Origin of the sequence: Tsukamurella conjunctivitidis (genome assembly GCF_007858475.1) — a bacterium.
Classification (GTDB): Bacteria; Actinomycetota; Actinomycetes; order Mycobacteriales; family Mycobacteriaceae; genus Tsukamurella; species Tsukamurella conjunctivitidis.
The window spans coordinates 1-115,343 of the sequence record NZ_VIGX01000008.1 but is presented as its reverse complement, the minus strand read 5'-3'; the positions used below and the strand labels follow the sequence as shown (position 1 = coordinate 115,343).

The window sequence follows — 115,343 nt, the reverse complement described above, 5'->3', positions numbered from 1 at the left end:
CCGATCCCGAGTGGGCGAACAAGGCCCGGAACGAGCGCGCCGACGAGATCAACACCTGCATCGGCTGCAACCAGGCCTGCCTCGACCACGCCTTCGTGCACAAGAAGGTCTCGTGCCTGGTCAACCCGCGCGCGGGCCGAGAGACGGATCTCGTGCTGGCACCGACCCGTTCGGCGAAGCGCGTCGCCGTCGTCGGCGCCGGCCCGGCGGGTCTGTCGGCCGCGGTGAGCGCTGCGGAGTGCGGTCACAAGGTCGAGCTGTTCGAGGCCTCGGAGACGATCGGCGGCCAGTTCGGCTACGCCGCGAAGATCCCCGGCAAGGAGGAGTTCAACGAGACCATCCGGTACTTCACGACGATGCTGGACCGGAACCAGGTCACCGTGCACCTCAACACGCGCGCGGATGTCGACGCGTTGGCGGGCAAGTTCGACGAGGTGATCATCGCGACCGGCGTCGTGCCGCGTGTCCCGTCCTTCCCCGGGGTCGATCACCCGAAGGTCATCACCTACGCGGAGGCGATCAGCGGCGCCAAGGAGATCGGCGACACCGTCGCGATCATGGGCGCCGGCGGCATCGGCTTCGACGTGGCCGAGTTCGTCACCACCGACAAGTCCCCCACCCTGCATCTCGACGAGTGGAACGCCGAGTGGGGCGTCACCCGGCAGGGCGATGTGCCCGGCTTCATCACCAAGCCGGCCCCGGCACCGTCGACCCGGTCCAAGGTGTACATGCTGCAGCGCAAGAGCACACCGCAGGGCATCGGCCTCGGCAAGACCACCGGCTGGGTGCACCGCGCGACGGTCAAGATGAAGGGCGTCGAGCAGCTCAAGGGCGTCAACTACGAGAAGGTCGACGACGCCGGCCTGCACATCACCTTCGGCGAGGAGCGTAAGGACGCCCGGGTCCTCGACGTCGAGACCGTGATCCTGTGCACCGGCCAGGAATCGGTGCGCGACCTCGACGAGGCGCTCGCCGAGCGCGGCGTCAAGACCCACGTCATCGGCGGCGCCGCACTCGCCGCCGAGTTGGACGCCAAGCGCGCGATCCGGCAGGGCACCGAGGTCGCGGCCGCGCTGTAGCCCTACTTCAGGGCGTTGCCGCTGAACAGGGTGGGGCGGATCGCGATCTTGATGCGATCCGCCGCATCCGGCGGTACGACCGATCCTTGGCCGTAGCGCTCGGCGAGCCGGGTGTAGAGGGAGCCCGTGGGGTCGGGCTCGACGCGATCGAGCTCGCCGCGGATCTCCAGGTAGTTGTACGGGTTCCCCTCCGGCAGCAGGGAGATCGCGACGCGCGGCTCGTGCTGGAGGTTGCGGTACTTCTGCCGGTAATCCGTGTGCGTGAACCAGATGAGCCCGTCCTCGAAGAGGAACCACATCGGGTTGACCTGCGGGCCGCCGTCGGGGCGGACGGTCGCGAGGTCGACGACGACGGCCTGGGCGAGGAGCACGCGAGCGGCTTCGGGAATGTCTGCGGTCATACCGCAGACTCTGCCGCATCCTTCTCGTCGGCGCGGTCCGATGGAGCCTTCGCCTCAGCCTGATCGCCGTCCCGGAGACGGCCGATCACGGCGTCGACGCTGATCGGTCCGGCGCCGGTGAAGGCGAACAGCAGCAGCACCCAGCAGTACAGGACCGACAGCTCACCGTCGTTCGCGAGCGGAGACAGCCCGTCGCCGGCGTGGAACGCGAAGTACGCGTACGCCATGGAGCCCGAGGCGATGATCGCGGCGGGACGGGTGAGCGCACCGACGGCGATGAGCAGGCCGCCGACGAGCTGGATCGCGGCGCCCCACCAACTGGGCCACGCGAAGACGTCCGGGCTCGACCGTCGGCCGTCGAGGAAGCCCCAGAAGGTGGCGGCGCCGTGGAGCGCGAAGAGCACGCCCGTCACGATCCGGAGTGCGGACAGGTAGTACGGGGCCCAGCGGTTCATGTCTTCCACCTTCAGCGAGGATATTGGCGAGGCTAACCTAATGGCAAGGCTCCGGGTGCGCCACTCGAAGCGCATCTCCCCAGGTCCAGCGTGCGCGGAAGTCCCCCGCGCCCTGCTCCTGCTCCGGGGCGTCACAGTGCGCAGTTCGCAATATCGGCTCGTCGACACCCTCCCGTAGCATCTCCCCCATGCCAGTACCCGCACCCCATCAGTCCGCCCGCGCCGTCGTCACCGGCGGCTCCTCCGGCATCGGTGTCGCCCTCGCGACGGAGCTCGCCCGCCGCGGTCACTCGGTGATCCTCGTCGCGCGCAGCACCGGCCCCATGGAGGAGCTGGCCGCGAAGCTGCGCGCCGAGTTCGGCGTCGAAGCCGAGGTCCGCGGCGTCGACCTGTCCGATCACGCCGCCCGGGGCGTGCTCTGCGAGGAGCTCGCGTCGCGCGAGATCTCCATCCTCTGCAACAACGCCGGCACCGCGACCTTCGGCCGCGTCATCGACCTCGACTTCGACTACGAGCGCGCTCAGCTGGAGCTCAACGCGAACGCCGTGCACGACCTGACGCTGGCCGTGCTCCCGCAGATGGTGAAGCGCGGCAGCGGCGGCATCATGATCACCGGCTCCGCGGCGGGTAACATGCCGATCCCGAACAACGCCACCTACGCGGCGTCGAAGGCCTTCGCCAACACCTTCTCCGAGTCGCTCCGCGGCGAGCTGAAGTCGACCGGCGTGCACGTCACGCTCCTCGCGCCCGGCCCCGTGCGCACCGAACTCCCCGATCCCGAGGACCGCTCCACGGTGGAGAAGGTCGTTCCCGAGTTCCTCTGGGTCAACACCGAATACACCGCGCGCGTCACCCTGGACGCGCTGGAGAAGAACAAGATGCGCGTCGTCCCCGGGCTGCTGTCCAAGGGCATGTCGATGGCGGGCCACTACACCCCGCGCGCGATCATGGCGCCCATCGTCGGACAGATGTACAAGAAGCTCGCGGGCAACTGATGCATCCGGCTGCGCCGATGCCTCCGCAGCGCCCGTTCCCACCGATCCAGCATCAGTGGGTCGCGGGACCGGGGGATGCTCCGCGCGCCGCATGGGCGTGCGCTCGGGCGATGATGTGGAACAAGCTGATGTGGGTGATCTATCTGCTCATGGCCGCCGCGGTGGCGTGGGACTTCACCCGCGCGGGATGGGGCGCCCTGTTCGGGGTCGTCGCCTTCGGCCTCTTACTGTGCCTCCTCTACCTCATGTACTTCGGCTACTACCTGTCGGCCACCAAGGAACTGGCACGGCTGGGAGCGACCTGGGCGACGGGATTCGGGCCAACCGGACTGTCCCTCATCTCCCCGATCTCCACGAGCGTGATCGACTACGCGGCGATCACCGCGGTGCGGCGCGTCGGTCCGGTCGTCGTGATCCGGTACCGCGGCGGAGTGCTCTACGACGGGATCCCGTCCCAGTTGGTCCCCGACCGCGAGTTCGAAATGCTGCGCCGAGCGGCTACGTCGAAGTAGCTGCCTCCACTACGACGAAAGCCCGGTCACTCGCGCCCACGAACGTGGGGACGGATGACCGGACTTTCGTCGCGATGAGCGCGCTAGCGGCGACGCTTGGTGCCGAAGATGCTGCGGGAGAGCTCACGACCGGCGCTGGAGGCGGCGGAGCGGAGGAAGGATTTGACCGCGGGGTTGCTCATCACGTCGGAGACCCAGCCGGACTCTTCCTCCTCCTTCTTGGGCGCGGGCGGGGGCGGCGGCGCCTGCTCGGCGGGGGCGTTCTCCTGCTGCGCCTGCTGGGCGTTCTGCGACAGCTTCTCGAAGGCGGAGAGGTTGTCGACTGTCTGCGAGTACTTGGCCCAGAGCGGCGACGCCTGCGCGGCCGAGCGGACGGCATCGTCGCCGATCGCGGACATCAGCGAGCGCGGGGCCCGCAGGCGCGTCCACGCCACCGGGGTGGGCGCTCCCTTGTCGGACAGGACGGTGACGATCGCCTCGCCGATGCCGAGGCTGGTGAGCGCCTCGTCGAGCTTGTAGGCGGGCGAGGTCGGGTAGGTCTTGACCGTCTTGGACAGCGCCGCCTGGTCCTCCGGGGTGAAGGCGCGCAGCGCGTGCTGGATGCGCGCGCCGAGCTGGCTGAGCACCGGGTTCGGGATGTCGGTGGGCAGCTGCGAGCAGAAGAAGACGCCCACGCCCTTCGAGCGGATCAGCTTGACGGTCTGCTCGACCTGATCCTTGAAGGCCTTGCTGGCGTCGGCGAAGAGCAGGTGCGCCTCGTCGAAGATGAAGACGAGCTTGGGCTTGTCCAGGTCGCCCGCCTCGGGCAGGTACTGGAAGAGGTCCGCCAGCACCCACATGAGGAAGGTCGAGAACAGGGTGGGCCGGGCGGCCTGGTCGCCGAGCTCGAAGAGCGTGACGACGCCCTGTCCGCCTGCGGTGCGCAGCAGGTCACCCATGTCGATCTCGGGCTCGCCGAAGAAGGTGTCGCCGCCCTCGGCCTCGAGGTTGACCAGGGCGCGCAGGATCACGCCGGCGGTCTGCTTGCTGACGCCGCCGATGCCCTCGAGGTCGGCCTTGCCCTCGGCGGAGGTCAGGTACTGAATGACCGAGCGGAGGTCCTTGAGGTCGAGCAGCTCGAGCTGATTCTGATCGGCCCAGTGGAAGATCAGGCCGAGCGTCGACTCCTGGGTGGCGTTGAGGCTCAGCACCTTCGAGAGCAGAATGGGGCCGAACGAGGAGATGGTGGCGCGGATCGGGACGCCGACGCCGTTGGTGCCGAGGGAGACGAACTCCGTGGGCACGTTTGCCGGCTTCCAGTCGTCGCCGGTGTCGGTGGCGCGAGCGGCGGTCTTGTCGTTCGCCTCGCCGGGCTTGGACAGGCCGGCGAGATCGCCCTTGATGTCGGCCAGGACGACGGGCACGCCGTTGGCCGACAGCTGCTCGACGATGAGCTGCAGCGTCTTCGTCTTGCCGGTGCCGGTGGCGCCTGCGACGAGGCCGTGCCGGTTCATCATGGCGAGCGGGATCCGCACCTTCGCCGACGGGTCGACGGTGCCGTCCACCAGCACGGTGCCGAGCTCCAGGGCGGGGCCCGAGAAGTCGTATCCGGCGGCGATCGTCTGCGCCGGGGAGTTCGCGTTGTCAGTCACGGTGCAAACCCTAGCGTGAGACCTGGGTCAATAGAGGTTCTGGCGGTAGTCGAGGTCGATGCCGGCGCGCATGACGCGCTCGTTCGCGACCGCACGCAGCACCCGCGCGCCGACGCCACCGGCCCTGTTCCGTTTGACATGGTCCGTCCACACCGCGGACGGCCGCGGCAGCCACGTCGGGTCGGCATGCTGCCCGACGTCCCACAGGCGAGCAGCGGCGATCCCCTCGCTCCGGCCGAGCCGTGCCCGGGAGACCTCCACCACGACGACCGCTTTGGGTGCCTTGCCGCGCTCCGCGAGCTGTTCGCGGAGCGCCGCATCGGCGCTGACGGTGGCCGTGCCGGTCAGTTCCAGTGCCCGGTCGTCGCCGGGCACGAGCACGAGAAGCGCGACCTCGGGCGTACCGACGATGTTGTGCAGCGTGTCGGTCCGACGATTCCCGGGACGGTCGGCGATGGCGACCGTGGTCGGTCCCAGCAGCCGGAGGTCGCCCGCGGGGTCGCCGCGCGGGCTGCTGTCGGCCCGGCCGTCCTCGTCCCGGGAGCTGATGACGGCGAAGGGGGCCGCGGCGAGGAACTCCGCCGCTGCGGGACCGATCGAGGCCTCGTCGGCCTCGGAGGCGCCGCTACGCGGCTCCGCCTCCTGCCACAGGCCCGAGCGGATCACCGCCTTCCCGCAGTGCAGGTAGGCCTCGTTCACGTGGAAGCCGTTGTCATCGACGGTGCCGTTGATGCGCAGCGTCTCGCGCCAGCCGGGGACGAGCATCAGGAGCGAGGCGCCACCCGCCGCGGCATCAGCGGGGACGGCCAGGTCCAGGCGGTTCGACGAGGTCGCGGCGGCGAAACCGGGGCCGCCGCCGAGCAGGCAAGTGCGTGGGACGCCGTCCCGGTCGACGTAGCCGACGACGCCCGCCGTCGAAACCGCGAGGATCGCGCGGCAGTGCTCGTCGAGGTGGTCGATGGTTTTGAGCATCATCGCCGCGACGGGCTTCCCGACCGCGTCCTCGAGTTCCGTCACCGAACCGACAGGATCCATGAGGCCAGGCTACCCTCATGCTTCACCGGGGTCCGGCCCCCGGCGGCGTTGGCTACGCTGATCCGCGTGGACGACAAACTCGTGTGGGTCGATTGTGAGATGACCGGCCTCGACCTGACCTCCGACCGACTCATCGAGATCGCCGCGCTGGTGACCGACGGGGACCTCAACATCCTGGGCGAGGGCGTGGACCTCGTGATCCATGCCGACGACGCGGCTCTCGCTGCGATGCCGCCCGTCGTGCAGGAGATGCACGCCAAGTCGGGCCTGACCGAGGAGGTCCGAGCCTCGACGGTGACCGTGCGCGAAGCCGAGGAGGCGGTGCTCGCCTACCTGCGTGAGCACATCGAGGCCGGTGCCGTTCCGCTCGCCGGCAACTCGATCGCGACGGACCGGCGGTTCATCGCCAAGGAGATGCCGGAGCTCGACGGCTTCCTGCACTACCGCATGGTGGACGTCAGTTCGATCAAGGAGCTGTGCCGCCGCTGGTACCCGCGGATCTACTTCGGCCAGCCGGACAAGGGCCTCGCGCACCGCGCGCTCGCCGACATCCGGGAATCGATCCGCGAGCTGAAGTACTACCGCAGCACCGCCTTCGTACCCGCCCCCGGCCCCTCGACCGAGCAGATCGCCGCGGCCGTCGAGGAACTCGGCCCCGCCTGAAGTCGCAGGTCGCCACACTCGGTGAGGCGGGGGCCATACCGATTGGATTCCGCTGGAACCGTCGGGTAAAGTTCTCCGAGCCTGGCGATCCCAGGCACCTGGTGGGTGTAGTTCAGTTGGTAGAGCACCAGATTGTGATTCTGGCTGTCGCGGGTTCGAGTCCCGTCATCCACCCCAAGCGGTGAAGGCCGGTCGAACAGCAGAAATGCTGATCGACCGGCCTTCGTCATTCTCTGATGAGCGCACTTCCACTACCTCGGCGGGCGAGCGGCCCAAGCCGCCACGCGCGGGCCCAGGGCGTCGACGAGTAGGAAGATTGCAACGATGCCGACCGTCAGGACTGCGACCTTGAGCGGTTCGAGGTACAGCACGTACACGGTATGGATGACGAGAACAGCCGACACCGCCGTGCACAGCAGACTCAGGACTGCGGCCACCCTGAATCCCCGACGCCGCTCGATCGCCACCATCGCTGCGAAGATGACACACAGGGCACCAGTAACCACCCATCCGTACCAGTCCCAGGTCTCGCCGAGACGGTCCCACACGCTCCCCGGATAGAGCCATCCAGGCTGGATGTCGCGCCGCGACCCGATCAGCCACGCGAGACCACGGACGACGAGTGCGACGACGGCGACCATCGCCCCCAGGCGCCACAGCCGCTCCGCGGTCACCACAGCATCACCCCTTGCGGCGGATGGCGACGGCGGCCCGCTCGAGCCCGAACGGGCCGGCTCATCACTCATGCGGAAATATTAACTGCCCACCAGCGATCATCCGACAACAAGAACCACGCGAATCTCGGGTGACGAACCCCATATGGCGGATGCATAAGGTTAGCCTTACCATTCTCACTTCAGGTACGCGTCCCGAGTGAGAGTGATCCGTTGAACGAACCACGAACCGGTCTGTACGACCCCACCCGGGAGTCGAGCGCCTGCGGCGTCGGCTTCATCACGCGCAAGGACGGCTCGCAGCACCACGACGTGATCGCTTTCGGCGAGCACGCGCTGTGCGCGATCCCCCACCGCGGCGGCATGTCCGCCGAGGGCGTCGGCGACGGGGCCGGGATCAATGTGGACCTGTCCGTGGAGTTCTTCAGCGCGATCACTGGCCGACAGCTCGAGCGCGGGCGGTTCGGCGTCGCCAACCTGTTCCTGCCGTCCGACCCGGATCAGGGCGAATCGGCCCGCGGGGTCGTGCGCGCGACACTGGCGGAGCACGGCTTCGAGGTGATCGCAGAGCGGGACGTCCCCGTCGACCCGGCCGTGATCCGCGCCGCCGCACTGCCCTATCAGCTGCCGATCACGCAGTGGGTATTCACCACGAACGATTCTCGGGAGGAGTCGGATCGCGCCGCGCATGCGGCCCTCCTGGCGATCGAGAGCATCGCCTACGGCTCCCCCGAACTCGACGGGCTGTATCCGCTCTCGGTGAGCACGCGCACGCAGACGCTCAAGGGGAGGCTCAACGCCGACGAGGTGATCCGCTACTTCTCCGACCTGACCGACCCCCGGCACTCCGTCTGCACCCTGTACTTCCACACCCGGTTCTCCACCAACACGGAACCGCACCCGTCGATGGCGCAGCCATTCCGGCTGATGGCCCACAACGGCGAGCTCAACACCGACCGGAAGAACCGCCTCGCCGACGACGCTGTCGCGCGGGCCGAAGCGCGCACGATCGTCCGCCCGCCCGGCCAGTCGGACTCGAGCCGACTCGACCAGTCCCTGCAGAGCCGCGTCTTCGACGACGGGCTGGACCTCGTGGAGGCCGTCGTCTCGCTCATGCCACCCGCATGGGAGAACGACGGCTCGGTTCCCGCGCCCGTGCGGGACATGCTCGAGTACTTCTCGCTGAGCGAGGAGAAGAACGACGGCCCCGCCGCCCTCATCTTCTCCGACGGTGACGTGGTCGGAGCCCGGCTGGACCGGCTCGGTCTCCGTCCGCTGCGCACCGTCGAGACCGAGGACTACGTGGTGGTCGCGTCGGAGGCCGGGCAGGTTCCGTTCCCCGCGGAGTCGGTGGTCCACCGCGGTCGCATCGAGGCCGGCGGCATGCTCTACGTGGACCATCGCGCCGGCGACGGCCGCGTCCGCCGCACCCGCGAGGCGCTCGACCTGCTGGCGGCGCGCCGGGACTACACTGACCTCCTCGCCGCCGCACGGGTCGACCTGTCCGACATCGATGCCCCGGAGATCCAGAGGGACACCGACACTCTCGGGTACCCGGGTGATCTCACCCTGCACGGCCGGTACGTGGCCTACTCCCTCAATCAGGAGAGCTTCCGCTTCCTCCTCGATCCCATGCTCGCCGACGGCGCGGAGCGGATCTCGGCGATGGGGTACGGCAACGCGATCAACGCCCTGTCGGACCACGAGGGCGGCATGGCGAAGTACTTCTCCCAGCGCTTCGCACAGGTGACCAACCCGCCCCTGGACTCCATCCGCGAGGCCGATGCGATGAGCATGCGCGTCGCTCTTGGCAACTCGGAGCACGGTCACGCCGATCCCCAGATCGTGGTGTCAACGCCGATCCTCGGCCACCTGGACATGGTCAAGCTGCGGGATCAACGACTGACACCCGTGCAGCACTTCGACCTGCTCTATCGGCCGGACCCCGAGGACGCCGCGGGCAACGCCGACGCGGTGCTCACGGCGATCGAGGACCTGTGCGACCGGATCGAGACCTTCGCCCGCGACGGGGGCGGCATCGCCGTGCTCTCCGATCGCGGCGTCTCGTCCGAGCAGGCGCCGCTGCCGCTGCTGCTCGCGCTCGCCGCGGCCGACGTCCGCCTGACGGAGACCGGTCTGCGCCTGCGTCTGTCCCTCATCGCCGAGAGCGGGCAGCTCCCGTCCTCGCACCACATCGCGTCGGCGCTGGGGTTCGGAGCGTCTGCGGTGTACTCGCTCTCCGCGCGGCTGCGCGCGGAGGAGAAGTTCCCCTCGGCCGCGGCACCCGCGACGGAATTGACCGAGACCGACCACGCCTTCGACCGGTTCCGCAAGGCGGCGGAGAAGTCGCTCGCGAAAACCATGGGCCGCGTGGGACTGTGCACCGCCGAGTCGTACATCGGCGGGCAGTTCTTCGAACCGAACTACCTGGACACCCGGGATCCGGTCCTGGCACGCTACTTCCCGCACCTGGACGCGCCGGTCGGCGGCGTCGGCTTCGCGCGCATCGCGCAGGCGAACAGCGACTGGCACGACCGCGCGGTCTCCGTCACGGAGGAGCGCGAGGTTCCGCTGCTCGGGCTGTTCAAGGAACGCTCGGACGGTGCCGGGCACTCCTACGGCATCAACGCCGTCCGCGGATTCACCCGCATGGCCGAGGAGCCCCTCGCGCTGACCGGACCCGACGGCATCGGATCCACGTCGCTGCGATTGCTCACGCTCTCGCGCCTCGACGACGCCTTCGGACTCGACGACGCCGCGTACCGCAACAGCGGTTTCAAGGCACTCCTCCCGCGGCAGATCGACGGGTTCGAGATCACCGACGGCTACCGCGACTTCCTCGCCGCCACCCTCGTCGAGCGGGAGCGCCGGCCGTCCGCGCTGCGCGACGTCCTCGCGCTCCCCGCCGATGTGACCATGCTGACCACGGCGCAGGAGTTCCACCGCGAACTCGCCCGGTTCTCCCTGGCCGGCAACGCGAGCCTGCCGACCCGCGGGTTGGCGGTGAGCACCCCGGCCGAGGGACGGTTCATCGTCCACCTCACCGGGACTCCCGAGAACGACGCGGAGTCCGCGTACGCGGGATTCGCGTCGTTCCTGGAATCGGCCTTCCCCGAGGAGGTCACGGTCCGTGCGACCGCGACCGAAGCCGAGATCACGGCGACGGGGCGCGCTCACACCTACCTCACGCTGCTCGGCGCGGCTCCTCCGTCGTTGGGGCTCGACGAGGTGCAGCCCGCCCACGAGATCACCCGAACGCTGGCATCGGGCGCGATGAGCCACGGCGCGCTGGTCGCGTCAGCGCACGAGGCCGTCGCCCACGGCACCAACATGGTGGGCGGCATGTCGAACTGCGGCGAGGGCGGCGAGCACCGCACCCGGTACGGCACCATCCGCGGATCGCGGATCAAGCAGTTCGCGTCGGGGCGTTTCGGCATCTGGACGGGGTATCTCGCCGACCCGATGCTGCAGGAGCTGGAGATCAAGATCGGCCAGGGCGCCAAGCCCGGCGAGGGCGGGCAGTTGCCCGGCCCGAAGGTCACCGTCGACATCGCCGCGGCCCGCGGCGGCACCCCCGGGATCGAGCTGATCTCTCCCCCACCGCATCACGACACCTACTCGATTGAGGATCTGGCGCAGCTCATCCACGACTGCAAGGCCGCTCGTGTGCGGGTGATCGTGAAGCTGGTGTCGTCCGAGGGGATCGGGACCATCGCTGTGGGTGTGGCCAAGGCGGGCGCCGACGTCATCAACGTGGCCGGCAACACCGGCGGTACCGGTGCGGCGGCCGTCACCAGCCTCAAGTACGCCGGTCGTTCCGCGGAGATCGGCGTGGCCGAGGTGCATCAGGCGCTGGTCGCGAACGGCCTGCGCGAGAAGGTGACCCTCCGCTGCTCGGGCGCGCACCAGACCGGCGGTGACGTCGTGGTCTCGGCGCTCCTCGGCGGCGACTCGTTCGAGTTCGGTACCACCGCCCTGATGATGCTCAAGTGCGTCATGGCCAAGAACTGCAACCTCAAGTGTCCGGCCGGGCTCACCACCAACCCCGAGGCCTTCGACGGTGACCCGCGCGCGCTGGCGCAGTACCTGCTGAACGTGGCGCACGACGTCCGCGCGATCCTGGCGCGCCTGGGACTGCGGTCGCTCCGCGAGGCCCGCGGCCGCACCGATCTCCTTCAGCTCCTGGAACATCCGGCAGCAGTGGGCGATCTGGACGTGCGGGCGATGCTGCACGCGCCCGCACCGCGCACCGTCGCCGAACCGGTGTACCTGGAGAAGGACTACGCGGTGGACGACCGGCTCCTGGCCGAGGTCCGGGAGCGGCTGTTCTCCGGTGACGCCGAGGCCGTCTCCGTCTCCGACGTGGCCCTGTCGAACCCGAACAAGTCGGTGGGTGGCCAGCTCGCGATCGACCTGGAACGCGCGCTCAACCACCCGGACGCCGACCCGCGGGGCGCGTTCGATCGCGAGGCGATCCCGGCGGGGCACCCCGCGGTGCTCACCGACGAGCGCGGACGTCGCTTCCTCGCCGACGGTGCCGTCCGCATCCGCACGCACGGCAGCGCCGGGCAGTCCTTCGGCGTGTTCTGCACCGACGGCATGGACCTGCAGCACACCGGCACCGCCAACGACGGAGTCGGGAAGAGCCAGTGCGGCGGCCGCATCGTGGTGCGATCGCCCGGCGGCGGCGGAGCCGAGCCCGGCGCGAACGTCCTGATCGGCAACTTCGCACTGTTCGGAGCCACCGGCGGCCGCACCTTCGTGCAAGGAGAGGCCGGCGACCGGTTCGCCGTCCGGAACTCGGGCGCGACCGCTGTGGTCGAGGGCGTCGGCGAATACTGCTGCGAGTACATGACCGGCGGCGCGGTGCTCAACCTCGGCGGATTCGGCAAGGGCCTGGGCAACGGCATGAGCGGCGGATTCGTCTACCAGTACGACCCGTCCGGCACCGTCGCGCGGGCCGCGAGCGACTCGCTGCACCTGAGCCCGGTCGTCGGCGCGGAGACTCCGCGCTTCCACGAGGCGGCCGCGCACGCCATGCTGACCTGGCACGCCGAGGCGACCGGATCGCCGCTCGCCGCCGAACTCCTCGCGGCGTGGTCGACGACCCGCGAACACCTCGTCGTGGGAACCCCGGTCGCGCTGTTGCACTACCAGGACGCCGACCGGATCTGGGCGGCGCACGGCCGCAAGGAACTCCTCGACGAGCTCGCGGGTTCGGTCGCGGCGGACCGCCTGCGTGCGTTCAAACGTTCCCTGCGCGCGGGCGCCCCCGTCGGCGGCGGAACCGCGCCGCGGTTCGGCGACACCCGCTCGGCGCACGCCTTCGACCTGCTCTCCTCGTTCACGGTGCTCTCGCTGGCGCAGGAGGTCGCCGCCGAGCGCGTCTCGGGCGCAACGGGACACGACGATCCGCGGGTCTCGGCGCGCGCCCGGAACCTGGTGCTCACCGAGGACTTCGCAGTCCGGCAGCGCCTCACCAAATACCTACGCGGTCGGCTCGAGGCCTACGACGACGCCGAACTCGCGGCGCTGATCGCCACCAAACGACTCGGCGACTACACCACGTCGCTGGAGGAACGGAACGTGCTGAGCATGGACGCACCCGCCACGTACGGCTGGATCCTGCACCACCGGGCCCGCAACGCCGCGGTGCTCGACGGCGCGACGGTCAACGCCATGCTGGTCGACGGCGCGATGCCCGACCTGGTGCGGTTCGCGAAGGAGACGCTGGCATGAGCACTCCCACCTACGCTCTGCCCGAGGCGGATACGTCCGCCCTCATCGACGTCTTCACAGGAGACCAGCGAGCGTGGCTCTCGGGCTTCCTCGCCGGCCTGGCCGCGGCGCAGGCCGATGCGGCCGAGACCGCGAACGCGGCGACCCTGCACGCCACCGTGCTCTACGGCACCCAGACCGGCAACAGCGAGGACCTCGCGGACCGACTGGTCGCGCTCCTGCGGGAGAGCGGCCTCGGCGCGGACGTCGCCGCCCTCGACGACGCCGATCCGGACCGGCTGACCGGGGCGACGCACCTCCTGGTGGTCACGTCGACGTACGGCGAGGGCGAGATGCCCGACAACGCCGAGCTCTTCTGGGAGGCACTGTCCTCCGACACCGCGCCACGACTCGAGCACCTCGAGTTCTCGGTCCTCGCGCTGGGCGACAGCGGATACGAGGACTTCTGCCGTGCCGGACAGATCCTCGACACCCGGCTCGAACAGCTCGGTGCCTCGCGGCTCGCACCGCGGGTCGACTGCGATGTGGACTTCGAGGAACCGGCAACGGCCTGGCTGACGGACGTCGTCGCGCGGCTGCGCGCGCAGTCGGCGCACCTCGATCCCGACGACGCCGCGGCGGTACCGGTTCCCAGCGCGCCCGCGGCACCGTCGAAGCCCCGATCGCGATGGAACAAGAAGAACCCCTTCCCCTCCCGGCTCGTGGAGAACCGCCTCCTCTCCGCCGCAGGGAGCGCCAAGGAGATCCGCCACTTCGAGTTCGACCTGGGCGACAGCGGTATCGAGTACGCCGCGGGCGACGCCCTGAACGTGGTCCCGCGCAACGATCCGGCCCTGGTGGACGCCGTGCTCACGGCGCTCGGCGCAGCGCCGGATGCGGACGCCGACGGCGCTCCGCTGTCCAACCGGCTCACCACGGAATGGGAGATCACGACACCGTCGAAGGACCTGCTCAAGACGCTCGCCGAGCGATCTCCCCGGTCCGACCTCGCCGCCGTGCTGGCACGCGGCGAACGGGAAACGTTGGACGCGTGGCTGTGGGGCCGGGACGTCCTCGACCTCCTGCACGAATGCGAGGGTGCACGTCTCGATCCCGCGGAACTGGCCGAGCTGTTCCGCCCGCTCCAGCCGCGGGCCTACTCCATCTCGTCGAGCCCGCTGACGAGCCCCGACCGCATCCACCTCACCGTCGCGGCGGTGCGGTACGGCCGGGGCTCCGGTCGCGAGCACCGTGGCGTGTGCTCGACCTTCCTGGCCGACCGCGCGACCGACCAGGACCCGATCGGGATCCATCTCCAACCGAACGCGGCCTTCCGCGTGCCGGCCGATCCCGACCGTCCCGTGGTCATGGTCGGCCCCGGCACCGGTATCGCCCCGTTCCGCGCCTTCCTCCACGAACGCGCGGCGTCCTCGGCGCCGGGCCGCAACTGGCTGCTCTTCGGCGACCAGCACCGCGCGACCGATTTCATCTACGCCGACGAGCTCGCCGAGTTCACCGCCTCCGGGGTGCTGCACCGCCTGGACCTGGCGTTCTCGCGCGATCAGGCCGAGAAGGTCTACGTCCAGACGCGGATGCTCGAGGCGTCCGCCGAGCTGTACGGCTGGCTCGAGGACGGCGGCTACTTCTACGTGTGCGGTGACGCCTCGCGCATGGCGAAGGACGTGGACCGAGCGCTGCGGGAGGTGATCGCCTCCCAGCGGGGCCGCGGGGCCGACGACGCCGACGAGTACGTCGCGACACTCAAACGGGAGAAGCGCTACGTGCGGGACGTCTACTGATGCGGCCGCGCTCCTGCCCCGGCTGCGGCCGCGACCGGGGGCGGTGCCCCCTGCAGCGCGCACGCGGCTGCGTCAGCGTCGACGGGGCATCGGCCACCCAGGTGGCGGGCGCCTTCCCCCTGCTCGACGTCGCGATCGGCGTGACCGAGTCCATGGTCGCGACCCTCGCCCACGAGGCAAGGTACGACCGTCCCACCCAGTGCGGCGAGCCCTTCACCGTGACTCCCGGTCGTATCGCGCTGCGCTTCTCGCCCGATCGTGTCGTCGGCGCCCTCACGGACGACGACACTCCGGGCGGACCCGCCGATGCCAGCATGGTCGGCCTCACCGACCGCCGCGGCGCGGCGCTGCACCGCGCGTTCGTGACCGGAGAGTCCGATCGGATGATCGTGCGCGCGCTCGGCCACCTGGCGCCGTCCGACCCGCATCGCGCTCTGTACTTCGGGACCGCGCCCGAACCTCCCCCGTCCGGGAGCCCCGACGGGGCGGCGGCGAGCATCGACCCGATCCTGACCGGCGGCCGCGAACGACTCCGCGGGCTCTGCGCCGAGGGGAGCGAACGCTACTGCCCGATCACGCCCGACTGGGTACCGCGCATCTTCGAGTTCCTCTGCGACAGCGGCATCCCGGTCGACTTCGCCGTGGCCTCCGAGGGAGTGGCGCAGGCCTGCCGCGGCGAGATCCACGCCGCGCTGCGGGAGGGCCCGCGCCTGCTCACGGGCTTCGCCGATGCCGCGGTCGACATCGACCTCGCCCGCGTGGAGGGCTGCGCAGTGGTGCGCTCCCCCGGCCCGGCCGGCTCGGTCTCGGCGATCGAGCTGTACGACGCAGGAGGGTCGTGTTCTGCGATGTTGACGCAGTTCGGAGCGGTGAACCCCGCGGGCCGCGGCGAGTGGGAGGCGATGGCGCAGTCCCTGTGCGAGAGCGCCGTGTGAGGCGGGCGCTTCGTGTCCGACGTCACCGCCCGAAATCTGCTCGGTGCGTGCCTTGTACGCGCGCCCGTTCATGTGTCCCACCGTCCGTCGACCATCACCCGCACCGGTCGGGGCATCGTCGCCGACGGGTCACCGAGCGCCGTGACCGGCGCATCGAGAACGACTAGGTCTGCACGCCGTCCCGGCTCCAGGGAGCCCACCTCCTGCTCCTCGTGGACCAGGAACGCGCTGTCCAGGGTCATCGCCCTGATGCCGCGCTCGGGCGAGATGCGCTGGGCCTCCCCCAGCACGTCACCTCCACTCGTCAGCCGGGTGGAAGCTGTGCGAATGGTGTGCAGCGGGTCCATCGGGGTGATCGGGCAATCCGAATGGAGACCGAACCGGATCCCTAGAGCGTCAGCACGTGCCAGCGGATCCATCTCCCGTGCGCGCTCGGCACCCAGGAATCGATCGCGGTGGCGATCACCCCAGTAGTAGACGTGATTCGCGAAGAAGCTCACCCCGAGTTCCTCCGCCACGATGGCATCGAGATCGTCGGACTCGGTGACCTGACAATGCTCGATCCGGTGGCGTGCCCGCCTTCCGTCCGTGGCCTGTGCGCGCGCCAACGCGGTGATGGTCGCCCGGACTGCGGCATCGCCGTTCGCGTGCACGGCGGCCTGACCGCCCACCCGGTGCACTCGGGCGACCATGTCGTCGAGGTCCTCCTGAGCGTGCAGGAGATCGCCGCAATGCCCCGGATCGCACATGTACGGCACCCGCAGGGCGGCGGACAGTCCCTGGATGGAACCGTCGGACCAGAACTTGGCACCCGCGAGTCGGAACCGCCCACGCGAGGAGGGGCCCGGCTCGAAGCTCAGCGAACCGTCGGCGATCGCCGGCAGTGCTTGATCGCCGCACAGGAATCCCACCACGTGGACGGGGAGTCGTCCGCCGGCGGACAGGTCTCGGTACGCGGCGAGTTCCTCACTGCCGGCCATCAACCCGATGCCCAGATCGTGCAGAGTCGTGATGCCCCGTGAGCGCGCCAGCCGCAGGCTGGACAGAAGCGCCCCACGGACGCCCGCGGACGTGAGCGGAGGAACCGCGGCGACCACCCGGGAGACCGCCTCGATCTCCCATGCCAGGCCCGTCAAGCGGCCGTTCTCGTCCCGCGGAAAGCGTGGGTCATCCTGCGCCACGGTTGTTTCTGTGATTCCCGCCGCCGCCAACGCCGCACTGTTCGCGACCAGGAAGTGTGCCGATATGTGCTGCAGGATCGTCGGGCGGTCGCGAGACACGGCATCGAGTTCGTCGCGGGTCGGGTGACGCCCCTCGGCGAGCAGGGTGTCGTCGTAGCCCCATCCCCTCACCCAGCCGGGCGTCGCGAGCCGCGCGCGAAGCGCGCCCTGAATGTCTGCGATCGATCCTCGGAGCGGCGAGCGGCAGTCCACCCAGTCCTGGGTCAGGCCGGTGTACACCGGATGCACGTGCGACTCGATGAGTCCCGGGATCACCGTCGCCCCGGGGAGGTCCACTCGACGCGCCGCCGTCCCGGCCGCGCTCCCGACTTCCCGGATCGTCCCGCTCGCGACCACCCTGTCGCCGCGGACCAGGATCGCCTCCACGACGCGCGCCTCCGGATCCATCGTGTGGACCGCGTCGGCGGTCAGCAGGGTCTCCTCCGCATAGTGCGCCGTCACAGGACGTTCCCCTCGAGCACTGCAGCACGTTCCGGCGGCCGCCGCCCAGGCATCAGCTGACGCAGTCCCGGCACCGGATCAGTCGCCGGCCACACGATCCGTGAGACCAGGACCAGGAGCGCGTTCACGAGGAGGGCCGCCGCGCCGATGTTGATGCCGTTGTTCGCCAACCACGAAGAGATCGGCCCGTGACTGTCGAGGTACAACCACAGCACCAGCAGGTCCCCGACGACGAGACCGGTAGCGAGCGCCACTGGACGCAACTTCCATCCGAAGACCATGGCTGCGAAGACGACCGCCGCCTGGGTGACGCCGTAGTACGCGGTGTTGACGAGCGTGAGCAGCAGTTGCGGCGCGGCCATGGTCAGGAGGAGGGAGATCGCGAGGTAGGCGACGATCACACCGCGCACCCACGCCCGCTGGTGCGTCTCGGGAATCCCCGGGACGATGTTGCGGGAGACGATCGAGCCGATGCCGAGCGCGGAGCCGCAGAGCACGACGATGGCGCACAGTGCCGCACCGCCGGCGACGATGCCGGTCACCCAGTCCGGCAGGACGATGCGGGACAGGAGCAGCAGGGCCTCGTTCGACTTCGCGCCCTCGAGCTTGCCAGGCACCTGCGAGATCGCGGCGAAGGCGGCCGCGACGAGGAAGACGTACATGAGCATGTACAGCGGGTTGAACCGCGCGACCCGCTTGAGCGTGGCCTCCGACTTCGAGGCGAGCACCGCCTGGACCACGAACGGGAAGATGAAGAAGCCCACGGACTGGAAGACGATGGTCGTCAGCACGAACGTCAGGGACGAGCCGGTCACCGTGAAGTGCGTGTCCTTGTCGGCTCCCGCCGCGTGAGCCGCAGCGAACAGCGTCTCGGTGCCGCCCGACTTGGCGACCGCCGCCAAGCCGATGAGGACGGCCCCGAGAAGCAGCGCCGCATCCTTGACGTAGGAGACGAAGGCGGGGGCGCGGAGGCCGGACAGCAACAGGAACACCAGCGCCAGACCGGCACCAGCGAAGACCGCGATCGTCGGATCGATGGCGATTCCCAGTCCGCTGAGCGCCACCTGAAGTCCGGCGAGCTGGAGTTGCCCCCACGGGATGAGGAAGATCACCGACGAGATCGCGACGGTGAGTTCGAGACCGCGCGAACGGAAGTGCCGCCCCGCCACGTCGGGCAGCGTCATCGCTCCGTACAGCTTCCCGGCGCGCCAGAGATACGGTGTGAAGAAGTAGCCGACGGCGTAGGCCAGCAGGATGTACGCGATGAACCAGACGCCGTAGCTCGAACCGTGGGCGTACACGCCGCCGGGGAAGCCGATCAGGGTGCCGATGCTGTACGCCTCGCCGGCCCCCAGGATGAACACCAGGATCGGTCCGAAGGATCGACCGCCGACCAGGTAGTCGTCGATGTCACTCCTGCTACCCCTGCGGGACAACAGCCCTGCGGCGAGAGCGAGGCCGATGGTCAACGCGAACGTGACGATGCTCATGCCGCCTCCGCCCCGGACTCGCGGGCGGCGCGGTCGGCGGCCAGATCGGCCCGCTCGAGCTCCTCGAAATCAGCGCGATCGAAGAGGCACCAGGCGAGGTGCATGCACAACGATGTCAGTGGCATCCACAGGAACAACCAGGCGAACAAGACTGGGAATCCGAGCACGGTGAACTCGGAATCGGACAGGTACACGATGCCGCCGAGCACTCCGGCGAACGGGACACCGACGGCGAGCAGAACGCTCTTGACCTCATTGGACACGATGAAGAAGGCTCCTCGATTGGACTGACGTGCGACCGGAGGGCTGTGATACAGCCCATATCCGTCCTCGCAGTGTGCTGCAGATCATGTTGTGAAGCCACTACGATTTCCCGAAAAGAACGCGCTGAGTTCGTGGAATTCACGAACCCCGAGAACAAGGGGGCCACATGGCTGCGGCCGGTGAATCGACACAAGTACGTGCGGTGTGCCGCGCGGTCGCCGCCGAGTTCGATTCGGTGACCCAGCACGCAGTCGACAAGATCCGAGCCGAGATCACCTCGTACCACTCGATCCCGTACCGAGAGCAGTACGACTACATCCGCACCGGACTCGAAATGATGCTGGAGGCCGTGGCCAGTCCCGACGGCATCGCTCAGTTGGACTCGGGTCGCAGCCGTGACCTCGGGCGCCGCCGAGCGATGCAGGGCATCTCGCTGTCCGACGTCATCGAGACCTATCACATCGCGCTACGGGAGCTCTGGCACGAACTCCTCGCGCGCTCTCCCGAGCCGGACGCCGAGCTGATGGTCGCTGTCGGGCGCCTGTGGGACGTGGTGCATCTCGAGACGACAGCAGTAGCCGAGGGCCACAGCGAGGCCACCCGAAGCCGGCAGGCGGAGCGGGCAGGCGTGCGGCACAGGTTCTTCGCCGCGCTGACCGCAGGCGACGAGCGCTCAATGACCGACGCACGTCAGCTCGCGCAGGCCCTCGGGTTCGATCCCGACAACGAATTCAGGGCGCTCTGTGCCGATTCCGACTGGCCGGAAGCGGCGCAGGAACGACTCCAGATTTCCCTCGACGAGCTCCGTGGCGCGGCGCACTGCAGCCGGCACGACGCCGGACTCATGATCCTATGCCAGAGGGCAGCGACGCCCACGGTCGTCGCGACGGTGCGCTCGATCCGCCCCGGCGCCACCGTCGGCGTCGGACTGGAGCGGCCGAGCCTCGAACTGGCACCGTCGACCATGGACGATGCGATGCAAGCACTCAAGGCGTCGCGCGCGGGGGCGGTCACCCGCTTCGAGGACGCCTGGCTGACCGCCTCCCTCACACCCCAGCGCGAGCGACTGGCCCCGATCCTCGAGCGGGGATGGGCCGTCGCGCGGGAGAACCCGCACCTCGTCGACGCCGTCCGGGCCTACGCAGGGGCGGGTCTGTCCATCAGCGCCGCCGCCCGGTCCGTCAACCTGCACGCGAACTCGGTGACGTACCGCCTGGACCGGTGGCACACGCTGACGGGATGGGACCCGCGAACGGCGTCCGGGCTGTTGGCTTCGATCGCGGCGCTCGACCTCGCGCCCGCCGGACCGGGCCCCGCCGGGACGCCCGGCGGGTGACCTACGTCGGCTGCTTCTCCGCGAGTCGTGCCGCCTCGTCGAACTCGGCGTCGACGGCATCGTCGGGCTTGTAGGTCGCGAGGCTGACGCCGATCGCGACCACCAGGTTCGCCGCGAAGCCGGGGACGATCTCGTAGAGCTCGAAGGGCGGCCACTGACCCCAGACGAAGGCGACGACCGCACCGACGATGAGGCCCGCCAGGGCGCCCGGGGCGGTGAGCTTGCGCCAGAACAGCGCGAGGATCACGACGGGACCGAAGGACGAGCCGAAGCCGGCCCAGGCGAAGCCGACCAGCTCGAGGATGCTGTCGGACGGGTCGATCGCGAGGAGTACCGCGATCACGGCGACGACGAGCACGCCCAGCCGCCCGAGCCGCACGTAGGTCTTGTCGCTGATCTGCGCGTCGCGGCCCGACTTCTCGGCGAAGATCTTGAACAGGTCCTCGACGAGCGCCGACGAGCAGACGACGAGCTGCGAGGACACCGTCGACATGATGGCGGCGAGCACGGCCGCGAGCACCAGGCCCGCGACGAACGGGTGGAACAGGATCTGCGCGAGCACGAGGAAGACGGTCTCGGGGTCCTTCGGCGCCTTCTCGGGATGCAACGCGAAGTAGGCGATGCCGATGAACGCGGTCGAGATGGCGCCGAGCGCGGTCGCGACCATCCAGCTGATACCGAACCGCCGGGCGGTGGTCGCTTCCTGGGGCGAGCGCAGCGCCATGAACCGCACGATGATGTGCGGCTGACCGAAGTAGCCGAGACCCCACGCGGCCGCGGAGACGATACCGAGGGCGGTGCCGCCGGCGAACAGGCTGAAGAAGGTCGGGTTCACCGAATTCACGGTGTCGACGGTGACCGCCGGGCCGCCCACCTCGATGAGGGCGACGATCGGCACCGCGACCAGGGCGGCGAGCATCAGCAGGCCCTGCGCCACATCCGTGAGGGTCGCGCCGAGGAAGCCGCCGAACAGTGTGTAGACCATCGTCACGACGGCGACGATCAGCATGCCGTGGATGTACTGCACACCGAAGGTGCTGTCGAAGAATTTGCCCGCGGCCACCATCCCGCTGGAGACGTAGAACGTGAAGAAGACCAGGATGATGAGACCGCAGACGATCCGCAGGGACCGCGATCGGTCGCGCAGTCGGTGCTCGAGGAAGCTGGGGATCGTGATCGAATTGCCCGCGACCTCGGTGTACGAGCGCAGGCGCGGCGCGACGAACTTCCAGTTCAGCCACGCTCCGATCGTGAGCCCGATCGCGATCCAGGACTCGACGAGCCCCTTGGCGTAGATCGCGCCCGGAAGGCCCATCAGCAGCCAGCCGGACATGTCCGACGCGCCCGCGCTGAGTGCGGCGACCCACGGTTTGAGCCCTCGTCCCGCCAGCATGTAGTCGTCGAGGTTGTCGCGCGTCTTCCGGTACGCACTCCAACCGATGTACAACATGGCGGCGAAATACAGGGTTACTGCAATCGTCTGATAGGTCTGGTCAGACACTCGGGGGTCTCCTCAGGTCCAGGAACCGAAACTCACTGTTCGTACATGGTCTATACAACTAGCGAAATCCCATTACGGTGAACTGATCTCACTCGAAGCCAGTCATGCGGAATGGTAGGCTCGGCCACGATTTTCTGCGGCGCTTTCTTCAGGCGCCCCTCGATCACCACGACCCATACCCTAGGAGGGTTCGACCTTGACCGACGGGACGCGCATCGGTGCGGCATTGCGACGCGGATCGATCGGGGTGGTCACCTTGCTGGTGTCGGGAGCACTCCTGACACCCGCGCTCGCGTCGGGCGCGCCGACGACCCCGTCGCCGTCGCCGAAGCCGGCCGCCCCCGGCGCGTCGAGCGCTCCGGCCACGCCGAGCGCGACCCCTAAGCCCGCACCCGGCGCACCGTCGACCCCCGCGAAGCCGAGCGCGCCCACGCAGACCCCCGCCCCGAAGTCGGTGGCGCCGGGCGATCGAATCGACATCCTGCAGCGCTCCCTGGGTGGCGGCCGGTTCGAATCCTTGCAGTGCACCATGGGCTTCGCGGTGACGGCCCCGGACGGCGAGCGCCTCGGCGTGACCGCCGGTCATTGCGGCGCCCCGCAGCAGCCGGTGGGCGTCAAGAAGTGGATCGTCGGCGAGGTCGTGCAGTCGAAGGCCCCTGCGGTCAAGGAGGACCCGAACCGTCCGGGGCACTACTCCCCCGTCGACCCGTTCGGCCCCGATTGGGCGACGTTCCGCCTGACCGATCCGCAGGTGAAGCTCCTGGCGTCGGCCCCCGGCCTGGCACCGCGGTCCGTCGGAATCGCGCGCGTCGGCGATCCGGTGTGCCAGCTGGGTTCGGTGAACGGTCGTCGCTGCGGCAAGGTGACGAAGGTCGTGAACGACTGGGTCGTCGCCGACATCGTGACCACGCAGGGCGACAGCGGCGGGCCGCTCATCCGCACGTCGGACAACGCCGCGCTCGGCATCATCACCGACGCCGTCACCCTGACCGACCGCGACTCCGGCCGCGTCACGCAGCAGCTCACGCAGTACTACTCACTGAACGCGGTGCTCCGCGCGGCGGGCGGCGCGCGACTCGCGACCAACTGATCGGAGCCCGGCGACGGGCGCGATTCACTACACTGCGGCCATGACCGTCCTGGACGACCTCAAGGCACGCTTCCTGCAGCTCGGGCGGCACCGTGCGGTTTCGCGCATGGTGCGCGCCACGGTGCCGCTGGACAAGGCCGTCACCCGCATCAGCCGCGGCTCGGTGCACCTCATCCCCGAGTCCCTCCTGCCACAGCTCACGCTGACCACGGTCGGCCGACGCAGCGGGATCGCGCGCGCCGTTCCGCTGCTGTACGTGCGCGACGGCGAGGACTTCGTGGTGATCGCGTCCAACTTCGGCCAGCAGCACCACCCCGCATGGTCGTACAACCTCGAGGCGACGCCGGAGGCCGAGGTCCTGCTGGGCACCCGGCGCATCCCGGTCCGGGCACGACGGATCTCCGAGTCGGATCGGAAACGCCTGTGGCCCAGCATCGTCGCCGTCTGGCCCGCGTACGACGACTACATCGAGTGGGCCGGCGGGCGCACGATCAAGCTGTACCGGCTCACGCCTCGCTGACGAGGAATCCCGTCACGATCGCGGGGTCGACGGTGCGCGCGACCTCGGCCGCGCGCACGGGCGTCAGGTCGACGGCGCCGAACGCCCCTGCCGCGGTGGCGATCGTGAGGGTCGCGACGCCGGCACGGCGTTGGAAGAAGGTCTCCCGCGTGACGAAGCCGGTCACCCCGTCGAACTCCAGGGCGGTGCGGGTGCGGGCGACGGTGCCCGCGCCGAGGACGACGGCGTCGCCGGTGATGACAGTGCCCAGGTTGGCGTAGCGCAGGCGGGCGAGCGGAAAGGCCAGGGCGAGGACGAGGACCGCGAGCGCCGCGGGGAGGATCCACCACCCGGTGGGCTCTCCGACGACGTCGTCGCGGCGCTCCGCGAGCACCATGACGACAGCGACCGCCGCGAACGGCAGGGCGCACAGTCCTCCGCCCAACGCCGCACGGGTGTAGCGGCGACGCAGCGCCACCGGACCGTGTGCCGTCAGGGGCGTCTCCACCACGCCGGGGCGGCCCAGGATCCGGTCGGCCACCTGGACGGCCTCGGCGCGGGGCGCCGGCGGGAGCAGGGTGGGATTGCGGTCCGTGCCCGTGGCGATCGCACGCAGCTTGGCGCCGCCGGGGATCCGCATGAGGACCGGCTCGTGCAGTTGCACGCCCCGGACGCGCTTGCGCTCGATCGTCGCCGCCACCGTGGAGATCAGCCCGCGACTGGTGTGCAGCGCACCGTCGGCCCGGCGGACCAGGCGGAAGCCCCAGAAGGCGAGGACGTAGGCGAGCACGGAGATGAGGATCGAGAAGATCACGACCAGCACGACCGCGGCCGGGATCACCACGGCGGCGCCGAGATCGAGAATCTTGACGAACCAGGACTCGGCGAGCTCGGAGCCGCGCTCGCGCAGCCCCGCCTCGTCGACGATGCGGAAGCCGATGCCCGCCCCCGCCGCGACCACGGCGAAGCCGGTGAGGGAGAACGGTGCGAACCGGATCCACTCCGGCCGGAGCCGAGCCAGTTCTTCCTCCTCCTGCGCGACGGGCGCGGGTGTCGCCTCGGCACCGGTCCCGCCCGCGCCGATCACTTCCGCGGTCGCCGGTGCGGCGGTGCGGCGCAGCAGCTCCCGCCCGAGCCGCTCGGCGACGTCGGCCGGGATCGGGTCGAGGACGAGCGCGGACTCCTTGCCGCCGACACCGGTGCCGACCACCACCTTGCGGAGCTTCAGCGCCCGCTCGATGGGCCCGGCCGTCACGTCGACGCTGCGGATCCGGTCGCGCCGAGCGGTGGCGGAGACCTTCCGCACCAGGCCGTGCCGCAGCTCCAACTGATCGTCGGTGACCCGCCATCGCGTGGTGAGCCACGGCAGCAGACCCACCAGCACGCTGATTGCGACACCGGCGATCACGAAGAACACCGGGCCGGCGGCGCGCCCCAGGAAGAAGACGCCGATGAGGGCGGGGATCAGCGACGGCACCGCCTTGATCACGCGCGTACCGATGCCCCACGGCGACAGCCGGTTCCACTCGTCGTCGCCGACGCGCGCCACGCCCTCGCCGGGCCGCGTCGCCTCCTCGTCAGGTCGCGTCATCGGAGTCCTCCGCGGCGCTGACGGTGAGACCTGCGGCGATCGCCTGCGCGGTCTCCGTGGGTAGGCCCGAGATCCGTACCGTGCCCGCCGACGAGGCCGTGGTGACGGTGACCGTCGACAGGCCGAAGGACCGTTCCAGGGGCCCCGCGACGGTGTCGATCACCTGCACGCGAGAGATCGGGATGAGGACACGGGTACGGGTGAGCCATCCCGCCTGCGAGTACACCGCCACCGCGTTGATCTCCCAGCGGTGGAAGGCGTAGCGGAAGCGCGGCATCACGATCAGGTGCGCGGCGGCTGCCGCGGCCAGCACGAGGAACGCCGCGACGGCGGCGTACCAGGGGACGTCCGGGATCACCGCGAGTACCACCGTCACCAGCGGGATCACGATCACCCAGCGGATCGCGGCGCGCACGGTCCACCAGGTCTTCGCGCGCGGCGACACCTGGTGGGCCGGCTGCCTCAGCACTTCTGCGGCGCCCGCGGGGGCGGGTGTTCCGGGAAGGGTCATGCGCCCAGCTAAGCACGACTTTCCGCCTCTCTGCCAGCAGCTCCGGTTAGGGTGGCGCCGAGGAGGCACGATGACCACACACCCCGACGAGTTGGCGGGCCTGACCGGCCTGTTCACGGACCAGGAACGCGCGATCGCGGATTCGGTGCGCGCGTTGACCGCCCGCGAGGTCGAGCCCTACGTCGCCGACTGGTTCGAACGCGGCGAGATCGACGACCCCCGAGGGCTCATGCGGAAGCTCGGCACGCTGGGCCTGCTCGGCATGCACCTCGACGGCTACGGATGCGCCGGCACCACCGCCACCGAGTACGGCGTGGCCTGCCTCGAGCTGGAGGCCTGCGATTCCGGGCTGCGTTCGATGGTCTCCGTGCAGGGCTCACTCGCGATGTACGCGATCTGGAAGTGGGCGAGCGAGGAGGAGAAGCAGCGCTGGCTCCCCGGCATGGCCGCGGGCGAGCTGATCGGCTGCTTCGGGCTCACGGAGCCCGATCACGGCTCCGACCCTGCGAACATGCGAACCCGTGCGCGCCGCGACGGTGCCGACTGGATCATCGACGGCCGGAAGATGTGGATCACCAACGGCTCCCTCGCCGACGTGGCCGTGATCTGGGCGCAGACCGACGAGGGTGTACGTGGCTTCGCCGTCCCCACCGAGACCGCGGGGTTCAGCGCGAACACGATCGAGCACAAGATGTCCTTGCGTGCCTCGGTCACCGCCGAGCTCGTTCTCGACGGTGTGCGCGTTCCCGACTCGGCGGCGTTCCCCGAGGTCCGCGGGTTGCGCGGTCCCCTCTCCTGCCTGAGCGAGGCACGGTACGGGATCGTCTGGGGCGCCATGGGCGCCGCGCGGACAGCCCTCGAGTGCGCGCAGCGGTACGCGGTGGAACGCGAGCAGTTCGGCCGCCCGATCGGCGGCTTCCAGCTGACCCAGCAGAAGCTCGCCGACATGACCCTCGAGTACACGAAGGGCGTGCTGCTCGCGGTACACCTGGGCCGCCTCAAGGACGCCGGCGCACTGCGGCCCGAGCAGGTGTCGATCGGCAAGCTCAACAACGTGCGCGAGGCGATCGACATCTGCCGCACGGCGCGGACGATCCTCGGCGCGAACGGCATCTCGCTGGAGTACCCCGTGATCCGGCACGCGAACAACCTGGAGAGCGTGCTGACCTACGAGGGCACCGTGGAGATGCACACCCTGATCCTGGGCCAGAAGCTGACCGGGCAGAGCGCCTTCCAGTGAGCCGCCGATAGCTCAGAAACCGACCCTGACCAGCCGATTTCACGTTTCGCTCCACGTCTTGCTAATGTATTCCAGCACGCAGCGAGCGAGCACGCGCCATTAGCTCAATTGGCAGAGCAGCTGACTCTTAATCAGCGGGTTCGGGGTTCGAGTCCCTGATGGCGCACAATACGAAAGCCCCCTCCTTCGCGGAGGGGGCTTTCGTGCGTGTGCGGGACGATCCACGAGCCGCCTCGGCTCAGCTTCCGCTCAGGCGAGAATTGAACCTTCTAAATTTAGTGACGCTAAGTTAGTCTGGCAAACGAGCCTGGGGAGCAACCACCTCACCTGTCGCCCGCAGCGTTCTCCCCAGGCTCTCACCCAGGTCGGGACGACGGGGCCGGCGAGTCAGTCGGCGTCGTCGTCCTTACCGGCCCCGTAGCCGAGGGCCATGGCGAAGGCGATGCCCAGCGCCAGTCCGACCCCGATACCGATCGCCGGATTCCCCAGGGACGTGCCGATGCCCGCGCCGATGACGACGCCGATCGCGATGCCGAGTGCCAGCTTGTTGTAGCCCTTGTCGCCCCACGGACCGGGGGCGCGCCCACCTTCCTTGCGCGCCTCGGGCCGGGACCCGTCACCGTCGTCGCTCACACCCCGCACCGTACCGGCCGGGCCCCCGCCGCGCCCGGTAGAATCGGGAGCAATCGGTCCCGTGGACCGAATCCGACTGAGCCTTTTCTGGAGCTGAGCCATGCGCAACCGTCCCGCCGTGTATCGACGCATCCCGACGGCGGTGACGGCCTTGGCCGTCGTCGCCGCCCTGGTCGCCGGCTGCACGTCGTCGACGGGGGATGCGGCACTACCCGACGAGAGCCAGAAGATCACCGACTCGACCCCCTTCTTCGACCTCCTGCGGCCGCAGATCACCACCAGCGTCCGCAGCGGCGCGCTCGACGTCCAGCCCGGCGTCCCGGTCAAGGTCACCGCGAGCGGCGGCACGCTGACGCGGGTCGTGATGACGAACGCCGACGGCAAGGAGGTGTCCGGTGCGCTCGCCGCGGACGGACGCTCCTGGAGTAATTCCGAGCCCCTCGGCTACAACAAGACCTACAAGCTGCGCGCCGAGGCGAACGGGATCGGCGGCGTCAACGTCGCGACCGAGACCTTCAGCACGCAGTCGCCCAACAACCTGGCCCAGGCGTACTTCACCACCGCCGACAACTCGACGGTCGGGGTCGGGCAGACCGTCGGCGTGAAGTTCGACGAACGGATCGCCGACCGGATGGCCGCGCAGCGCGCGATCAGGGTGGTCACCGACCCACCGGTCGAGGGCGCCTTCTACTGGATCAGCCCGTCCGAGGTGCGCTGGCGGCCCGAGAGCTACTTCAAGCCCGGCACCAAGGTCAGCGTGGACGTGAAGATCTACGGCGTGGACCTCGGCGGCGGCACCTTCGGCCAGAAGGACGCCTCCACGCGGTTCACGGTGGGTGACGAGGTGATCACCACCGTCTCCGACAAGGACAAGATCGTCCGCGTCACGAAGAACGGCAAGGTCATCAAGACGATGCCCACGTCGATGGGCGGGCCCGGCAATGAGACGCCGAACGGCGTGTACCTCATCGGCGACCATCGCGAGAACATGATCATGGACTCGTCGACCTACGGCGTTCCGGTGAACTCCCCCAACGGCTACCGCACGCTGGTCGACTACGCGGTGCAGATGTCGTACAGCGGCATCTACCTGCACAGCGCGCCGTGGTCGGTCAACCAGCAGGGCTACACCAACGTGAGCCACGGATGCCTCAACGTGAGCACCGAGAACGCGCTCTGGTTCCTGCAGAACACCAAGCGGGGCGACATCGTCAAGGTCACCGATACCTCGGGACCCACGCTGGAGGGCACCGACGGACTAGGCGACTGGAATCTGCCGTGGTCCGTCTGGCGTGCCGGTAACGCCAAGTCCGCGGGCTAGCTCCTCGTCCGCGGCCGCCGTCGCGGCACCGACGGTGACGGCACCGTCGGCCCGCGCGACCGTGCCGGCGAACCCGGGCCGGGCCGTGCCGACGAAGGCCCGCAGCCAATCCCGGAGCACCGCGACACGGTTCCCCATTCCGGCCAGGTAGTAGAGGTGTACGGCCAACCAGCCCGCCCAGGCGACGATGCCGGTGAGGCCCGGCAGGCCGAGCGGCGGCTGGAGCACGGCGTGCGGGGTGTCGATCATCGCCATGCTGCCCTTGTCGAGGTAGCGGAAGTGCGTGCCGGGCCCCTTCTTCCCGCGGATCACGTCGGCCGCGTGGCGGCCCTGCTGCATGGCGACGGGGCTCTGTCCGGGCAACCCGTTCAGAGCGGTCATGTCGCCGAGCGCGAAGACGTCGGCCCGGCCGCCGACCGTGAGGTCGCGGTTGATGAGGAGCCGGCCGTTGCGGTCGGTCTCGCAGCCGGTGGCCTCGGCGATGACCCCGGCGAGCGGGGTGGCCTTGACTCCGGCCGACCAGACGACGGTGCCCGCGGCGATCTCGCGTTCGGCGCCGGCCCTGTCCTTGACGGTGACGACGCCGTCCTCGATGGCGGTGACGAAGGTACCGGTGTGCACCCGCACCCCGACCTTCTCCAGGGTCGCTTGGGTGTAGCCCGAGAGGGTGCCGCCGTAGACGGGCAGCACGTCGTCGGCGCCCTCGACCAGGTGGATGCGGACCTCGGCGCGGTCGTGGAAGCGGCGCGCGAGCTCGGCGACCTGGCCGGCCACCTCGACGCCCGTGGCGCCGGCCCCGACCACCACGAAGGTGCGCGCCGGGCTGTCGGCCGGTTCCCCGAAGGCGGCGCGCATCCGCTCCCGGAGATTCTCGGCGTCCTCAAGGGTCTTGAGAGCGAAGGTGCGATCGGCCCACTCGTCGTGGCCGAAGTAGGCCTGGGCGGCGCCCGCCGCGACGATCAGGTAGGTGTAGCCGATCTGCTCGATGCCCTCGTCGGTGGCATAGGTGACGACCTTGCGCTCGGCGTCGACCTCAGTGACGTAGCCGGTGACCACATCGACGGTGCGCCGGCGACGCAGCACCTCGGCGATGGGCGGCGCGATCCGCTCGCCGGTGGTCACGCCTGTCGCCACCTGATACAGCAGTGGCTGGAAGAGGTGGGTGCCGTTCGCCGAGATCACGGTGGTCTCGATGTTCGACTTCGCGAGCTGCTTCGCGGCGGCGAGGCCGCCGAATCCCGAGCCGATCACCACGACATGAGTGCTGCGCATGATCTTCCCCTCCTTCAAGACGTCGTTGTCTGCTACCAGATTGGTGCATGGATAGTTCGGCTTCAACCTGGTAGATCGCCGTCTTGATGATGCGATCGATCTCATTTGTTCATACGATGTCGGTATGGAATTCCGTCAACTCGAGTACTTGGTCGCGGTGGCCGACCACGGCGGCTTCTCGCGCGCGGCGAAGCAGTGCTTCGTCTCGCAGTCGGCGGTGAGCCACCAGATCGCCGCCCTCGAGAAGGAACTGGGGGCTGAGCTCTTCGAGCGCGCGGGCCGGCGTGTCGGGCTCACCGACGCCGGCGAGGCGCTTCTCCCCCGCGCTCGCGAACTGCTCCGGCTCCGCGACGAGGCGGTCGACGCCGTGCGCCCCCGCCCGGACCGGATCCGGCTCGCGGCGAACATGTCCTTCGCGCGATCCGCGCTGGCCGCCGCATCCGACGTACGGGAGCGCCACCCGGGGGCGGAGATCGACTTCCTCATCAAGCCCTTCGCGCAGCGCATCGCCGCGGTGAAGTCGGGCGAGGCCGATCTCGCCCTGATCCGCGGCCGACTCGATGAGCCGGGCCTGTACCTCGAGCCGCTCTGGGTCGACAATCCGCTCATCGCGTTCTCCACGCGGCATCCCCTCGCGGCACTCGGACGGGCACCGTCGACCGAGGAGTTGGCCCGGTACCCGCTCCTCCTTCCCCCGCCCCATCAGCAGGTGCTCCTGCACCGCCTCGTCGACAAGGTGTTCACCGCCGACGGCCTCGACGTGCTCCTCGGGCCGGAGATCCGCGATGACCACCCCGTCGCCTTCGAGCTGATCAACCACCCCGAGGGGTGGACGCTCCTGTACGAGGACCCGCGCCAGCCCGGCATCGCCAGTCGGCCCGCGCCGGGCTTCACGCTGCCCGTCTCCGCGGTGCTGCGGACTGACGCCACACCGAACCCACTGGTCGCGGAGCTGCTGGTCGGGCTGTCGAACGGCTACCGCCGGGGCTGACCCGATCCGACGGTGCGGTCAGGGCCTGCCACGGAACCGCTTGGTCACCTCGGTGGGCACCGCGAGCACCCGCTCGGCGACGGTGACCGCCGCCCCGGGCACGGAGAGCAGCGCGTTGAGCTTCTCGAGCGCAGCGTCGGTCTTCTCCAGGGTGGCGGAGAACCGGGCCGTGAGCTTCTCGAACTCGTCGAGGTTGCGGTTCACCCGGGCCACCGTCTCGTCGAAGGTGGACATGGTGGTGCTCATGTTGTCCATGGTCACCGCCATGCCCTCGAGCATCGTCGTGGCCTGGTCGATCGTCATATCGGCGTTGAGCGCCGCGCTCGCCAGGTTGCGGATGCGCGCGCGTCCGCGGCCACCCGTGCCGCCGGAGTACCCCGAGCCCTCGTCCTGTGCTGCCATGACCGATACGGTAACCGGCATGACTACTTCTACGCGGCTGGAGCCGGGAGTTAATGCACCTTCTTTCACTTTGCCGGACCAGGACGGGAACCCCGTTTCGCTCTCCGACTACCGTGGCCAGCGGGTCGTCCTGTACTTCTACCCGGCCGCGATGACGCCGGGCTGCACGAAGCAGGCGTGCGACTTCCGCGACAACTTGGCGGACTTCGGCGACGCCGGCCTCGCGGTGCTGGGCATCTCCCCCGACAAGCCGGAGAAGCTCAAGAAGTTCCAGGAACGCGACTCGATCACATTTCCGCTCCTCTCGGACCCTGATAAGCAGGTGCTTACCGAATACGGGGCCTTCGGTGAGAAGATGATGTACGGCAAGACCGTGACGGGCGTCATCAGGTCGACGTTCGTCATCGGCGCGGACGGCACCATCGAGGTGGCGCAGTACAACGTGCGCGCGACCGGGCACGTCGCCAAGTTGCGCCGCGACCTGAAGCTCTAGAGAGGACCCACCGACGTGGAACGCACCATCTACTCCGAGGATCACCTGCAGTTCGGCTCCGCCGTGCGCGACTACCTGCAGAAGCAGGTCCTGCCGCACGCGGAGCAGTACATCGACGACAAGCTGATCCCCCGCGACGTCTGGCGCGGCCTCGGTGAGCAGGGCGTTCTCGGCCTGGAGATCCCCGAGTCGTACGGCGGCGGCGAGGCGGACGACTACCGCTTCAACGCGGTCGCGCAGGAGGAGCTGGCGGCGGTCTCGATGGCCTTCGCCAGCTCGGTGGGCATCGACTTCGACATCACCACGCCGTACATCGTGCGCCTCGGCTCCGAGGAGGCGAAGCAGCAGTGGCTGCCCGCCATCGCCTCCGGTGATGCCGTGGCCGCTATCGGCATGACCGAGCCCGCCGCCGGCTCGGATCTGGCCGGCATCAAGTCGACCGCTGTGCGCAGCGGCGACGACTGGATCCTCAACGGTTCCAAGACCTTCATCACCAACGGCTACACCTGCGACGTCGCGGTGATCGCGGCGAAGACCAACCCCGACGCCAAGGCCCGCGGCATCTCGCTGTTCGCCGTGGACTGCTCGCTGCCCGGCTTCGAGCGCGGCCGCAAGCTCGACAAGGTGGGCCAGCCCGAGGCGGATACCGCGGAGCTCTTCTACAGCGACCTGCGGGTGCCCTCCAGCGCCCTGATCGGCGAGGTGGACCGCGGTTTCTACCACATGATGGAGAAGCTGCCCCAGGAGCGCATCGGCTCGGCCGTGGGCAACGTGGCGCACGCCAAGCAGATCCTGGCCGAGACCATCGAGTACGCGCGTGAGCGCAAGGCCTTCGGAGCCTCCATCGGCTCGTTCCAGCACAACAAGTTCCTGCTGGCCGACCTGGTGACCAAGATCGAGATGGTGCAGGCGTACGTCGATCAGGCGATCCTCGCGCACGCCGAGGGCACGCTGACCGCCGTCGACGCCGCCAAGGTCAAGTACATCTCCGCCGAGATCCAGAACCAGGTGCTCGACTCGTGCGTGCAGCTGCACGGCGGCTACGGCTACATGCGCGAGTACCGCGCCGCCCGCGCGTGGATGGACGCCCGCGTCACCCGCATCTGGGCCGGCTCGTCCGAGATCATGAAGGAGATCATCGGGCGCGATCTCGCGCTGTAGTTCTTCGACGACGACGGCCGGGGTGCGCACTGCGCGCCCCGGCCGTTCGTCATCTGAATCCGTCCGTCCTGTGGCGACCGGCATGCGGCGCCTGGTTATCGTCTGCGGCGGTATAGCTTTCGCGAGATGACAGGGTCTCCGTGAGACTGTTACGTCGCGGGAGATCGGGGACAGTTCCGCATCGGGACATCGGTGACGGGTTATCCCGCAGGGCCAGACCTCGTCAGGTGCATGGCTCCCAGCGCCTACCCGCCAAAGGCGCGGAAGAACCCGCTGATGTAGTTGTCGGTCGACGCAGCCATCTCGGTCGGCGATGCGTCGGAGACGGTCGCACCGTCACGCATCACCACAAGCCGGTCGGCGACGCCCATCTTCAGAATGATCGGAAGGTCGTGGCTGATCACGAGGACCGCGGCCCCCTCGTCCGCGCGCCGCCGCAGCGCCGCCCACATCCGGTGCGCGTGCCCGAGGTCGAGCGAGGCCGACGGCTCATCGATCACGAGTTGCAAGCACCCTGTGAGCAGCGCCGCCGCGACGGCGGCACGCTGGATCTGTCCACCGGAGTTCTCGGACGGCAGGAGATCCGCCGCATCCGACGGGTAGCCGACTTCGGCGCACGCCGCGATCGGATCAGTATTCCCGCTGTGCGCGACCTCCGCGAGCTGGTCCCCGACCGACCGTCCAGCGTCGAACGCGCGCACACCGTCCTGCGGGGTGTACCCGACCGCCAAGCGCAATCGGACAGGAAGCGCGTCGAGCGCCGCCCCCGCGGATACCGCACCGTCGACGACTCTCGCCGCAGCGGGCAGCCGGCCCGCGAGTGCCATGCCGAGCATCGACTTCCCGCAGCCGGACTCGCCGATGAGCACCACGAGCTCGCCCGGTGCGACGGCCATCGTCGCACTCGACACGACGGTCTCGGCCCACCGACCGGTGTCGACGTGCACTGCCACGCCGTCGGCGCGGAGCCCGGCCGGTCCGGAAACAGCGGAGGGCACCGCCGGGGATTCCCGGCGATGCCCTCCGAACAAATTCATGACCGCAACGCTACTGCGCGGCCTCGATCACCGAGATGATCTTCGGACGCAGGTCGGCGGCGGCGATGATCTCGTCGACCGAGCCGACCTCGACCGCGCGACGGATGCTGTGCACCCCGTCGAACTCGGAGGCGACCTCGCCCAGCTTCTCGGCGCGGACGGAGCCACGCACCTCGTCGAGCTCGGCGAGCAGTGCCGCACGCTCGGTGCCGGTGGCCTCGGTGAGCTGGGCCTCCAGCTCCTTGACCCGGGTGTCACCCGCGGTGCGGGCGTTGACCTCGCCCGAGAAGACCACCGCGGCAGCGGGGGCGCCGCCGAGCACCGAGGCGAAGGAGCCCTCGATGGCCAGCACCGTCATGTTCGGGTTCAGCTGCTTGCTGAACACCACGAACGCACCGCCGTGGTACCGCGAGATCACACAGAAGACGATCGGACCCGAGAAGTTGACGATCGCGCGACCGATCTCGGCGCCGTACTCCAGCTGGAGCTTACGCAGCGACTCCGGCGAACCGTCGAAGCCCGAGAGGTTGGCGAGCACCACCAGCGGGCGGTTGTCGCTCGCCGCGTTGATGGCGCGGGCCGCCTTCTTCGACGACTGCGGGAACAGGGTGCCGGCCGTGTAGGTGTCCGGACCGTCGGTGGCCGGGAAGCCCAGGCGCGGGACCGACTTCGACTCGATGCCCAGCAGGCAGACCGGGATGCCGCCGATGTGCACGTCCTGCACCACGGCGGTCTCGGCGTCGGCCATGCCGGCCCAGCGCTCGAGTACCTCGTGGTCCTGGTCGGACAGCGCGCGCATCACGGTGCGGATGTCGAAGGGCTTCTTGCGATCCGGGTTCTTCTCCGCGGAGAAGATGTCGCCGACCGTGGTGAAGTCGCTGTCGGCCAGCACGTGCGGGAACGCAGTGATGTCGCGATCGGCCGGGTCGGTCGTCGCGGCGCGGCGCGGCGCGTGCTCACCGGGGGCGACGTACGTGTGCGCGTAGTGCTCCATGAGGATCGAGTGCGCACCCATGAGATCGGCGGCCCAGTACTGCGCCTGGCCGTTCGGCCCCATGATGCGGTCGTAGCCGCCGATGCCGAAGTTGTCCTCGGCGGAGACGCCGCCCGAGAAGTCCAGCGACTGCTTGCCGGTGAGCACCATCGCCGACTCCGGCGTCATGATCAGCACGCCCTTGGTATGCATGAGCATCGTCGCCTCGGCGTTCCAGTACGGCTGCGCCCCGACGTTGATGCCCGCGGAGACGATGTTGATCTCGCCGCCCTGCTGGGTGAACTCGACGATCTTCTTGAGCGCCGCGGCGACCCAGTCCATGTTCTCGGTGCCCGAGTCCATGGAGATGCGGGCGCCGGCCGACAGCGCGTACCACTCGACGGGCAGCTCCATGCGGTACGCCAGGTCGATGGCCGCGCTGATCCGGCGGCACTCCGCCTCGGCGAGCGCGCCGAGCGACTTCGTCGGATCACCCAGCAGCAGAACGCGCTTGACGCCCTCGGGGTACAGGTCGGTCGCCGTCGAGATCACGCCCACGACGATGCCCGCGGTGTTGCGGCCCTTCGGCCGATCCGTCGGCACCAGCACGTCGGCGATGTCGCCCTCGGCCAGCTCGTACTCGACGAAATCGCCCAGCGCGGCCGTCAGCTCGTACGGGTAGACCGTGTTGCGGCTCGCGGCGCGCAGCACCTTCTGGCGGTAGCCGTCGATCGGCTCGACGGTGTCCTCGATCGGCTCCCCGATGTGCAGATCGGCACGCCCCGTGGGACTGAACGAGACCCGCACCTCGGTCTTGACCAGCTCACCGGTCGCGGCGTCACGGCGGCGACCGATGAGCAGCACCTCCTCGAGGCCCGCGCCGACGGTCGTCGACTCGATGTGCCCGGCGAGCGCCTCGAGCTCCGCGTCGCTGAGGTCCACCGGAGGCCAGATGTACATGACGATCCGGTTGGTGGGCAGGCGCTTCGCGCTGGGCCGGGCGGCCTGCGCCCGACGGATCGAGTCCACGCACGTCGCGAGCGCGATCTCGGCGGTCGGCAGCGCCAGCAGCCGGCCCTCGCCGTCGCGCACGGCGGCCAGGTCGCGGACCTGCGCGAAGGCGACCAGGCGATCGTCCGCCGGGTTCTCCTTGGCGACCGCGCGGTACAGGTACACCTCCTCGTCGTCCGACGAGGTGAGGCGCGTCAGGTCGAAGCGCCGCAGCCGCTCCAGCTGCATGCGCTGCGCGATGTACGGGTGCAGGCCGCGGATCAGGCGATCCTCGACGACCCCGTTGGTGGCCGCACGGAAGGTGAAGTGGTGGTGCATGACCGCGCCGCCGCTCCCGGCAACGGTGATGGTCACGCGGCGGACCTGCGCCGGCAGCGGGTGCGCGGACAGCACGCTGTCGAACGCGGCCACCATCTCGTCCTGGTCCTCGGGCTGCTGCTCCCAGCTGAGGTAGATGTCGGCGTCCACCGATGCCGCGCCCTCGGCGACCTGCGCGAGACCGGCCACCGCGTCGCTCAGCCCGTCGTACGCCACGGCCGCGGAGGCGAGCAGCGCGCCGTCGCGCGCCGCGACGACCCACTCCGTGCCGGCCACGTCCTGCGTACGCACCTCGGTGAGGCCCTTGTTGCCGTAGTAGCGGCGGGTCAGGACCTCGAGCATGACCGCGTTGTCGGTCGGGTGCTCCCCCGCGAGTCGCTCACCCAGGAGCAGGACCAGCGGCTCGGTGCTGCGCACCATCTCCGCGATGCGCTCGGAACGGTCACCGGCGGTGGGGTTCTGGTCGAGGTACGTGAGATGCGCGCGGACCGCCGAGTACACGCCCTCGCGGTTGCCGCGCAGCAGCGGCTGCCCGAACCAGGCGAAGACCACGCCGCGGGCGAGGTCGGCGATCACGGGGTACCGGGACTGCGTCGCGTCCATGAGGCGCTCGAGCACGGCGCGGGCGTCGCCGCCGTCCTCGACCGACGGTGCCGGCTCGCGGAGCCACTTGCGCAGCAGCGCCGTGATGACGCGGAGACCGACCTTGGGCCGCTGCTGCGCCAGGAAGACGCGGAAGACGGCCGACTCGAGGTCCGGCGTGCGGTCGAGCTCGGCGACACCGTAGTGGCCGAGCGCGGCGGCGAGCTTGGCGCGGTACGAGTCGGGCAGGCCCGCCCGGTCGGCGTCGAGGCTGCGCAGGTAGGTGTGGAAGTGCTCGCGGGGGCTGTGCACCTCGTCGTCGCCGCCGACCGAGCGGCGCAGGCCCAGCTCGGCGAGATCGGCGAAGACGCTCGCCAGTGCGAGCTCGGCGGCCGCCGGAGCGGCGCCCTCGAGTTCGGCGGCGACGCGGTCCACGAGGTACTCGTCGAGCAGACGGCTCTCGTCCGCCGGGTCGACGTCGAAGCCGAGCAGCTGGCTGCGCAGCGCCTCACGGCCGGCGGCGGCGCGCTCGACGGCGCCGACCTTGGCGGGTTCGGCGGGCAGGTCGATCGGGCCCGCCGCGGAACCGGCGGCCTCGTCGCCGCCGTCGCCCAGGGGCTCCAGGCGCAGCAGTGCCGCGCCGGCCTCCACCTGACTGCCGACGGTGACGGCGCACTCCTTGAGACGCGCGGAGAACGGCGCCCGGAGCACCGTCTCCATCTTCATCGACTCGAGTACGAGGATCGGCGCACCGGCCTCGACCTCGTCTCCGACGGCCAGCGGCACGGCGACCACGAGTGCCGGCGCGGGCGAACGGACCACGCCGCCCTCGTCGCGGCTGACGCGGTGGGTGACACCGTCCACGTCGACCACGTGCACGGGACCGTGGGTGCCGGTGGTGAGGCGGTACCGGACGCCGTTGACCACGGCCTGGCCGGTGTGGTTGTCGAAACGCTCCAGATCGACGTCCGCGGTGCGGGTCTCCGCGCCGGTGTCGATGACGAGCCGGAAGGTGTGCGCGCCGGTCCGGGCGACCCGTACGCGGTAGCTCGCGCCGCGGAGCTTGAAGTCCAGCGGGGTGCCGCTCTCGTGCTGCACCTGCGGTCGGCCGCCCGACGCGGTGGTGAGCAGGCGGGTCAGCTCGGCCCGCTCCTCGTCCTCGTAGGCGTCGATGGCCGCGGACGCCAGCGCGACGGAGGTGTGCCGGTCGGCCACCAGGCGGCCCTCGCCGCGCACGCGGTCGATCCAGCCGGTGTCGGCGCTGCCGTCGATGACCTCGGGCTGGTTCAGCAGATCCAGCACGAAGCTCTTGTTGGTGGCGCCGCCCTCGATGATCACGCGGGTCTCGTTCATGGCGCGGCGGAGGCGGCCGAGGGCCTGCTCGCGATCGCTGCCGTACGCGATGACCTTGGCGATCATGGAGTCGAAGTCGGCGGGGATGGTGTCGCCCTGCGAGACACCGGTGTCGATGCGGATACCGGGGCCCGCAGGCAGGTCCAGCAGCGCGATGCGGCCCGGGGCGGGCGCGAAGTCGCGATCCGGGTCCTCGGCGTTGAGACGCGCCTCGATGGCGTGCCCCCGCTCGACGGGACGGGTGCCGTCGAGCTTGCCGCCCGAGGCGACGTGCAGCTGCGCGCGGACCAGATCGAAGTCGTTGGTGACCTCGGTGATCGGGTGCTCCACCTGCAGGCGGGTGTTCACCTCGAGGAAGGCCAGCAGGTCGTCGCCCGGGTGGTACAGGAACTCGACGGTGGCGGCGCCGCGATAGCCGACCTTGATCGCCAGGCGCTCCGCGGACTCCTTGAGCCGCTGCACCTGCTCGGCCCCGAGCACGGGCGACGCCGACTCCTCGATGACCTTCTGGTTGCGGCGCTGCACCGAGCAGTCGCGGACGCCGAGGGCCCACGCGGTCTCGCCGTCGGAGATCACCTGGACCTCGACATGGCGAGCGCCGGTGACGAGGCGCTCGAGGAAGACGACGCCGCTGCCGAAGGCGCGCTCGGCCTCCTCGCGGGTACGGAGGTAGGCCTCCTCGAGATCCGCGTCGGAGGCGACCATGCGGATGCCGCGGCCACCGCCGCCGGCGGTCGCCTTGAGCATCAGCGGGTAGCCGATGTCCTTGGCCTTGTCCTTGGCCTCCTCCAGCGTCTCCACCGGACCGCGGCTCCAGGGCGCGACGGGGACGCCGACCTCCTCGGCGATGAGCTTGGCGCCGATCTTGTCGCCCAGCTGGCGCATGGCCTCGGGGCTCGGGCCCACGAAGACGACGCCGACCTCGGCGCACTTCTCGGCGAAGACCGGATCCTCGGCGACGAACCCCCAGCCGACCCACGCCGCGTCGGCGCCGGTCTCCTGCAGGGCTTTGCCGAGCAGCTCGTAGTTGAGGTACGGCCGCGCCGCGGCGGGACCCAGGTCGTAGGCGATGTCGGCCTCGCGGACGAAGGTCGCAGTGCGGTCGACGTCGGTGTAGAGGGCGACGGTCTCGATCTGCTGCCCGGTCTCGGCGGCCAGGTCGCGGACCGCATGGATGAGGCGCATCGCGGCCTCACCTCGGTTCACGATGGCGATTCGGCTGAACACTCGCTTGTTCCCTTTCGGCTCTATCCGGTACACGACTGCAGTCCGTTCGGACCGTCGCGCTCTTCAGTTCTCTCGATCACCGCGAACGCCGCCGCGGTGTCACCGTCGTGGGTGAGTGACACATGGATCGTCGCATCCGGCCCGAGGTCGGCCGCGATGCGGCCGTACACCCGTACCGCCGGCCGCCCCCATGCATCGGAGACGACCTCCACCTCCCGCGCGCCGACCTCCTTCTCGGCCGGCCGCTGCGCGTAGAACCCCGACGAGAACGCCTTGAAGACGGCCTCTTTGGCCGCCCAGCGGGCGGCCAAAGAGCGTACGTCCCCCGCGGCGTCCCGTCGTTCGGCGGGACTGAACGACGAGAGCATCGTGGTCCCGGGCTGCGCGAGTTGCTCCGCGAACCCGGGCACGTGCACCACGTCGATCCCGACTCCCACCACGGCCATGGCGGAAGCCTATCGGGCTATCGGCATCCGTCGGCGCAGTACGTGCCGTCGGGTCCGAGCCGCAGGGCCTCGTCGAGCAGCAGAGCCGCCTCGCTACGGTCCGTGGCCTCCGACGTGGCGTCGGCGCCGAAGCGCCGGCCCGCCGGCGGCTTGCGGTACAGGCCCGAGCGGCCGCACATCGCGGAGAGCACTGCGCGGGCACCCGCGACCTCGCGCTCGCGCGCCGTCGCCAGGTACTCCGCCCGCGCCGCCTCGTCGAGGGAGGCGAGGAAGGCGTCACGGTGCACGACCGCGATGAGGCCCGAGACGTGGCCGAAGCCCAGCGACGTGAGCAGGCCCGCCTTGGGGCGGAAGTCGCCGTCGAACCGATGGCTCTCGCGCAGCCACACGAGGTGCGGGAACTTGCGCATCTCGTCGTCCACGCAGTCGAGACTCCGGTTGGGCGGGAGCACCTGCTGGTTGAGCATCTGGCACATGCCGATCAGCTGGAAGGCGGCGGCGCCGCCCTTCGCGTGACCGGTCAGCGACTTCTGCGAGACGACGAACATCGGGGCGCCCTCGGAGCGGCCGATCGACGCGGCGATCCGCTCGTGCAGGTTCGCCTCGTTCGGGTCGTTCGCGTTGGTCGACGTGTCGTGCTTGCTGATGATCGAGACGTCGTCCGCCTCGACACCGAGCTGCCGCAGGCTGCGGGCCATCGGGGCCTCGGGGCCGCCGGCGGCCACGGACAGCGCGCCCATGCCGGGAGCCGGGATGGAGGTGTGCACGCCGTCGCCGAAGCTCTGCGCCCACGCCACCACGCCGAGGACCGGGAGGCCCATCTTCGCGGCGATATCGCCGCGGGCCAGCAGCACGGTACCGCCGCCGTTGGACTCGACGAAGCCGCCGCGACGCCGATCGTTGGCGCGGGAGAAGCGGCGCGGGCTGATGCCCTTGGCCAGCATCTTCTCGCTGTCCGCGGTGGCCTGCATCATGCCGAAGCCGGTGATGCCCTCGATCGACAGGTCGTCGAAGCCGCCGGTCACCGCGAAAAGGGCCTTGCCGACCTTGATCTTGTCGACGCCCTCCTCGACCGAGACCGCCGCCGTGGCGCAGGCCGCGACCGGGTGGATCATCGCGCCGTAGCTGCCCACGTAGCTCTGCACGACGTGCGCGGCGACGACGTTCGGCAGGGCCTCCTGCAGGATGTCGTTCTGGTTCGGCTCGCCCAGCAGGGTGTTGATGAAGAGGTCGCGCATGGAGCTCATGCCGCCCATGCCCGTGCCCTGCGTGTTGGCGACGTGCGAGGGATGCACGTACTCCATCAGTTCGGCCGGCTCGAAGCCCGCGGAGATGAACGCGTCGACGGTGGCGACCAGGTTCCACAGCGCCAGGCGGTCGACCGACTCCATCATCTCGGGCGTGATGCCCCAGTGCGTGGGATCGAAGCCGTCCGGCACCTGGCCGCCCACGCTGCGCAGCAGCTTGGTGCGGCGCGGCACGCGGATCTCGGTACCGGCCTTGCGGGTGACCCGCCACTCGCCCGACTCCATCGGCACCGCGACGGTGTTCTCCGGATCGGCGTCCGAGAAGGCGCGCGCCTCGGCCTCGTTCGCCACCACGAAGGACATGTCCTCGGGCAGGAAGACCGACACCAGCAGCGGGGCCGACTGATCGACGATGTCGCCGTCGTCGCTGAACTCGCGGATGCCGCAGCGCTCCACGACCGCGTCGTGGTACTTGTCGGCCAGCTCGGCCTCGGGCACCAGGTCGCCCGACTCGGCGTCGTACCAGCCCGGCTCGGGGTCGTTCTCCCAGGTGATCATGCCGGTCACCCAGGCGAGCTCGGCGACACCCGCGGCGGAGAGCCGCTCGTCGACCTCCATCTCGAACCGGGTGCGCGAGCTGCCGTACGGGCCGACCTCGCCGGCGCCGACGATGACGACCATGTCCTCGGGCCGGGCCTCGACCGAGCCCCAGTCCGGGTCCCGCAGGGTGGCGACCGGGGCGCCGGGGAGGGCCGCGATGGTGCCCTCGTCCTCGCCCTCGGCGGCCTCCGCCAGGCGGGCCTCCATGGCCTGCTCGGCGAGCGCCTTCATGTCCAGGCTGACGCCGCCCAGGCCGCCGGTGAGGTCGTCGAACAGCGGCGCCGTCGCGGCGCGCTCCCGCGCCTCGGCGCTGGCGTTGGCGAGCAGCTTGTCGGCCATCTCGAACGTCGACCAGGTGCGCACGCCCGCCGCCTCGACGGCCTCGACCAGCGGGTCGTTGCCGCCCATGAGGCCGGTGCCGCGGACCCAGCCGATGATGGCGTGGGCCAGGGTGACGCGCTCGGACCAGGACTTCTCGGCGTTCCAGCGGGTGACGAGGGCGTCCAGCGAGGCCTTCGACTCGCCGTACGCGCCGTCGCCGCCGAACATGCCGCGGTTGGGGGAACCCGGGAGCACGACGTGCAGCCGCGAGGCCAGGTCCACGTCCTTGCCGATCGCGGCGAGGCCGGCGATGAGCCGCTCCACCGACCACAGCAGGATCTTCATCTCCAGCTCGGCGCGCGGGCCGGCGTCGGACATGTCGCCCGAGACGCGGGGCGCCGCGAACGGGAACAGCATCGTCGGGACCAGGGCCTCCTTGTGGACCATGGTGTACGGACCCACCGTCTCGGCCTGGCGCTCCCCGATCCACTCGACCAGCGCGTCGACGTCGGCGTAACTCGCCATGTTGGCGGGCACGACCCACAGCGCGGCGTCCGTCCGGGCGCTGGTGCGGTACAGCTCCTTGAAGAAGTCGAGCCGCTTGTCGTCCAGCCGGCTGGTCGTCGCGATCACCGTCGCGCCGCCCGCGAGCAGGCGCGCGGCGACGGCCGCCGCGATCGATCCTGCGGAGGCACCGGTGACCACGGCCACCTCACCCGCGTAGACGCCCGGCTCCGGCGTGGACTCGGCGAGCCCGGCCAGGAAGGCGTACGCCCGCGCGTGCTCCGGCCGACCAGCGGCGGTCGCCTTCTTCTCCCACCAGCGCGCCTGGTTCACGAGCACCGGCCCGGCGCCCTTGGCGGTCTCCAGGATGTGCTTGCTGTAGGTCGGGAAGGTCGACGGGTCCATGTTCCACACGCGGAGCAGGTCCTCGCGGGCGCTGGCCCAGCGGTCGTCGATGAGGACGGCCTTGTTGGCGTCGAAGGCCGGCGCGACCGCGCTCGTCCAGTCGTCGCCGAGCTCCGTGGCGATCAGCGCGGCGAGCCGCTCCGACTCGTCGTCGAGCGAGGGCAGGCCGCCCTGCTCCTGCTCCAGCCCCAACTTCTGCAGGAGCACACGCGCCGACGCGGCGAGCGCGCCGTCCTCGCCGGTGATGGCGGACGTGAACTCGGCGAGCGCCGCGGCGTCGACGGTGGCGCCGCCGCCCCCGCCGCCCGCGGAGGGCTTGCCCACGGGCACGCCCTGCGCGGCGCCGACCTCGGCCACCGCGCGGTCGATCAGCGCGTCGAGCGCGGCCGCGTTCGAGACCGGACCGTCGAGCAGCGTCGCGAGATCCCCGCCGCGGACCGAGGCGCCCTCGCGGGTACCGGTGGCCAGCGCGAGCACGGTGTGCTGCGCCCAGCCGGGGCCCAGCTCCCAGGTGCCGGTCACGTACTCGGTGATGTAGTTCGGGCGCTTGCCGGTGGAGCCCAGCAGCTTGCGCAGCTGGTTGCCGACGGTCTCCGAGAGCACCGGGCCGAGCGGCTTGTAGGTGCGCGCCAGCTTGGTGACCGTGCCCGCCAGGGTCGGCAGGTCGGCCTCCGCGGCACCGTCGATGGCACCGAGGTTGAGCTCGCTGCCCAGGTCGAGGAGGAGCTGGTTGCGGCGCGAGCTCACACCGTCGCACAGCGTCTCGATGGTGTCGGTCTTCTCCAGCTGGTCCGGACGCATCTTGGTCCAGATCGCGATCATCGCGCGAGTGGCGTCCGCGGCGTCGAAGCCGAGGTCGGCCGGGCGCGGGCCGCCCGACGGGGCGCTCGCCACCGGGGCGGCGGCCGGGGCCGCTGCCGCGGGGGCCGCGGCGGGTGCCGCGTCCTCGGCGGGCGCGTCGCCGCCCTCGTCCTCCGGGACGTCCTCGTCGGTCGCGAAGACCTTCGCGGCGTCGCGCTCGGCGTTGAGCACGGTCGCGGCGGCCCGCTGGTACGAGGCCAGGGCCAGGGTGCGGCTGGCGAGGTTCGCGAGCGTCGGGGCCGACGCGAGGCCCACCTCGATGAAGCGCTCGACGCCGAGGCCGCCGTGATCGGTGTCGATGAGCAGCTGATCCTGCGTCTCGATCCACCGCACCGGGCTGGCGAACTGCCACGCCAGCAGCTCGATGAGCAGCGTGCGGGCCGTCGCCATCGGGTCCGCGGCGGCCCGCTCCCAGTCGGCGACCAGCGCGCGCACCGGCTCGCTCGGCACCACGTCGAGGATCGACAGCGCGAAGTCGGTCGTCAGCTCGAACGGGCGCGCAACGAGGTTCGGCAGGTACTTGCCGACCAGCTTGGTGTAGTCGAACTCCGCGGGCACCAGCTCCTGCAGGCGCGCCGCGAACTCGGGCACGCCGTCGCGGAGCACCGACGAGTGGAACGGGATGTCGATGCCGGGCACCAGCTGGAAGGCCTTCGGGCTGCCCGTGCGCTCGGCGATCGCCTTCTCCAGCGCGTCGAGCCCGGCCTGGTTGCCGACCACGACGTACTGCGCGCCGCGCAGGTTGAGATTCACGATCTCCGCGAACTCGTCGGCGCCCTCGAGGTTGCCCTCGACCCAGTCGGCGATCTCGGCGTCCTCGACGTCGAAGAGCTCGGGGCGCAGCGCCGCCATCGCGTAGGGGCTGCGGCCCTGCTCGTCGCGGGGCACCAGCTGCTGCATGATGCGACCGCGGTGGAAGACCGTCTCGAGGATCGTGCCGAGCGGCAGGACGCCGGCGGAGGCCAGCGCGTTGTACTCGCCCACGGAGTGGCCGGCGATGATCGGGTCGTCCACGCGCGCGCCGATCTCGGTGAGCTCGGCGAGCTGGGCGCACGCCACGGTCGCCATCGCGACCTGCGTGAACTCGGTCAGGTACAGCACGCCGTCGGGGTGGCTGTAGACGGTGCCGTTCGCGCGGATCGACAGCGGATTGTCGCGCACCACGGCGAGGATGGAGAAGCCGAGGTTCTCGCGGGTATGCGCGTCGGCGGCGTCCCAGACCTCGCGGGCCGCCTTGCTGCGCGAGCGCTGGCTCAGCCCCATGCCCTTGCCCTGGATGCCCTGCCCGGGGAAGACGTACGCGGTGACGGCCGGGAAGGCCACGGCCGAGGCGGCCATCACCAGGTCGTCGCCGACGCGGGCGGTGACCTCGAGCAGCTCGCCGCCGCGGTCGATGCCGACGCGCTCGACGGTGAACTGCACCTCGTCGCCCGGGAGGACCATGCCGAGGAAGCGGGTGGTCCAGCCGCGGATCTTGCGGTGCATCACGTCGCCGTTGGAGGCGGACGCGACCTGCTGCGCCGCGGCGGAGAGCCACATGCCGTGCACGATCGGGCCGGGCAGTCCGGCCAGGCTGGCGGCGACCTGCGAGGTGTGGATCGGGTTGTGATCGCCGGAGACGGCGGCGAAGCCGCTCATGTCCTGCGGCGCGTTGACCACGGCCTGGCGGACCCGCTTGCGCGGGGTCTCGGTGGCCGTCTCGCCGCGCGCGCCGCCCGCGGGCTGCGGGTCGGCCAGCTCGGCCTCGCCGGTCCGGCCGCGGATCGCGAAGCGCTCGGTCATGACGACGGCCGGGGTCTCGGCGCCCGGGGCGCGGACGTCGATGCCGACGGTGACCACGGTGCCGATGTCGGTGGCGGTCACGTCCTCGAGGCGCGCGGTGGCGCGGTAGGCGCCCGGCGTCGGGTTCGTCGCCAGTTCGATCGCGTGGTCGAGGTGCACCAGGTCGAGCATGCCCTCGACGACGGGGCGCCCCTCGGCGGTGGTGGCCGCACCGACCACGGCGAAGGAGGCCGGCCAGCACAGTCCGACGAAGGCGTCCGGCACGGCGAGCTGCTCGTCGCCGTAGAGGGCCGACAGGCCCACGGGGAGGCTGTCCGCCGTGATGGCGGCGTGGTCGGCGGCGTCCTCGGCCCGGAACTCGAAGTCGATCGTCGCGGCACCGTCGGCGACGGCGGGCAGATCGCCAGCGGCGGCCAGGGCCACCAGCTTCGACATGGCCTCGCTGGCCTCGCCGAGCTCGACGACGGGCACGCCGCCGTCGGCGCAGCTGTCCGGAACCTGGATCGGGATGACGAGGTCGGTGCCCGAGACCGGGATCTCGAGGACGACGGCGTTCGGGCCGGTCGCGGACAGACGCGCGCCGGTGCCGGACTGCAGCGCGGAATCACCGTCGACCGTCCAGGTGCTGCCGGCACCGAGGCGGGCGATAGGGCTGTGCACGAGGCGCCCGGCCCAGAGCACGTTGGTCGCCGCGAGGGCCCGCGCCAGCGGCACCGACTCGACGCCCGGCACGACGCGGCGGCCGGCGACGGCCTGCGCGACCTCGCCCGCGCCGATGCGGCGGCGCACCAGCTCGGCCTCGAACCGGTTGAGGAGATCGCCGACCGGCTCGTCGACCCGGGTGATACCGGCGACGGCCTCGGGGCCGGGGATGATGCAGACCTCGTCGGCGGAGTAGCGCGGCGAGTGCGCCTGCCACAGCGAGTCGGAGCGCCACCAGCGGCGGACGTCCTTGTCGACGACGGGCACGAAGTTGACCGGCTTGCCGGGCGTGCGGCACAGCGAGACGAAGAAGGGAACGTCGGCCGGGTGCAGGCGCGTCGACGCCGCCTCCGGGTACCGCTGCAGCAGCTGATCGAGCGCGCCGTAGGCGTCGTCGGTGGCGGCGACGCCGTCGAACGCGGTCTCGATGGGGCCGCGGTCCTCGGCGGCGAGGCGGGCCTCGGCGCGGTGCAGCATCGACAGGAACCGGTCCTGGTGCGTGATGTCGAGCCAGCCGTAGTCGCCGAACAGCGTCGAATCGACGGCGGCCGCGACCTGCTCGCGCGTGCCGACCGACAGCTCGAGGTAGCGCTCGAGCCACTGTGCGTAGGTCATCGCGTCGGCGTCGCCGAAGAAGGGCTTGGCGGTGCCGGCCATCGCGGCGATGATCTCGTCGCGGCGCGCGGCGACGGCGTCACCGTCGCCCGCGACCTCGTCGAGCAGGCGGCCGCAGGCGGACGCGGTGTTGTCGATCTCGTGGATGTCGGCGCCGAGCTGGCTGCGGCCCGAGGCCATGCCGCCGCCCGCGTGGCCCGCACCGATCCAGTCGGGGGTGCCGGGGATCTCGGCGAGCAGGCGCTTGACGTCGTCGGACGTGGTGGCCTCGAGCGTCGCCATGGCCGCGGTGCCGACGAGGATGCCGTCGACCGGCATCGCGGGAGCGCCGTACTTGCGCGACCACTCGCCGGAGAGGTACTCGGCGGCCAGCGCGGGCGTGCCGATGCCGCCGCCGACCGCGAGCACGACGTTGTTGCGGTCGCGCAGCTCGGCGTAGGTCACGAGGAGCAGCTCGTCGAGGTCCTCCCACGAATGGTGGCCGCCGGCCTTGCCGCCCTCGACGTGCACGATCACGGGGAACTGCGGGACCTCGGCCGCGATGCGCGCCACCTGGCGGATCTGCTCGACGGTGCCGGGCTTGAAGGCGACGTGCCGCATGCCGGCCTCGGTGAGCTCCTCGACGAGGGCCGTGGCCTCCTCCAGCTCGGGGATGCCGGCGGTGATGATCACGCCGTCGAGCGGGGCGCCCGCGGCGCGGGCCTTCTGCACGATGCGCTTGCCGCCGAGCTGCAGCTTCCACAGGTAGGGATCGAGGAAGAGCGAGTTGAACTGGGCGGCGCGGCCCGGCTCGAGGAGCGCGGTCAGCTTGGCGACGTTGTCCGCGAAGATCGGCTCGGTCACCTGGCCGCCGCCGGCGAGCTCGGCCCAGTGGCCGGCGTTCGCGGCCGCGGCGACGATGCCGGGATCGACGGTGGTGGGCGTCATGCCGGCGAGCAGGATCGGGCTACGGCCCGTGAGCTCGGTGAAGCGGGTGGACAGCACGGTGCGGCCGTCGGGCAGGGTGACCAGGCGCGGCGAGAACTCCGACCAGGCCAGCGGCAGCTCCGGCACCCCGCCGGGCGAGAACAGGTTGCGGGCGCCGCGCAGCGTGGTGGCGGGCACGAGGCCCACCCCACGGCCGCGGGCGGGCGCGGCGGAGAGCTTGGTGGCGATGTCCTCGGGGCCGAGGTCGATCAGCCAGCGCGCGCCCTTGCCGATCGCGCCCTCGACCTCGGCGACCCAGTCGACGGGCTCGACGAGGACGGCCGCGGCGAGCCGGGCGGCGGTGTCGGCGTTGAGGCCGCAGCGCTCGGCCCACTCGGTGACCAGTCCGACGGCGTCGGCGAGCGCGGGGTGGTGGAAGCCGATGTCGACCGCGACGTCCTCGAACTTGGGGGCGAAGGCCGCGCCGCCGGTCAGTTTCTCCTTGCGCTGCTCCTCCTCGGTCTCGGCGACCGATTCGCAGAACTCGCGGAAGCCGGCGAGCAGCTTCGGGGTGCCCGTGAGCACGAAGGAGTTGCGGTTGTTGCGCACGGCGAGCACGGGGCCGCACGCGTCGAACGAGACCGTGGCCGTGAAGTCGGCGAGCAGCGTCTCGAGCTTGTCCTGGCGCACGCCGGTGACGGCCATCATGGGGGTGGCGCCGCCCAGCGCGACGAGGCCCTTGCGGCGGGCGACGACGCGGCCCGCGGCGCCGATGAGACGCGCGATGGCGAGCAGGTCGCCCTCGTTGCCGCGCGAGGCGAAGGCGGAGACGGCGAGCTGGCCCTGCGAGTGGCCGATGGCGGCTACGGGCGGGACGTCCCACGGGTCGAGCCCCTGGGCCTCGAGCCCGTACAACGCGACGAGCTGTGCGAACAGCACGCCGGGGACGGAGAAGACGGCACCGTCGACCTGCGGGGCGAGCAGGCGGCGCGACGCGGGGCCGGTGGCGGCCGGCGCCGCCTGCTCCTCGTCCTCATCGGTGGTCTCGGCCTCGGAGGCGGCGATCGAGGCGTCGCGCCACCGCATCGGGTCGAAGGTCAGCGCCTGGGCGCGGAGCAGCTCGGCGCGGACGGGCTCGAGCACGCTGTCGGCGCGGGCGACGAAGCCGTCGAAGAGGTCGCGGTACTCGGGATCGTCGGCCAGGCCGGTCTGCTCCAGGAGCGAGACGAGGCCGGGCAGCCACGGGCCGCCCTGACCGCCGAAGGTGAGCGCGTACTGCTCCCCCGCTGCCAACCTGTCCACCAGCGCATCGTTGTTCCGCGGTCCCTTCGCGGTGCGTGCGTTGGCGGTGACGAAGTCGTCGACAGTCATGAATCTCCTCGGATCAGCTCGCTGCGCGCCGTGATGACGGCACGTCCGCGGCGGGCCCGCGGAAAACCCGTATTCCATGAGAACACAGGATTCGCACCAGCTCTGACGTGCAGATATGTAACCAGTGGGTATACCGGTGAGTAGCTTGGAGATATCGATTCACGGGTGTATCCGAATGCCAATACACGCGTGAATCCACGCAGGTCCACCGGCACGTGATGGCGATCACCGATGTTTCTCGCGAGTAGCAGTTGTTATCGAATCGTTACCTACCTCATCGCCCCGTCGGCCGTGGGTAGTCTGAGCCGATGCAGCCCGGAATGCGCCCTTCCGACCGCCCCGCCGCGATCGACGTTCCCGCCGCCGTGGTGGAGCTGGTGCGCTCCGCCGATTCCGTCGTAGTGCTCACGGGCGCCGGCATGAGCCGCGAGTCCGGCATCGCCACCTTCCGCGAGGCCCAGACCGGACTGTGGGAGCAGTACGAGCCCGAGGCGATCGCCTCCGTCGACGGCTGGAACCGCGACAACGCGCTGGTGTGGGGCTGGTACCAGTGGCGCGCGCACGTCGCGCGGCAGGCGGAGCCCAACGACGGCCACATCGCCCTCGCCGAGCTGGCGGCGGACCGCACCGTCTCGATCGTCACGCAGAACGTCGACGACCTGCACGAGCGAGCGGGTTCGCAGGTTCTCGCGCACCTGCACGGGAGCCTCTTCGCCCCGCGCTGCGAGCACTGCGGCACGCCCTATCTGGGAGCGGACGCCTTTCTGCCCGACGACGCCGATGTCTCACCGCAACTCCGGGCGACGCCGCCCACCTGCATGCGCTGCCTGTCGCTGGTGCGTCCCGGCATCGTCTGGTTCGGCGAGGCTCTTCCGATGGACGCCTGGAGCCGGGCCGAAGCCGCGGTCGTCATGGCCGACGTCGTGCTCGTCGTCGGCACGTCGGGCATCGTCTATCCCGCCGCGCGGCTGCCCGAGACGGCGCTCGCCACGGGCATCCCGGTGATCGAGATCAACCCGGAGGCCACGCCGCTCAGCGAGGCCGCCTCGTACCACTGGCGGGGCACCGCGGCGACGACGCTGCCCGCCCTGGTCGCGGCGATCACCGCGGGCGCGGCTCGCTCGTAGCCGGAGGCGCGGGCGGACGCGGGGCGTCCGGCGGACCGTCGGACTTCCACTGGCCGATCACGCCCGGCCCCACGAGCGGCATGCCGCCCACCAGCTCCTCGCCGTTCTTCCGGTCGATGAGGTAGGCGGGCACGCGGTGCCGGCCGTCGCCCTGGCCGCGCTGGGCCCCCGCTCCCGCCGCCGGCATGCCGTAGGGCCCCGATGCGGGCCGCGCGCCCGTGGTGGTGCTCGTCCCCGCGCCGGCCGGCGCGGCCGCGGAACGGACCGCGGCCGCGTCCTGTCGCAGCCCCAGCGGCGTCGCGGTGCGCCCGGCGTCACCGCGCCCGCCGAGCCCGGACAGGCCGGCGCCGGTCCGGTTCGCCGAGCTCAGGGGCACGGCCGCGGACGGCGAGAGCAGCGACGAGGGTGTGCCGATCTCGTCGCGCGGGTCGTCGGCGCCGTCCACCGCGGTGGGATCGGCGCCCGCCCCGGTGTCGAGCGCCGCTCCCGCGCCCTGGCCGCCCGTCCCCGTACCGCCGCCGGCGCCGGTGCCAGTGCCGGAGCCGGCCCCGGTGCCGGTGCCGGTGGTGGCATCGGAGGCCCCGTCCGACGTGGCGTCCGCCCCGGTCGTAGCGGTGTCGTCGGGGTCGGTTCCGGTGTCCGCCGCTCCGGCGCCCGTGGCCTGCGTCCCGCCGCCACTGCCGGACCCGTCCGTCGGCGAGACCGACCCCGGGGCCGTGGGCGCGGCGCTCCCCGCGGCGTCGCGTTTGGTGTTCCCGGGACCGATGTGGTGGAAGACCGTCGTCCCCTGCGCCTCCCCCAACGGGAGCGTCGACGCGGAGGTCTGCACGGGCGAGGAGTAGGTGCTGCGCACCTGCTCCGCAACGACGTTCCGGTAGTCGCTCCCCGCGGAGGGCGACCAGCCGTCCGCCCGGGAGGGCGGATCGGGCAGGTCGCTGAACCGCTCATTCGTCTCGGTCGCCGTGCCGGACAGCTCCTCGACATTGCCCACCAGGCGGAACAGCGCGACGGCGTTGCTGTACGAGCGTGAGGTGAAGTCGCCGAACTCGACGTACGAACGATCCTTGGCCTCGCCGCGCCACCGCTCGCTCAGGACGGCGGTGTCCCGCTGCAGCTCCGCGAGACTGTCGGCGTGCGAGTTCCCGGCGCTGCCGATCGCGCGCGCGTCGGCCGCGACGCCCGAACCGGAGAGCCCGCGCGCGAAGTGCCGCACCTCGGAGGTCGACATCTGTTCCCACGGGGTCACCCCGATGCCCTGGAAATCCGTCACATCAATTGGACGCACCAGCCGTGCCCGCGGTTCCCCGTTCCGCAGGATTAGGGTGAGCGGGGTGAACGATTCGATCGCGATGCCCGACCGCGACACCGTGCTGTGCATGTCGCTGTCCGGTCGCCCCAGCAGCATCGGCACCCGGTTCCACAACTATCTGTATCGCGAACTCGGCCTGAACTACCTGTACAAGGCGTTCACCACCACCGACCTGCCCGCCGCGATCGGCGGGGTGCGGGCGCTCGGGGTGCGGGGCTGCGCGATCTCGATGCCCTTCAAGGAGGCGGTGATCGAGCTCGTCGACGTCATGGAGCCGTCGGCGAGTGCCATCGACTCGGTGAACACGATCGTCAACGAGGACGGCGTCCTGCACGCCCACAACACGGACTACGCGGCGGTCGCGTCGCTGCTGCGCTCGCACGGCGTCGACCCGACGCTGCCGGCCGCGGTCCGCGGCTCGGGCGGGATGGCGAAGGCGGTGGTCGCGGCGTTGCGCGATCACGGGTGCACCGACGTGACCGTGGTGGCCCGCAACGCCGCGTCCGGCTCGGCGCTCGCCGGCCTGTACGGCTTCCGGCACGCGACCGCGGCGCCCGACGGTGCGCGGGTGCTGGTCAACGCGACGCCCGTCGGCATGGCCGGCGGCCCTGCCGCCGAGGACCTGTCCTTCCCGGCGGACCTCGTCGAGGCCGCCGACACCGTCTTCGACGTGGTGGCGATGCCGCCCGAGACACCGCTGGTGCGCGCGGGCCGTGCCGCGGGCACGACGGTGATCACCGGCGCGGAGGTCATCGCGCTGCAGGCCGCCGAGCAGTTCGTGCTCTACACGGGCGTGCGGCCGGACCCGGAGCTGGTCCGGGTCGCGTCGGAGTACTCGCGCTCCTAGTCGGCCCCTCGCTCGACCGCCTCGGCGCGGGTCGGACTACTCCGTGTCGATGTCGAGGCCGACGGGCTCCCACAGCTCCACGGAACCGTCGTCGGCGCGCTCGCCGACGGTGAGCGCGCGCTGCAGGGTCAACGGGCGCACGCCGCGGCGGTCCAGCGCCTGCACCACGACGGACATCGCGGCGTCGGCGTCCGTCGCGAAGACGGACTCCCGGACGCGGACGAACTCCCAGCCGCACCGGCGCAGCTCCCGCTCGCGCTCGATGTCGGACCGGGCCTGCTCCGGTGTCGAGGCGAAGTCCGCGCTGTCGCACTCCACCGCGAGCTTGCCCTGCTCGCCGGTCACCACGAGATCGATGGAGCGGTTGTTCACCACGACCTTGGGGTTCACGTGGTAGCCCATGTCGCGCAGCCGCGCGAAGACCTGCTGCTCGAAGATGTTGTCGAAGGGCTCGACCCGGCGATCGGTCGGGACGTCGGCCGGCATCGGCTGCGCGACCTCGACGTCGGCGCGGGTGACGTAGCGCAGCAGCGACGCCCGCAGGTCGTTGGCCTTGAGGTCCCGCTCGTCGACCGAGGTGAACAGCCACAGCTGATCCCGGGCGCGTGAGGCGGCCACGTTGAACCGGCGCTGGAAGTCGCGACCGGTCAGCGCGCGGAACCGGTAGTCGGGCGCGACGACCATCGACAGCAGCACGACGTCGCGCTCGTCCCCCTGGAAGTCGGGAGGCGTCCCCACGCGCAGGCGGCGGGCGTCCCACTCGTCGGGGTCGATGCTCTCGCGGAGCCGTCGGTACAGCTCATCGACCTGCCCCTGACCCTGCAGCGCGATCACGCCGAACGTGCGCCCGGCGTACAGCGGGTCCGCGAAGCACCGCGCCAGCTGGTCGACGATGGCCTGAGCCTCGGTCGGGTTGGAGATCCGCGCGCCCTCGCCGACGACCTTCGCCTTCGGCACATGCGTCACGCGCAGCGGGACGGGCCGGTCGGCGCCGTAGTGCCGCACCGGGATCAGGGGCGCGTCGCTGTAGAACTGGCGCGAGGAGAAGTCGATGATCTCGGGCATGCACCGGAAGTGCTCGCGCAGTCGCACGGTGTGCCCGAACCGCGTGCGCAACAGCGTGAACAGGCTGGACCTCGGGGTCAGCGAGTCGCGCAGATAGGGCGGGATGTCGGGCAATTGCGTGTCCAGTCGGGCGAAGACGTCGTCCAGGCTGATTCCGGTGAACGCCGACGGCGCGCACTGGTTCTCGTCGCCCACGACGATCACGCGCGGCGCGAGCCACAGCAGGAAGGAGCTCGTGATGTCGGCCTGGCTCGCCTCGTCGACGATCACCACGTCGAAGGCGTTGCGCTCCGGCGAGATCGACGCGACGACCTGCGAGATCGGCATGATCCACGCGGGCACGGCGGACTGCGCCTGCCGCATCGCCTCGCGGGCCGCGACGCGGAAGCGCTCGGCGTGCCGGCCGGAGCCGCGCCCGATCGACGCGACGTGGTCACGATAGGCGTGCAGCGCCTGGATCTCGTCGAAGGTCATGCGCCGCAGGCACTGTCGCCACGCACTCGCGGTCGCGATCCGGGTTGTGTAGTGGGCCACGTCCTGCTCGGCGGCCTGCAGGTCGGCCTCGAGCTGAGCGTCGTCGCCGGGGTGCACCCGCGACGCGGCCCACGTGACCGCGCGGCGCCACGACCAGGCCGCCGCCAGCTCGGGCACTCGCACGTCCCAGACGGGATCGTCGGCGGTCCGGGCGACCAGGTCGAACAGAGCCGGCGCCTTGGTCCGCAGCCGCAGCGCGAGCAGGTCCAGCGCGCCGCGATCCTCGCGCTCGGCGCGGGCGGCGTCCCAGGCCCGGCGAGCGTCGCGGATCGCCGGGTACTTGTAGCCGCGCAGCGCGGCGACCATCGCGTCGCCCTCGGGCGACGGCCCGCGCTCGACCATCTCCTGCACCTGCACCCGAACGGCGTCGAGCCTGCTGTGGGCGTCACGCGCGCCGGCGGCCGCGGAGATCGCGATCACCTGGCGGGCGGTGCGGTCCGTCTCGGCCAGGTCCTTGGGCCGCGGGGAGTGCTCGGAGAGCGCCTGCATGGCCTCCACCAGACGGTCCCGCTCGGCGACGAGCCGCACGACGGTGCGGGCGCGGAGCAGCTGGTCGGCCGCCTGGCTGAGCCGTTCGCTGCGGCCGCGGGTGGCGGTGCGTCCGGACGGGTCGGTGGGGGGAGCCTCGAGCCCCAGCGCGCGCAGGACATCGCCGACGCGGCCGATGACGTCCTCGACCCTGAGGTGCTGCGCGGCCGCCCGCAGGTGCGACTTGCCCGCGCCCTCGACGCCGTCGACCACGATGCCGAGGCCGGTCTCCTCGAACTGCTTCTGCTCGGGCTTGCGGAACCGCTTACGGGGCTCGTTGCCCAGCGCGAGATGGCGTGCGTAATCGTCGATCGCGGCACGGTCGTTGGCGTCCGGGGTGTCACTGAGCTCGACCACGACGCCCTCGAGTTCACCGTCGGCGGCGCGGGCCGTGGCGATCTGCTCCTCGAGACCGCTCAGCCGGGCGGCGAGGTGCGCGCGGTCGCCGATGAGCATGTCCTCGGCGAGCAACTGCGCGGACGGCGGGTAGCGGCGCACCCGCTCCACCAGCTCGTGGATCAGGTCGGCGCGGGCCCGGATCACGGCGAGACGGTCGGCGTCCACTCCCCCGAGCACGTGGGTGAGCGCGCCGCTGTCGGCGCCCGCTAGCGGCGAGTCGGCGAGGGTCGCGCAGAGCGCCTCGAGCTCGTCCGCATCGGGGACATCGGCGAGGTCCGGCAGGTTGTGCGCGAGGCGGCGCGAGAAGACCTCGTCGTTGCGCCGCAGCAGGGCGACGAGGCGGTCGAACTCACGGGTGTCGAGCGGCGGGACCGCGCCGTCGACGGGACCGGGCAGCCAGGAGTACTTGTCGGCGTCCCGTCGGACCTGCGCGACGATCTCCGCGGGCTTGCCGGAGTACGCCGAGGCGAGCCAGTCGGACTCCTCGCTCTCGGCGGTGCGCAGCGACCAGACCTCGCGGACCAGCTCCTCGCGCCGCTCGACCGCGCGGTCCCGCTTGGCGCGCAGGTCGCGCAGCTCGGCGTCGGCGAGGGCCTCGGAGTACGTGGACTTGCGGGTCGCGATCTCGGTCACCGAGGCCGCCAGCGAGGCCGAGCCGTCCTTGGTCACGTCGGTGACGGAGACGACCAGCTGGCGCACCTCCGGCGGCAGCTTCTCCTCGAGGACGGCGAGGGCCTGCGCCTTCTCGGAGACGACGAGCACGCGCTGTCCCTTGGCGAGCAGCGCGGCGAGCAGGTTCGCGATGGTGTGGGTCTTGCCCGTACCGGGCGGCCCCTCCACGACGACACCGGAGTCGGCGCCCATGTGCGCCAGGATGTCCCGCTGCTCGACGTTCGACGGGAGCACGTAGTACGCCTCGTCGAGGAGGTCGAGCGGGCTCATCGCACCGTCGACGGCGAGCTGCCGGATCCGCTCGTCCGAGCTCACCCCCTCGACGAGTTGGGCGAGCCCGATCGGGACGTCCCGATCGGGGTCGGCGACGTCGGCCTTCATCGCGTCGTAGAAGCCCAGCAGGGGGGCCGAGCCGCGGGTGCGGAGAACGAGCGCCGGCGAGAACTCAACGTGTGCGCCACCGTCCTTCGTCGCCGAGCCGAGCCACGTCGAGGTGAACTCCTGGCACGCGGGGTCGAGCACGGTGCGGGCGTTCTCCCGCAGCGCGGTCTGCAATTCGGCCGAGCCGGAGAGGTCGAACGACGGGAGCCCCGCGAGCAGCAGCGAGTCCTCGACACGGGGAACGGAGTCGCGCGGGAGCACCACCCTGAGCCGTTTGCCGCGCCGGTCGCGCTCGAGCAGCACCGGCTGGGTCAGCAGGTGCGCACGGATGGCGGTGTCGCCGTCGCGGGCGGTGAGTAGGCCCGAGGCGAGCACCAGTTCCACCGACTCCGGGTGGTCGGTGAGCTCGTCGAAGACGCGCAGCAGGCGCGCATGCGGCGAGTCCGGCGCGTCGTCGCGCGGCACCGTGAAGATGGTGGCGCCCGGCTTGGCGTCGGCGTCCCAACTGTCGGTCAGCGCACCGTCGCCGGTGAGCGGCAGGACCGCGAGGTGATCGTCGAGGTCCCGCGTCACCACGGACCGCGAGCGGATCAGCTCGTCCAGGTACTGCAGCAGGCGGACGACGCGATCCCGACGGCCACCGGGGCCGTCGCCCTGGTCACCGGCGGCGGTCATGCGCTCCTCGAGTCTCTCGGGTCGGCGGCAGCCGACAATGGGTGCGCCCCGGTTCGGGCTACACCTTGACTAAAGGTTAATACATCTGTGAGCAAACGCCGACCGGGTCGTCAGCGCTTGCGGCCCGCCCGGAACCGCTGCTTGCCCGCGGCGGGCCGCCCCGACGGTGCGCCGGGGTCCCGCTCGAGGTTGATCAGCTGTCCCGAGATGCGGGTCCGCTCCAGCGCGTCGAAGACGTCGCGGTCCAGATCGTCCGGCAGCTCGACGATGCTGTGGTCGGGCCGGATGCTGATGTGGCCGAAGTCGCTGCGCCGCAGACCGCCCTCGTTGGCGATGGCGCCCACGATCTGCGACGGGGTGGCGTGCTGCCGCTTCCCCACCGCGATCCGGTACGGCACCATCGGCCGTCCCGTCTTGCGGTGCGTCGACGGCTCGCGGTCACGATCCCGGTCCCGGCCGCGCCCGGGCCGCGAGTCGCGGTCGCCGAAGTCACGGTCCTTGCGATCGCGGGCGTTGCGCTCGCGCTCCGGCGGGTCGGGCTTGAGCAGGAACGAGGCGCCGTCGCGCGACTGCAGTGCGAGGGCCGCGGCCACGTCGACCAGGGGCACGTCGTTGGCGCCCACGTAGTCCTCGATGAGTCGGCGGAACATCTGCAGATGGTCGTTGGAGAGGTTCTCGGTGATGGACTCACCGAACTTCTCCACACGATGCGCGTTGACGTCCTCCACGGACGGCAGGCCGATCTCGGTGAGCGGCTGGCGCGTGGCCTTCTCGATGGCCCGCAGCAAGTGCCGCTCGCGGGGCGTGACGAACAGCAGCGCGTCACCCTTGCGGCCGGCGCGGCCCGTGCGGCCGATGCGGTGCACGTAGGACTCGGTGTCGTGCGGGATGTCGTAGTTGACGACATGACTGATGCGCTCGACGTCGAGGCCGCGGGCCGCGACGTCGGTCGCCACGAGGATGTCGATCTTGCCGTCCTTGAGCTGGCCGATCGTGCGCTCGCGCTGCGCCTGCACGATGTCGCCGTTGATCGCGGCGGCTGCGTGCCCGCGGGCGCGCAGCTTCTCGGCGAGTTCCTCGGTGGCCGACTTCGTCCGGACGAAGATGATCATCCCGTCGAACTCCTCCACCTCGAGGAGGCGGGTGAGCGCGTCCAGCTTGCGCTGGTGGGCGACCTGCAGGTACCGCTGCGTGATGTTCGACGCCGTGGCCGTCTTGGCCTTGACCGTGACCTCGACCGGATCGTGCAGGTACTTCTTGGAGATCTTGCGGATCGCCGGCGGCATCGTGGCGGAGAACAGCGCGACCTGCTTGAACTCCGGGGTATCGGCGAGGATCCGCTCGACGTCCTCCTGGAAGCCCATGGTGAGCATCTCGTCGGCCTCATCGAGCACGAGGAACTCGAGGTTCGACAGGTCGAGGGTGCCCTTGGAGAGGTGGTCGATCACGCGGCCGGGCGTGCCGACGATGATCTGCGCGCCGCGGCGCAGCCCCGAGAGCTGCACGCCGTAGCTCTGGCCGCCGTAGATGGGCAGCACGGTGATGTTGGGCATGTGCACGGCGTACTTGCCGAAGGCCTCGGACACCTGGAGCGCCAGCTCGCGGGTGGGTGCGAGAACCAGCGCCTGCGGCGTGCGGCTGTCGCCGTCGATCTTCGACAGCACGGGCACGGCGAACGCGGCGGTCTTGCCGGTACCGGTCTGCGCGAGACCGACGACGTCGCTGCCGGAGAGCAGCGGCGGGATGGTCGCGGCCTGGATCGGCGAGGGGTTCTCGTAGCCGACCTCGGCGAGGGCGCGCAGTACGCGCTCATCGATCCCGAGGTCCAAGAAGGTCACGGGTTCGGGTTCGTTCTTCGAAGCCTGCGCGTCGTCGACGACAGCGGCGGGGGCGGTGCTCTCGGCACCGAATTCATCAGACATTGTTTCCCCAGCATATGCGGTATCCGTCGTGCACGCGAAACACTATCGGATTCGGACATCCTCCGATAGGTTGTGGGCATTCCACTATCTGCATGAGGAGATGAAGTTGCGCATCGAGTCCACGGAACCGACCCGGACCCACGCACCGTCCGACAACCTGACCACCCGGGTTCGCGAGCTGGCGGCGTCGGCGCCGTCGACGGAGCTCTTCCTGCGCCCGTCCGGTTCCGGCTGGTCCCCCGTGACCGCCGCGCAGTTCAACGAGCAGATCACGGCCATCGGCAAGGGCCTCATCGCCCGCGGGATCGAGCCGGGCACCCGCATCGCGATCATGAGCCCGACGCGCTACGAGTGGGCCCTCCTCGACTACGCGAACTGGTCCGTCGGAGGCTCGACGGTCGCGGTCTACGAATCCAACTCGGCGGCGCAGGTCGAGCACATCCTCACCGACTCCGCGTCGATCGCGCTCATCACCGACTCGCGCGCGACGGCCGACCGGATCGCCGACGGCGTGCCCGCGGCGGCCCAGGTCTGGGTGATCGACGAGGGCCTCGTCGACGCCCTGGTCGCCGACGGTGCCGGCGTCTCGGACGAGGACTACCTCGCTCGCGCGACCGCCGTCGAGGCCGCCGCGGAGGCGACCCTCGTCTACACGTCGGGCACCACCGGCAAGCCGAAGGGCGTGGTGCTCACGCACGACAACCTGCTCAGCGAGTACGACGCCATCCACGAGGGCCTCGACAAGATGGCCGGGAAGAACGCCAGCACGGTGATGTTCCTGCCGCTGGCCCACATCTTCGCCCGCGCGATCTCGGTGGCGGCCGTGCAGCACTCGATCCGGGTCGCCCACACCGCCGACCTCTCGAACCTGACCGGGCTGTTCGGCGAGCTCAAGCCCACCTACATCCTCAGCGTGCCCCGGGTCTTCGAGAAGGTCTACAACACGATGAGCGCGAAGGCCGAGGAGGGCGGCAAGGGCAAGATCTTCAACGCGGCCGTCGAGACGGCGATCGAGTTCAGCAAGGCCCAGGAGACCGGGGGCGCCGGGCTGGTCCTCAAGCTCAAGCACGCCCTGTTCGACAAGCTCGTCTTCTCGAAGCTCCGCGAGGCGCTCGGCGGCAACTGCACCTGTGCGGTCTCGGGCGGCGCACCGCTCGGTGCCCGCCTCGGCCACTTCTTCCGCGGCGCCGGCGTCACCGTCTACGAGGGCTACGGCCTCTCCGAGACCAGCGCGGCCATCACCTGCAACACGCCCACCGAGCAGCGGGTCGGCACCGTCGGCCGGCCCGTCCCGGGCAACGAGGTGGCGATCGCCGAGGACGGCGAGATCCTGCTGCGCGGTCCGGTCGTCTTCGGCGGCTACTGGGGCCTGCCCGAGGCCACGGCCGACGCGCTGCAGGACGGCTGGTTCCACACCGGCGACCTGGGCTCGCTGGACGCCGACGGCTACCTGTCGATCACGGGCCGCAAGAAGGAGATCCTGGTGACCGCCGCGGGCAAGAACGTCGCGCCCGCGCAGACCGAGGACGCACTGCGCCAGCATCCGCTGGTCTCGCAGGCCATGCTCGTCGGCGACAAGCAGCCCTTCGTCGGCGCGCTGATCACCCTCGACCAGGAGGCCCTGCCGGGATGGCTCTCGGCGCACGGCCTGCCCGCAGGTATGACGCTCGAGGAGGCCGCGACCAACGAGACCCTGCTCGCCGAGATCGGCTCCGCCGTGGCGACGGCGAACTCCCTGGTCTCGAAGGCCGAGCAGGTGAAGAAGTGGAGCGTGCTCACCACGGACTTCACCATCGAGGGCGGCGAGCTCACCCCGACGCTCAAGGTCAAGCGCAACGTCGTCATGGACAAGTACGCCGACGACGTCGCCGAGATCTACGCCTGAGCCCCTCCCCTACGACGAACGCCGCCCGCTCCCCTCGGGGAACGGGCGGCGTTCGTCGTCTCAGCGCGTCAGAGGTCGAACTGCGCGCGGATCTCGTCCGAGTTCTTCTTCTCGAAGTAGAACGACGCGAAGGGGATCGTGCCGGCGAGGAGCGTGAGGAAGAACCGCTTCGCGGGCCACCGTACCTTCGACCCCAGATCGACGGTGATGATCAAGTAGACGAAGTAGCACCAGCCGTGGACGGCCCCGAAGTAGAACAGCCACTCCGGGCTCTCCCAGCCGAAGGCCGGCGCCAACAGGTACTTGTAGATCATCTCGCCGACGAAAACCAGGAGGATGACGCCCGTCAGGGTGGCCATGAATCGATACCGCTTGAGCGCACTGGCCACCTGATCGCGGCGCTTGGCCGCCAGCTTCTCCGCCGTCGGCGCGGGTGCGTCGGTCACTTCTTCTCCTCGATGTGTTCGCTGCCCGCCAGTTCGGCGAGGAGCTGGTTGTACTCGTCGTGCGCAGGGTCGTCGGGCGCGGTGTCCGGGTCCGACGGTGCCGCCGCCCGGCTGGGTAGGAAACCCTCGGGGATCGCGGTGAGCGCGGCCGGGGCCGCGGGGCGCGCGACGACGCGGTCCTCCGGTGCGACCGGAGCGAGATCAGTACCGCCCTCGGCCTCGGCGACCAGCCGGTCCTGCAACTCCGCCTCGTCCTCGAGCTGCACGAAGCGGCGGTACCCCCACACGGCCGCGACGGCGAACAGCGGCCACTGCAGGGCGTAGCCGAGGTTGCGCGCGGACCCCGCGGTGGATTCGAAGCGGCCCCACTGCCACCAGCCGAGCGCCAGGAACGCCGCGGCCGCGATCACCACGAACGCGATCAGCGCGGGACGATGGCGACGACGTTTCACGCCCTCGACGGTACCCGTCACCCCGCCCGTGTCCGAATGCCGGTATCGTGACCTGCGCCGCAGCGGGAATCGTCCGCTGCCGCACGCGCCCGTGGCGGAATTGGCAGACGCGCTGGATTTAGGTTCCAGTACCTCAGGGTGTGGGAGTTCAAGTCTCCCCGGGCGCACCTCATCCCGTCCCAGCTCATCGTGCCGAGCGTGCCGCGGCGGCCGACGCCCCCGCGGCTAGCGAGCAGCGTCGTACTGTCGGGCGATCAGCTCATGCTCCACAGGAGCAGCGCCAGAAGGAGCCCGCCGGCGATCCATGGCCACCTCCGTCGGTGTTTCGGCGAGGAGCCGTCATCGTCAGTCATCACTCCTGTGTACCAGGGCCGCGCGATCGCGCCGGCACACCGACCGCGGACGCCTCACTCCTGCCGGCCGACGACCGCGCGGACCAGTTCCATGACGTCGTCGGCCAGCTCCGGGAGCGACGCGACGGACCCCGTGCTGAGCCGCTGCACGACGAGTTCGATCGCGGCGGCCACCAGCGCGTTGCACAACACACGTCCCAAGGGCGGCGCACCGGCCGGCCGCAGGTCCCGGAGCGTGGGCTCGACGACGTCGACGAACTGCGTGATCGCGTCGGCCCGTCGGCGCCGGACCGCGGGACCGGCGCCGGTCGCCTCGAGGAAGAACATCGTCGCGGCCTCGGGTACCGCGGCGATCAGCTCGAGCAGGGAGCGCACCCGCGCCTCCACGCTCTCCACGGTCGACGGGGCCTGTCCGCTCCGGGGTGCGTCGGCCCTGGCCATCAGCAGCGCGGTGCATTCGTACGTGGCGAGGAAGATCGATTCCTTGCTGTCGTAGAGGTCGTAGACCGTCCGGCGTGACACTTTCGCCTCGTCCGCGATCTGGGCGACGGTGGAGTTCGCGAAGCCCGCGGTTCCGAACAGTCGGATCGCTCCGGCCAGGATCCGCGCGGTCTGCGTGCGGCGCACCTCGTCGCGGGAGAGGTCGTGACGGTGGCGCGGGAGGGGCACGATGTCGCCGCCCCGGAGGAACTCGAAGGTGGCGACCGCGAGGTCGACGTCCACCGGACGATCCCGATCCACGCCAGCTACGCCATCCACGCGGTCACAGTAGCGCGCAGATAGAGACACCATGTGTATTCTCTATTTTCAAACACACTGCGTGTCTCTATAAGGAGCCCCATGACCAGCACCGCCGACCAACAGCAGTTCCACCTCAGCCTGCCCGCGGGCCGGGTCGACGACGGCCTCTTCGGCCCCGGATCGGCGGCATGGAAGGTCTGGGGCCACCCGGCCATGATCCCCGGCATCATGCGTTCCTTCGTCCTCGACATGGTCGCCAGCGCGCACGCCCCCGCCGCCATGGAGGACCACAGCAGGTACCGCGAGGACCCGATCGGCAGGCTCAACCGAACCCTGTTCTACTTCCTCACCACCGTCTTCGCGGACACGCCCACAGTGGACGCCGCCAACACCCGGCTGCGGCGACTCCACGCCCGCATCACCGGCACCGAGCCGATGTCCGGCGCCCGGTACTCCGCACTCGACCCCTACCTGCAGTTGGGCAACTACATGCTCACCTGGCACTCGGTCTACTTCAGTTACGAGAAGCTCGTCGGCCGCCTTCCGGCGGACCAGGAGGCGCAGTTCTTCGACGAGGCGGCGACCGCGTTCGGCCGCCTGAGCCACGACTACGACGAGATCCGCGCCGCCGCCGTGCGCCACGGCATCGCCGCTGATCGACTCCCCGACCACGTGCCGAACACCCGGGACGAGTACCGGGAACTCTGGGCCGCGTCCGAGCACCTGATCTGCGTCACCACCCAGACCCGGCGCTCACTCGACGCGATCCTCCACCCGAAGGCCAACGGCGACCTCACGAAGGCCGCGGTGCTCAGCACCTACCCCCTCCTCGCACGCGCGGGGGTCGCGCTCATTCCGCGCGAGGTACGTCGCGTCTCGGGCCTCGATGTCAGCCGCGCCCGCGACACCGCGGCGTTGGCGGCAGCCGCCGTCGCGGTCGCGGCATTGGACCGTACGGACGCGTACGCGGCCCTGCTCAAGCGGCTGTGCCCCCACGGCAGTGCCGTGCAGGGTTCTGCACTCCGCAGCAGCTCCGACGATTGACACGTCTCCGTCGGGCGCCCTTCCCTAGCTCTCGCCCGACGGTGCGCGGTCGCCCTGCGACCCGGTATCGGGAGCGTGATTGGCGAGATGGATCAGGAATGTCAGGGCCCCGAAAGCCAGGACCGCCAGCATCACCTGGCCGAGGCCCACCGCGAATCCCGGTACCTCGCCACCCGTGATCGCCGAGAGGAACGATGCGCCCGCGATCATGAGACCGACGTCGCCGAGTCCGAACGCCACGGAGACGCCCCGGACTGGAGTACGCCCGCGACGAGCGGCAGCGTGAACGCGAGGGCGGCCGCCGCTTTCACTCGATGTCCATGATTCATGATGGTCAAACTATCCCATCGGATGAAGAACAGCCCTGCTAGGAGCAGCGCGGACCTGCGAAAGATCGATCGGCCCGGGTCGGATGCGCCCCGGCTATCACACCTCTGCTCAATCACGGGGCCGCAAAGGACGACACGGGATGTCGTTCGAAGAATTCTTCGCGCCGCTTCTCATGAAAGAAGCTCCAGGCGACACCCGGTATTCACGGCGAGGCGGACCCACCACCTGTGAATGCCTGTGAATTCTCTTCGGTTGAACTCAGCATGTCCTGGGTACGTTCGGTCCAGTGGCTCGGACGGCGTCCACCGATGCGTCCGGGCGACGACGAAAGGAGAACACCATGCTCACTCGTTGGAAGATCGCCGCAACCGCGGGCGCCGCCGGCGCCCTCGTCCTGGCTCCGGCCGCGATGGCCCAGGCGGCACCGTCGGACCCGGTTCCCGGAACGAACTGCACCGTCGGCCAGGTCGAACGCGCCCTGGTGGCCGTCGCACCCGAGGCCGCCACGATGGTGAACCAGGTGCCGGGCGGTCGCGCCGAGGCGGAACGGATCCTCACCCTCCCGCCCGCTGAGCGCACCGCGCGCATTCACGAGCTGGGGCGGCAGAACCCGCAGCTCGCGGCGTACTACACGCAGAACGAGGCACGGATCAATCACACGATCGGTGTGGTCGCCTCGACCTGCTCGCAGTACTGATCACCCGCTGACGACGACAGGCGCCGATTCCCGAGGGGAGTCGGCGCCTTTCGTCGCGGCGGATCAGGAGATCGGAATCTCCTTGATCTTCGAATCCGGCTTCGCCGCGGTCTTGCAGTAGACGATCGCCTGCTGCTGCAGACCGCTCACGATGATCGCCGAGGGTTCCTCGCCGTGCTTGTCCTTGTACAGCTTCGTCACCTGCTCGCGCTGATCCGCGTCGGACATCTTCTGGTAGTTCTCGCACGTCGTGTCGCCACCCTGCTTCGTGCACCCCGTCAGCGTCAGCGCGGCGATGGCGAGCACCGCCGCGCCGAATCGGACCCCGGTCGTGGGTCTCCCCATGATCTGCACCTGCTTCACACTCGTCGGTTCGGAACGCCCTGTGACGCTACCGCGCCCCGACTCAGTCGACGCACGGAATCTCGCCGCCGCGGAGGGTGGTCCCGGCATCGGGGACGGGCCCGGCCGCGGCCGACGGAGCCACCGACGTGGCCCCGGGCGCGCGCGGCACGGTGTAGCCCACCGGGTTCGGGGCGGGCGTCGAGTCCGTGCCGGCACTCGGGTCGGCGGTCTGATCCGCGTCGCTCGGCTCGGGCACCGACTGGCCGAAGGCCTTCTGCACCTGCGTGCGAATCGCCTTGGGGTCCACGAGGTTGACGGCCTGCTCGTCGATCGTCGAGTAGCCGAGGACCGGCAGCGTCGTGAACGTGAGGTTGGTCCCCGCGATCTGACCCGCCTGTTGAGCGAACTCCTGCAGGTCCCATCCGTCGGAGACCACGACGTCCTTCTGCGCCACCGCGATGAGCGACTGCAGCTTCCGGATGTCCCCGAAGACGCCCTGCTTCTGGAGCTGGACCATGACGCCCGCGATGAAGGCCTGCTGGCGGTGCGTGCGGTCGAGGTCGCCGTCGGCGAGCCCGTGCCGCTGTCGCACGAAGGCGAGCGACTGCGCGGCGTTGAGCTTCTGGCGACCGGCGGGGAAGGCGGCGCCGGAGTAGCTGTCGCGCACCGGGTTGTTGAGGCACACCTCGACGCCGCCGAGAGTCTGCGCAAGATCGTAGAAGCCCACGAGGCTGACCTCGGCGAAGTGGTCGATGGGCACTCCCACCAGGCGGCCGACGGTCGCGATCGTGGCGGCGCGCGCGGACTCGCGGGACTTGGTCTCGAGCTCCTTGCCGTCGGCGACGCCTCGTGCGGCCAGCTTGTCGGCGACCTCGGCCTTGCGAGTGCCGTAGGCCTCCTTGATCTTCCCCTTCTTCTTCGACTCGACGCCGACGAAGTCCACGTAGTCGTCGCGCGGGATCGAGAAGGCGGTCACCTTCTTCCCGTCGGCGGGCACGTGCATGAGTATCAGGGTGTTGGTGTTGTAGCCGCCGTTGTCACTGGTACCGGCGTGCAACTGGCGCAGAACGTCGGCGGGCAGCGGATCGCCGTTCTGATCGCGCCGGGTGTCCAGGCCCATCAGCAGGATGTTCTTTGCGCCGCCCGTGGACTTCGCGACCTTCGCCTCGGCGAGTGCCCGGGAGACGTTGAAGCCGCCGATCACCAGATTGGTGCTCCACCAGACGGCCCCGGTGACGGTGAGCACGACGGCGGACAGCAGCGCGATGGCCACGCGGCCACCACGCGCCCCCGACGGTCTGCTCTTCACGCGGCGACATTACCGCGCCCAGTCGCGCTATTCGGGGACGCGCGCCGCGAGTGCCCGCAACGGCTCGACCAGCTGCGCGAGCGCCCGTGCCCGGTGACTGATCGCGTTCTTCTCCTCGGCGCTGAGCTCGGCGGCCGTGCGGTCCGATCCCTCGGGGAGGAAGACGGGGTCGTAGCCGAATCCGCCCTCGCCCCGGGGCTCCCGCAGGACGGTGCCCGGCCAGGCGCCGCGCACCGTCGTCTCGCCGGTTCCGTCCACGAGGGCGCACGCCGAGACGAACTCGGCGCCACGGCGTTCGTCGGGCGTGTCGGAGATCTGCGCGAGCAGCAGGGCGGTGTTCGCCGGATCATCGCCGTGCCGCCCCGACCAGCGCGCCGACAGCACGCCGGGCATGCCGTTCAGCGCGTCGACGCAGATGCCGGAATCATCGGCGAGGCAGGGCAGGCCGGTGCGCTCGTACCCCTGTCGAGCCTTGATCAGGGCGTTGCCCTCGAACGACGGTGCGTCCTCCGGCAGCTCCTCGAAGGGCGGGACCTCGTCGAGCCCGACGACCTCGAGTCCCGTGATGCCCGCGTCCGCCACGACCTGCCGCAGCTCCCGGAGCTTCTTGGCGTTCCGTGAGGCGAGGAGCAGCCGGGTCACTGCCCGAACTTCTTCTTCTGCTCGCCCTCGAACTCGGGCAGCACGCCGGGGTACGGCGCCGCGAGCGCCTCCTTCTGCACCGCGAACAGCTTCTCGGTGCCCGCGATCGCGGAGTCGAGCATCCAGTCGAGGGTGGTGCGGGCGAAGGTCGCGCCCTCGCCGGTGCCCTGCACCTCGACCAGGGTGCCGGTGTCGGTCGCGACGACGTTCATGTCGACCTCCGCGCGCGAATCCTCCTCGTAGGGAAGGTCGAGGCGGACGCGACCGTCGACGACGCCCACCGAAACGGCGGCGATCGCACACGAGATCGGTTGCGGGTCGGTCAGTTTGCCCGCGGCGCCGAGGTAGGTCACGGCGTCGCACAGCGCGACATAGGCACCGGTGATGGAGGCGGTACGGGTGCCGCCGTCGGCCTGGAGCACGTCGCAGTCGATCGCGATCGTGTTCTCCCCCAGCGCGGCGAGGTCGATGCAGGCCCGCAGCGAACGGCCGATCAGGCGGGAGATCTCGTGGGTGCGCCCACCGACCTTGCCCTTGGTGGACTCACGACGGCTGCGCTCGTGCGTGGCACCGGGGAGCATCGAGTACTCCGCGGTCAACCATCCCTGGCCGGAGCCGCGGCGCCATCCGGGCACCCCCAGCTCGACGCTTGCGGTGCAGAGCACCTTGGTGTTGCCGAACTCCACCAGCACCGAGCCCGCGGGGTTCTGGGTGAATCCCCGGGTGATGGTCACGGGGCGGAGTTCGTCGTCGGCCCTGCCGTCTGCGCGTCTGCTCACGCGCCCAGCCTATCGCCTCGGCTCGACGGCGGCGCTAGAGCTCGAAGACGTCGCCGCCGGTGACCGCGTCGACCCGGCCGTCGTAGACGGAACGCGCCTCGGCGAGCACCGCTTCGCGGGAGGTCCAGGGTGGGATGTGGGTGAGGAGCAGTCGTCCGACGCCGGCCTCCGCCGCGGCCCGCCCCGCCTCCACGCCCGAGAGGTGCACTCCGAGCGGGCGGTTCTCGGGGTCGTGCGTCCAGCTCGCCTCGGCGAGCATCACGTCGGCACCGCGGGCGAGCTCGACGAGGTTGTCGCAGACGCCGGTGTCACCGGTGTAGGCGAGTACCTTGCCGCTCGGCGCGGTGATCCGCAGCCCGTGGGATTCGGGCGGATGGAACATGCGGAAGGGCCGCACGGTGAAGCCGCCGACCGCGTGGTCCTCCCCCTCGGTCCAGGCCGAGAAGTCGAAGGTGTCGGAGATGTCGTCGAGCATCGCCGCCGTCTCCGCGGACGCGCGTCCGATCCGCTCGGGCGTGTCGGCGGGACCGATCAGCCGGGCACGGCCCGCCGCGGGCTCGGGGTGGTAGCGGCGCCACACGAGGAGCGAGGGCAGGTCGAGGCAGTGATCGGCGTGCAGGTGCGAGAGCATCACCGTCGCGGCGTTCGGATCGACGCGCTGTTGCAACTCCCCGAGCACCCCCGGGCCGAAATCCATCACCACCGGCTCGTGCCCGTCCACCTCCAAGAGGTATCCCGAGCAGGCCGCCCGTGGACCGCCGACGCTGCCGGAACACCCGAGGATGGTGAGACGCATGAAGCACATGCTGCCAGATGCGTGATCGTCACGAGGCAATCGCGCCGACCTGACGAGAATTGCCAGGTCCGGACTCGCTGCGAGCGCGGCGCCCCAGGAGCACCGCCGCGACGACGCCGCCGACGGCGCCCCAGAGGTGCGCTTGCCAGGAGACTCCCGGCTGGCCGGGCAGGACGCCCCACAGCATGCCGCCGTAGAGCACCATCAGCGTCACCCCGACGATCAGGTCCAGCGGCTTGCGCGTGAACAACCCCCGTGCCGCGAGGTACGTCATCCAACCGAACAGCACGCCGGACAGCCCGATCACGACGGTGTTCGTGCCGCCCGTGATCCAGACGCCGATCCCGGAGACCACCCAGATGATCGCGGTGGCCAGCAGGAACCGGCCCGCGCCGGCGATGAGTCCGAGGAAGCCGAGGATGAGCGCGGGGACGCTGTTGGCGGCCAGGTGCTCCCAGCCGCCGTGCAGCAGCGGCGCGAGCGCGATACCGCGGACGGCGTCACCACCGTCCCGGGGATGGATGCCCCACTGATCGAGGGCGTTGCCGGCGATGCTGTCGACGACCTCGATGCCCCACAGCGCGGCGACGAAGACCGCGACCACGATCGCGGACCTGCCCGCCGTGCTGCCGGCGACCCGCCGCAGGGGCGAGCGCTCGTCGTTCCTGGGAACCGTCATGGCGACCTCCTCGCGCGAGCGGAGGCGGTGCGTCACTCACGCCCAGAGCTGGCCGTCGAGGGCCTCCTCCGCATCTTCCAACGTACCGTCGTACGCGCCGGTCGACAGATACTTCCATCCCGCATCGGCCACGACGAAGGCCACGTCGGCCCGCTCCCCCGCCGCCAGGGCCTTGTTCGCGACACCGAGGGCGGCGTGCAGCACTCCTCCGGTGGAGACGCCGGCGAAGATCCCTTCGTCGTCGATGAGCTGCCGCATCCGGCGCACCGCGTCGTAGGAGCCGACGGAGAACCGGCGGGTGAGCACGGACTCGTCGTAGAGCTCCGGGACGAAGCCCTCGTCGAGGTTGCGCAGCCCGTAGACCAGTTCGCCGTACCGCGGCTCGGCGGCCACGATCTGCACGCCGGGGACGTGCTCGCGCAGGTAGCGCCCGGTGCCCATGAGCGTGCCGGTGGTGCCGAGCCCGGCCACGAAGTGCGTGATCTCCGGTAGGTCGGCGAGCAGTTCGGGGCCGGTGCCGGTGTAGTGCGCGCGGGCGTTCGCGGGGTTGCCGTACTGGTAGAGCATCACCCAGTCGGGGTGCTCGGCGGCGAGCTTCTTCGCCTCGGCGACGGCCCGATTGGAGCCGCCCGCGGCGGGCGAGGGGATGATCTCGGCGCCGTACATGGTGAGCAGCTGGCGCCGCTCCGCGGACGTGTTCTCCGGCATCACGCACACCAGCCGGTAGCCCTTGAGTTTGGCGGCCATCGCGAGGCTGATGCCGGTGTTCCCGGAGGTGGGCTCGAGGATGGTGTCGCCCGGGCGCAGGCGGCCGTCGTCCTCGGCTTCCGTGATCATGCGCAGCGCCGGGCGGTCCTTGATCGACCCCGTCGGGTTGCGGTCCTCGAGTTTCGCCCACAGCCGCACGTGCGGCGCAGCGTCGGCGCTCTCCCAGCGCGGCGAGAGGCGCGGCAGTCCGATCAGCGGTGTGCCGCCGAGCGAGTCGAGCAGCGAATCGAAACGCATCTATCCGCCTGCACCGCGCGCGAGGAGGGCACCGTCGAACGGCACCGCGGCACTCACCGGGAGCCGCCGGCCACCGCGGGAAGCACCGTCACGGTGCCGCCGTCGGTGACGGGGGTGTCGAGGCCGCCGGTGAACCGCACGTCCTCGTCGTCGACGTAGACGTTGACGAACCGGTGCAGCGCGCCGTCCGCGATGAGGCGGTCCTTGATCCCGGCGTGCCGTGTCTCGAGGTCGTCGATGACGGCGGCCAGCGTCGCGCCCTCGGCGGGCACCCGCTTCCGATCGCCGGTGAGCGGCCGCAGGATGGTCGGGATGGAGACGGTGACGGACATCAATCCTCCAGGATGTGGACGGGCTCTTCGGTGATCACGGAATCGACGATGCGGTAGCTGCGGACCTCGGCGTCGGGGCCCAGCTCGTCCCGGGTCGAGATCAGCACGTAGTGGGCGTTCGGCTCGGATGCGAAGGCCACGTCGGTGCGGGACGGATAGGCCTCGGTGGCGGTGTGCGAGTGGTAGATGACGACCGGTTCCTCGTCGGCCTCGTCCATCCCGCGCCAGACGCGCAGCTGCTCGCCCGAGTCGAACCGGTAGAAGGTCGGCGATCGCTCGGCGTTGACCATCTCGATGAGGCGCTCGGGGCGGTCGGAGCCCTCGGGGCCGGCGATGACGCCGCACGCCTCGTCCGGGTGGTCACGGCGCGCGTGCGCGATCATCGTCTCCACCAGCTCACGCCGGATGGTCAGGCCCGTCTCGGTCACGCCCCGAACAACCGCGCCGGGCCCGGGGCTATTCCGCCTCGCGGTCGAGCATCACCGAGACCAGCACGTCGAGCATCGCCGACAGCCAGTGGTAGACGTCCACGTGGCCGGCGCGGGCCGGGTCCTCGGAGGACGGGCCGTCGGGCAGGTCCGCGGTGATGCCGAGCAGGGTACCCAGCGCCAGGCGCAGGTCGTTGATGCAGGTCAGCCAGTCCTGCGCCTCGGACTCGGTGAGGGTGACCGTGCCGGCCCGCTCGGGCAGGGTGGCGAGCACGGTCTGCGCCGCGTCGCGCTTGGCGTCGATCACCTCGGGCTCGTTGAGGGAGCGGAGCGCGCCGTTGAGGTCGCGGGCCAGCTCGCCCGACGGTGCCTCGCTCGCGCCGGGGGCGTTCGCGTCGGGGCGGTAGAAGTCGGGCAGCAGCCGCTGCAGCACGGTCTCCTGCGGCGGCTCGGCGTGGCCCGTGCGCAGCCCCGTGAGCTCGGCGAGATCGTCGTGCGGGGCCGAGTCCTCCCGCTCGTCGAAGAGCTCCACCAGGGAGCCGACGAGCGACCGGACGAGGCCCACCTCCTCCGGATCCATCTTCGAGACGAAGCGGACATCGCCGCGCACGCCTCGCTTGACCTGCCAGTTACGCACTCAGTCGTCTCGCTGCATCGTCGCCCACAGGCCGGCCGCATGCAGCTTGCGGACGTCGGCCTCCACCTTGTCGCGGTCGCCCGTGGAGACCACGGCCTTCCCCTCGGTGTGCACCTGCATCATCAGTTCCTTGGCTTTGGCCGTGCTGAATCCGAACAGCTTGCGCAGCACGAAGGTCACGTACGACATGAGGTTCACGGGGTCGTCCCAGACCACGGTGACCCAGGGCTTGTCGACGGCTTCGTCGGTCTTGCGCTCCAGCACCGCGGACGTGCCGGGCTGGGCGGCGGCGCCCCCAGGACCTCCCGGTGCCGCTGCGCTGCTGTCGGTCATGGTTCTAGGGTACCCAGTGTGACGGTAGATGAAAACGGGACCGACATCCCCTGGCGGAGCTCGGCCCTGCTCACCGATCAGTACGAGCTGACCATGCTGGCGGCGGCGCTCAAGGACGGCACCGCGCACCGCCCCTGCGTCTTCGAGGTCTTCGCTCGACGCCTGCCCGCGGGCCGCCGGTACGGCGTCCTGGCGGGCACCTCGCGGGTGCTCGACGAGCTGCGCCGGTTCCGCTTCGGCCCCGACGAGCTCGCGGTCGTCGAGCGATTCCTCGACCCCGACACGCTCGCGTGGCTCGCGGACTACCGGTTCACCGGCGAGATCGACGGTTATCGCGAGGGCGAGCTGTACTTCCCCGGGTCGCCGCTCCTGACGGTGCGCGCGACCTTCGCGGAGGGCGTGATCCTCGAGACCCTGATCCTGTCGATCCTCAACCACGACAGTGCGATCGCGTCCGCGGCCGCCCGCATGGTCTCGGCGGCCGCAGGCCGGCCGCTGATCGAGATGGGCTCGCGCCGCACGCACGAGCGCGCCGCGGTGGCGTCGGCGCGCGCCGCGTACCTGGCGGGGTTCGCGACGACCTCGAACATGGAGGCGGCGCGCACGTACGGCGTCCCGTCGGGCGGAACCGCGGCGCACGCCTTCACCCTGCTGCACACCGGCCCGGACGGCCCCGACGAGGAGGCCGCGTTCGCGGCCCAGGTCGCCGCGCAGGGGCCGGGCACCACCCTGCTGGTCGACACCTACGACATCACGGAGGGCGTGAACCGCGCGGTGCGCGCCGCGGGGCCCGAGCTCGGCGGGGTGCGGATCGATTCCGGCGACCTCGGCATCATCACGCGGCAGGTCCGCGCCCAGCTCGACGGCCTGGGCGCCACGAGGACGAAGATCGTCGTCTCGGGCGACCTCGACGAGTACGCGATCGGCGCCCTGCGCGCGGAACCGATCGACGTCTACGGCGTCGGCACTTCGCTGGTCACCGGATCCGGCGCGCCCACGGCGGGGATGGTGTACAAGCTCGTCGAGGTCGACGGTCTGCCCGTCGCCAAGCGCAGCTCGCACAAGGAGACCCAGGGCGGTGAGAAGCGCGCCGTGCGGCTCGCGCGCAGCACCGGCACCATCGTCGAGGAGGTGTTGCACCGGCCGGGCGCGACGCCCGTGGTGCCGGCGCACCTGACCGCGACACCGCTGCAGATCCCGCTGGTGCGGGGTGGCGATCAGGTCGACGGGCTCCCCGGCCTCGAGGACGCCCGCACCCACCTGCGCGAGGCGCTCGTGACGCTGCCGTGGGAGGGCCTGGGCCTGTCCAACGGCGAGCCCGCGATCCCGACGCGATTCGAGGAGAAGCGATGACGACCGCGCTGATCGTCGTGGACGTGCAGAACGACTTCTGCGAGGGCGGCTCGCTGGCCGTCGCCGGCGGCGCGCAGGTGGCGCGCCGCATCCACGACGACCTGCTGGAGTCGTACCCGGTCATCGTCGCGACGCGGGACTGGCACATCGATCCCGGTGCGCACTTCTCCGCGACGCCGGACTTCGTGGAGTCGTGGCCGGTGCACTGCCGGGCGCGCACCGGCGGCGCCGAGTTCCACCCGAACCTACGCCTGCCGCTGCGCGTGCCGGTGTTCAGCAAGGGCGCCTACTCGGCGGCCTACTCGGGCTTCGAGGCCCACGACGCCGATGGCGCCTCGCTCGCGGAATGGCTCGCGGCGCACGACGTCTCGAAGGTCGACGTGGTCGGCATCGCCACCGACTACTGCGTGCGGGCGACCGCGCTCGACGCTCTCGCCGCGGGCCTGACCGTGCGCGTCCTCGCCGACTACACCGCGGGCGTCGCGGCGGAGTCCACCCGTACCGCGCTGGCGGAGTTCACCGCCGCCGGGATCACGGTGTCCTGACGCCGAGTCCGGATCAACCCGGCCGCCGCGCGAGCAGGGCCGTCAGTTCCGCGTGCAGCTCGTCGGGGTACTGCATCGGCAGGGAGTGCGTCCCTTCGGGCCACACGCGGACCGTCGCGTCCGGCAGGGCGCGCGCCCGCGCCGCGGCCGCCGCGGTGTCGGTGACGGCGCTCCGGCCGCCGAGTCCGACGAAGACGGGCATCGTGAGCCGCGCCAGCGCGGCGGCGTCGGGCTGCGCCGGCGTCGGGAGCGCGGCGCGGTACCCGGCCGCCCCGGCGTCGATCATGGCGCCGATGGGGCTCCGGGCGGTGTCGGTCTCGTCGGCACCGCCGATGGACGCGAGCCCCTTCCTGCGCCAGGATTCGGGCAGGAAGGGCAAGGCCGAGGGCAGCGTGGCGGCGTACATCTGCCAGCGCAGCCCCGCGAAGACGAGGATCGGCTCCCACAGCGTGAGTGTGGCGACCCGCTCGGGGAAACGGACGGCGAGGTTCGCCGCGCCCCACGCGCCGAACGAGTGTCCGACGAGGTGGACCCGGTCGAGCCCGAGGCCGGTCAGCGCCTCCGCGAGCCACGCCGCCTGGTCCTCGGCGCCGGCGAGCGGCCGGTCCTGCACGCTCATCCCGGCATCTCCCAGCGCGTCGACCGCGTAGACCTCCCGGTCGCCGAGCCGGGCCAGCACGTCGGCCCACATCGGCACGCCCGAGGAGCGGCCGGGAACCAGGACAACGGGCGCCGCGCCGGGCACGGGCTCGCCGAACCGGTAGGCGCGGACGACGCCGAAGCCGGTGCGCACGTCGCGGGCCGCGGTCGGTGCGGGCAGGTCGCGGAAGGCGCGGTCGTACCGGGCCAGGTAGGTCTCGCGCGCATCCGCCGACCGCCAGTAGCCGACGGGGCTCGGGTCGCGCACCAGGTACGCGCCCGTGGCACCGAGTACCACCGCCGCCGCCAGCCCGATCGCCGCCGCTCGGCGGATCCGTCGTCCCATCGCGCACCTCCTTGGCAATGCACACGCATTGTAACAGCGTGGCGATGCATCCGCATTGCTACGATCGGCGGATGCCGAAGCAGGTCGATCACGAGGAGCGCCGCGCGGAGATCGACCGCGCGGTGTGGGCGATCATCGCGGAGGACGGCATCGCGGCCGTCACCCTCCGCGCCATCGCGGCGCGCGGCGGGATCTCGATGGGGCGCGTGCAGCACTACTTCCCCACCCGCGAAGCGATCGTCGCACACGCGCTGACCTCGTACCTCGCCCTCGCCGAGCGCGCGAATCCGGTCCCCGAGGACCGCGACGACGCGCTGCTCATGCTGCTCACACACGCGATCCCGCGGGACGGAACGGGGCGGCTCGGCGCGAAGGTCTGGTACGCCTACCTCGCCGAGTCGGTCACCGACCCGGGGCTGCGCGCGATCGTCGGCGAGGCACTGAGGGGTGCCGAGGATCTCGCGACCGACCTCCTCGACGGGGACCGCGAGCGTGCGCGCGTCCTGCTCGCCGCCGCGGACGGCCTGGCCTACCGAGCACTCATCGGACTCATCGACGCCGAGGAGGCCGCTGCCGCCGTTCGCGCTCTGGCCGGAGTCAGCCCCGGACCCGGTTGAGGTAGTTGTAGACCGTGAACCGGGTGACGCCGAGCGCCTCGGCCACCGCCTCCGCGGATTTGCGGTAGGCGAACGCGCCCCGCTCCTCCAGCAGGCGAACGGCCCGCTGCTTCTCCGCCCGGTCGAGCTCGCCCAGCGGCGAGCCCAGCTCGGCGGCCAGGTTCGCGAGCAACGAGTCGAGATCCCCGGCCTGCGCCTCGACCACCGGCAGCCGCACCCCGGCCACCGTCTCGCCCTCCCACATCAGGGGCACGTCGCCGCGTCGCACCGCATCCGGCGCGACGATCTCGCCGTCCACCCGCGCGACGAGTTCCCGGACGGCCTCGAGCAGCGGGTGCTCCCCCGCGGGCCGCGGCACCGATTCAGCCATCGGCGCGGTCGATCTGCACGGTGATCCGCGTGGCGCCGCCCGCGAAGGCCCCGGCGAGCGCCTCACGCAGGGCGTCGAGCACCGCGCCCGCCTCACCCTCGACGGCCGTACCGAGCGGCCCGAAGTCGTGGTCCAGGCCGCGGGCGCGGAGCACCGCGACGGCCCGCTCGGCGTGCGAGGGCACCGCCCCCTCACCCTCGAAGGGCTCACTGGTGAATTCCGCGGTGAGACGCATGTCCGCATCGTAGCCCGGAGGAATTTTCAACAAACTGTTGACGTGACTCAGATCACATGTCATTCTTCGATGAGTGGAAAACTTCTTCCGCAGACCGAAAGAAGGCAGGTCAGATGGACCTCGAAGACTTCAACTCGGCACCTGAGGCCGATATCCGGGCGACTCTACTCGCGTGTTGCGATGTGCGCTCGTGGAGCGACGCGGTCCTGGCGGCGCGCCCCTACGCCGATGCCTCGGACGCGCTCCGCGTGGCCGGCACCGCGGCGCTGGCGTTCACGCCCACCGACGTCGACCGGGCCCTGGCCGCGCACCCGCGGATCGGCGAGCGCGCCGCCGGGTCCTCCACCGAGGCGGCGTGGTCCCGCACGGAGCAGTCGGGCGTCGCGACCGACGCGCAGACGCAGGCGGCCCTGGTCGCCGGGAACCGCGCCTACGAGGACCGGTTCGACCGCGTCTTCCTCATCAACGCCGCGGGGCTCGACGCGACGACGGTCCTCGCCGAACTGCACCGGCGCCTCGAGAACGCGCCGGACACGGAGGCGGCCGAGGTGGCCCGCGAGCTGCGCGGCATCGCACTGCGCCGCCTCGCCCGTGTTCTGGAATTGGAAGACGAACTCGCAGAGGAGAGCTCATGAGCACCGTCACCACCCACGTCCTCGACACCGCGCGCGGCGTCCCCGCCGCCGGCGTGCCGATCCGGTTGGACCGGCTCGAACCGGACGGCACCGCCGACCCGGTCGCCGCGGGGGTCACCGACGACGACGGCCGGATCCGCGACCTCGGCCCCGAGGACCTCGCCGCCGGCGTCTACCGCCTGACCTTCGACACCGCGCACTACGCCGCGGCCACCGGCCAGGAGAACTTCTTCCCGGAGGTCTCCATCGTCTTCCAGCTCCGGGCGGAGGGCGGCGCGGTCCCCCACCACCACGTCCCCCTACTCCTCAGCCCGTTCCACTACTCCACCTACAAAGGAAGCTGACCACCATGGCAATCCACTTGGGCCCCAACCAGTACGGCAAGGCGGAGAACCGCGTGGTGCGGATCTACCGCGACACCGCCCGGCACACGATCCGCGATCTCAACGTCTCCTCGGCGCTGCGCGGAGACTTCTCCGATGCGCACATCAGCGGCGATCAAGCCGCAGTGCTGCCCACCGACACCCAGAAGAACACCGCCTTCGCCTTCGCCAAGGAGAAGGGGATCGGCGCGATCGAGGACTACGCGCTCACGCTCGGCGGGCACTTCATCGACTCCACCCCGAAGGCCGACGGTGCGCGCATCGAGGTGCACGAGTACCCCTGGGAGCGCATTGAGGTCGACGGAGCCGGCCACGACCACGCGTTCGTCCGCTCCGGCGGCGGCGTCCGCTCGACGGTCGTCAACGTCGACGGCCGCGGCGCGGACCGCCGCGCCCACGTCGTCTCCGGCATCCACGACCTGACGCTGCTCAAGTCCACCGGCTCGGAGTTCCACGGCTTCCTCAAGGACAAGTACACGACGCTGCAGGAGACCGACGACCGCATCCTCGCCACGTCCCTCGTCGCGAAATGGCGCTACGACCACACGGACGTGGACTGGGACAAGACCTTCGACTCGATCCGCGCGATCATGCTGCAGCGCTTCGCCGAGATCCACAGCAAGGCCCTGCAGCAGACCCTGTACGGCATGGGCGAGGCGGTGCTCGAGCGACACCCGGAGGTCGCGGAGATCAAGTTCTCCGCACCGAACAAGCACCACTTCCTGGTGGACCTGTCCCCGTTCGGCACGGAGAACCCCGGCGAGGTGTTCATCGCGGCGGACCGCCCGTACGGCCTGATCGAGGCGAGCGTGGTGCGCGACGACGCGTCCGACGCCGGCTCGGCGTGGCACGGCGTCCCCGGATTCTGCTAACGGGCGCCCGGCATGACCACAGCCACCGAGGTACGGCCCGAGGACGAACGCCTCCCGTTGGGCAGGACCTTCGTCTACGGCCTCCAGCACATCCTCACGATGTACGGCGGCGTCATCGCGCCCCCGCTCATCGTGGGCGGCGCGGCGGGGCTCTCCGCCACGGACATGAGCCTGCTCGTGACCGCCGGCCTGTTCGTCAGCGGCCTGGCCACGATCCTGCAGACGATCGGCATCGGTCCCCTCGGCGCCCGGCTGCCGATCGTGCAGGGCCTCTCGTTCGCCAGCGTGTCGACGATGACCGCCATCGCGCAGGACGGCGGCGTGCGGCCGATCTTCGGCGCGATCATCGTCGCCGGGCTGATCGGCCTCGCCCTGAGCTCGGTCTTCGCGAAGCTGGTGCGCTACTTCCCGCCGGTCGTGACGGGCACGATCATCACGGTGATCGGCCTGTCACTGCTGCCCGTGACCTTCAACTGGGCACAGGGCGGCAACGCGAAGGCCGCCGACTACGGGTCGATGGCGAACATCGGGCTGGCGGGTGCCACGGTCCTGATCATCCTGGTGATCAGCCGCCTGTTCCAGGGCGCGATCTCCCGGCTCTCGATCCTCATCGGCATCGTCGTCGGCACGGTGATCGCCGCGTTCATGGGCGAGCTCGACTTCTCCAAGGTCGGCGACGGCCCGATCTTCTCGCTCCCGCCGATCCTGCATTTCGGCAGCCCGACCTTCCAGATCGGCGCCATCATCTCGATGACGATCGTGATCCTGGTGATCATGACCGAGACCACGGCCGACATCCTCGCCATCGGCGAGATCGTGGGCACGCCCGTCGACGCCAGGCGGGTGGCGAACGGACTGCGGGCCGACATGCTCTCCACCGCGGTGGCCCCCGCGTTCAGCGCCTTCCCGTGCAGCGCGTTCGCGCAGAACGTGGGCCTGGTGGCCCTCACCGGGATCAAGAGCCGGTACGTGGTGGCGATGGGCGGCGGCATCCTCGCCTTCCTGGGCCTGCTCCCCGTCGTGGGCCGTGTGATCGCGGCGATCCCGTATCCCGTGTTGGGTGGCGCCGGCCTCGTGCTGTTCGGCTCCGTCGCGGCCAGCGGCATCAAGACGCTCTCGCGCGTGAACTTCGACGGCAACCTCAACATGGTGATCGTCGCCGTGTCCCTCGGGATGGGCATGATCCCCGTGGCGGCACCGGACTTCTGGCACGCCTTCCCGACGGCGGTCGGGACCGTGATGCACTCCGGGATCAGCGCCGCGGCCGTCGTGGCGGTCGTCCTGAACTTCCTGTTCAACGAGATCACCGCAGGTAACCGCCCGGACGTCTCGGTGTTCGCAGCCGCACCCGACGAACGCGGCAATCCGATCCCGAAGGACGACTGAGAATCCGAGTCGTCGGCCGACGGCCGCACGCCTCCGACCGGAGCCGGGGTGCACCACGCACTCCGGCTTCCGTCTTTCCGGAACCCCTTGACGTGACCACCATCACATGCCACAATTCCATAGTACGGAAATGATCTTTCCAACAGGCGAAAGCTTGCAGGTCGTATCGGACCTCGCCAGAACCTGCATCGCCCGTACGTCCTGTCTGACGAAGGAGCCCCCATGAACGCGAACGCCCCCGCCCAGTACACGGTCAACTGCTCGATCCTCCTGGCCGACACACCGATCTTCGAGCGGCCCCGTGTCGCCCGCGAAGCCGGCTTCGAGGCCGTCGAGTTCTGGTGGCCCTTCCCGACCTCCGTGCCCGGCGACCGGCAGGTCGACGCCTTCGTCACCGCCGTCGAGGATGCGGGCGTCCAGCTGACGGGACTCAACTTCGCCGCCGGCGACATGCCCGGCGGCGAGCGCGGCCTGCTCTCCGACCCCGCCCGCGTCACCGAGTTCCGCGACAACATCGACGTCGTCCTCGGCATCGGCGAGCGCCTGGGCACCCGCGCCTTCAACGCGCTGTACGGCAACCGGATCGACGGCGTCGCCCCGGCCGAGCAGGACGCGGTGGCGACCGAGAACCTCGCCGCCGCCGGGCGTGCCGCGGCCGCCATGGACGCCGTCGTCTTGATCGAGCCGGTGAGCGGCGCCCCGCGCTACCCGCTGCTGACCGCCGCCGACGCGGTGGCCGTCATCGATCGCGTGCGGGAGCAGTCCGGTATCGACTCCCTGCGTCTGCTCGCCGACCTGTACCACTTGCACGTCAACGGCGACGACGTCACCGCCGCCATCGACACCTACGCCGACCGGATCGGCCACGTGCAGATCGCGGACGATCCCGGCCGCGGAGAGCCCGGCACCGGCACGCTCGATCTCGACGGCCACCTGGCGCACCTGACCCGCGTCGGCTACCGCGGCCCGATCAGCCTGGAGTACAAGCAGACCCAGGCGGATCCCTTCGCATGGCTCCCGCGCGAGCAGCGCGCGGCCCGCATCCCGGCCGCGTCCTGACCGTCCCGGTCCCCCGTCCCCTCTCGATCGACGACCCGACAAGGACTCGACAATGACGAACATCGCCTTCATCGGACTCGGCATCATGGGCAGCCCCATGGCCGTCCACCTCGCGAACGCCGGGCACACGGTGGCCGGTTTCAACCGCACCCCGGAGCGGGCCAAACCCCTCGTCGACGCCGGAGGCCGCGCCGCCGCCTCGATCGCCGACGCCGTGGCCGACGCCGAGGTCATCGCCGTCATGGTGCCGGACTCCCCCGACGTGCAGGCCGTGCTGGCCGGCGAGGGCGGCGTCTTCGACAACGCCCCCGCCGGCGCGCTCATCATCGACTTCTCCAGCATCCGGCCCGACGTCACGACGGACCTCGCCGCGCAGGCCGGCGAGCGCGGGTTCCGTCTCATCGACGCACCCGTCTCGGGCGGCGAGGCGGGTGCGGTGAACGCGACCCTCTCGATCATGGTCGGCGGCGAGCCGGAGGACTTCGCCGCGGCGAAGCCGATACTGGACGTGGTCGGCAAGACCATCGTGCACGTGGGCCCCCACGGCTCGGGCCAGACGGTCAAGGCCGCCAACCAGCTCATCGTCGCCGGCAACATCCAGCTCCTGGCCGAGGCGATCGTCTTCCTCGAGGCGTACGGCGTGGACACCGCCGCAGCGGTGGAGGTCCTCGGGGGCGGGCTCGCGGGCTCCGCCGTGCTGAACCAGAAGGCGCAGAAGATGCTCGACCGCGAGTTCGAACCCGGGTTCCGGATCGAGCTGCACCACAAGGATCTCGGCATCGTGACCGCCGCCGCCCGGGAGGCCGGCGTCGTCGCACCGCTCGGCGGCCTCGTCGCCCAACTCATGGCCTCCGCCCGCGCCAACGGCGACGGTGCGCTCGACCACTCCGCGCTGCTGCGCGGCGTCGAGCGGCTGTCGGGCCGCACCTCCTAACCCGAAGACCATTGGAGAACTGACATGGCTCGTATGCGCGCCGCCGAAGCAGCGGTCACGATCATGGAACTCGAGGGCGCCACTCAGGCGTTCGGCGTTCCGGGCGCCGCCATCAACCCCTTCTACGCCGCGATGCGCGCGCACGGCGGCATCGGCCACGTGCTCGCCCGCCACGTCGAGGGCGCCTCACACATGGCGGAGGGCTACACCCGCGCCGCGGCCGGCAACATCGGGGTCTGCATCGGTACGTCCGGCCCCGCGGGCACCGACATGATCACGGGGTTGTACTCCGCCATGGCCGATTCCATCCCGTTCCTCGCCATCACCGGTCAGGCGCCCGTCGCCCGCCTGCACAAGGAGGACTTCCAGGCGGTCGACATCGCCTCCATCGCGAAGCCCGTCACCAAGATGGCCGTCACCGTGCTCGAACCCGCACAGGTGCCGGGCGTCTTCGCGCAGGCCTTCCACCTCATGCGTTCGGGTCGGCCCGGCCCCGTCCTCATCGATCTGCCCATCGACGTGCAGCTCGCCGAGATCGAGTTCGACCCGGACACCTACACCCCGCTGCCCGTGCACCGGCCGGCCGCGACCCGGGCGCAGGCGGAGAAGACGCTGGACATGCTGGCCGCGGCCGAGCGACCGCTCATCGTGGCGGGCGGCGGCATCATCAACGCCGACGCCTCCGACAAGCTGGTGGAACTGGCGGAGCTGCTGGACGTCCCGGTGATCCCCACCCTCATGGGCTGGGGCACCATCCCGGACGACCACCGGCTCGCGGCCGGCATGGTGGGCCTGCAGACCGCGCACCGCTACGGCAACGCGACGATGCTCGCCTCCGACTTCGTGCTGGGGATCGGCAACCGCTGGGCGAACCGGCACACGGGTGGGCTGGACACCTACCGCGAGGGCCGCACGTTCGTCCACGTGGACATCGATCCCACCCAGATCGGTCGCGTCTTCCCGCCGGACTACAGCATCGTCTCCGACGCGGGCGCCGCGCTGGAGCAGCTGGTGGAGGTGGCCCGCGAGCGGCGGACGGCCGGTGCCCTGGCCGACCGTTCGGCGTGGGTCGAGTCCTGCGCCGAGCGCAAGCGGACCATGCAGCGGCGCACGCACTTCGACGAGATCCCGATCAAGCCGCAGCGCGTCTACGAGGAGATGAACAAGGCCTTCGGCCGCGACACCCGCTACGTCAGCACGATCGGGCTCTCGCAGATCGCCGGCGGGCAGTTCCTGCACGTCTTCAAGCCGCGGCACTGGATCAACTGCGGGCAGGCCGGGCCACTGGGATGGACGATCCCCGCGGCGCTCGGCGTGGTCAAGGCCGTGCCCGGAACCGACGTGGTGGCCCTGTCGGGCGACTACGATTTCCAGTTCATGATCGAAGAACTCGCGGTCGCGGCGCAGTTCAACCTGCCCTACGTGCACGTGGTCGTGAACAACTCGTACCTCGGCCTGATCCGGCAGGCGCAACGCGCCTTCGACATGGACTTCCAGGTCCAGCTGGGCTTCGACAACATCAACGCCGACGCCGACGACGCCCACAGCACGAACGGCGCGGACCCGATGCCCCTGGCCCCCAAGGGCTACGGCGTCGACCACGTCAAGGTGGCCGAAGGCCTGGGCTGCAAGGCGGTGCGGGTCACCGATCCCGCCGAGATCGCCGCGACGCTCACCCGCGCGCAGGAGATGGCCCGCGAGCACAAGGTGCCCGTCGTCGTCGAGATCTTCCTGGAGCGGGTGACCAACATCGCGATGGGCACCGAACTCGACAACGTGGCCGAGTTCGAGGACCTCGCGACCGTCGGGACCGACGCGCCGACCGCGCTCCTGCTGCTGGACTAGGCGGCTGCGATGACGACGGTGCTGCTCGCGCCCGACAAGTTCAAGGGCTCGCTGTCCGCGGCGGGCGTCGCCGCCGCGCTCGCTCGCGGCATCGCGGACGGCGCTCCCGACTGGGTGTGCGTGCACGCCCCGATCGCGGACGGCGGGGACGGCACCGTCGACGCCGCCGTGGCGTCCGGGTGGGAGCGGGTGCAGGTGGGGACCACCGGGCCGACCGGGGCTCCGCACACCACGTCCTACGCGCGCGGCGGCGCCACGGCGGTGGTCGAGCTGGCCTCGGCCGTCGGGCTGGAACTGCTGCCCGGCGGCGTGCCGGACGCGCTGGGCGCCACGACCTTCGGGCTGGGGTCCGTCATCCGGCACGCGCTCGAGCACGGCGCGGAGGACATCGTCCTCGGCCTCGGCGGGAGCGCGTCGACCGACGGCGGCGCCGGCATGCTGCAGGCGCTCGGCGTGACGATCACCGACCGTGCGGGCGAACCCGTGCGGCCCGGCGGCACCGCGCTGCTGCACGCTGCGCACGCCGACCTCTCGGGCCTGATCCCCGAGGCCCGCGCCGCGCGATTCACGCTCGCCTGCGACGTCGACAACCCGCTGCTCGGCCCCGCCGGCGCCGCGGCCGTCTACGGGCCGCAGAAGGGGGCGAGCGCCTCCCAGGTCACGCTGCTCGACGGCGCGCTGCGCACGTGGGCCGATGTGGTGGCGGAGGCGACCGGCACCGACCTGCGGGGGACGCCGGGCGCGGGGGCGGCGGGCGGCACGGGCTTCGGCGCGATGGCCGTGCTCGGCGCCGCGGCGCGGCCGGGCGTCGACATCGTGCTCGAGCTCGCCGACTTCGCCCGCAAGGTCGCGGCGGCGGATCTCGTCGTCACGGGCGAGGGGTCGCTCGACGAGCAGTCGCTGCACGGCAAGGCACCGGTCGGCGTGGCCTCCGCGGCACGCGCGGCTGGGGTGCCCGTCATCGCTGTGGCGGGCCGCAGCGCGCTGAGCGCGGAGCAGGTCAGGGCCGCCGGATTCCAACGGGCACTGACGCTCTCCGACATCGAGCCGGACCCCGCACGGTCGATCGCGAACGCCGCCGACCTGCTGCGCCGGGTGGGCCGCACCATCGCGGAGGGTGGGGTCACCGCCTGAGCCGCGCGCGGTCCGAGCGCGATCAGCTCGGCCGGTTGCGGGACAGCCAGGTGGCGATCTGCCGTTCGCCGCGGGCCGTCACCCACTCTCGTGCGACGGGCGAGAGGCGCGCCGCCGCCTGGAAGGGCAGGTGATTCGCCCAGGCCACCGGCACCGCCCAGGGCAGCTCCCGGGGCAGGCCCAGGTCGCGCAGGCCGGCCGGCCCCGCGAAGACGGCCTCGAGGCTGCCCAGGTAACGCCGGTGGAAGAGGCGGCGGACGGACTGCGCCACCGGGTAGTCGTGCCGGCCCCAGTTGCCGTACAGGGCGCGCCCCAGGACCGCGGAATCGGCGTCCGGGCCGGGTGCGTACTGCCCGATCTGAACCATGCGACGGCGGCCCTCCCCCTCGGTGGCGGGCAGGACGTGCTCGTCGATGCCGAGCAGCCAGCCGACGTACCGCCACAGTGCCATCACGTCGCGGCCCTCCGCCGCGGACACCGGCATGCCCAGGGCGCGCAGGCCGATGAGGAAGGTGGTGGAGAACAGGCCCAGGGTGCCGAGCTGGTCGGACTGGTTGATCGGCATGCCCCATTCCGCGGTGTCCCAGTCGTCGCGGCGCAGCAGCGCGGTGTTGGCGAGGCCGTGGATCACGCGGACCTTCACGGCGGAGCGCCAGCCCTGCTCGTGCGGGCGCAGCTCGCCCCCGATGATCTCCGCCCACCACTGGGTCGTCTCGTGGATCCGCGCGTCGACGCCGTCGACGAGGCGGCCCGTCGCGACGAGCTGGCGGGTGGTGGCGGAGGTGGTGTACCCGGTCATCAGGGAGGCCGTGGCGAGGACGTCGAGGCCGAGCGAGCCCGAGCGCCGGCACACCGCCGCCCCGCGCTCGCACGCGTCGAAGTCCACCCACGCCGGCGTCGCCGCCGCTCCCGTCGCATCGATCAGCTCCCGGAGCACCGGGACCGCGGTCTCCCCTCCGCCGAGCGCGTCGTCGAGCTCGCGCATGGAGAAGGCGCGGTCGTCGATCATCGCCCGCCCGAGCCGGTTCCCGAGCTCGTCGCCGCGGCTGACGCCGTCGCGGGCCCAGTCGATCTCCTCGGCGGTGAACGGCCGGCGGTCGTGCTGCAGCAGACGGAGCGGCAGGGTGGTCCGGGCGGCCCATTCCGGGTCGCGATCGAAGCGTTCAGGGGTGTCGACGGTGCGCGGGGCTGCGATGGTCATACCCCGAATGTACCCCTATCTGGCTACGGCGTGTAGCCACAATTTGCGCGCCTCAGCCGTCGGCACCGCGGAGCCGCCGCAGCACGGCCGTGAGCTCGCGGTTCCCGAGGATCCCGGCGACCATGATCTGTTCTATCCGCTCCGGGGAGGCGTCGATCCGGCCCGCGCGCGCGGCGATCGCGAGGTCGATCCCGCCGACGACGATGAGCCGCGCGGACAGCCGCGCGTCGACCGGGTCGGGCGGATCGTCGAGCAACTCGGCGGCCTGGCCCGCCATCACCCCGGCGAGCAGGTCGACCAGCGCCTCGCGCCGGTCGCGCAGTCCGGGGTGCAGGTCGGCACCCATCAGGAGCGCGGCCCGACGCGGGTCTGCGCTCATCGCGGCGAGGGAACCGTGCACGCCGGCACGGACCTTTCGCTCGATCCCGTCGGCCCCGCCCTCCGGCACGGACGCGATGGCCGTCCGGGCATCGGCGACGACAGTGGCGGCCATTGCGTCGAAGGCCTCGGCGAGCACCTGGTCGGGGGAATCGAAGGTCTCGCGGAAGTACCGCGCGTGCAGGCCCGACTCCGCGCAGAGCGAGCGGGCGCTCACGGCCGCCACGCCCTCGCGGGCGGCGACGGTCAGCGCGGCGTCCACGAACCGGGCGCGACGCTCGTCCCGCCGCGCCTCGGCGCTGACACCGCTGTAACGCCGCCCCTCGGTCTCGGTCATCGGCCCAGCGTAGCGACCCCGGGCCGCTCGCTCCCGCCCGGCGGTCAGGCCGAAGCGGCGAGGATCTCGCGCGGGTCGAAGGTCACGTTCACCGCGGTGATCAGGCCGTTCTCGACGTGCGTCCAGTTCGCGACCGCCGTCTGCGGCGCACCGCCCATCCCCAGGTCGAACCAGGTGATCACGTCGGTGCCGTCGGCGACGCGGGCGCGCACCGCGAGCGAGTCGGTGGCGGCGGCCATGCCGCCGAGGCCCCGGAGGAACTCCTCGGGACCGTGCGCGACGCCGAAGACGCCCGTGAAGACGCAGTCGGCGGCGAGGTAGGGGCGCAACGCTTCGAAGTCCTTCTCCTCCCAGCAGCGGAAGTAGGTCTCGGCGATGCGGCGGGGCGTGCTGTTCTCGGTCATGACTCCACCCTGCGTCCGTGCTCAGCAGAAGTCCAACAGCTACGAACGATGAGAACTATCATCACGAGTGATGGAACTGCACCAGCTCCGCTACCTCGTCGCCGTGGTCGACCGCGGCTCCTTCACCGCAGCCGCGGACGCCCTGCACGTCGCGCAGTCGGGCGTCTCCGCGCAGGTCGCCAAGCTGGAGCGGGAACTCGGCCACCGTCTGCTCGAGCGCGGTACACGGACCGTCGCGGTCACCCCCGAGGGCGCGGAGCTGCTGCCGCACGCGCGGGCCGCGCTCGCCTCCGTGGAAGCGGTGCGCGCGGCCGCCGACGAACTCACGGGCGTCGTCCGCGGCCACGTGCGACTCGGCACCGTGATCGGCTGCACGATCCCCGGCTACCTCTCGGGCTTCGCGGCGTTCCGGGCCGCGCACCCGGCGGTCACCGTCGACGTCATGGAGGGGAATTCGGACGACCTCGTCGCCGACCTCGTCGCGGGCGCGCTCGACGTCGCCCTCGTCGCGCACGCCCACGCCCTGCCCGCGACGGTGTCGGCGCACCCACTGATCCGGGAGCCGCTCACCGCCGTCGTGCCGGACGGCCACCCCTGGGCGGGCCGGGACTCGCTCGCCTGCGCCGATCTCGCCGGTACGACGGTGCTGTGCCTACCGCGCGGTACGGGCGTCCGCGCCGCGCTCGAGATCACCTGCGCCGCCGAGCGGACCGTCGTCGAGCCGACCGTGCAGGCGCACTCCCCCGAGGCGCTCCTGGCACTCGCCGCGCACGGGGCGGGCGTCGCGGTGCTCACCGGGTCGATGGCGGGCGGCCGGCCGGGCCTGGCGACGATCCCGCTCGCCCGGTCCGCCCGGACGGCGCTGTCCCTCGCGACCCGGGCGGCACCCTCCGCGGCGGCGGGCGCGATGACCCGGACGCTGCGGGCACACCTGACGGTCGATCAGGCGGCCGCCGGGCGCCAGCGCGCCACGGCCGCGCCCAGCGCCACCACGGTGAGCGCGGCGACGCCGAGCCCCAGCGCGGGGTAGGTCCACGCGGAGACGACGACGCCCGAGGCCAGTCCGCCGCCGGCGCCCGACAGGGCGATCAGCACGTCGACCTTGCCCTGCACCCGGGCCCGATCCGGCAGCGCGGTCCCGTCGACCACCAGGGCGGTGCCCGCCACCAGCCCGAAGTTCCAGCCGATCCCGAGCAGGACCAGCGCGACGATGTTCGCCCAGAGCGTCTCGCCCGGGCCGAGCGCCGTGAGCAGTCCGGCGGCGGCGAGCACGACGCCGGAGGCCACGACCATCGGGACCCGCCCCACCCGGTCGACGAGAACGCCGGTGATCGGGGAGGGCAGGTACATCCCGGCGATGTGCAGGCCGATCACCATGCCGACGGCGCCGAGCCCGTGATGGTGCGCCTGCATGTGGACGGGGGTCATCGTCATCACGGCGGTCATCCCGATCTGCGTCACGACCATCACCGCCGCACCCAGGAAGGCGGCCGGACGCACACCGGAGACGGACGGCTCCGTCGGGGCCTCCGGTGCGGCCCCGAGCTCGCGCGCGAGGAGCAGCGGGTCCGGCCGCAGCAGGAGGAACAGGACGGTGCCGGCCGCGGCGTAGGCGACCGCGGCCAGGAGGAACGGGCCCGCCAGCGGCGGGAGACCGAGGTTCCCGGCGAGCGTCCCGAGCGGCGCGACCAGGTTCGGGCCGGCGACGGCGCCGATCGTCGTCGAGACCAGGGCGAGGCTGATCGCGGTGGCGCGGCGCGCGGGCGTCGCGAGATCCGTGCCCGCGTAGCGGGCCTGCAGGTTCGTCGCGGTCCCCGCGCCGTAGACCAGGAAGGAAGCGAACAGGAGGGGCACGCTGCCGATCGCCGCGGCGAGGACCACCCCGGCCGCGCCCGCCGCGCCGGCGCCGAAGCCCGCGGCGAGGCCGATGCGCCGGCCGGCACGCTGACTGATCCGGCCGACGAGGTACGCCGCGAAGGCCGAGCCGAAGGTGAACATCGCGATCGGGAGACCGGTGAGCGAGGCCGAGCCGAGCATGTCCTGCGCGAGCAGGGCACCCACCGTGATCCCCGCCGCGAGGCCCGCCCCGCCGAGTACCTGCCCCGCCATGACCACGGCCAGCGTGCGGCGCTGCACCCGCTCCCGCACCGCGCCGGCCTCGATCTCCACGTCCATGTCCACGGTCTCGCCCTTCCCGACTTGTATCCCAGTTGTATCCCACGGAGCCGGGTACTGTCCAGAGGTCCGTGGAACCTGCCAGCGAAGGAGCGTCATGCCCGCAGCCGACGGCGCCCCGACCGCGGCCGAGCGCGCGCACGCCCACATCCGCGACGCGATCGTCGGCGGCGGGCTCGAGCCGGGCACCATGCTCAGCGAGAACACCCTCGCCGCCGAGCTCTCGATGAGCCGCACGCCCGTGCGCGCCGCGTTGGCGCGGCTGCAGGAGGAGGGGTGGGTGCGCATCTACGCCCAGCGCGGCGCGCAGGTGCAGGGCCTCTCTCCGCAGGAGATCCGCGAGTCCGCCCAGCTCCGACTCGCCCTCGAGGCCGCGGGCGTCTTCCACTCCAGCGCGACGGCGCGCCGGGAGCTCGAGGAGCGCATGGGCCCCAATCTCGCCGAACAGGAGCGGGCGCTGCGCGCCGGCGACTTCCCGGCCTTCGCCGAGGCCGCCATGGCCTTCCACAACGCCTTCGTCGATCTCGCGGGCAACGCGCTGATGTCGGCGACGTACGCGCGCCTGCGGGACCGGCAGCGGTTCTCCCTGACCCACCACGCCGGCCGGATCATCGGCGACGCCGACCAGACGATCGCCGATCACCGCGCCGTCCTGGCGGCCGCGGTCGCCGGCGACACCATCGAGTTCACCCGGCTCCTCGACGCCCACCAGCGCGACAGCTACGGCACGGGCGGCCCGCACCTGTAGGTTCCGGCAACACCGTGCATGCACGGGGCGGTCGACTCGATGCATCCCTCGATGAGGATCGCGGTCGGTGACACAGGTCGCCGACGCCTCCGTCGTCGCGTCCTCACTGCTCAACATCGACGGTGACCAGGAGTGGGCCGACGCCGCCCTCGCCGCGGGCGCGATCGTCGTTCGGCAGCTCCTGCAGGTCGGGGCGGCAAACACCATCCGACGGGCGGTCGCCCACCGCGCAGTCCCAGCGGAGATCGGCGCAGCAGCACTCGCCGACCTCATCCGATTGCCGATTCGCGAATCGGTCCCGTTCATCGCGATCGCCGAGCGGGCGTGGGAGCTCCGATCCACCGTCACGATGTGCGACGCGGCGTACATCGCTGTCGCGGAGATGTACGACTGCCGGTTCGCGACACTCGATCGCCGACTCGCGCGCGCCACCGGGCCGCGGTGCGAGATCATCACCCCTCCCGACCGGTAGGCTCTCCCGGTGAGCGAACCGCCGATCGTGCCGAAACTGCTGGACACCGCGGTCACCGCGCTCGGCGGCAGCAAGCGCGAGGGCCAGGTGCGGATGGCCGCGGCCGTCGCGCACTCCCTCGACACCGGCGAGCACCTCGCCGTGCAGGCCGGCACCGGCACCGGCAAGTCCCTCGCGTACCTGGTGCCCGCGATCCGGCACGCCGTGACCTCCGGCAAGACCGTGATCGTGAGCACCGCGACCATCGCCCTGCAGGGACAGCTGGTGGACCGCGACCTGCCCCGCCTGGCGAAGGCCCTCAAGCCGGACCTGGGCCGCGAGCCCGAGTTCGCCATCCTCAAGGGCCGGGGGAACTACCTGTGCCTCAACAAGTTGCACAGCTCGGTGGCCTCGGAACCGGACAGCGAGGAACTCTTCGACCCCTTCGCCGCGTCGCGCCTCGGCCGCGAGATGAAGCGCCTGCGCGAATGGAGCAGCGACACCGAGACCGGCGACCGCGACGAGCTGACCCCCGCCGTCGGCGACCAGTCCTGGCGCCTCGTCAGCGTCGGCGCACGGGAGTGCCTCGGCGCCACCAACTGCACCTACGGCCAGGACTGTTTCGCCGAGGCCGCGCGCAAGCGCACCGGCCAGGTGGACGTCGTCGTCACCAACCACGCCCTCCTCGCGATCGACGCGATGACCGAGGTCAAAGTACTGCCCGACCACGACGCCGTCATCGTCGACGAGGCGCACGAGCTCGTCGACCGGGTCACCTCGGTCGCGACCGCCGAGCTGACGGGCGCCGTCGTCGCGGCGGCGGCGCGGCGGGCCGGCAAGCTGGTCGAGGAGGAGATCGCCGACGCCCTGGTCGCCGCGTCGGAGGGGCTGACGGGGCTCCTCGAGGACTGCGGCACGCGGCGCTGGCTCGGCCTGCCCGACGGTGCCGGCCCCGCCCTCGCCGCCGTCCGTGACGCGGCGTGGGCGACACGCACCGCGGTCGGCCCCGCCCGCGGCGCGAACCTCGACTCCGACGCGGCGGCCGCCCGCAGCGCCGCCCTCACCGCACTCGACGAGGTGCACGACACCGCGGTCCGCGTGCTCACCGCGTTCGACGAGCCCGACGAATCCAAGCGCCGGGACGTGGTGTGGACCTCCGACGTCCCCACCCGCGGCGGCGGGTTCCGCCGGACGCTGTACGTCGCACCGCTGTCCGTCGGCGGGCTGCTGCGCACCAAGCTGTTCGGCGAGTCGACGGTGGTGCTCACCTCCGCGACGCTCGCCGTCGGCGGCGCCTTCGACACGGTCGCCGGATCGTGGGGCCTGCCCCGCGCGGGCGGCTCGAGCGCGCCCGAGCCCGACCGCGACCCCGCGCTGGCGACCGGCAAGAAGCCCGAGGCGAAGCTCGAATGGAGCCACATCGACGTCGGCTCCCCCTTCGACTACGCGAAGTCCGGCATCCTCTACGTCGCGACGAAGCTGCCGCCGCCCGGCCGCGACGGGACCGCGCCGGCGATCCTCGACGAGATCGAGACCCTGATCACCGCCGCGGGTGGCCGCACCCTCGGACTGTTCAGCTCCACCCGGGCCGCGAAGGCCGCGGCGGAGGCGCTGCGCGAGCGGCTGGACACCCCGATCCTGTGCCAGGGCGAGGGCAACACCAGCCAGTTGGTGCGCGATTTCGCCGCCGACCCGGCGACCTCGCTGTTCGGCACACTCAGCCTGTGGCAGGGCGTCGACGTCCCCGGCCCGTCGCTCTCGCTCGTGCTCATCGACCGGATCCCGTTCCCGCGGCCCGACGATCCGCTGCTCACCGCGCGGCAGCGCGCCGTCGAATCGCGCGGCGGCAACGGCTTCATGGCGGTCGCGGCCACGCACGCGGCACTCCTCCTCGCCCAGGGCGTCGGCCGGCTGCTGCGCTCGACCGACGACAAGGGCGTCGTCGCGGTCCTGGACTCCCGGCTCGCGACGGCGCGGTACGGCGGCTTCCTGCGAGCCACCCTGCCGCCGTTCTGGGAGACCGCGAACCGCGACACCGCGGTGGCGGCGCTGCAGCGACTCTCGCAGTCCTGAAGGCCCCGTTCCGGAACCGTCCGGACACAATCGGAGAAGCCCGCAGGTCGTGGCCCCCGACACCCGTGACGGGGCCGGAGTACCCGCCCGTAATCCGACCGCGTCGACTACCGTTGACCCGGTGACAGGGCGCATCGGCATCGACGACATCGACCCCGTGGTGTCGGGCGGGCAATACCCCGGCAAGGCCGTCGTCGGCGAGGTCGTGCCGGTCTCGGCGACGGTCTGGCGCGAGGGCCACGACGCCGTCGCGGCCTCGGTCGTGGTGACCGCGCCGGACGGCACGTCGACGTACATCCGGATGTCTCCGGCCGCCGAACCCGACCGCTTCCACGCGCTCTTCCGCCCGGACCTCGTCGGCTACTGGTCGCTGCGGATCGAGGGCTGGTCCGACCCCGCCACCACGTGGCGCAGCGCCGTGCAGAAGAAGCTCGCCGCGGGACAGGGGCCCGCGGAGCTCGCCAACGACCTCGAGCTCGGCGCGCGGCTCCTCGACCGTGCCGCGCCCGGCGTGCCCGACGGCGACCGCGCCGCCGTCCTCGCCGCAGCCGCCGCGCTGCGGGACACGGACCGCAGTCTCGTCGAACGGACCGGCGCCGCACTGCATCCCGACATCACCCGGCTGCTGCAGCAGTACCCCGTGCGCGAGCTCATCACCAAGTCGCGCACCTACCGGGTGTGGGTGGACCGCACCCGTGCCCTGTTCGGCTCCTGGTACGAGCTCTTCCCCCGCTCCACCGGCGGCTGGGACGCCGAGGGCAGGCCCGTGCACGGCACCTTCCACACCGCCGCCGAAGACCTGCCGCGCATCGCCGAGATGGGCTTCGACATCGTCTACCTGCCACCGATCCACCCGGTGGGCACGGTGAACCGCAAGGGGCGCAACAACACCCTCACGCCGGAGCCGCACGACGTCGGATCCCCCTGGGCGATCGGCTCCGCGGCGGGCGGACACGACGCGGTCGATCCCGCGCTCGGCACCCTCGAGGACTTCGACCATTTCACCCAGCGCGCCCGCGACCTCGGCATGGAGGTGGCACTCGACCTGGCCTTCCAGGCGGCGCCCGATCACCCCTGGGCCACCGAGCATCCGGAATGGTTCACCGTACTGCCCGACGGCACCATCGCGTACGCCGAGAATCCACCGAAGAAGTACCAGGACATCTATCCGATCAACTTCGACGACGACCGCACCGGCATCTACCGGGAACTGCTGCGGGTCACCCTGTTCTGGGTGCAGCGCGGCATCGCGATCTTCCGGGTGGACAACCCGCACACCAAGCCGCCGGACTTCTGGTACTGGCTGATCGCGGAGGTCAAGAAGGTCGACCCGAACGTGCTGTTCCTGGCCGAGGCGTTCACACGGCCGGCGCGGATGTACGGGCTCGCCAAGGCGGGGTTCACCCAGAGCTACACCTACTTCACGTGGCGCACCGCCAAGTGGGAGCTCGAGGAGTTCGCGCGCGAGCACGCGGCGCAGGCCGACGTCTGCCGCCCGAACCTGTGGGTGAACACGCCCGACATCCTGCACGAGAGCCTGCAGCACGGCGGGCCGGGCATGTTCGCGATCCGCGCCGCGCTCGCGGGCACCCTCTCCCCCAGCTGGGGCATGTACTCGGGCTACGAGCTCTACGAGCACGTCCCGGTCCGCGAGGGCAGCGAGGAGTACCTCGACTCGGAGAAGTACGAGTTGCGCCCGCGGGACTACAAGTCCGCACAGAGCCGCGGGGAATCGCTGGAACCGTGGATCACCCGGCTCAACGAGATCCGTCGCCGGCACCCGGCGCTGCAGCAGCTGCGGAACCTGCATTTCCACGCCGTCGACAACGACGCCCTGATCGCCTACAGCAAACACGACGCGACCACGGGCGATCTGGTGCTGGTCGTGGTGAACCTCAACCCCTTCGGGGCCGAGGCGGGCAACATCTGGCTGGATCTGCCCGCGCTCGGGATGGACTGGCACGAGCGGTTCCCCGTGCGCGACGAGGTCTCCGGCGAGGTCTATCACTGGGGACAGGCGAACTTCGTCCGGCTGGAGCCCTGGCGCAACGTCGCCCACATCCTGGTGCTCCCCCAGCTGGACCCGCGGCAACGCCGGGAGCTGTCCTACCGGGAGCCCTGACGATGCACTCCGACGCCCCGCCGAACCGCTGAGGAAGGCCCCACGCGATGACCGAGAACCCCGCCGCCGCCGCGGCCGTCGACCCCGACACCGCCGCGCGACTGCTGTCCGGCACCTACCACGATCCGCACGCGATCCTGGGCGCGCACCCCACCCCCCGGGGCACCGTGCTGCGGGCGCTCAAGCCCGGGGCCACCGCCGTCGTGGCCGTGATCGGCGGTGAGAGCCATCCGCTGGCGCAGCTGCAGGGCGCGCTCTGGGGCACGGAGGTTCCGATCAGCGACCTCGCCGACTACCGGTACGAGGTGCTCTACCCCGGGGGCACCGCCGTGGTGGCCGACGGCTACCGGTTCCTGCCCACGATCGGCGAGCTCGATCAGCACCTCATCTCAGAGGGTCGGCACGAGCGGCTGTGGGACGTCCTCGGCGCGCACCTGCGCAGCTACACCACGCCCGACGGCGAGGTGACGGGCACATCCTTCGCGGTGTGGGCGCCGAACGCCCGCGGGGTCACTGTGATCGGCGACTTCGAGTACTGGGCCGGGGAGTCGTACCCCATGCGCACGCTCGGCTCCTCGGGCGTATGGGAGGTCTTCGTCCCCGGCGTGGGAGACGGCGCCGCGTACAAGTTCCGGATCTTCACCGAGGACGGCGGCACCGTCGAGAAGGCCGACCCGATGGCGCGGCGGACCGAGGTGCCCCCGGCCACCGCATCGATCGTCACGCACAGTACCCACGAATGGCGCGACACCGCGTGGATCGCCGACCGGGCCAAGCAGATCCCCACCGACCGACCGATGAGCACCTACGAGGTGCACCTGGGCTCGTGGCGGCAGGGGCTGAGCTACCTCGACCTGGCGCACGAACTGGCCGACTACGTCACCGAGACGGGCTTCACCCACATCGAGCTGCTGCCGGTGGCCGAGCACCCCTTCGGCGGCTCGTGGGGCTACCAGGTCACGTCCTACTTCGCGCCCACCTCGCGGTTCGGCACCCCGGACGAGTTCCGCGAGTTCGTCGACGTCATGCACGCGCGCGGCATCGGCGTGATCATGGACTGGGTGCCCGCGCACTTCCCCAAGGACGCCTGGGCGCTCGCCCGGTTCGACGGACGCCCGCTCTACGAGCACGGTGACCCGCAGCGCGGCGAGCAGTTGGACTGGGGCACCTACGTCTTCGACTTCGGCCGACGCGAGGTGCGGAACTTCCTGGTGGCCAACGCCCTGTACTGGTTCGACGAGTTCCACGTCGACGGGCTGCGCGTGGACGCCGTCGCGTCCATGCTCTACCTCGACTACTCCCGCCCCGAGGGCGGCTGGACGCCGAACGTCTACGGCGGCCGGGAGAACCTCGAGGCGGTGGAGTTCCTGCAGGAGATGAACGCCACTGTGCACAAGCTCTTCCCCGGCGTGGTCACCGTGGCCGAGGAGTCCACCAGCTGGCCCGGCGTGACCCGGCCGACGAACCTCGGCGGCCTGGGCTTCACCATGAAGTGGAACATGGGCTGGATGCACGACACTCTCGGCTACCTCGGGCGCGACCAGGTGCACCGCAACTTCCACCATCACGAGGTCACCTTCTCGCTCATGTACGCCTGGAGCGAGAACTTCGTGCTCCCGATCAGCCACGACGAGGTGGTGCACGGCAAGGGCACGCTGTGGACCCGGATGCCGGGCGACGCCCACACGAAGGCCGCGGGCGTGCGCGCCCTGCTCGCCTACATGTGGGGCCACCCCGGCAAGCAGTTGTTGTTCATGGGGCAGGAGTTCGGGCAGGTCCGCGAGTGGTCCGAGGAGCGCTCCCTCGACTGGGACAGCCTCGACGGGTGGGAGGGCGAGCTGCACGCCGGGATCCAGGCGCTCACGCGCGATCTCAACGCCGCGTACCGCTCGCACCCCGCGCTGTGGAGCCAGGACACCACCCCGTCGGGCTACGAGTGGGTGGACGCGAACGACTCCCAGAACAACGTGCTGAGCTTCCTGCGCTGGGGCAGCGACGGTTCCGTGGTGCTGTGCCTGTACAACTTCTCCGGCCAGACTCATGAGCGCTACCGCGTCGGGGTGCCGTTCGCCGGGGCGTGGCGCGAGATCCTCAACACCGACTCCACGGCCTACGAGGGCTCCGGCGCCGGGAACATGGGCGGCGTGACCGCCGAGCCGAGGTCCTGGCACGGCCGCGAGGCCTCGGTGGAGGTGGTGCTCGGCCCGAACTCGGCCGTGTGGCTCACCTTCGACGGGCAGTCCGAGTCCGTGCGGTGATGCGCGAGCTCGCGAGCGGCGTCTGGTTCGGCGCTGCCACGCACGTCAATTTCCTCGCGCTGGTCGACGGCACCGACGTCACCCTCATCGACGCCGGCTGGGCCGGTGACGTGGACCGCGTGGAGGCGGCCCTCGCGTCGATCGGGCGGCGGCCACAGGACGTGCGGGCGATCCTGGTGACGCATGCGCACATCGACCACGTGGGCGGGATCGCGAAGCTGCACGAGCGCTACAGCACACCGGTGCTCGCGCATCCGGACGAGATCGCGCACGCCCGCGGCGAGACGCACGAGCAGGCGGCGCCGCTCGACCTGCTGCCCATCGCGTGGCGCCCGAGGACGCTGCGCTGGATGGCCGACGTCGCCCGGGTCGGGGTGCTCGGGCACGTGGAGATGCCCTACGCCGAGCCCTTCGCGGTGCCGCCCGCCGGGGCGCCGCTCGATCTCCCGGGCGCCCCGATCCCGGTGCCGTGCGCGGGCCACACGTCCGGACACACCGCGTTCCTGCTGCCCGGCGGCGTCGTGGCGACGGGCGACGCGCTCGTGACCGGCCATCCGCTCTCGGGTTCGACGGGGCCACAACTGCTCCCCGGCTTCTTCAGCCACGACGTGCCCCGCACCGTCGCGACCCTCGACGCGATCGCGGCGCTCGACGCCGATCAGCTGGCCCCCGGCCACGGTGATCCGTGGCGCGGGGACCCCGCCGACGCCGTCGCGCAGGCACGCGCTACGTGCAGGTGACGACGATCTCGAAGTCCTTCGAGACCATGCCCGCCATCGGGTTCGAGACACTGGCTCCGGTCGCGGTGCCGGTGATCGTGTAGCGGTCGCCGTCGACCTTCACCGTCGCCTTACCGACGCCCGGCCCTACCGCGAGCGCGGTGCCGTCCACGGTGATGCCCACCGTCTCGACGGTGGGCGGGTTGCCGTCCTTGAGGGTCGCGCCGACGCCGCCCGAGGTGCCGCCGGCGCCGATCGCGAACCGGTCGCCCTGCTTGGAGCAGCCCACGTTGCTCAGGTCGACGCCCGTGAGGTCCTTGCCGTCGACCTTGACGACGGTCACGGCATCGGTGTTCCCCGACGCCGTGTTCGCGGGTGCGGTGGTCGTGGGTGCGGTGGTCGTGGCGTCCGACCCCTTGTCGGAACCGCCGCCGCAGGCGGTGAGTCCGATCGATGCGAAGACCACCGCCGAGGCGATGACGAGGGAGCGATTCATAGCGGGCCTCCTTAGGCACGGAACCGAATTCGGGCGATTCGCCCGAGCGGAGCCAAGCACATGTCAGGACGCCGCGGGCGACTTCTCGCGGTTCGCTTGCGATTCCACATCGCCGGTGATCCCCCAGCGGTCCAGGAGGTCCTGCATGATCGGCACCGCGGTGCTGGCGCCGGGCGAGGCGCCGAGCAGTCCCGCGATCGTGCCGTCCGCGCCGGTGACGAGCTCCGTCCCCTGCTGCAGCACGCCGATCCGGCGGCGGTCCGGCGTCACCAGCTGAGCGCGCTGGCCGGCGGAGACGAGCTCCCACTGCGCAGGGTCCGCATCCGGGTAGAAGCGCTGCAGCTGGGCGAATCTCGCCCTCCGGCTCGCGGCGAGCTGGCCGACCAGGTAGCGCACGAGAGACAGGTTCTGTAGACCGGCGGCCGTGATGACGTGCAGGTTCCCGGGGCGCAGGGTGCGGAAGAAGTCGGTGAGGCGACCACGCTTGAGCAGCTTCGTGCTGAACGTCGCGTACGGGCCGAAGAGGAGGTGGTCGGCACCGTCGACGTAGCGGCGGTCCAGGTGCGGCACCGACATGGGCGGCGCGCCGATCGCGGCCTGGCCGTACACCTTCCCGTCGTGGCGCCGCGCCACCTCGGGGTCGGAGCAGCGCAGGAATGCCGCGCCGACGGGCAGGACGGCGTAGCCGCGCACCTCGGGCAGCCGCGCGCTCTGCAGCAGGCGCAGCGCGTTCCCGCCGGCACCGACGAAGACGCGGCGGGCGCGGAGTTCGAAGCGCCCCTGCGGGCCCCGCCCGCGCACCGTCCATCCCGCCAGGGTGCGGCGCAGGCGGGTCACCTCGTGCCCGTAGCGGACCTCGCCGCCGGCGCGGGTGACGATCGAGAGGAGCCCCCGGGTGAGCGCGCCGAAGTCCACGTCGGTGCCGCCGGGGTGGCGGGTCGCCGCCATGCGGCCCCACATCGACTCGGGCCCGCGGCCCTCCATCACCAGCGGCGCCCACTGCCGGATCGTCTCCGGGTTCTCGGTGTACTCCATCGCGGCGAACGCGGGGTGGGGGCGCAGGGTCTCGAACCGCTGCCGCAGGTAGGTCATGTCGCGCTCGCCGAAGACGACGTCCAGGTGCGGCACGGTGTGCAGGAATCCGCCGTCGAGGTCACCCGCGGCGACGAGCCCGTCCCACCACGCGCGCGTTCGGCCGAACTGCTCGACCATCGACAGCGGTAGGGCGGCGTCGGCGGGGTCGGGCATGTAGTTGAGTTCACAGAAGCCGGTGTGCCCGGTGCCGGCGTTGTTCCACGGCCCACTGCTCTCCGTGGCCGGCTCGTCGGCGCGTTCGAGCAGGAGGATCCGCCAATCGGGTCGCTCCTGCGCGAGCATCGCGCCGAGCGTCGCCGACATGATGCCGCCGCCGATCAGGACGACGTCGGCATCGAATCCTCGAGTGGAGTGCGTGATCATCGGAACCTCCTGCGATGTGTGGGTACCGGTTCAGCATCGGCCGCCCGATATACATCCGTCCAATGAAGTAATGCGCGCGTATCATCCGAATATGGATCAATGGCTGAGCCTCTTCGCCCCGCAGCTACAGGCCCTCGCCGAACTGGCGGCCCACGACGGTCACATGACGCGGGCCGCGGAGACCCTCGGCATCCCCCAGTCCTCCATGAGCCGGCGGATCCATGCGTTGGAGAGCGACCTCAGGACACCGTTGCTCGTCCACTCCGGCCGCACCGTTCGGCTCACTCCCGCCGCGCTGGCGCTCGCGGCACGAATCCGGGAACCGTTGCGCGAGCTGGGCCTGGCCGTCGACGCCGTGGTCGACGAGGGCGACGGCGAGCACGGCACGGTCCGGTTCGGCTTCCCGCTCACCATGGGGTCCGGAGACCTGCCGGACCTGCTCTCCGCCTTCCGGCGGGCCCACCCCGGCATCACCGTCACCCTCAAACAGGGCCACGGCTCGGCCCTCGTCCACGACCTCGAGACCGGGGCCCTCGACCTCGCGGTGACCATCCCACCACCGGAACGGCTGCAGCACACCGTGATCGGGTCACAGGAGGTACTGGCCACCCTCCCCCGCGCCCACCCTTCGGCGGGCGCCCCGCGGATTCGGCTGGCCCAGCTGCGCTCCGAGACCTTCATCGCCAACCCGCCCGACTACCACCTGCGGCGCACCACCGAACAGTGGTGCGCCGACGCGGGATTCACACCCGAGATCGCCGTCGAGGTCACCGAGTTCGCGACCATCCGCGAGCTCATCGCCCGCGGCCTCGGCGTGGCCCTGCTGCCGCACGACGAACGGGCACCGTCGGACGTGGTGGAGGTACCGCTGGCGGGCGAACACCGGCGCGCGATCGCCCTGGCCCGCGCGACGTCCTCGCTGGCCCCGGCCACGCGGCATCTGCACGACTTCCTGCTCGACGCCGCCGGCGGCCGCGCCCGGCGCGAGGTCAGCAGGTGAGGCGGATCTCGAAGCGGCGATCGACCTGCGCCAGGGTCCCGTCGTCCACGTTCCCGGTGATGCCGCTCGCGCGGCCGCCGATGACATAGGACGCCCCGTCCCGCGTCGTCGTGAAGGGCTTCTGCCCCAGGAGGACGCCCACGCGGACGCTGAACATCACCGTCTCCGTCGCCGGTGTCGCACCCGTCGTCATCGTGATGATCGGCGAGTACTCCGGGGACTTCAGCGGATCGCCGGCGGTGGCGATCAAGGTGCCCGCCCCCTCGTCGCACTGCATCACGATCCGCTCGGCGCCGGCGGGCACGGCACCATCGAGCTGGACGGTGGCCGTCCCGGCGCGCTTCGCCGAGCCCCCGGCGGAGACGCCCGAGCTCGACGTGTCGCTCGCAGCCGTCGCACCCGGATCCCGCACCGGCGTTCCACCGATGCTCGACGAACAACCGGCGAGCGCGAGTACGCACGCGACGACGACAGGACTCCCCCAACGATTCATGGTGCAAGTGCACCACACCGGCGCTCAGTCCAGCAGCAGCTTCTTCTGCACCTTGCCCATCGGGTTACGCGGCAGGTCGTCGACGAAGCGGATCTCGCGGGGCCGCTTGTGCTTCGACAGCGTCTCTCCGACGAAGGCGACGATCGCGGTCGCGGCGGCCTCGTCGCGCGGACCGTCGGAGACGACGAAGGCGACCAGCCGCTGACCGAGATCCTCGTCGGGCAGGCCCACGACGGCGGCCTCGCGGACGTCCTCGTGGCCGAGGAGCGCGGCCTCGATCTCGCCGGCGCCGACCCGGAACCCGCCGGTCTTGATCAGGTCGGTGGACGCGCGGCCCACGATGCGGTGGAAACCGGCCCCGTCGATCACCGCGACGTCGCCGGTGTCGAACCAGCCGTCACCGACCCAGGACGCCGCGGTGGCCTCGGGGCGGCCGAGGTACTGCGTGCCGACCATCGGGCCGCGGATCTGCAGGGCCCCGATCGACTCGCCGTCGTGCGGCGCCTCGTCACCCGATTCGGCGATGATCCGTGATTCGACCCCGGCGATCGGCAGGCCGACCCATCCCGGGCGACGCTCGCCGTCGGCGCGGGCGCTCACGGTGATCAGGGTCTCCGTCATGCCGTAGCGCTCCACGATCTCGTGCCCGGTGAGCTCGCGGATCCGCTCGAAGACGGGCGCGGGCAGCGGGGCGCTCCCGGAGATGAGCAGGCGGGCGTCCCGCAGCGCCGCAGCGGCTTCCGGATCGCGCGCGATGCGCGACCACACGGTGGGCACGCCGAAGTACATCGTGCCGCCCGCGGCGGCGTACGCCTCGGGTGTCGGCTTGCCGGTGTGCACCAGTGGGCTCCCGACGCGCAGCGGGCCGAGGACGCCGAGGATGAGGCCGTGCACGTGGAACAGCGGAAGGCCTTGCACGAGAGTGTCGTTCGCGGTCCAGGCCCACGCGTCGGCCAGACCGTCGATGCACGCCGCGATGGCCGCACGGCGGATCGGTACGCCTTTCGGCGCCCCCGTCGTGCCGGAGGTGTACATGATGAGGGCCGTCGCCGCCGCGGGCGGCTCGGGCAGTGCGTGCCAGCCCCGGGCGTGCTCCCGCACCGGGACCGCGGGCAGGCCGTGCGGGTCCGCGGGCGTCCCGCCGAGCCACGCCTGCGCACCGGAATCGGTCAGCACGTGGGCGATCTCGGCGGAGCCGGAGTCGGGCGGGACCGGCACCACCGGGACGCCGGCACGAATCCCGCCGACGATCGCGATCACGGTGGCGAGCGTCGGCTCGGCCCACACTGCGACCGGCCCCCGCACGCCCAGGCCGTTCAGCCGTTCCGCGACCGCGGTGGTGGCGCCGATGAGCTCCGTCCGCGTCAGCGTCCGCCCACCGACGGTGACGGCGGACTCTGCGTCCGAGCCGGGCGGGACGGGCGTGACGGTGTGGGGCAGCAGCATGGTGCTCAGCCTAGGCCGCGCGCGGGCCGATCACGCGGCGCGGTACTGGAGGCGGTCGTCGAACGCAGCCTCGAGGAACAGCGTGGTGATCTGGACGGCCTGCGCGCTCTCGGGCGTGACACCGGCGAGTACGGGGAAGGCGTGCACGCCGCCCCGGTAGAGGTGCAGGTCGCACGGCTTGCCGGCGCGGTCGAGGTGGTCGTGCAGGCGCTCGGCGTCGACGCGGAGCATCTCGTCGGTACAGGCGATGACCAGTGCGGGAGGGAAGGCGTCGGCCTCGATCTCGGTGGCGTCGTCGTGGCCGCGGAACGCGACCGGGCCGCGGTCGAAGAAGTCGCGGAGGCCCGCGAGCTTGCCCACCGTGAGGTAGGCGTCGTCGATGCCGTGGCGCGGATCGTCGTCGGTGACGGTGGGCGTGAGCAGCGGCGAGAAGCCGAAGTACGCGGCCGGAGTGCGCGCCGCGTCGAGGTACGCGAGCTCGACCACCTTGGCCGAGATGTAGCCTCCTGCGGAGTCACCGCCCACGGCGACCTGCCGGTAGCGACCGGAGTCAGTGACGGCCCGGTACACGCGATAGCCGTCGTCGACGGACGTGCCCACGCCGGCCACGGGGAGCTGGCGGTAGGCGACGTTGAAGACGGTGACCCCCAGGGTCCGCGCGAGGGCGGCGGCCACACGGCGGTGCGTACCCGGCCCGCCCGCGAGGAAGGCGCCGCCGTGGTAGTAGCAGATCGCGACGTCGGGACGGATGTCGCCGGTGGTCGGCACCAGCCGCTCCACCGGAACGCCGGCGAGCTCGATCCGCTCCATCTCGACGTCGGCGGGCGCCCAGCCGATGCGGTTCGCCAGGCCCTCTCCCAGGGCGAGCGGGCCGAACGACCACGACCGCACCGGGTAGAGCGCGATCAGGGGCTTGAGCAGCAAGCGCGCGCCCGCGATGGCCAGCGCCGACTGGACGCTCACACCGCGGTGTTCGGTGACCGACATCATCGTCTCCTCTCGCCCGACCGAAGAGGGCCGGACAGAACCGGTTCAGACTAAGCGGAAGCACCCGATAGGGCCAGCGAATCCGCCTATCATCGCCCCGGCGTGTCCCGCTCGGCGCGCCGGCGGCCGCCGTGACACCGGTCACGCACGCTCAGCCCGCTATCCCCGTCCGCTCCACGCCGGCGGCGATCCAACGCTGCGCTACCAGGAAGAACGCCAGCAAGGGCGCGATCGATACCAGCGCGGCGGCGAACATGGCGGGCACGTTCACCGACTGGGCGGTGATGTAGCTCGACAGCACCAGCTGCACCGTCCACGACTGCGGGTCCTGCCCGATCACGAGCGGCCACAGGAACGCGTTCCAGCTCCCGACGAAGGTGATCGTGGCGACGGCGGCCGTCACGGGGCCCGCTCCCGGCAGCGCCACGGCGGAGAAGATCCGGCCCGGCCCGGCACCGTCGAGCACTGCGGCCTCCTCCAGCTCCCGGGGCAGGCCGAGGAAGTGCTGACGGAACAGGAAGACCGCGGTCGCCTGGAACAGCCCCGGCACCACCAGCCCGCGCAGCGACGACACCCAGCCGAGCGTCGAGACCATGACGAACGTGGGCACGAAGGTCACCGCGGCCGGGACCAGCAGCGTGGCGAGGACCACCGCGAAGACCCTGCCCGCGTACGCGACCCGGATCCGCGCGAAGGCGTAGCCCGCCGGCAGCGCGACGGCGACCGTCCCCACCGTCTGCAACACCGCCACCGTCGTCGAGTTGAGCAGCGCCCGGCCGAGCGGGCGGGCCTCGTCCGAGAAGATCCGACGGAAGCCGCCCCCGTCGGGCGAACGAGGCCACCAGTCCCCGGTCGCGACGTCCGCCGGCGTGCCGACCGCGCCGCGCACGAGCAGGTAGAGCGGCAGGAGGAACAGGACCGCCAGGCCGACGAGCAGGACGTACCGCCCCGCCCGCGCCGCGCCGCCCCCGGTCACCGCTCCTCCCGCCGCCGGAACAGGCCCGTGAACCGGCCCTGGGCGAGCGCGATCAGCCCGATCAGCACCGTGAGCAGGATCCCGCCCGCGCCGCCGTGGCCGAAGTCCTGGCCGTTACCGACCGCGACGTAGTAGAGGTACACCAGCGGCGGCCGGGCGTACGGCGGGTAGCCCTGCGCCGTCGCCATCACCCCGTAGAACTCGTCGAAGGCCTGGAAGGCGTTCACCGTCGCGAGCAGCAGCACGGCCACCGAGACGGCCCGCAGCTGCGGGAACGTGATCCGCGCGAACACGGTCCACGCGGACGCCCCGTCGAGCGCGGCCGCCTCGTACAACTGGCGCGGTACCCGCTGCAGCGCCGCCAGGAACAGGATCATGTAGAAGCCGAGCTGCAGCCACAGGCGCAGCGTCACCAGGACCAGCCAGTACCAGGGCGGGTCGACCACCGACAGCCACGCGACGGGTTCGGCCCCCATCGCTCGGAGCGCCGCGTTCGCGACCCCCGTCGGCACGCCGGGGAAGATCGCTCCGCGCCAGATCAGCGACGCGGCCACGTAGCTGCAGGCCATCGGGAGGAAGAAGACCGAGCGGAAGAAGGGCTGGAACCGCCGCACGCCGTTGATCAGGACGGCCAGTGCGAGCGAGCCCGCGAAGGTCAGCGGCACGACGACGGCGGCGAAGACGACGAACGTGACGAGGCTCGACCGGAAGGCGGGGTCGCCCAGCATGTCCCGGTAGTTGTCCAGCCCCACGAACTCCGTCGGCGTGACCGTGTTGTGCGCGTCGAACAGGCTCAGCCAGAGGCTCCAGCCGATCGGGACGACCACGAAGCCCAGGAGCCCGAGCAGGAACGGCCCCGCCATCACCCAGAACCACAGGTGCGGCGAATCGCGCAGAGTCCCCCGCGCGCGGGCCCCGGCGGGCCGGACCGAGCGGACGGACATCAGTTCGGGAACCGCTCGAGTTCCTTCTCGACCACCGACGCGACCCCGCGCAGCTCCGTCATCGGCTCGGCGCCGCCGCGGATCACGCGATCGAGCGCGTCGCGGTACGCGGTGGCGCTGCGCGGGGTCCAGAGCAGCGGCGTCTGCGGATGGCCCACCGTGTTCACGAGGTCGGCGGCCTCGTTGAACAGGCCGGTCGCCAGGTGGGTGGCCTGCGGCACCAGCGAGCGCCGCGCCGGGACGTGCAGGCCGTAGCCCTGCGCCCAGTCGAGCTGCAGGTCGGTCCGCTCGACCCACAGCCACTGCACGAACTTCTTGGCGCGCTCGACATCACCGTGGGCGTTGACCGCGGCGCCGTACGCGCCGAAGGGCACGCTCGTGCCGCCGTTCGTGCCGATCGCCGGGAACGGCCGCACGCCGACGTCGTCGCCGAGCGCCGCCCGGATCGCCGGCAGCGCCCACAGACCGGTCCACTGCATCGCCGTCTGCCCCGCGATGAACGCGCCCGGGTCCGGCCAGTCCTGCGGCGCCCCGAGGAGGAGGTCCCCCGACGTGAACAGGCTGCGCATCGTCCGCAGGCCCGCCGCGACCTCCTCGTCGACGAAGCCCGGCTCGCGGTCGGGCGTCAGGTAGTCGTGCCCCGACGACCACAGCAGGACGCCGCCGAGGACGTCCGCGCCGCCGTTGTTGCCGAGGAAGAGCCCCTTGACCGTGCCGCGGTTCAGTGCCCGCGCGGCCGATACCAGCTCGTCCAGCGTGCGCGGTGGGACCACGCCGGCCTGCGCGAGCATCGACTTCCGGTAGACGAGCAACTGCATGTCGGTCACCTGCGGGATCCCGTAGACCCGGCCGCCGTGGGTCATCCGGTCGAGCAGCGCCGGCGTGAAATCGGAGCGCGCGTCGCCCAGCAGGTCGGTGAGGTCGGCCACCTGACCGGCGGCGATCATGTCGATCGTGGGGCCGTTGGCGAACTCGAAGACGTCCGGACCGTCGCCGCTGATCAGTGCGGACGAGACCTTCTGGTCGTAGTCCCCCGGGAAACTGCTCACGCGCACGCCGCCGCGCGGATAGTCGGCGGCGTAGCGGGCGAGCGCCTCGGGCGCACCCTCCTCGCCGTACTGGTGGAACCACACGCGCAGGTCGCCCGCGGAACCGCCGCGGCCGGTGTCACCGCCGCACGCCGCGAGCGCACCCGCGAGCGCCAGGCCGCCGAGGCCGGTCAGCACCGACCGCCGGGACACGCTGTAGTCAGACACGGGGTAAGTATCGCAAACCTGCGAGTGGCTTGCGGACCGGGGAACCGGGCGTCGTCAGAACAGCGCGCCCGCCAGGTCGCGGCGGGCCGCGAGCACGACCGGGTCCGCCCCGTCGAAGAGCTCGAACAACTCCAGCAGCCGAGTGCGCAGCGCCGAGCGGTCGTCGCCGGCCGTGACCCTGATTCCGGCGATGAGCCGGTCGAAGGCGGCCTTCGGCGAGCCGGTGAGGAGTTCCTCGTCGGCGGCGGCGAGCGCCAACGCGACCCGCTCCGCGCCGGTCGCCCCGGTCGCCGCCTCGGCCCGCGCGATCGCGCCGGGCTCGCCCTGTGTGGCGCGGGCGAAGAAGGCCATCTGCTTCACCGCGGCGGCGGCTTCGGCGTCGCCCGGGTTCGCGTGCAGTATCGCCTCGTAGGCGGCGCGCGCCCCCTCGTAGTCGCCGTCGGCCGCGAGCTGCTCGGCGGCCTCGCGCCGCGGATCGGACGGGGCCTCGCCCCCGGCCGCGGCACCGCCCCCGAACTCGGGCGGGAGCTGCGCGAGCACGTCGTCGAGCCACTGCCGCGCCGCCGCCTCCGGCTGCGCACCCGCGAACGCCGTCACCGCGCGGCCGCCCGCGACGGCGACCACCATCGGCACCGACTGCGCCCCGAAGGCCTGCGCCACGCCCGGCGCACCGTCGACGTCCACGCGGGCGAGCGTCCACCGGCCCGCGTCGGCGGCGGCGAGCTTCTCCAGCACCGCGGACATCGCCTGCGACTGCTCGCTGTACGACGCGGCGAGGAGCACCACCACGAGCCCGTTCGCGGATCGGTCGATGACCTCGACCGGGAAGCTCTGGTCCGTCACGTCGACGACGCCGGCCCCGGGGGCGCCGCCGGCCTCCCCGGCCTCGCCCGACGGTGCCGGGCGGGCCTGCTGCGCGGCCTTCGCCTCCGCCCGGGCCTTGAGGCCCGAGAGGTCGACCGCGCCCGCCATCGCCGCTGCGGTGCGCAGCGCCCGTTCCTGATCCTGCCTGGAAGCGCCTCGAGGTGTAGTCACCCCTCCATCTTGGCACGCCCGTTGCGCGCGCCGCCCGCGGCGACCGCCCGGGCCCGGACTCAGAGGTAGCGCGAACGCTCGGTGTCGAACCGCCACGAGGTGGGGCCCGGCGCCGGCATCCCCGCGGCCGCCAGCGCCGCCCGGCGCGGGCGGTACCAGCTGGTGAGCGGCACCTCGTCGACGACGTGCACCGCGTCCGGGTACTGGTCGTGACGGCCGGAGAAGGCGTCAGTGATCTCCTCGGCCGTCAACGCCGCATCGTCCCGCAGGGTGACCGCCGCGACCACGCGCGGCGCACCGTCAGGATCGTCGCCCGGCACCTGGTAGACGACGGCCTGCTCCACCTGCCCGAGCTGCTCGAGCACGTCGGTGATCGGGATCGAGTAGACGGGCCCGCGGTCGGTGACCGCGACCGTGCGCACGTCGTCGACGAGCCAGTAGTCGCCGTCCTCGTCGCGCCGGAACAGGTGCCCCGTCGAGAACCAGGCGTCGCCGGGTCGGAAGACGCCCCGCAGCAGCACGTCACGGTGCGTGACGTCGGGATCGGCGCGGCCGATGAGTACGCCGACCTCCCCCTGCGCGACCTCCTGCAGGAAGCCGTCGCCGTCCTCGACGAAGCGGCCCGAGTCGACGTAGTAGTCCACGAGTGCGACGTCCGCGCTGCCCGGCAGCCGCCGGCCCTTCGCGCCCGGCTTGCCGCCGCGCACCTTGGCGAGCACGATCTCGCCCTCGGTGGAGGCGTAGAACTCGATGACCTGCGCGTCGAAGGCCTCGCCGACGCGGCGCGAGAGCTCCGCCGACATGCCGGAGCCGATGAAGGCGCGCACCGGGTGGTAGCGCGGGATCTCCAGCCCCGGGGTGTCGAGCACCGCGCGCATGAGATTCCAGGTGTAGCAGACCACGGTGACGCCGTAGCGCTGCACCTCCACCATGAACCTGTCCGGGTCGAAGTCCCGGGTGAGCGCGATTCGCGAGCCGCCCGCCAGCGCGCCGCCGAGGCTCGTCATCAGGCCGGAGCTGTGGCTCAGCGGCGTGAGGCAGTAGACCGTGTCGCTCTGGGAGAGCCGCGCGGCGGACGCCGTGCCGAAGGCCGACAGCGCCCACCGGCCGTTGGTCACGCGCTTGGCGCGCAGGAGACCCCCCACCTCGGAGAACATGACGAAGGCCAGGTCGCGGCCGAGGCCGGCGTCGGGCCGGTACCACCGCGGGATCCGCACGTTGTCGGGGTCGACCTGCTCCAGGTCGACCAGCTCCGCGCCGAGGTCCTGCCGGGCCGCGCCCGGTCGGTCGCGCCGATCACCACCGCCGACGACGAAGACGCGCTCGGCGACGACCGCGGCGTCCACCGCGTGCTCGGGATCGGTGACGACCGCGGTGGCCTCCCCCAGGCGCAGGGCCGCGGCGTAGTCGGTACCGGGCGGCAGCAGCACCGCGACGGCGCCGAGCCGGGACAGCGCCGCCATCGCGACGAGGGCCGACGGGCGGGTGTGCATGAGCACACCGACGTGCTCGCCCTGCCGCACCCCGACCTGGATGAGGCCGCTGACGACGCGGTCGATGCGCTGATTCACGGCCTGCTTGGTGTGCACGCGGTCCTCGTAGAGGAAGAGCTCGCCGTGCGGGTCGCTCGCGGCCTGCTCCGCGAGCAGTTTGCCCAGCGAGACCTGGGTGTGGGCCTGCAGCTGCCCGAGGCGGGCGAGCTTCGGCAGGCCGCGCGTCACCTCGCGGGCGACGGCGGAGGCGCCCGCCGCAGCGCCCGACGCCGCGTCGAGCACGTCGCGCGCGGCGACGAAGCCGACCGTCGCGATGCCGCCCAGGCCCGCGACCAAGGGATTGACGCCCACGTCGCGGCCGTCGTCGGGCTGCATCTCCGCGACGTTCTCGGGTTGCGGCCCGCGGCCCTCGAGCCACTGGATCCACTGCGAGACGGTCGGATAGGTGACCGCGCCGGCCGAACTGCCGACGACGAGCCCGAAGTGTCCCGCCGAGACCTGCGCCTCGTACACCGTCGCCTTCGGGGCGGCCTGCAGGATGCCGCGGACCGCACTGGGCCGGCCGATCTGGTCGGACAGGCCGACGAAGGCCAGCACCGGGCAGGTGATGGACGCGAGCGAGACGGCGTCGCCGTCGATCGCGAAGCCGCCGGTGAGCATGCGGTTGTGCACGACGAACTGCTTGAGCAGATCGGCCACCGCGGGCCCGGCGTAGGCGACCCAGCCGTCGGCCTCAAGGAAGCGGCGCTGATCCTCGCGCGGCAGCAGCGCGTCACGGTCGTGCAGTTGCCGGACGAAGTCCAGGCGCGAGCGCACGGCCTTGACCGGGTTGAGCATCTCGAAACCGCGCTGCACCATCCAGCTGGGCAGGTAGAAGCGGTTGAAGACGTGGTCGGCGACGAACTCGGCGCCCTTGTTCACCAACGCGGGCGGCGCGCCCAGCGGCAGGCCCGCGGAGATGTCGACGGGGCTGCCGAAGGTCACCAGGCTCGCGATCGTCCGCGACTGGCGGTACGCGGCGACCTGGTAGCAGAACATGCCGCCCTGGGAGTAGCCGCCGATGTGCACGTCGCGCCCGCGCAGCGCCGCCACCTGGTCGATGGCGCGGGAGATGGCGACGACGTGGTCGGCGAGGTTGCGCTCGAGGCCGCCCTCCTCGCGGTCGGGCGCGCCGAAGTCGATCACCCACGGGTCGAGGCCGGCGCGGTGCAGGACCGAGACGGCGCCGTTGTGCTCCGTGACGTCGAAGACGTTGGCGTCGACCATCATGGGCGGCACCAGCAGGATCACGGGCCGCTCGTCCTGCGCGGGGTCCGGCGCACGGTCCGCGAAGTAGCGCCGCAGCCGGTACATCGGCGACCGCTCGACGACGGTGAACTGCGAGGGCTTCGCGCCGGTCTCGAGGCCGCCCTGGGTGAGGACCTCGAAACCGTTGCGCGCCGTCGCCGCCAGGCGGTTCACCGACGCCTCGAGCGCCTTCCCGCCGGGCAGCCCGCCCAGGATGTCCACCATGCGCCCCACCTCTCCACAGTGCCGGTCAGCCGACTCAAGGTACCCGCAGGCGGGGCGCCGTGCCGGACTAACCGCCGATCGCGTCGGCCGGCTCGGCGGGCTTCGCCGCGGACGCCGGGGCGTCGAGCTTGCCGGCGCGCTGCGCCCACACCTCGAAGACCACCGAGCAGAACGGCAGGACCGTCGCGAGCAGGCCGAGCACCACGGTCGTGACGTCCCACTTGCGCGCGTACGCGGCGGCGACGGTCAGGACCACGAGCACCATGAAGACGATGCCGTGCGTCATGCCGGGCACTGCGATCGCGTCGGGCTTGTCCTGTACCCGCTTGATGATCATGCCGATGATCAACCACACCCAGGTGAGGGCCTCGAGGAAGGCGACGACCTTGAAGGCGGTGACGATCTTGGACGCGAGTGATTCGTTCATGATCTCTACTTCCCGGGAACGGTGATGATGAGCGCGTCGCCCTGACCGCCGGCGCCGCACAGGCCGGCGGCACCGGTGCCGCCGCCGCGGCGGGCGAGCTCGAGGGCGAGGTGCAGGACGATGCGGGCGCCCGACGCACCGAGCGGATGGCCGATGGCGATCGCGCCGCCGTCGACATTGACCTTCTCGGCGTCGACGCCCAGGTCGGCGGCGGACGCGAGGCCCACGGCCGCGAAGGCCTCGTTGATCTCGAGCAGGTCGAGGTCGGCCGGCGTGATGCCCTGCTTGTCACAGGCCTTCTTGATGGCGTTGGACGGCTGGTGCTGCAGCGACGAATCCGGGCCGGCGACGACGCCGTGCGCCCCGATCTCGGCGAGGTACTCGAGGCCGAGCTCCTGCGCCTTGCTCTTGCGCATGACCACCACCGCGACGGCACCGTCGGTGAGCTGCGAGGCGTTGCCGGCGGTGATGCTGCCGTCCTTCGCGAAGGCGGGACGCAGCTTCGCCAGCGACTCGGCGGTCGTGTCGCCGCGGACGCCCTCGTCCTCGGTCACGCGGATCGGCTCGCCCCGGCGCTGCGGGATCTCGACGGGGACCACCTCGTCGGCGAACTTGCCCGCCGCCCAGGCCGCGGCGGCCTTGCGGTGCGAGTCCGCCGCGAAGACGTCCTGCTCCTCGCGGGAGTAGGTCACGGTGTCCGTGGTGTTGAGCTGCTCGGTGAGCCCGCCCATCGGCTGATCGGTGAAGACGTCGTGCAGACCGTCGTAGGCGGTGTGATCGAGCATCTCGATGCTGCCGTACTTGTGCCCCTCGCGGCTGCCCGTGAGGATGTGCGGCGCCTGGGTCATCGACTCCTGGCCGCCGGCGACCACGACCTCGTACTCGCCGGCGCGGATCAGCTGATCGGCCAGGGCGATGGCGTTGATGCCCGACAGGCACATCTTGTTGATGGTCAGGGTGGGCACGTCCCAGGGAACGCCGCCCGCGATCGCGGCCTGGCGCGCGGGCATCTGGCCGGCGCCGGCGGTGAGGACCTGGCCCATGATCACGTAGTCGATCGTCTGCGGATCGACACCGCTCTTCTCGAGGGCTCCGCGGATGGCGACCGCGCCGAGGTCGGTGCCCGACTGCGACTTGAGCGCGCCGAGCAGCTTGCCGAAGGGCGTCCGAGCGCCGGCGACGATGACCGTGGGGTCCTGATGGGATGCGGACGGGGCCACTTCGTTCCTCCTAGTGGGCATGGGTCTTCCACCTCAAAGCTACATTCGAGGCATGACAGAGAGCCAATCGCGACATTCCGATCACACCGCCCCCGCCGCGCACGCGGTGCCCGCCGAATACGTCCTGGGCATCGACCACGTCGGCGTCGCGGTGTCCGATTTCGACGCGGCCCTGGAGTGGTACGCCCGCGTGCTCGGCATGGTCTGCACGCACGAGGAGATCAACGAGGCGCAGGGCGTCCGGGAGGGCATGCTCTCCCCCGCCTCGCTCCTCGCGGCCGACGGCGCGGCGGGCGGAGCGGAGGGAAGGGCGTCGTCCCGCCAGGCCCAGCTGCAGGTCCTCGCGCCCCTGACCCCCGCATCGACGATCGCCAAGTTCCTCGACCGCAACGGCCCCGGCATGCAGCAGCTCGCCTACCGGGTCTCGGACCTCGAGGCCGTCACCGCGCACCTGCAGGAGCAGGGTGTGCGACTGCTGTACGACGCGCCCCGGAACGGCACCGCCGGCTCGCGGATCAACTTCCTGCACCCGAAGGACGCGGGCGGGATCCTCGTCGAGCTGGTCGAACCTGCATCCTGACCGGAACCGGCCCGTAATTCGGACCTTTTGCGACTGCTGACGCCGCGCGCGGGGGCTGCCCACGTACCATCGGTGCATGGCGAATTCGGACAACGTATCGGGTGGCCCGGCACCCGCACCGTTCGCGGTGGTCCTGCGCGGGTACGACCGGGACCAGGTCAGCGAACAGTTCCACCGCTACCAGGCTGAACTGCGGGTTCTCGCCGCGGACAGGGACGCGGCGTCGGCCCACGCCCGCGAACTGACGGACCTCCTCGACGAGGCGCAGGACGAGATCGACAACCTGCGCCGCGAGGTGGACCGCCTGAGCGTGCCGCCGACGAGCGCCGAGGGCATGAGCGACCGCATCGCCCGCATGATGCGTCTCGCCTCCGACGAAGCCTCGGAGATCCGGGCCGCGGCCGAGAACGAGTCCGCCGAGGTGCGGTCGCTGGCGCGCCAGGAGGCCGAGACGACGCGGCGCGAGGCCGATCGCCTGCGCTCCGACATGACCGCGCGACGCGAGGCCATGGAGGCCGAGCACGAGAAGACCATGAAGGACGCGCACGCCGAGGCCGAGCGCATCAAGGCGGAGGCGAAGGCCGAGGCGGAGAAGCTGGCGCAGTCCGCCGCCGACAACCGCGAGCGCGTCCAGAACGACTTCGACATGGCGATGTCGATGCGCCGGGACAAGGCGATCCGCACGATCACCGAGCTCGAGGACGCCTCCAAGGAAGAGGCGCGCGAGCGGATCGATTCGGCGAACGAGCGCGCGGAGCAGACGCTCAACACCGCCAACGCCACCGCCGAGCAGAAGCTCGAGGACACCAACACCCGCATCGCGACGCAGGTGGCGAACGCCCGCCGGATCACCGAGGACATGCAGTCGCTGCGCGCGTCCATCCTCGATCAGCTCGAGACGGTGCGCCGCCAGCTCTCGCTGGTGCCCGAGGCCCTGGCGACCGGCGACGGCGAGCCCCAGGTCGTCGAGAAGCGGATCGATCCCGCGCCCTACGAGGCGGCTGCGGCGCCGAAGGCCGCGCACGTCACGGACGAGGGTCCCACCGCGGCGCAACGTGCGAAGGAGGTCCTCGGGTCGGACGACTTCGCGGCGGCGGACACCGCGGCGATCACGACCGCGAAGCCGGACTCCTCGCCGTCGGTCTCGACGCAGGACACCGTCGCGATCAACACCGCGAAGCGGTAGTCAGCGGGCCCGCCGGCCGGCTTCCCGCGCCCAGCATCCGCTGTGCCAGTGTCGCCGGTCGGCCACGCCGCCGCTCTCCGCTGCGGGCCACACCACCACGTGCGCGGTCCCGGCGGGGATCGCCTGGTGACAGCCCGGGCAGCGATAGTCCTTGACGGCGCCCGTGCCGGTGACCGTGCGCACCTGGTAGGCGTCCTCGCCCAGCTCCACCCGGGAGCCGAACCCTCCCGCGCTGAGCGGGCGGTGCCCGTCCCGCGCGGCCGCCCGCTTCCGGGAGGTGGGCCGGCGCCCCATCAGAAGAGCTTGTAGGACGTGTCCTCGGTGCCCCGCAGCACGTCGTAATCGACGGTGACGCACCGGATGCCGCGGTCCTCCGCAAGGGTGCGGGCCTGGGGCTTCACCTGTTGGGCGGCCAGGATGCCCGTGACGGGCGCGATGAGCGGATCCCGGTTCAGGAGCTCGAGGTAGCGGGTGAGCTGCTCGACGCCGTCGATCTCGGCCCGCCGCTTGACCTCCACGGCGACGGTGCCCCCGTCGGCGTCCCGGCACAGCAGGTCGACGGGGCCGATGGCCGTCATGTACTCGCGCCGGATCAGCGTGTAGCCCGCACCGAAGGTGTGCGTGTGTTCCGCGAGGAGTTCCTGCAGGTGCGCCTCGACGCCGTCCTTCACCAGTCCGGGGTCGACCCCGAGATCGTGGCTGCTGTCGTGCTCGACCGCACCGATGAGGATGCGGAGCTGCTCCTCCGCCTTGTTGCGGACGATCCACAGCTGGTGCCCCTCGGGGACGTCCTTGGCCTCGTCCTCCGGGGGTGCCGTCTCGAGCCAGCAGGGCGGGCTCATCCAGTTGAGCGGCTTGTAGGCGCGGTCGTCCGCATGGATGCTGACGGAACCGTCGGCCTTCACCAGGATCAGGCGGCGGGCCATCGGGAGGTGGGCGGTGAGCCGGCCCACGTAGTCGACCTGGCATTCGGCAATCACGACACGCACGGCGTCCACCTTACGGCACGGACACCGCTCCACCGGGCGGCCCACAACGCGATCCGCAGCACGTCACGGCCGGCGACGTGCCCCCGAGCTCACCCGACACTCACGTCGTCCTGCGAGCACGAAGAAGACCCCCGTGTCGGGAGCATTGCTGCTCACCGACCCGAGGGTCTTCTCCTGTATCTAATTTTAGTCCGGCGGTGTCCTACTCTCCCACACCCTCACGAGTGCAGTACCATCGGCGCTGGAGGGCTTAGCTTCCGGGTTCGGAATGGAGCCGGGCGTTTCCCCTCCGCTATGGC

General features: G+C 71.2%; 99 protein-coding genes, 3 tRNA genes and 1 rRNA gene (1 of these 103 running past the window's edge). 44 read left to right on the top strand and 59 right to left on the bottom strand.

The genetic code is table 11. The features are described from left to right. Positions 1-1,079 carry the 3' portion of an NADPH-dependent 2,4-dienoyl-CoA reductase gene (locus FK530_RS15455; protein WP_146487925.1) on the top strand. 952 nt of this gene lie to the left of the window's left edge, so only the last 1,079 of its 2,031 coding nucleotides appear in the window; its start codon lies beyond the left edge, outside the window; it ends in the stop codon at positions 1,077-1,079. Positions 1,080-1,081: 2 nt separating this feature from the next. Here FK530_RS15455 and FK530_RS15450 read toward each other — a convergent pair whose 3' ends face one another. Both FK530_RS15450 and FK530_RS15445 read right to left on the bottom strand, forming a co-directional pair. After that, the gene (locus FK530_RS15450; RefSeq protein WP_146487924.1) at positions 1,082-1,480 is read right to left on the bottom strand and encodes a PPOX class F420-dependent oxidoreductase; all 399 of its coding nucleotides are present in this window, start codon (positions 1,478-1,480) and stop codon (positions 1,082-1,084) included. Then, complete coding sequence (locus FK530_RS15445; protein WP_146487973.1) at positions 1,477-1,935, bottom strand: DoxX family protein; 459 nt, start codon at positions 1,933-1,935, stop codon at positions 1,477-1,479. Before FK530_RS15445 ends, FK530_RS15450 begins: the two co-directional genes overlap by 4 nt. A 188-nt stretch (positions 1,936-2,123) precedes the next feature. Between FK530_RS15445 and cmrA the strand changes: the two genes are divergently transcribed. Continuing rightward, positions 2,124-2,930 (top strand): mycolate reductase, encoded by an 807-nt coding sequence (gene cmrA / locus FK530_RS15440; protein ID WP_146487923.1) that lies wholly within the window; start codon positions 2,124-2,126, stop codon positions 2,928-2,930. A gap of 110 nt (positions 2,931-3,040) precedes the next feature. After that, complete coding sequence (locus FK530_RS15435; RefSeq protein ID WP_146487922.1) at positions 3,041-3,442, top strand: hypothetical protein; 402 nt, start codon at positions 3,041-3,043, stop codon at positions 3,440-3,442. Positions 3,443-3,525: 83 nt separating this feature from the next. On the opposite strand, the gene FK530_RS15430 is transcribed toward FK530_RS15435, so the two are convergent. Both FK530_RS15430 and FK530_RS15425 read right to left on the bottom strand, forming a co-directional pair. Next, entirely contained in the window at positions 3,526-5,073 is a 1,548-nt protein-coding gene (locus FK530_RS15430; protein WP_146487921.1) for a helicase HerA-like domain-containing protein, read from the bottom strand. Between the two features lie 27 nt (positions 5,074-5,100). Then, positions 5,101-6,108 (bottom strand): pyridoxamine 5'-phosphate oxidase family protein, encoded by a 1,008-nt coding sequence (locus FK530_RS15425; RefSeq protein WP_146487920.1) that lies wholly within the window; start codon positions 6,106-6,108, stop codon positions 5,101-5,103. Between the two features lie 66 nt (positions 6,109-6,174). Here FK530_RS15425 and orn point away from each other — a divergent pair, with 66 nt between their 5' ends. Together orn and FK530_RS15415 are read left to right on the top strand one after the other, a co-directional pair. Beyond that, positions 6,175-6,771 (top strand): oligoribonuclease, encoded by a 597-nt coding sequence (gene orn / locus FK530_RS15420; protein ID WP_146487919.1) that lies wholly within the window; start codon positions 6,175-6,177, stop codon positions 6,769-6,771. Between the two features lie 101 nt (positions 6,772-6,872). Next, positions 6,873-6,948, top strand: a tRNA-His gene (locus tag FK530_RS15415). A 74-nt stretch (positions 6,949-7,022) separates the two neighbouring features. Here the strand turns inward: FK530_RS15415 and FK530_RS15410 are convergent. Then, on the bottom strand, positions 7,023-7,517 hold the full coding sequence (locus tag FK530_RS15410; RefSeq protein ID WP_158645112.1) for a hypothetical protein: 495 nt from the start codon (positions 7,515-7,517) through the stop codon (positions 7,023-7,025). Positions 7,518-7,658: 141 nt separating this feature from the next. On the opposite strand from FK530_RS15410, the gene FK530_RS15405 reads away from it, so the two are divergent. From FK530_RS15405 to FK530_RS15395, 3 genes are read left to right on the top strand one after another with little or no spacing between them, the layout of a single operon-like run. Further along, complete coding sequence (locus FK530_RS15405; protein ID WP_146487917.1) at positions 7,659-13,184, top strand: glutamate synthase-related protein; 5,526 nt, start codon at positions 7,659-7,661, stop codon at positions 13,182-13,184. Next, positions 13,181-14,962 (top strand): sulfite reductase subunit alpha, encoded by a 1,782-nt coding sequence (locus FK530_RS15400; RefSeq protein WP_146487916.1) that lies wholly within the window; start codon positions 13,181-13,183, stop codon positions 14,960-14,962. The genes FK530_RS15405 and FK530_RS15400 overlap by 4 nt, the downstream gene beginning before the upstream one ends. Next, on the top strand, positions 14,962-15,897 hold the full coding sequence (locus tag FK530_RS15395; protein ID WP_146487915.1) for a hypothetical protein: 936 nt from the start codon (positions 14,962-14,964) through the stop codon (positions 15,895-15,897). Before FK530_RS15400 ends, FK530_RS15395 begins: the two co-directional genes overlap by 1 nt. Before the next feature lie 68 nt (positions 15,898-15,965). Here the strand turns inward: FK530_RS15395 and FK530_RS15390 are convergent, their stop codons facing one another. Genes FK530_RS15390 through FK530_RS15380 form a run of 3 tightly spaced genes read right to left on the bottom strand, consistent with a single transcriptional unit; the run spans position 15,966 to position 19,332 of the window. Then, positions 15,966-17,525 (bottom strand): amidohydrolase, encoded by a 1,560-nt coding sequence (locus FK530_RS15390; RefSeq protein ID WP_146487972.1) that lies wholly within the window; start codon positions 17,523-17,525, stop codon positions 15,966-15,968. Between the two features lie 50 nt (positions 17,526-17,575). Continuing rightward, positions 17,576-19,069: a sodium:solute symporter family protein gene (locus FK530_RS15385; protein WP_146487914.1), complete on the bottom strand. Its 1,494-nt coding sequence runs from the start codon at positions 19,067-19,069 to the stop codon at positions 17,576-17,578. After that, entirely contained in the window at positions 19,066-19,332 is a 267-nt protein-coding gene (locus FK530_RS15380) for a DUF3311 domain-containing protein (RefSeq protein WP_146487913.1), read from the bottom strand. The genes FK530_RS15385 and FK530_RS15380 overlap by 4 nt, the downstream gene beginning before the upstream one ends. Before the next feature lie 236 nt (positions 19,333-19,568). On the opposite strand from FK530_RS15380, the gene FK530_RS15375 reads away from it, so the two are divergent. After that, positions 19,569-20,669 (top strand): PucR family transcriptional regulator, encoded by a 1,101-nt coding sequence (locus tag FK530_RS15375; RefSeq protein WP_231706655.1) that lies wholly within the window; start codon positions 19,569-19,571, stop codon positions 20,667-20,669. Between the two features lies 1 nt (position 20,670). On the opposite strand, the gene putP is transcribed toward FK530_RS15375, so the two are convergent. Together putP and FK530_RS25875 are read right to left on the bottom strand one after the other, a co-directional pair. Then, positions 20,671-22,170 (bottom strand): sodium/proline symporter PutP, encoded by a 1,500-nt coding sequence (gene putP, locus FK530_RS15370; RefSeq protein ID WP_146487911.1) that lies wholly within the window; start codon positions 22,168-22,170, stop codon positions 20,671-20,673. 180 nt (positions 22,171-22,350) lie between these two features. Beyond that, positions 22,351-22,650, bottom strand: a complete 300-nt coding sequence (locus FK530_RS25875) for a hypothetical protein (RefSeq protein WP_158645111.1) — start codon at positions 22,648-22,650, stop codon at positions 22,351-22,353. Positions 22,651-22,699: 49 nt separating this feature from the next. On the opposite strand from FK530_RS25875, the gene FK530_RS15360 reads away from it, so the two are divergent. Further along, positions 22,700-23,260, top strand: coding sequence for a chymotrypsin family serine protease (locus FK530_RS15360; RefSeq protein WP_158645110.1), 561 nt, complete (start codon positions 22,700-22,702; stop codon positions 23,258-23,260). Between the two features lie 40 nt (positions 23,261-23,300). After that, complete coding sequence (locus FK530_RS15355) at positions 23,301-23,780, top strand: nitroreductase family deazaflavin-dependent oxidoreductase (protein WP_146487909.1); 480 nt, start codon at positions 23,301-23,303, stop codon at positions 23,778-23,780. Here the strand turns inward: FK530_RS15355 and FK530_RS15350 are convergent. Continuing rightward, positions 23,767-25,350, bottom strand: a complete 1,584-nt coding sequence (locus FK530_RS15350) for a PH domain-containing protein (protein WP_146487908.1) — start codon at positions 25,348-25,350, stop codon at positions 23,767-23,769. The genes FK530_RS15355 and FK530_RS15350 overlap by 14 nt on opposite strands. Beyond that, the gene (locus FK530_RS15345; RefSeq protein WP_146487907.1) at positions 25,337-25,861 is read right to left on the bottom strand and encodes a PH domain-containing protein; all 525 of its coding nucleotides are present in this window, start codon (positions 25,859-25,861) and stop codon (positions 25,337-25,339) included. The genes FK530_RS15350 and FK530_RS15345 overlap by 14 nt, the downstream gene beginning before the upstream one ends. 70 nt (positions 25,862-25,931) lie before the next feature. Here FK530_RS15345 and FK530_RS15340 point away from each other — a divergent pair, with 70 nt between their 5' ends. Next, the gene (locus FK530_RS15340) at positions 25,932-27,101 is read left to right on the top strand and encodes an acyl-CoA dehydrogenase family protein (RefSeq protein WP_146487906.1); all 1,170 of its coding nucleotides are present in this window, start codon (positions 25,932-25,934) and stop codon (positions 27,099-27,101) included. A 93-nt stretch (positions 27,102-27,194) separates the two neighbouring features. Next, positions 27,195-27,267, top strand: a tRNA-Lys gene (locus FK530_RS15335). A gap of 221 nt (positions 27,268-27,488) precedes the next feature. On the opposite strand, the gene FK530_RS15330 is transcribed toward FK530_RS15335, so the two are convergent. Beyond that, positions 27,489-27,734, bottom strand: a complete 246-nt coding sequence (locus FK530_RS15330) for an aromatic acid exporter family protein (RefSeq protein ID WP_146487905.1) — start codon at positions 27,732-27,734, stop codon at positions 27,489-27,491. A 100-nt stretch (positions 27,735-27,834) separates the two neighbouring features. On the opposite strand from FK530_RS15330, the gene FK530_RS15325 reads away from it, so the two are divergent. Beyond that, positions 27,835-29,055, top strand: a complete 1,221-nt coding sequence (locus FK530_RS15325) for a L,D-transpeptidase (RefSeq protein ID WP_146487904.1) — start codon at positions 27,835-27,837, stop codon at positions 29,053-29,055. Here the strand turns inward: FK530_RS15325 and FK530_RS15320 are convergent. Next, complete coding sequence (locus tag FK530_RS15320) at positions 28,993-30,327, bottom strand: NAD(P)/FAD-dependent oxidoreductase (RefSeq protein WP_146487903.1); 1,335 nt, start codon at positions 30,325-30,327, stop codon at positions 28,993-28,995. The genes FK530_RS15325 and FK530_RS15320 overlap by 63 nt on opposite strands. Positions 30,328-30,451: 124 nt before the next feature. Here FK530_RS15320 and FK530_RS15315 point away from each other — a divergent pair, with 124 nt between their 5' ends. After that, complete coding sequence (locus tag FK530_RS15315) at positions 30,452-31,318, top strand: LysR family transcriptional regulator (protein WP_146487902.1); 867 nt, start codon at positions 30,452-30,454, stop codon at positions 31,316-31,318. Between the two features lie 18 nt (positions 31,319-31,336). Here the strand turns inward: FK530_RS15315 and FK530_RS15310 are convergent, their stop codons facing one another. After that, positions 31,337-31,720, bottom strand: coding sequence for a hypothetical protein (locus FK530_RS15310; RefSeq protein WP_146487901.1), 384 nt, complete (start codon positions 31,718-31,720; stop codon positions 31,337-31,339). Between the two features lie 19 nt (positions 31,721-31,739). Here FK530_RS15310 and bcp point away from each other — a divergent pair, with 19 nt between their 5' ends. Both bcp and FK530_RS15300 read left to right on the top strand, forming a co-directional pair. Continuing rightward, positions 31,740-32,213, top strand: coding sequence for a thioredoxin-dependent thiol peroxidase (bcp, locus tag FK530_RS15305; protein WP_146487900.1), 474 nt, complete (start codon positions 31,740-31,742; stop codon positions 32,211-32,213). 15 nt (positions 32,214-32,228) lie between these two features. Continuing rightward, positions 32,229-33,374, top strand: a complete 1,146-nt coding sequence (locus tag FK530_RS15300) for an acyl-CoA dehydrogenase family protein (protein ID WP_146487899.1) — start codon at positions 32,229-32,231, stop codon at positions 33,372-33,374. Positions 33,375-33,619: 245 nt separating this feature from the next. Here the strand turns inward: FK530_RS15300 and FK530_RS15295 are convergent, their stop codons facing one another. From FK530_RS15295 to FK530_RS15280, 4 genes are read right to left on the bottom strand one after another with little or no spacing between them, the layout of a single operon-like run. Then, the gene (locus FK530_RS15295; RefSeq protein ID WP_146487898.1) at positions 33,620-34,411 is read right to left on the bottom strand and encodes an ATP-binding cassette domain-containing protein; all 792 of its coding nucleotides are present in this window, start codon (positions 34,409-34,411) and stop codon (positions 33,620-33,622) included. 10 nt (positions 34,412-34,421) lie between these two features. After that, positions 34,422-39,875 carry an ATP-binding protein gene (locus FK530_RS15290; protein WP_146487897.1) on the bottom strand — a complete coding sequence of 1,818 codons (5,454 nt, stop codon included), beginning with the start codon at positions 39,873-39,875 and terminating at the stop codon, positions 34,422-34,424. Between the two features lie 20 nt (positions 39,876-39,895). After that, the gene (gene acpS, locus FK530_RS15285; RefSeq protein ID WP_146487896.1) at positions 39,896-40,321 is read right to left on the bottom strand and encodes a holo-ACP synthase AcpS; all 426 of its coding nucleotides are present in this window, start codon (positions 40,319-40,321) and stop codon (positions 39,896-39,898) included. A gap of 17 nt (positions 40,322-40,338) precedes the next feature. Continuing rightward, positions 40,339-49,635 (bottom strand): type I polyketide synthase, encoded by a 9,297-nt coding sequence (locus tag FK530_RS15280; protein WP_146487895.1) that lies wholly within the window; start codon positions 49,633-49,635, stop codon positions 40,339-40,341. Between the two features lie 308 nt (positions 49,636-49,943). On the opposite strand from FK530_RS15280, the gene FK530_RS15275 reads away from it, so the two are divergent. Next, the gene (locus tag FK530_RS15275) at positions 49,944-50,762 is read left to right on the top strand and encodes an NAD-dependent deacylase (RefSeq protein WP_146487894.1); all 819 of its coding nucleotides are present in this window, start codon (positions 49,944-49,946) and stop codon (positions 50,760-50,762) included. Here the strand turns inward: FK530_RS15275 and FK530_RS15270 are convergent. Then, positions 50,737-52,032 carry a hypothetical protein gene (locus FK530_RS15270; protein ID WP_146487893.1) on the bottom strand — a complete coding sequence of 432 codons (1,296 nt, stop codon included), beginning with the start codon at positions 52,030-52,032 and terminating at the stop codon, positions 50,737-50,739. The two genes, FK530_RS15275 and FK530_RS15270, sit on opposite strands and share 26 nt — an antisense overlap. 79 nt (positions 52,033-52,111) lie before the next feature. On the opposite strand from FK530_RS15270, the gene FK530_RS15265 reads away from it, so the two are divergent. Continuing rightward, on the top strand, positions 52,112-52,918 hold the full coding sequence (locus FK530_RS15265; RefSeq protein WP_146487971.1) for a shikimate 5-dehydrogenase: 807 nt from the start codon (positions 52,112-52,114) through the stop codon (positions 52,916-52,918). 36 nt (positions 52,919-52,954) lie between these two features. On the opposite strand, the gene FK530_RS15260 is transcribed toward FK530_RS15265, so the two are convergent. After that, a complete protein-coding gene (locus FK530_RS15260; RefSeq protein ID WP_146487892.1) occupies positions 52,955-57,172 on the bottom strand; it encodes a PDDEXK-like endonuclease domain-containing protein in 4,218 nt (1,405 codons plus the stop codon). Between the two features lie 110 nt (positions 57,173-57,282). Continuing rightward, positions 57,283-59,094: a DEAD/DEAH box helicase gene (locus FK530_RS15255; RefSeq protein ID WP_231706653.1), complete on the bottom strand. Its 1,812-nt coding sequence runs from the start codon at positions 59,092-59,094 to the stop codon at positions 57,283-57,285. A gap of 106 nt (positions 59,095-59,200) precedes the next feature. On the opposite strand from FK530_RS15255, the gene FK530_RS15250 reads away from it, so the two are divergent. Continuing rightward, the gene (locus tag FK530_RS15250) at positions 59,201-60,979 is read left to right on the top strand and encodes an AMP-dependent synthetase/ligase (RefSeq protein ID WP_146487891.1); all 1,779 of its coding nucleotides are present in this window, start codon (positions 59,201-59,203) and stop codon (positions 60,977-60,979) included. Between the two features lie 68 nt (positions 60,980-61,047). Here FK530_RS15250 and FK530_RS15245 read toward each other — a convergent pair whose 3' ends face one another. Both FK530_RS15245 and FK530_RS15240 read right to left on the bottom strand, forming a co-directional pair. Next, on the bottom strand, positions 61,048-61,425 hold the full coding sequence (locus FK530_RS15245) for a DUF3817 domain-containing protein (RefSeq protein WP_231706652.1): 378 nt from the start codon (positions 61,423-61,425) through the stop codon (positions 61,048-61,050). After that, complete coding sequence (locus FK530_RS15240; RefSeq protein WP_146487890.1) at positions 61,422-61,877, bottom strand: hypothetical protein; 456 nt, start codon at positions 61,875-61,877, stop codon at positions 61,422-61,424. Before FK530_RS15240 ends, FK530_RS15245 begins: the two co-directional genes overlap by 4 nt. Positions 61,878-61,962: 85 nt before the next feature. Between FK530_RS15240 and FK530_RS15235 the strand changes: the two genes are divergently transcribed. Next, positions 61,963-62,044: transfer RNA gene (locus FK530_RS15235), tRNA-Leu, on the top strand. A 240-nt stretch (positions 62,045-62,284) separates the two neighbouring features. Here FK530_RS15235 and FK530_RS15230 read toward each other — a convergent pair. Then, positions 62,285-62,989, bottom strand: a complete 705-nt coding sequence (locus tag FK530_RS15230) for a TetR/AcrR family transcriptional regulator (RefSeq protein WP_158645109.1) — start codon at positions 62,987-62,989, stop codon at positions 62,285-62,287. Positions 62,990-63,070: 81 nt separating this feature from the next. Here FK530_RS15230 and FK530_RS15225 point away from each other — a divergent pair, with 81 nt between their 5' ends. After that, on the top strand, positions 63,071-64,015 hold the full coding sequence (locus tag FK530_RS15225) for an oxygenase MpaB family protein (protein ID WP_146487888.1): 945 nt from the start codon (positions 63,071-63,073) through the stop codon (positions 64,013-64,015). A gap of 24 nt (positions 64,016-64,039) precedes the next feature. Here the strand turns inward: FK530_RS15225 and FK530_RS15220 are convergent, their stop codons facing one another. After that, the gene (locus tag FK530_RS15220; RefSeq protein WP_146487887.1) at positions 64,040-64,255 is read right to left on the bottom strand and encodes a hypothetical protein; all 216 of its coding nucleotides are present in this window, start codon (positions 64,253-64,255) and stop codon (positions 64,040-64,042) included. 430 nt (positions 64,256-64,685) lie between these two features. Between FK530_RS15220 and FK530_RS15215 the strand changes: the two genes are divergently transcribed. Next, positions 64,686-65,042, top strand: coding sequence for a hemophore-related protein (locus tag FK530_RS15215; RefSeq protein WP_146487886.1), 357 nt, complete (start codon positions 64,686-64,688; stop codon positions 65,040-65,042). A gap of 63 nt (positions 65,043-65,105) precedes the next feature. Here the strand turns inward: FK530_RS15215 and FK530_RS15210 are convergent, their stop codons facing one another. The 11 genes from FK530_RS15210 to clpS all read right to left on the bottom strand — a co-directional run bounded on the left by FK530_RS15210 (position 65,106) and on the right by clpS (position 72,327). Continuing rightward, entirely contained in the window at positions 65,106-65,387 is a 282-nt protein-coding gene (locus FK530_RS15210) for a hypothetical protein (protein WP_146487885.1), read from the bottom strand. A gap of 61 nt (positions 65,388-65,448) precedes the next feature. Beyond that, positions 65,449-66,696: an LCP family protein gene (locus FK530_RS15205; protein ID WP_146487884.1), complete on the bottom strand. Its 1,248-nt coding sequence runs from the start codon at positions 66,694-66,696 to the stop codon at positions 65,449-65,451. Between the two features lie 27 nt (positions 66,697-66,723). Then, positions 66,724-67,338 carry an RdgB/HAM1 family non-canonical purine NTP pyrophosphatase gene (gene rdgB, locus FK530_RS15200; RefSeq protein ID WP_146487883.1) on the bottom strand — a complete coding sequence of 205 codons (615 nt, stop codon included), beginning with the start codon at positions 67,336-67,338 and terminating at the stop codon, positions 66,724-66,726. Then, a complete protein-coding gene (gene rph / locus FK530_RS15195) occupies positions 67,335-68,117 on the bottom strand; it encodes a ribonuclease PH (protein WP_068536789.1) in 783 nt (260 codons plus the stop codon). Before rph ends, rdgB begins: the two co-directional genes overlap by 4 nt. 34 nt (positions 68,118-68,151) lie before the next feature. Then, entirely contained in the window at positions 68,152-68,913 is a 762-nt protein-coding gene (locus FK530_RS15190) for a cyclic nucleotide-degrading phosphodiesterase (RefSeq protein ID WP_146487882.1), read from the bottom strand. A gap of 28 nt (positions 68,914-68,941) precedes the next feature. Further along, complete coding sequence (locus FK530_RS15185) at positions 68,942-69,592, bottom strand: rhomboid family intramembrane serine protease (RefSeq protein ID WP_146487881.1); 651 nt, start codon at positions 69,590-69,592, stop codon at positions 68,942-68,944. A gap of 36 nt (positions 69,593-69,628) precedes the next feature. Further along, positions 69,629-70,597, bottom strand: a complete 969-nt coding sequence (locus tag FK530_RS15180; RefSeq protein WP_146487880.1) for a PLP-dependent cysteine synthase family protein — start codon at positions 70,595-70,597, stop codon at positions 69,629-69,631. A 53-nt stretch (positions 70,598-70,650) separates the two neighbouring features. Further along, positions 70,651-70,929 (bottom strand): MoaD/ThiS family protein, encoded by a 279-nt coding sequence (locus FK530_RS15175; protein WP_146487879.1) that lies wholly within the window; start codon positions 70,927-70,929, stop codon positions 70,651-70,653. Next, the gene (locus FK530_RS15170; protein WP_269434167.1) at positions 70,929-71,357 is read right to left on the bottom strand and encodes a M67 family metallopeptidase; all 429 of its coding nucleotides are present in this window, start codon (positions 71,355-71,357) and stop codon (positions 70,929-70,931) included. Before FK530_RS15170 ends, FK530_RS15175 begins: the two co-directional genes overlap by 1 nt. Positions 71,358-71,385: 28 nt before the next feature. Beyond that, the gene (locus FK530_RS15165) at positions 71,386-71,994 is read right to left on the bottom strand and encodes a DUF2017 domain-containing protein (protein WP_146487878.1); all 609 of its coding nucleotides are present in this window, start codon (positions 71,992-71,994) and stop codon (positions 71,386-71,388) included. After that, on the bottom strand, positions 71,995-72,327 hold the full coding sequence (gene clpS / locus FK530_RS15160) for an ATP-dependent Clp protease adapter ClpS (RefSeq protein ID WP_146487877.1): 333 nt from the start codon (positions 72,325-72,327) through the stop codon (positions 71,995-71,997). 18 nt (positions 72,328-72,345) lie between these two features. On the opposite strand from clpS, the gene FK530_RS15155 reads away from it, so the two are divergent. Next, positions 72,346-73,680: a nicotinate phosphoribosyltransferase gene (locus tag FK530_RS15155; RefSeq protein WP_410468464.1), complete on the top strand. Its 1,335-nt coding sequence runs from the start codon at positions 72,346-72,348 to the stop codon at positions 73,678-73,680. Further along, complete coding sequence (locus tag FK530_RS15150; protein ID WP_146487876.1) at positions 73,677-74,225, top strand: isochorismatase family protein; 549 nt, start codon at positions 73,677-73,679, stop codon at positions 74,223-74,225. Before FK530_RS15155 ends, FK530_RS15150 begins: the two co-directional genes overlap by 4 nt. Before the next feature lie 13 nt (positions 74,226-74,238). Here the strand turns inward: FK530_RS15150 and FK530_RS15145 are convergent, their stop codons facing one another. Continuing rightward, positions 74,239-75,210: an alpha/beta fold hydrolase gene (locus FK530_RS15145; RefSeq protein WP_146487875.1), complete on the bottom strand. Its 972-nt coding sequence runs from the start codon at positions 75,208-75,210 to the stop codon at positions 74,239-74,241. 71 nt (positions 75,211-75,281) lie between these two features. Between FK530_RS15145 and FK530_RS15140 the strand changes: the two genes are divergently transcribed. After that, positions 75,282-75,827 carry a TetR/AcrR family transcriptional regulator gene (locus FK530_RS15140; protein WP_146487874.1) on the top strand — a complete coding sequence of 182 codons (546 nt, stop codon included), beginning with the start codon at positions 75,282-75,284 and terminating at the stop codon, positions 75,825-75,827. Here the strand turns inward: FK530_RS15140 and FK530_RS15135 are convergent. After that, positions 75,808-76,197, bottom strand: a complete 390-nt coding sequence (locus FK530_RS15135) for a helix-turn-helix domain-containing protein (RefSeq protein WP_146487873.1) — start codon at positions 76,195-76,197, stop codon at positions 75,808-75,810. The two genes, FK530_RS15140 and FK530_RS15135, sit on opposite strands and share 20 nt — an antisense overlap. Beyond that, positions 76,190-76,432, bottom strand: a complete 243-nt coding sequence (locus FK530_RS15130) for a thiamine-binding protein (RefSeq protein ID WP_146487872.1) — start codon at positions 76,430-76,432, stop codon at positions 76,190-76,192. Before FK530_RS15130 ends, FK530_RS15135 begins: the two co-directional genes overlap by 8 nt. A gap of 56 nt (positions 76,433-76,488) precedes the next feature. Here FK530_RS15130 and uraD point away from each other — a divergent pair, with 56 nt between their 5' ends. The 8 genes from uraD (at position 76,489) to FK530_RS15090 (ending at position 84,680) form a co-directional block, all read left to right on the top strand. Continuing rightward, positions 76,489-77,067 carry a 2-oxo-4-hydroxy-4-carboxy-5-ureidoimidazoline decarboxylase gene (gene uraD, locus FK530_RS15125; protein ID WP_331456355.1) on the top strand — a complete coding sequence of 193 codons (579 nt, stop codon included), beginning with the start codon at positions 76,489-76,491 and terminating at the stop codon, positions 77,065-77,067. Continuing rightward, a complete protein-coding gene (gene uraH / locus FK530_RS15120; RefSeq protein ID WP_146487870.1) occupies positions 77,064-77,411 on the top strand; it encodes a hydroxyisourate hydrolase in 348 nt (115 codons plus the stop codon). Before uraD ends, uraH begins: the two co-directional genes overlap by 4 nt. A 5-nt stretch (positions 77,412-77,416) precedes the next feature. Further along, positions 77,417-78,322, top strand: coding sequence for a factor-independent urate hydroxylase (pucL, locus tag FK530_RS15115; protein ID WP_146487869.1), 906 nt, complete (start codon positions 77,417-77,419; stop codon positions 78,320-78,322). Positions 78,323-78,334: 12 nt separating this feature from the next. Beyond that, the gene (locus FK530_RS15110) at positions 78,335-79,708 is read left to right on the top strand and encodes a nucleobase:cation symporter-2 family protein (RefSeq protein ID WP_146487868.1); all 1,374 of its coding nucleotides are present in this window, start codon (positions 78,335-78,337) and stop codon (positions 79,706-79,708) included. 222 nt (positions 79,709-79,930) lie between these two features. Beyond that, on the top strand, positions 79,931-80,767 hold the full coding sequence (locus FK530_RS15105) for a hydroxypyruvate isomerase family protein (protein WP_146487867.1): 837 nt from the start codon (positions 79,931-79,933) through the stop codon (positions 80,765-80,767). Between the two features lie 52 nt (positions 80,768-80,819). After that, on the top strand, positions 80,820-81,701 hold the full coding sequence (locus FK530_RS15100) for a 2-hydroxy-3-oxopropionate reductase (RefSeq protein WP_146487866.1): 882 nt from the start codon (positions 80,820-80,822) through the stop codon (positions 81,699-81,701). A gap of 24 nt (positions 81,702-81,725) precedes the next feature. Further along, a complete protein-coding gene (gene gcl, locus FK530_RS15095) occupies positions 81,726-83,546 on the top strand; it encodes a glyoxylate carboligase (RefSeq protein WP_146487865.1) in 1,821 nt (606 codons plus the stop codon). 9 nt (positions 83,547-83,555) lie between these two features. Continuing rightward, entirely contained in the window at positions 83,556-84,680 is a 1,125-nt protein-coding gene (locus FK530_RS15090) for a glycerate kinase (protein WP_146487864.1), read from the top strand. A 22-nt stretch (positions 84,681-84,702) separates the two neighbouring features. Here FK530_RS15090 and FK530_RS15085 read toward each other — a convergent pair whose 3' ends face one another. Genes FK530_RS15085 through FK530_RS15075 form a run of 3 tightly spaced genes read right to left on the bottom strand, consistent with a single transcriptional unit; the run spans position 84,703 to position 87,000 of the window. Continuing rightward, the gene (locus tag FK530_RS15085; protein ID WP_146487863.1) at positions 84,703-85,881 is read right to left on the bottom strand and encodes an oxygenase MpaB family protein; all 1,179 of its coding nucleotides are present in this window, start codon (positions 85,879-85,881) and stop codon (positions 84,703-84,705) included. Positions 85,882-85,933: 52 nt separating this feature from the next. Continuing rightward, the gene (locus FK530_RS15080; protein ID WP_146487862.1) at positions 85,934-86,596 is read right to left on the bottom strand and encodes a TetR/AcrR family transcriptional regulator; all 663 of its coding nucleotides are present in this window, start codon (positions 86,594-86,596) and stop codon (positions 85,934-85,936) included. Positions 86,597-86,640: 44 nt separating this feature from the next. Next, positions 86,641-87,000 (bottom strand): nuclear transport factor 2 family protein, encoded by a 360-nt coding sequence (locus FK530_RS15075; protein WP_146487861.1) that lies wholly within the window; start codon positions 86,998-87,000, stop codon positions 86,641-86,643. 70 nt (positions 87,001-87,070) lie between these two features. Here FK530_RS15075 and FK530_RS15070 point away from each other — a divergent pair, with 70 nt between their 5' ends. Beyond that, positions 87,071-88,030 carry a LysR family transcriptional regulator gene (locus FK530_RS15070; protein WP_146487860.1) on the top strand — a complete coding sequence of 320 codons (960 nt, stop codon included), beginning with the start codon at positions 87,071-87,073 and terminating at the stop codon, positions 88,028-88,030. On the opposite strand, the gene FK530_RS15065 is transcribed toward FK530_RS15070, so the two are convergent. Further along, entirely contained in the window at positions 87,943-89,175 is a 1,233-nt protein-coding gene (locus FK530_RS15065; protein ID WP_146487966.1) for an MFS transporter, read from the bottom strand. The two genes, FK530_RS15070 and FK530_RS15065, sit on opposite strands and share 88 nt — an antisense overlap. Positions 89,176-89,272: 97 nt before the next feature. Here FK530_RS15065 and FK530_RS15060 point away from each other — a divergent pair, with 97 nt between their 5' ends. The 6 genes from FK530_RS15060 to FK530_RS15035 all read left to right on the top strand — a co-directional run bounded on the left by FK530_RS15060 (position 89,273) and on the right by FK530_RS15035 (position 97,567). Then, positions 89,273-89,923, top strand: a complete 651-nt coding sequence (locus FK530_RS15060) for a GntR family transcriptional regulator (protein ID WP_146487859.1) — start codon at positions 89,273-89,275, stop codon at positions 89,921-89,923. A gap of 67 nt (positions 89,924-89,990) precedes the next feature. Further along, complete coding sequence (locus FK530_RS15055) at positions 89,991-90,395, top strand: type II toxin-antitoxin system VapC family toxin (protein WP_146487858.1); 405 nt, start codon at positions 89,991-89,993, stop codon at positions 90,393-90,395. Positions 90,396-90,404: 9 nt separating this feature from the next. Next, positions 90,405-92,447: an ATP-dependent DNA helicase gene (locus tag FK530_RS15050; RefSeq protein ID WP_146487857.1), complete on the top strand. Its 2,043-nt coding sequence runs from the start codon at positions 90,405-90,407 to the stop codon at positions 92,445-92,447. A 121-nt stretch (positions 92,448-92,568) separates the two neighbouring features. Continuing rightward, a complete protein-coding gene (locus FK530_RS15045) occupies positions 92,569-94,569 on the top strand; it encodes an alpha-1,4-glucan--maltose-1-phosphate maltosyltransferase (protein ID WP_146487856.1) in 2,001 nt (666 codons plus the stop codon). Between the two features lie 47 nt (positions 94,570-94,616). After that, the gene (gene glgB, locus FK530_RS15040) at positions 94,617-96,827 is read left to right on the top strand and encodes a 1,4-alpha-glucan branching protein GlgB (RefSeq protein WP_146487855.1); all 2,211 of its coding nucleotides are present in this window, start codon (positions 94,617-94,619) and stop codon (positions 96,825-96,827) included. Beyond that, positions 96,827-97,567 carry an MBL fold metallo-hydrolase gene (locus FK530_RS15035; RefSeq protein ID WP_146487854.1) on the top strand — a complete coding sequence of 247 codons (741 nt, stop codon included), beginning with the start codon at positions 96,827-96,829 and terminating at the stop codon, positions 97,565-97,567. Before glgB ends, FK530_RS15035 begins: the two co-directional genes overlap by 1 nt. On the opposite strand, the gene FK530_RS15030 is transcribed toward FK530_RS15035, so the two are convergent. Further along, positions 97,554-98,042 carry a lipoprotein LpqH gene (locus tag FK530_RS15030; RefSeq protein WP_146487853.1) on the bottom strand — a complete coding sequence of 163 codons (489 nt, stop codon included), beginning with the start codon at positions 98,040-98,042 and terminating at the stop codon, positions 97,554-97,556. The two genes, FK530_RS15035 and FK530_RS15030, sit on opposite strands and share 14 nt — an antisense overlap. 63 nt (positions 98,043-98,105) lie before the next feature. Beyond that, positions 98,106-99,500 (bottom strand): malate:quinone oxidoreductase, encoded by a 1,395-nt coding sequence (locus FK530_RS15025; RefSeq protein WP_146487852.1) that lies wholly within the window; start codon positions 99,498-99,500, stop codon positions 98,106-98,108. Positions 99,501-99,591: 91 nt separating this feature from the next. On the opposite strand from FK530_RS15025, the gene FK530_RS15020 reads away from it, so the two are divergent. Next, entirely contained in the window at positions 99,592-100,500 is a 909-nt protein-coding gene (locus FK530_RS15020) for a LysR family transcriptional regulator (RefSeq protein WP_146487851.1), read from the top strand. Here FK530_RS15020 and FK530_RS15015 read toward each other — a convergent pair. The 10 genes from FK530_RS15015 to FK530_RS14970 all read right to left on the bottom strand — a co-directional run bounded on the left by FK530_RS15015 (position 100,490) and on the right by FK530_RS14970 (position 112,289). Beyond that, positions 100,490-100,993 (bottom strand): lipoprotein LpqH, encoded by a 504-nt coding sequence (locus FK530_RS15015; RefSeq protein WP_146487850.1) that lies wholly within the window; start codon positions 100,991-100,993, stop codon positions 100,490-100,492. The genes FK530_RS15020 and FK530_RS15015 overlap by 11 nt on opposite strands. Before the next feature lie 24 nt (positions 100,994-101,017). Then, positions 101,018-102,439 (bottom strand): acyl-CoA synthetase, encoded by a 1,422-nt coding sequence (locus FK530_RS15010; RefSeq protein ID WP_146487849.1) that lies wholly within the window; start codon positions 102,437-102,439, stop codon positions 101,018-101,020. A 30-nt stretch (positions 102,440-102,469) separates the two neighbouring features. Beyond that, a complete protein-coding gene (locus FK530_RS15005) occupies positions 102,470-103,426 on the bottom strand; it encodes an alpha/beta hydrolase (protein ID WP_158645108.1) in 957 nt (318 codons plus the stop codon). 151 nt (positions 103,427-103,577) lie between these two features. Further along, entirely contained in the window at positions 103,578-104,402 is an 825-nt protein-coding gene (locus tag FK530_RS15000) for a carbohydrate ABC transporter permease (protein ID WP_146487847.1), read from the bottom strand. Beyond that, complete coding sequence (locus FK530_RS14995; protein WP_146487846.1) at positions 104,399-105,346, bottom strand: carbohydrate ABC transporter permease; 948 nt, start codon at positions 105,344-105,346, stop codon at positions 104,399-104,401. The genes FK530_RS15000 and FK530_RS14995 overlap by 4 nt, the downstream gene beginning before the upstream one ends. Then, complete coding sequence (locus FK530_RS14990) at positions 105,346-106,602, bottom strand: ABC transporter substrate-binding protein (protein WP_231706651.1); 1,257 nt, start codon at positions 106,600-106,602, stop codon at positions 105,346-105,348. Before FK530_RS14990 ends, FK530_RS14995 begins: the two co-directional genes overlap by 1 nt. A 54-nt stretch (positions 106,603-106,656) precedes the next feature. Next, positions 106,657-107,637, bottom strand: a complete 981-nt coding sequence (locus FK530_RS14985; protein WP_331456354.1) for a tetratricopeptide repeat protein — start codon at positions 107,635-107,637, stop codon at positions 106,657-106,659. 59 nt (positions 107,638-107,696) lie between these two features. After that, positions 107,697-110,642, bottom strand: coding sequence for an AMP-binding protein (locus FK530_RS14980; RefSeq protein ID WP_146487845.1), 2,946 nt, complete (start codon positions 110,640-110,642; stop codon positions 107,697-107,699). A gap of 67 nt (positions 110,643-110,709) precedes the next feature. Then, positions 110,710-111,069 carry a DUF3817 domain-containing protein gene (locus FK530_RS14975; protein ID WP_146487844.1) on the bottom strand — a complete coding sequence of 120 codons (360 nt, stop codon included), beginning with the start codon at positions 111,067-111,069 and terminating at the stop codon, positions 110,710-110,712. Between the two features lie 5 nt (positions 111,070-111,074). Then, positions 111,075-112,289 (bottom strand): acetyl-CoA C-acetyltransferase, encoded by a 1,215-nt coding sequence (locus FK530_RS14970; protein WP_231706650.1) that lies wholly within the window; start codon positions 112,287-112,289, stop codon positions 111,075-111,077. A gap of 52 nt (positions 112,290-112,341) precedes the next feature. Here FK530_RS14970 and mce point away from each other — a divergent pair, with 52 nt between their 5' ends. Then, positions 112,342-112,869: a methylmalonyl-CoA epimerase gene (mce, locus tag FK530_RS14965; protein WP_146487842.1), complete on the top strand. Its 528-nt coding sequence runs from the start codon at positions 112,342-112,344 to the stop codon at positions 112,867-112,869. A 76-nt stretch (positions 112,870-112,945) separates the two neighbouring features. Next, complete coding sequence (locus FK530_RS14960; protein ID WP_146487841.1) at positions 112,946-114,055, top strand: coiled-coil domain-containing protein; 1,110 nt, start codon at positions 112,946-112,948, stop codon at positions 114,053-114,055. On the opposite strand, the gene FK530_RS14955 is transcribed toward FK530_RS14960, so the two are convergent. The 3 genes from FK530_RS14955 to rrf form a co-directional block, all read right to left on the bottom strand. Beyond that, positions 114,056-114,349 carry an Rv1322 family protein gene (locus FK530_RS14955; RefSeq protein ID WP_191834349.1) on the bottom strand — a complete coding sequence of 98 codons (294 nt, stop codon included), beginning with the start codon at positions 114,347-114,349 and terminating at the stop codon, positions 114,056-114,058. It abuts the gene before it with no gap. Beyond that, positions 114,349-115,044, bottom strand: a complete 696-nt coding sequence (gene nucS, locus FK530_RS14950) for an endonuclease NucS (protein ID WP_146487840.1) — start codon at positions 115,042-115,044, stop codon at positions 114,349-114,351. Before nucS ends, FK530_RS14955 begins: the two co-directional genes overlap by 1 nt. Before the next feature lie 189 nt (positions 115,045-115,233). Beyond that, positions 115,234-115,343: ribosomal RNA gene (rrf, locus tag FK530_RS14945) — 5S ribosomal RNA — on the bottom strand; the annotation flags it as partial.

What these genes read in the sequence shown, in the direction of transcription:
- FK530_RS15145 (WP_146487875.1), bottom strand. Translation starts at nt 75,210, where the DNA reads ATGGGACGACGGATCCGCCGAGCGGCGGCGATCGGGCTGGCGGCGGCG.
- FK530_RS15110 (WP_146487868.1), top strand. Translation starts at nt 78,335, where the DNA reads ATGACCACAGCCACCGAGGTACGGCCCGAGGACGAACGCCTCCCGTTG.
- clpS (WP_146487877.1), bottom strand. Translation starts at nt 72,327, where the DNA reads ATGACCGACAGCAGCGCAGCGGCACCGGGAGGTCCTGGGGGCGCCGCC.
- FK530_RS15355 (WP_146487909.1), top strand. Translation starts at nt 23,301, where the DNA reads ATGACCGTCCTGGACGACCTCAAGGCACGCTTCCTGCAGCTCGGGCGG.
- FK530_RS15390 (WP_146487972.1), bottom strand. Translation starts at nt 17,525, where the DNA reads ATGGATCCGGAGGCGCGCGTCGTGGAGGCGATCCTGGTCCGCGGCGAC.
- FK530_RS15080 (WP_146487862.1), bottom strand. Translation starts at nt 86,596, where the DNA reads ATGACCGAGACCGAGGGGCGGCGTTACAGCGGTGTCAGCGCCGAGGCG.
- uraD (WP_331456355.1), top strand. Translation starts at nt 76,489, where the DNA reads ATGTCATTCTTCGATGAGTGGAAAACTTCTTCCGCAGACCGAAAGAAG.
- FK530_RS15030 (WP_146487853.1), bottom strand. Translation starts at nt 98,042, where the DNA reads ATGAATCGCTCCCTCGTCATCGCCTCGGCGGTGGTCTTCGCATCGATC.
- FK530_RS15350 (WP_146487908.1), bottom strand. Translation starts at nt 25,350, where the DNA reads ATGACGCGACCTGACGAGGAGGCGACGCGGCCCGGCGAGGGCGTGGCG.
- FK530_RS15060 (WP_146487859.1), top strand. Translation starts at nt 89,273, where the DNA reads ATGCCCGCAGCCGACGGCGCCCCGACCGCGGCCGAGCGCGCGCACGCC.
- FK530_RS15360 (WP_158645110.1), top strand. Translation starts at nt 22,700, where the DNA reads ATGGGCTTCGCGGTGACGGCCCCGGACGGCGAGCGCCTCGGCGTGACC.
- FK530_RS15010 (WP_146487849.1), bottom strand. Translation starts at nt 102,439, where the DNA reads ATGCTGCTGCCCCACACCGTCACGCCCGTCCCGCCCGGCTCGGACGCA.
- FK530_RS15325 (WP_146487904.1), top strand. Translation starts at nt 27,835, where the DNA reads ATGCGCAACCGTCCCGCCGTGTATCGACGCATCCCGACGGCGGTGACG.
- FK530_RS15035 (WP_146487854.1), top strand. Translation starts at nt 96,827, where the DNA reads ATGCGCGAGCTCGCGAGCGGCGTCTGGTTCGGCGCTGCCACGCACGTC.
- FK530_RS15385 (WP_146487914.1), bottom strand. Translation starts at nt 19,069, where the DNA reads ATGAGCATCGTCACGTTCGCGTTGACCATCGGCCTCGCTCTCGCCGCA.
- FK530_RS15085 (WP_146487863.1), bottom strand. Translation starts at nt 85,881, where the DNA reads ATGACCATCGCAGCCCCGCGCACCGTCGACACCCCTGAACGCTTCGAT.
- FK530_RS15410 (WP_158645112.1), bottom strand. Translation starts at nt 7,517, where the DNA reads ATGAGTGATGAGCCGGCCCGTTCGGGCTCGAGCGGGCCGCCGTCGCCA.
- FK530_RS15210 (WP_146487885.1), bottom strand. Translation starts at nt 65,387, where the DNA reads ATGGGGAGACCCACGACCGGGGTCCGATTCGGCGCGGCGGTGCTCGCC.
- FK530_RS15265 (WP_146487971.1), top strand. Translation starts at nt 52,112, where the DNA reads ATGCCCGACCGCGACACCGTGCTGTGCATGTCGCTGTCCGGTCGCCCC.
- FK530_RS15140 (WP_146487874.1), top strand. Translation starts at nt 75,282, where the DNA reads ATGCCGAAGCAGGTCGATCACGAGGAGCGCCGCGCGGAGATCGACCGC.
- FK530_RS14960 (WP_146487841.1), top strand. Translation starts at nt 112,946, where the DNA reads ATGGCGAATTCGGACAACGTATCGGGTGGCCCGGCACCCGCACCGTTC.
- pucL (WP_146487869.1), top strand. Translation starts at nt 77,417, where the DNA reads ATGGCAATCCACTTGGGCCCCAACCAGTACGGCAAGGCGGAGAACCGC.
- FK530_RS15150 (WP_146487876.1), top strand. Translation starts at nt 73,677, where the DNA reads ATGACGACCGCGCTGATCGTCGTGGACGTGCAGAACGACTTCTGCGAG.
- FK530_RS15020 (WP_146487851.1), top strand. Translation starts at nt 99,592, where the DNA reads ATGGATCAATGGCTGAGCCTCTTCGCCCCGCAGCTACAGGCCCTCGCC.
- FK530_RS15275 (WP_146487894.1), top strand. Translation starts at nt 49,944, where the DNA reads ATGCAGCCCGGAATGCGCCCTTCCGACCGCCCCGCCGCGATCGACGTT.
- FK530_RS15130 (WP_146487872.1), bottom strand. Translation starts at nt 76,432, where the DNA reads ATGCGTCTCACCGCGGAATTCACCAGTGAGCCCTTCGAGGGTGAGGGG.
- cmrA (WP_146487923.1), top strand. Translation starts at nt 2,124, where the DNA reads ATGCCAGTACCCGCACCCCATCAGTCCGCCCGCGCCGTCGTCACCGGC.
- FK530_RS15435 (WP_146487922.1), top strand. Translation starts at nt 3,041, where the DNA reads ATGATGTGGAACAAGCTGATGTGGGTGATCTATCTGCTCATGGCCGCC.
- FK530_RS15280 (WP_146487895.1), bottom strand. Translation starts at nt 49,635, where the DNA reads ATGACTGTCGACGACTTCGTCACCGCCAACGCACGCACCGCGAAGGGA.
- FK530_RS14975 (WP_146487844.1), bottom strand. Translation starts at nt 111,069, where the DNA reads ATGAACGAATCACTCGCGTCCAAGATCGTCACCGCCTTCAAGGTCGTC.
- FK530_RS15260 (WP_146487892.1), bottom strand. Translation starts at nt 57,172, where the DNA reads ATGACCGCCGCCGGTGACCAGGGCGACGGCCCCGGTGGCCGTCGGGAT.
- FK530_RS14995 (WP_146487846.1), bottom strand. Translation starts at nt 105,346, where the DNA reads ATGTCCGTCCGCTCGGTCCGGCCCGCCGGGGCCCGCGCGCGGGGGACT.
- FK530_RS15005 (WP_158645108.1), bottom strand. Translation starts at nt 103,426, where the DNA reads ATGTCGGTCACCGAACACCGCGGTGTGAGCGTCCAGTCGGCGCTGGCC.
- gcl (WP_146487865.1), top strand. Translation starts at nt 81,726, where the DNA reads ATGGCTCGTATGCGCGCCGCCGAAGCAGCGGTCACGATCATGGAACTC.
- FK530_RS14980 (WP_146487845.1), bottom strand. Translation starts at nt 110,642, where the DNA reads ATGGTGGACATCCTGGGCGGGCTGCCCGGCGGGAAGGCGCTCGAGGCG.
- FK530_RS14955 (WP_191834349.1), bottom strand. Translation starts at nt 114,349, where the DNA reads ATGGGGCGCCGGCCCACCTCCCGGAAGCGGGCGGCCGCGCGGGACGGG.
- FK530_RS15310 (WP_146487901.1), bottom strand. Translation starts at nt 31,720, where the DNA reads ATGGCAGCACAGGACGAGGGCTCGGGGTACTCCGGCGGCACGGGTGGC.
- FK530_RS15425 (WP_146487920.1), bottom strand. Translation starts at nt 6,108, where the DNA reads ATGGATCCTGTCGGTTCGGTGACGGAACTCGAGGACGCGGTCGGGAAG.
- bcp (WP_146487900.1), top strand. Translation starts at nt 31,740, where the DNA reads ATGACTACTTCTACGCGGCTGGAGCCGGGAGTTAATGCACCTTCTTTC.
- FK530_RS15400 (WP_146487916.1), top strand. Translation starts at nt 13,181, where the DNA reads ATGAGCACTCCCACCTACGCTCTGCCCGAGGCGGATACGTCCGCCCTC.
- FK530_RS15090 (WP_146487864.1), top strand. Translation starts at nt 83,556, where the DNA reads ATGACGACGGTGCTGCTCGCGCCCGACAAGTTCAAGGGCTCGCTGTCC.
- FK530_RS15340 (WP_146487906.1), top strand. Translation starts at nt 25,932, where the DNA reads ATGACCACACACCCCGACGAGTTGGCGGGCCTGACCGGCCTGTTCACG.
- FK530_RS15320 (WP_146487903.1), bottom strand. Translation starts at nt 30,327, where the DNA reads ATGCGCAGCACTCATGTCGTGGTGATCGGCTCGGGATTCGGCGGCCTC.
- FK530_RS15100 (WP_146487866.1), top strand. Translation starts at nt 80,820, where the DNA reads ATGACGAACATCGCCTTCATCGGACTCGGCATCATGGGCAGCCCCATG.
- FK530_RS15395 (WP_146487915.1), top strand. Translation starts at nt 14,962, where the DNA reads ATGCGGCCGCGCTCCTGCCCCGGCTGCGGCCGCGACCGGGGGCGGTGC.
- FK530_RS15255 (WP_231706653.1), bottom strand. Translation starts at nt 59,094, where the DNA reads ATGTCTGATGAATTCGGTGCCGAGAGCACCGCCCCCGCCGCTGTCGTC.
- FK530_RS15025 (WP_146487852.1), bottom strand. Translation starts at nt 99,500, where the DNA reads ATGATCACGCACTCCACTCGAGGATTCGATGCCGACGTCGTCCTGATC.
- FK530_RS15315 (WP_146487902.1), top strand. Translation starts at nt 30,452, where the DNA reads ATGGAATTCCGTCAACTCGAGTACTTGGTCGCGGTGGCCGACCACGGC.
- FK530_RS15135 (WP_146487873.1), bottom strand. Translation starts at nt 76,197, where the DNA reads ATGGCTGAATCGGTGCCGCGGCCCGCGGGGGAGCACCCGCTGCTCGAG.
- uraH (WP_146487870.1), top strand. Translation starts at nt 77,064, where the DNA reads ATGAGCACCGTCACCACCCACGTCCTCGACACCGCGCGCGGCGTCCCC.
- acpS (WP_146487896.1), bottom strand. Translation starts at nt 40,321, where the DNA reads ATGGCCGTGGTGGGAGTCGGGATCGACGTGGTGCACGTGCCCGGGTTC.
- FK530_RS15185 (WP_146487881.1), bottom strand. Translation starts at nt 69,592, where the DNA reads ATGACGGTTCCCAGGAACGACGAGCGCTCGCCCCTGCGGCGGGTCGCC.
- FK530_RS15450 (WP_146487924.1), bottom strand. Translation starts at nt 1,480, where the DNA reads ATGACCGCAGACATTCCCGAAGCCGCTCGCGTGCTCCTCGCCCAGGCC.
- FK530_RS15105 (WP_146487867.1), top strand. Translation starts at nt 79,931, where the DNA reads ATGAACGCGAACGCCCCCGCCCAGTACACGGTCAACTGCTCGATCCTC.
- FK530_RS15295 (WP_146487898.1), bottom strand. Translation starts at nt 34,411, where the DNA reads ATGAATTTGTTCGGAGGGCATCGCCGGGAATCCCCGGCGGTGCCCTCC.
- FK530_RS15190 (WP_146487882.1), bottom strand. Translation starts at nt 68,913, where the DNA reads ATGCGTCTCACCATCCTCGGGTGTTCCGGCAGCGTCGGCGGTCCACGG.
- FK530_RS25875 (WP_158645111.1), bottom strand. Translation starts at nt 22,650, where the DNA reads ATGTCGATTCGATCGCCCGGCGCCACCGACTTCGGGGCGGGGGTCTGC.
- FK530_RS15070 (WP_146487860.1), top strand. Translation starts at nt 87,071, where the DNA reads ATGGAACTGCACCAGCTCCGCTACCTCGTCGCCGTGGTCGACCGCGGC.
- FK530_RS15345 (WP_146487907.1), bottom strand. Translation starts at nt 25,861, where the DNA reads ATGACCCTTCCCGGAACACCCGCCCCCGCGGGCGCCGCAGAAGTGCTG.
- FK530_RS15015 (WP_146487850.1), bottom strand. Translation starts at nt 100,993, where the DNA reads ATGAATCGTTGGGGGAGTCCTGTCGTCGTCGCGTGCGTACTCGCGCTC.
- mce (WP_146487842.1), top strand. Translation starts at nt 112,342, where the DNA reads ATGACAGAGAGCCAATCGCGACATTCCGATCACACCGCCCCCGCCGCG.
- FK530_RS15175 (WP_146487879.1), bottom strand. Translation starts at nt 70,929, where the DNA reads ATGTCCGTCACCGTCTCCATCCCGACCATCCTGCGGCCGCTCACCGGC.
- glgB (WP_146487855.1), top strand. Translation starts at nt 94,617, where the DNA reads ATGACCGAGAACCCCGCCGCCGCCGCGGCCGTCGACCCCGACACCGCC.
- FK530_RS15065 (WP_146487966.1), bottom strand. Translation starts at nt 89,175, where the DNA reads ATGGACGTGGAGATCGAGGCCGGCGCGGTGCGGGAGCGGGTGCAGCGC.
- FK530_RS15075 (WP_146487861.1), bottom strand. Translation starts at nt 87,000, where the DNA reads ATGACCGAGAACAGCACGCCCCGCCGCATCGCCGAGACCTACTTCCGC.
- FK530_RS15180 (WP_146487880.1), bottom strand. Translation starts at nt 70,597, where the DNA reads ATGCGTTTCGATTCGCTGCTCGACTCGCTCGGCGGCACACCGCTGATC.
- FK530_RS15225 (WP_146487888.1), top strand. Translation starts at nt 63,071, where the DNA reads ATGACCAGCACCGCCGACCAACAGCAGTTCCACCTCAGCCTGCCCGCG.
- FK530_RS15215 (WP_146487886.1), top strand. Translation starts at nt 64,686, where the DNA reads ATGCTCACTCGTTGGAAGATCGCCGCAACCGCGGGCGCCGCCGGCGCC.
- FK530_RS15445 (WP_146487973.1), bottom strand. Translation starts at nt 1,935, where the DNA reads ATGAACCGCTGGGCCCCGTACTACCTGTCCGCACTCCGGATCGTGACG.